The 115,343-nt window shown below is 44.3% G+C and carries 90 protein-coding genes and 1 other annotated feature (1 of these 91 running past the window's edge); of the genes, 16 read left to right on the plus strand and 74 right to left on the minus strand.

Annotated elements, in window-relative coordinates; genetic code table 11:
* The 6 genes from DW025_RS07080 to mltG all read right to left on the minus strand — a co-directional run.
* Positions 1-572: hypothetical protein (locus tag DW025_RS07080; RefSeq protein WP_243104941.1), on the minus strand; the 572-nt coding region annotated here is incomplete at its 3' end.
* A gap of 17 nt (positions 573-589) precedes the next feature.
* Positions 590-2,725, minus strand: coding sequence for a serine/threonine protein kinase (locus tag DW025_RS07085; protein ID WP_117549797.1), 2,136 nt, complete (start codon positions 2,723-2,725; stop codon positions 590-592).
* A 13-nt stretch (positions 2,726-2,738) separates the two neighbouring features.
* Complete coding sequence (locus tag DW025_RS07090) at positions 2,739-3,509, minus strand: PP2C family protein-serine/threonine phosphatase (protein WP_015534340.1); 771 nt, start codon at positions 3,507-3,509, stop codon at positions 2,739-2,741.
* A gap of 46 nt (positions 3,510-3,555) precedes the next feature.
* The gene (locus DW025_RS07095) at positions 3,556-5,385 is read right to left on the minus strand and encodes an FHA domain-containing protein (protein WP_119999347.1); all 1,830 of its coding nucleotides are present in this window, start codon (positions 5,383-5,385) and stop codon (positions 3,556-3,558) included.
* Between the two features lie 116 nt (positions 5,386-5,501).
* A complete protein-coding gene (locus tag DW025_RS07100; RefSeq protein ID WP_118018016.1) occupies positions 5,502-7,142 on the minus strand; it encodes a DUF6382 domain-containing protein in 1,641 nt (546 codons plus the stop codon).
* Between the two features lie 157 nt (positions 7,143-7,299).
* On the minus strand, positions 7,300-8,433 hold the full coding sequence (mltG, locus tag DW025_RS07105) for an endolytic transglycosylase MltG (protein ID WP_055146128.1): 1,134 nt from the start codon (positions 8,431-8,433) through the stop codon (positions 7,300-7,302).
* A 94-nt stretch (positions 8,434-8,527) separates the two neighbouring features.
* Between mltG and DW025_RS07110 the strand changes: the two genes are divergently transcribed.
* Complete coding sequence (locus DW025_RS07110) at positions 8,528-9,046, plus strand: peptidylprolyl isomerase (RefSeq protein WP_015534342.1); 519 nt, start codon at positions 8,528-8,530, stop codon at positions 9,044-9,046.
* Between the two features lie 126 nt (positions 9,047-9,172).
* On the opposite strand, the gene DW025_RS07115 is transcribed toward DW025_RS07110, so the two are convergent.
* From DW025_RS07115 to DW025_RS07145, 8 genes are all read right to left on the minus strand, one after another.
* Positions 9,173-9,805 (minus strand): ABC transporter ATP-binding protein, encoded by a 633-nt coding sequence (locus DW025_RS07115; protein ID WP_055146125.1) that lies wholly within the window; start codon positions 9,803-9,805, stop codon positions 9,173-9,175.
* 18 nt (positions 9,806-9,823) lie between these two features.
* Positions 9,824-10,654: a hypothetical protein gene (locus DW025_RS07120; RefSeq protein WP_119999349.1), complete on the minus strand. Its 831-nt coding sequence runs from the start codon at positions 10,652-10,654 to the stop codon at positions 9,824-9,826.
* Positions 10,655-10,686: 32 nt separating this feature from the next.
* Positions 10,687-11,484 carry a hypothetical protein gene (locus tag DW025_RS07125; RefSeq protein ID WP_119999351.1) on the minus strand — a complete coding sequence of 266 codons (798 nt, stop codon included), beginning with the start codon at positions 11,482-11,484 and terminating at the stop codon, positions 10,687-10,689.
* Entirely contained in the window at positions 11,484-12,029 is a 546-nt protein-coding gene (locus DW025_RS07130) for a hypothetical protein (protein ID WP_119999353.1), read from the minus strand. The genes DW025_RS07125 and DW025_RS07130 overlap by 1 nt, the downstream gene beginning before the upstream one ends.
* 32 nt (positions 12,030-12,061) lie before the next feature.
* Entirely contained in the window at positions 12,062-12,985 is a 924-nt protein-coding gene (locus DW025_RS07135; RefSeq protein WP_119999355.1) for a hypothetical protein, read from the minus strand.
* Between the two features lie 65 nt (positions 12,986-13,050).
* Positions 13,051-13,494 (minus strand): hypothetical protein, encoded by a 444-nt coding sequence (locus tag DW025_RS07140; protein WP_055146110.1) that lies wholly within the window; start codon positions 13,492-13,494, stop codon positions 13,051-13,053.
* 176 nt (positions 13,495-13,670) lie between these two features.
* A complete protein-coding gene (locus tag DW025_RS14825) occupies positions 13,671-13,823 on the minus strand; it encodes a hypothetical protein (protein ID WP_156332998.1) in 153 nt (50 codons plus the stop codon).
* Between the two features lie 13 nt (positions 13,824-13,836).
* Positions 13,837-14,397 (minus strand): accessory gene regulator B family protein, encoded by a 561-nt coding sequence (locus DW025_RS07145; protein ID WP_165854761.1) that lies wholly within the window; start codon positions 14,395-14,397, stop codon positions 13,837-13,839.
* Positions 14,398-15,062: 665 nt separating this feature from the next.
* Between DW025_RS07145 and DW025_RS14830 the strand changes: the two genes are divergently transcribed.
* From DW025_RS14830 to DW025_RS07160, 3 genes are read left to right on the plus strand one after another with little or no spacing between them, the layout of a single operon-like run.
* Positions 15,063-15,845 (plus strand): sensor histidine kinase, encoded by a 783-nt coding sequence (locus DW025_RS14830; protein WP_165854762.1) that lies wholly within the window; start codon positions 15,063-15,065, stop codon positions 15,843-15,845.
* A gap of 33 nt (positions 15,846-15,878) precedes the next feature.
* Positions 15,879-16,622, plus strand: a complete 744-nt coding sequence (locus DW025_RS07155) for a LytR/AlgR family response regulator transcription factor (RefSeq protein ID WP_022217447.1) — start codon at positions 15,879-15,881, stop codon at positions 16,620-16,622.
* A gap of 21 nt (positions 16,623-16,643) precedes the next feature.
* The gene (locus DW025_RS07160; RefSeq protein ID WP_118757947.1) at positions 16,644-17,909 is read left to right on the plus strand and encodes a sensor histidine kinase; all 1,266 of its coding nucleotides are present in this window, start codon (positions 16,644-16,646) and stop codon (positions 17,907-17,909) included.
* A gap of 90 nt (positions 17,910-17,999) precedes the next feature.
* On the opposite strand, the gene DW025_RS07165 is transcribed toward DW025_RS07160, so the two are convergent.
* From DW025_RS07165 to iorA, 6 genes are all read right to left on the minus strand, one after another.
* On the minus strand, positions 18,000-19,256 hold the full coding sequence (locus DW025_RS07165) for a diaminopimelate decarboxylase (protein ID WP_117549817.1): 1,257 nt from the start codon (positions 19,254-19,256) through the stop codon (positions 18,000-18,002).
* A gap of 46 nt (positions 19,257-19,302) precedes the next feature.
* A complete protein-coding gene (locus DW025_RS07170; RefSeq protein ID WP_015534358.1) occupies positions 19,303-20,937 on the minus strand; it encodes a class I adenylate-forming enzyme family protein in 1,635 nt (544 codons plus the stop codon).
* Positions 20,938-21,149: 212 nt separating this feature from the next.
* The gene (locus tag DW025_RS07175) at positions 21,150-21,866 is read right to left on the minus strand and encodes a prepilin peptidase (RefSeq protein ID WP_119999360.1); all 717 of its coding nucleotides are present in this window, start codon (positions 21,864-21,866) and stop codon (positions 21,150-21,152) included.
* A gap of 372 nt (positions 21,867-22,238) precedes the next feature.
* Complete coding sequence (locus tag DW025_RS07180; protein ID WP_119999362.1) at positions 22,239-23,480, minus strand: phenylacetate--CoA ligase family protein; 1,242 nt, start codon at positions 23,478-23,480, stop codon at positions 22,239-22,241.
* 42 nt (positions 23,481-23,522) lie between these two features.
* Positions 23,523-24,095: an indolepyruvate oxidoreductase subunit beta gene (locus tag DW025_RS07185; RefSeq protein WP_119999364.1), complete on the minus strand. Its 573-nt coding sequence runs from the start codon at positions 24,093-24,095 to the stop codon at positions 23,523-23,525.
* Positions 24,088-25,881 (minus strand): indolepyruvate ferredoxin oxidoreductase subunit alpha, encoded by a 1,794-nt coding sequence (iorA, locus tag DW025_RS07190; protein WP_207666805.1) that lies wholly within the window; start codon positions 25,879-25,881, stop codon positions 24,088-24,090. The genes DW025_RS07185 and iorA overlap by 8 nt, the downstream gene beginning before the upstream one ends.
* A gap of 207 nt (positions 25,882-26,088) precedes the next feature.
* On the opposite strand from iorA, the gene DW025_RS07195 reads away from it, so the two are divergent.
* From DW025_RS07195 to DW025_RS07205, 3 genes are all read left to right on the plus strand, one after another.
* Positions 26,089-27,435: an ATP-binding protein gene (locus DW025_RS07195; protein WP_119999366.1), complete on the plus strand. Its 1,347-nt coding sequence runs from the start codon at positions 26,089-26,091 to the stop codon at positions 27,433-27,435.
* A gap of 117 nt (positions 27,436-27,552) precedes the next feature.
* Complete coding sequence (gene alr / locus DW025_RS07200) at positions 27,553-28,686, plus strand: alanine racemase (protein ID WP_119999368.1); 1,134 nt, start codon at positions 27,553-27,555, stop codon at positions 28,684-28,686.
* A 25-nt stretch (positions 28,687-28,711) separates the two neighbouring features.
* Positions 28,712-29,011: a helix-turn-helix transcriptional regulator gene (locus DW025_RS07205; protein ID WP_119999370.1), complete on the plus strand. Its 300-nt coding sequence runs from the start codon at positions 28,712-28,714 to the stop codon at positions 29,009-29,011.
* 117 nt (positions 29,012-29,128) lie between these two features.
* Here the strand turns inward: DW025_RS07205 and rsmI are convergent, their stop codons facing one another.
* From rsmI to DW025_RS07275, 14 genes are all read right to left on the minus strand, one after another.
* Entirely contained in the window at positions 29,129-29,968 is an 840-nt protein-coding gene (gene rsmI, locus DW025_RS07210; protein ID WP_119999371.1) for a 16S rRNA (cytidine(1402)-2'-O)-methyltransferase, read from the minus strand.
* A gap of 78 nt (positions 29,969-30,046) precedes the next feature.
* Positions 30,047-30,940: a tRNA1(Val) (adenine(37)-N6)-methyltransferase gene (locus DW025_RS07215; RefSeq protein WP_119999373.1), complete on the minus strand. Its 894-nt coding sequence runs from the start codon at positions 30,938-30,940 to the stop codon at positions 30,047-30,049.
* Positions 30,915-31,823: a PSP1 domain-containing protein gene (locus DW025_RS07220; RefSeq protein WP_015534368.1), complete on the minus strand. Its 909-nt coding sequence runs from the start codon at positions 31,821-31,823 to the stop codon at positions 30,915-30,917. Before DW025_RS07220 ends, DW025_RS07215 begins: the two co-directional genes overlap by 26 nt.
* Positions 31,823-32,815 (minus strand): DNA polymerase III subunit, encoded by a 993-nt coding sequence (locus tag DW025_RS07225; protein WP_015534369.1) that lies wholly within the window; start codon positions 32,813-32,815, stop codon positions 31,823-31,825. Before DW025_RS07225 ends, DW025_RS07220 begins: the two co-directional genes overlap by 1 nt.
* Positions 32,816-32,884: 69 nt before the next feature.
* Positions 32,885-33,508, minus strand: a complete 624-nt coding sequence (gene tmk / locus DW025_RS07230) for a dTMP kinase (protein WP_015534370.1) — start codon at positions 33,506-33,508, stop codon at positions 32,885-32,887.
* Positions 33,509-33,602: 94 nt separating this feature from the next.
* Positions 33,603-35,294, minus strand: a complete 1,692-nt coding sequence (locus DW025_RS07235) for an aminotransferase class I/II-fold pyridoxal phosphate-dependent enzyme (protein ID WP_165854763.1) — start codon at positions 35,292-35,294, stop codon at positions 33,603-33,605.
* 160 nt (positions 35,295-35,454) lie between these two features.
* On the minus strand, positions 35,455-36,483 hold the full coding sequence (locus tag DW025_RS07240; protein ID WP_118649488.1) for an aldo/keto reductase: 1,029 nt from the start codon (positions 36,481-36,483) through the stop codon (positions 35,455-35,457).
* Between the two features lie 205 nt (positions 36,484-36,688).
* Positions 36,689-38,542, minus strand: a complete 1,854-nt coding sequence (locus tag DW025_RS07245; RefSeq protein WP_165854764.1) for a sensor histidine kinase — start codon at positions 38,540-38,542, stop codon at positions 36,689-36,691.
* Positions 38,543-38,625: 83 nt separating this feature from the next.
* Positions 38,626-39,309 (minus strand): response regulator transcription factor, encoded by a 684-nt coding sequence (locus tag DW025_RS07250; protein ID WP_119999379.1) that lies wholly within the window; start codon positions 39,307-39,309, stop codon positions 38,626-38,628.
* Between the two features lie 136 nt (positions 39,310-39,445).
* Positions 39,446-40,492 (minus strand): 16S rRNA (cytosine(1402)-N(4))-methyltransferase RsmH, encoded by a 1,047-nt coding sequence (rsmH, locus tag DW025_RS07255; protein WP_119999381.1) that lies wholly within the window; start codon positions 40,490-40,492, stop codon positions 39,446-39,448.
* A gap of 159 nt (positions 40,493-40,651) precedes the next feature.
* Positions 40,652-41,422, minus strand: a complete 771-nt coding sequence (gene aroD / locus DW025_RS07260; protein ID WP_117549836.1) for a type I 3-dehydroquinate dehydratase — start codon at positions 41,420-41,422, stop codon at positions 40,652-40,654.
* A 47-nt stretch (positions 41,423-41,469) separates the two neighbouring features.
* Positions 41,470-44,004 carry a hypothetical protein gene (locus DW025_RS15135; protein WP_165854759.1) on the minus strand — a complete coding sequence of 845 codons (2,535 nt, stop codon included), beginning with the start codon at positions 44,002-44,004 and terminating at the stop codon, positions 41,470-41,472.
* 150 nt (positions 44,005-44,154) lie between these two features.
* A complete protein-coding gene (gene hflX, locus DW025_RS07270) occupies positions 44,155-45,480 on the minus strand; it encodes a GTPase HflX (protein WP_117875320.1) in 1,326 nt (441 codons plus the stop codon).
* Positions 45,481-45,489: 9 nt separating this feature from the next.
* The gene (locus DW025_RS07275; protein WP_118757937.1) at positions 45,490-46,884 is read right to left on the minus strand and encodes a L,D-transpeptidase family protein; all 1,395 of its coding nucleotides are present in this window, start codon (positions 46,882-46,884) and stop codon (positions 45,490-45,492) included.
* A gap of 201 nt (positions 46,885-47,085) precedes the next feature.
* On the opposite strand from DW025_RS07275, the gene DW025_RS07280 reads away from it, so the two are divergent.
* Positions 47,086-48,432: an MATE family efflux transporter gene (locus DW025_RS07280; RefSeq protein ID WP_119999383.1), complete on the plus strand. Its 1,347-nt coding sequence runs from the start codon at positions 47,086-47,088 to the stop codon at positions 48,430-48,432.
* A 95-nt stretch (positions 48,433-48,527) separates the two neighbouring features.
* Here DW025_RS07280 and DW025_RS07285 read toward each other — a convergent pair whose 3' ends face one another.
* The 5 genes from DW025_RS07285 to DW025_RS14840 all read right to left on the minus strand — a co-directional run bounded on the left by DW025_RS07285 (position 48,528) and on the right by DW025_RS14840 (position 58,218).
* The gene (locus DW025_RS07285) at positions 48,528-53,162 is read right to left on the minus strand and encodes a glycosyl hydrolase (protein WP_119999385.1); all 4,635 of its coding nucleotides are present in this window, start codon (positions 53,160-53,162) and stop codon (positions 48,528-48,530) included.
* Positions 53,163-54,240: 1,078 nt separating this feature from the next.
* Positions 54,241-54,909: an ABC transporter ATP-binding protein gene (locus DW025_RS07290; RefSeq protein WP_119999387.1), complete on the minus strand. Its 669-nt coding sequence runs from the start codon at positions 54,907-54,909 to the stop codon at positions 54,241-54,243.
* An 8-nt stretch (positions 54,910-54,917) separates the two neighbouring features.
* A complete protein-coding gene (locus DW025_RS07295; RefSeq protein WP_117549846.1) occupies positions 54,918-57,680 on the minus strand; it encodes an FtsX-like permease family protein in 2,763 nt (920 codons plus the stop codon).
* A gap of 47 nt (positions 57,681-57,727) precedes the next feature.
* Positions 57,728-58,045, minus strand: a complete 318-nt coding sequence (locus DW025_RS07300) for a hypothetical protein (RefSeq protein WP_117549848.1) — start codon at positions 58,043-58,045, stop codon at positions 57,728-57,730.
* A 23-nt stretch (positions 58,046-58,068) separates the two neighbouring features.
* The gene (locus DW025_RS14840; RefSeq protein ID WP_158547594.1) at positions 58,069-58,218 is read right to left on the minus strand and encodes a hypothetical protein; all 150 of its coding nucleotides are present in this window, start codon (positions 58,216-58,218) and stop codon (positions 58,069-58,071) included.
* A gap of 239 nt (positions 58,219-58,457) precedes the next feature.
* Between DW025_RS14840 and DW025_RS07305 the strand changes: the two genes are divergently transcribed.
* The 3 genes from DW025_RS07305 to DW025_RS07315 are packed head-to-tail and all read left to right on the plus strand — an operon-like array spanning position 58,458 to position 61,079.
* The gene (locus DW025_RS07305) at positions 58,458-59,039 is read left to right on the plus strand and encodes an accessory gene regulator ArgB-like protein (RefSeq protein WP_117549850.1); all 582 of its coding nucleotides are present in this window, start codon (positions 58,458-58,460) and stop codon (positions 59,037-59,039) included.
* Positions 59,029-59,772, plus strand: a complete 744-nt coding sequence (locus DW025_RS07310) for a LytR/AlgR family response regulator transcription factor (protein ID WP_118757931.1) — start codon at positions 59,029-59,031, stop codon at positions 59,770-59,772. Before DW025_RS07305 ends, DW025_RS07310 begins: the two co-directional genes overlap by 11 nt.
* Positions 59,773-59,777: 5 nt before the next feature.
* A complete protein-coding gene (locus DW025_RS07315) occupies positions 59,778-61,079 on the plus strand; it encodes a sensor histidine kinase (protein WP_119999389.1) in 1,302 nt (433 codons plus the stop codon).
* Between the two features lie 102 nt (positions 61,080-61,181).
* Here the strand turns inward: DW025_RS07315 and DW025_RS07320 are convergent, their stop codons facing one another.
* The 8 genes from DW025_RS07320 to DW025_RS07355 form a co-directional block, all read right to left on the minus strand.
* Complete coding sequence (locus DW025_RS07320) at positions 61,182-62,396, minus strand: aminotransferase class I/II-fold pyridoxal phosphate-dependent enzyme (protein WP_055146066.1); 1,215 nt, start codon at positions 62,394-62,396, stop codon at positions 61,182-61,184.
* Positions 62,397-62,747: 351 nt separating this feature from the next.
* Positions 62,748-62,989, minus strand: a binding site (T-box leader).
* A 47-nt stretch (positions 62,990-63,036) separates the two neighbouring features.
* On the minus strand, positions 63,037-64,170 hold the full coding sequence (locus DW025_RS07325) for an alpha/beta hydrolase (RefSeq protein WP_119999391.1): 1,134 nt from the start codon (positions 64,168-64,170) through the stop codon (positions 63,037-63,039).
* A gap of 16 nt (positions 64,171-64,186) precedes the next feature.
* A complete protein-coding gene (locus tag DW025_RS07330) occupies positions 64,187-65,080 on the minus strand; it encodes a Fic family protein (RefSeq protein WP_022217426.1) in 894 nt (297 codons plus the stop codon).
* Between the two features lie 142 nt (positions 65,081-65,222).
* A complete protein-coding gene (locus DW025_RS07335) occupies positions 65,223-65,843 on the minus strand; it encodes a flavin reductase (RefSeq protein WP_117875314.1) in 621 nt (206 codons plus the stop codon).
* A gap of 137 nt (positions 65,844-65,980) precedes the next feature.
* Positions 65,981-67,654, minus strand: coding sequence for a hypothetical protein (locus DW025_RS07340; protein WP_119999393.1), 1,674 nt, complete (start codon positions 67,652-67,654; stop codon positions 65,981-65,983).
* A 207-nt stretch (positions 67,655-67,861) separates the two neighbouring features.
* Entirely contained in the window at positions 67,862-68,509 is a 648-nt protein-coding gene (locus DW025_RS07345) for an alpha/beta hydrolase-fold protein (RefSeq protein ID WP_165854765.1), read from the minus strand.
* A 262-nt stretch (positions 68,510-68,771) separates the two neighbouring features.
* Entirely contained in the window at positions 68,772-69,425 is a 654-nt protein-coding gene (locus DW025_RS07350; RefSeq protein ID WP_119999396.1) for a hypothetical protein, read from the minus strand.
* Between the two features lie 15 nt (positions 69,426-69,440).
* Positions 69,441-69,605 (minus strand): DNA-binding protein, encoded by a 165-nt coding sequence (locus DW025_RS07355; RefSeq protein ID WP_119999398.1) that lies wholly within the window; start codon positions 69,603-69,605, stop codon positions 69,441-69,443.
* A 123-nt stretch (positions 69,606-69,728) separates the two neighbouring features.
* Between DW025_RS07355 and DW025_RS15475 the strand changes: the two genes are divergently transcribed.
* The 4 genes from DW025_RS15475 (at position 69,729) to DW025_RS07375 (ending at position 73,085) form a co-directional block, all read left to right on the plus strand.
* The gene (locus DW025_RS15475) at positions 69,729-69,887 is read left to right on the plus strand and encodes a ribbon-helix-helix protein, CopG family (RefSeq protein WP_119999400.1); all 159 of its coding nucleotides are present in this window, start codon (positions 69,729-69,731) and stop codon (positions 69,885-69,887) included.
* 255 nt (positions 69,888-70,142) lie between these two features.
* Positions 70,143-71,045 (plus strand): hypothetical protein, encoded by a 903-nt coding sequence (locus DW025_RS07365; protein WP_119999402.1) that lies wholly within the window; start codon positions 70,143-70,145, stop codon positions 71,043-71,045.
* A 147-nt stretch (positions 71,046-71,192) separates the two neighbouring features.
* Positions 71,193-71,588, plus strand: a complete 396-nt coding sequence (locus DW025_RS07370; RefSeq protein WP_119999404.1) for a GntR family transcriptional regulator — start codon at positions 71,193-71,195, stop codon at positions 71,586-71,588.
* Positions 71,589-71,609: 21 nt separating this feature from the next.
* Positions 71,610-73,085 carry a PH domain-containing protein gene (locus tag DW025_RS07375; protein ID WP_119999406.1) on the plus strand — a complete coding sequence of 492 codons (1,476 nt, stop codon included), beginning with the start codon at positions 71,610-71,612 and terminating at the stop codon, positions 73,083-73,085.
* Positions 73,086-73,189: 104 nt separating this feature from the next.
* On the opposite strand, the gene DW025_RS07380 is transcribed toward DW025_RS07375, so the two are convergent.
* The 17 genes from DW025_RS07380 to DW025_RS07460 form a co-directional block, all read right to left on the minus strand.
* On the minus strand, positions 73,190-73,771 hold the full coding sequence (locus DW025_RS07380) for a DUF6553 family protein (RefSeq protein WP_118757924.1): 582 nt from the start codon (positions 73,769-73,771) through the stop codon (positions 73,190-73,192).
* A gap of 132 nt (positions 73,772-73,903) precedes the next feature.
* Positions 73,904-74,944, minus strand: coding sequence for a galactose ABC transporter substrate-binding protein (locus tag DW025_RS07385; protein WP_119999408.1), 1,041 nt, complete (start codon positions 74,942-74,944; stop codon positions 73,904-73,906).
* The gene (locus DW025_RS07390) at positions 74,937-75,899 is read right to left on the minus strand and encodes a substrate-binding domain-containing protein (RefSeq protein WP_119999409.1); all 963 of its coding nucleotides are present in this window, start codon (positions 75,897-75,899) and stop codon (positions 74,937-74,939) included. Before DW025_RS07390 ends, DW025_RS07385 begins: the two co-directional genes overlap by 8 nt.
* Positions 75,886-77,790, minus strand: a complete 1,905-nt coding sequence (locus DW025_RS07395; protein ID WP_118017063.1) for a cache domain-containing sensor histidine kinase — start codon at positions 77,788-77,790, stop codon at positions 75,886-75,888. Before DW025_RS07395 ends, DW025_RS07390 begins: the two co-directional genes overlap by 14 nt.
* 32 nt (positions 77,791-77,822) lie before the next feature.
* A complete protein-coding gene (locus DW025_RS07400) occupies positions 77,823-79,430 on the minus strand; it encodes a response regulator (RefSeq protein ID WP_118017061.1) in 1,608 nt (535 codons plus the stop codon).
* A 772-nt stretch (positions 79,431-80,202) separates the two neighbouring features.
* Complete coding sequence (locus DW025_RS07405; RefSeq protein ID WP_119999410.1) at positions 80,203-81,855, minus strand: ABC transporter permease subunit; 1,653 nt, start codon at positions 81,853-81,855, stop codon at positions 80,203-80,205.
* 17 nt (positions 81,856-81,872) lie between these two features.
* Positions 81,873-83,381, minus strand: a complete 1,509-nt coding sequence (locus DW025_RS07410; RefSeq protein ID WP_015534393.1) for a sugar ABC transporter ATP-binding protein — start codon at positions 83,379-83,381, stop codon at positions 81,873-81,875.
* A 187-nt stretch (positions 83,382-83,568) separates the two neighbouring features.
* Positions 83,569-84,840, minus strand: coding sequence for a substrate-binding domain-containing protein (locus DW025_RS07415; protein WP_118649505.1), 1,272 nt, complete (start codon positions 84,838-84,840; stop codon positions 83,569-83,571).
* 618 nt (positions 84,841-85,458) lie between these two features.
* Positions 85,459-86,070, minus strand: a complete 612-nt coding sequence (locus tag DW025_RS07420; RefSeq protein ID WP_119999411.1) for a zinc-ribbon domain-containing protein — start codon at positions 86,068-86,070, stop codon at positions 85,459-85,461.
* Positions 86,071-86,129: 59 nt separating this feature from the next.
* Entirely contained in the window at positions 86,130-86,921 is a 792-nt protein-coding gene (locus DW025_RS07425; RefSeq protein ID WP_119999412.1) for a TraX family protein, read from the minus strand.
* A gap of 47 nt (positions 86,922-86,968) precedes the next feature.
* Positions 86,969-88,522, minus strand: a complete 1,554-nt coding sequence (locus tag DW025_RS07430) for a DUF975 family protein (RefSeq protein WP_119999413.1) — start codon at positions 88,520-88,522, stop codon at positions 86,969-86,971.
* A 138-nt stretch (positions 88,523-88,660) separates the two neighbouring features.
* Positions 88,661-93,187, minus strand: a complete 4,527-nt coding sequence (locus tag DW025_RS07435; protein ID WP_243104929.1) for a hypothetical protein — start codon at positions 93,185-93,187, stop codon at positions 88,661-88,663.
* Positions 93,129-93,848: a DUF6063 family protein gene (locus DW025_RS07440; RefSeq protein WP_004852816.1), complete on the minus strand. Its 720-nt coding sequence runs from the start codon at positions 93,846-93,848 to the stop codon at positions 93,129-93,131. Before DW025_RS07440 ends, DW025_RS07435 begins: the two co-directional genes overlap by 59 nt.
* 30 nt (positions 93,849-93,878) lie before the next feature.
* Positions 93,879-95,507, minus strand: coding sequence for a hypothetical protein (locus tag DW025_RS07445; RefSeq protein WP_117875304.1), 1,629 nt, complete (start codon positions 95,505-95,507; stop codon positions 93,879-93,881).
* Positions 95,508-95,663: 156 nt separating this feature from the next.
* Positions 95,664-96,803: a rhomboid family intramembrane serine protease gene (locus tag DW025_RS07450; RefSeq protein ID WP_118649509.1), complete on the minus strand. Its 1,140-nt coding sequence runs from the start codon at positions 96,801-96,803 to the stop codon at positions 95,664-95,666.
* Between the two features lie 110 nt (positions 96,804-96,913).
* Positions 96,914-97,969: an iron-containing alcohol dehydrogenase family protein gene (locus DW025_RS07455; RefSeq protein ID WP_119999415.1), complete on the minus strand. Its 1,056-nt coding sequence runs from the start codon at positions 97,967-97,969 to the stop codon at positions 96,914-96,916.
* Between the two features lie 404 nt (positions 97,970-98,373).
* On the minus strand, positions 98,374-101,025 hold the full coding sequence (locus DW025_RS07460; RefSeq protein ID WP_119999417.1) for an ABC transporter ATP-binding protein/permease: 2,652 nt from the start codon (positions 101,023-101,025) through the stop codon (positions 98,374-98,376).
* 338 nt (positions 101,026-101,363) lie between these two features.
* Here DW025_RS07460 and fba point away from each other — a divergent pair, with 338 nt between their 5' ends.
* Positions 101,364-102,233 carry a class II fructose-1,6-bisphosphate aldolase gene (gene fba / locus DW025_RS07465; protein WP_022058049.1) on the plus strand — a complete coding sequence of 290 codons (870 nt, stop codon included), beginning with the start codon at positions 101,364-101,366 and terminating at the stop codon, positions 102,231-102,233.
* 181 nt (positions 102,234-102,414) lie between these two features.
* Here the strand turns inward: fba and DW025_RS07470 are convergent, their stop codons facing one another.
* From DW025_RS07470 to DW025_RS07515, 10 genes are all read right to left on the minus strand, one after another.
* On the minus strand, positions 102,415-103,329 hold the full coding sequence (locus tag DW025_RS07470; RefSeq protein WP_119999419.1) for a hypothetical protein: 915 nt from the start codon (positions 103,327-103,329) through the stop codon (positions 102,415-102,417).
* A gap of 39 nt (positions 103,330-103,368) precedes the next feature.
* Entirely contained in the window at positions 103,369-106,263 is a 2,895-nt protein-coding gene (gene uvrA / locus DW025_RS07475; RefSeq protein ID WP_119999523.1) for an excinuclease ABC subunit UvrA, read from the minus strand.
* A 126-nt stretch (positions 106,264-106,389) separates the two neighbouring features.
* On the minus strand, positions 106,390-108,378 hold the full coding sequence (gene uvrB, locus DW025_RS07480) for an excinuclease ABC subunit UvrB (protein ID WP_055272008.1): 1,989 nt from the start codon (positions 108,376-108,378) through the stop codon (positions 106,390-106,392).
* Positions 108,379-108,522: 144 nt separating this feature from the next.
* The gene (locus DW025_RS07485; protein WP_119999421.1) at positions 108,523-108,897 is read right to left on the minus strand and encodes a hypothetical protein; all 375 of its coding nucleotides are present in this window, start codon (positions 108,895-108,897) and stop codon (positions 108,523-108,525) included.
* 477 nt (positions 108,898-109,374) lie between these two features.
* Positions 109,375-110,145 (minus strand): tryptophan synthase subunit alpha, encoded by a 771-nt coding sequence (trpA, locus tag DW025_RS07490; RefSeq protein WP_207666806.1) that lies wholly within the window; start codon positions 110,143-110,145, stop codon positions 109,375-109,377.
* A complete protein-coding gene (gene trpB, locus DW025_RS07495; protein WP_055280369.1) occupies positions 110,138-111,322 on the minus strand; it encodes a tryptophan synthase subunit beta in 1,185 nt (394 codons plus the stop codon). The genes trpA and trpB overlap by 8 nt, the downstream gene beginning before the upstream one ends.
* Positions 111,323-111,409: 87 nt before the next feature.
* Positions 111,410-112,294: an indole-3-glycerol phosphate synthase TrpC gene (trpC, locus tag DW025_RS07500; protein WP_119999422.1), complete on the minus strand. Its 885-nt coding sequence runs from the start codon at positions 112,292-112,294 to the stop codon at positions 111,410-111,412.
* A 49-nt stretch (positions 112,295-112,343) separates the two neighbouring features.
* Positions 112,344-113,357: an anthranilate phosphoribosyltransferase gene (gene trpD / locus DW025_RS07505; protein WP_117549910.1), complete on the minus strand. Its 1,014-nt coding sequence runs from the start codon at positions 113,355-113,357 to the stop codon at positions 112,344-112,346.
* A 28-nt stretch (positions 113,358-113,385) separates the two neighbouring features.
* Positions 113,386-113,952: an anthranilate synthase component II gene (locus DW025_RS07510; protein ID WP_119999424.1), complete on the minus strand. Its 567-nt coding sequence runs from the start codon at positions 113,950-113,952 to the stop codon at positions 113,386-113,388.
* Positions 113,933-115,343 carry the 3' portion of an anthranilate synthase component I family protein gene (locus tag DW025_RS07515; RefSeq protein ID WP_119999426.1) on the minus strand. The gene runs 101 nt beyond the window's last position, so only the last 1,411 of its 1,512 coding nucleotides appear in the window; its start codon lies off the right edge, out of view — the gene reads right to left on this strand; its stop codon occupies positions 113,933-113,935. Before DW025_RS07515 ends, DW025_RS07510 begins: the two co-directional genes overlap by 20 nt.

A 115,343-nucleotide genomic window follows, 5' to 3' on the forward strand; every position in this document is an offset into this window, starting at 1 on the left:
AGTATGTCCGTTGCTTCCTCGTCCGCCTCATCACTTCTGAGTATGTCCGTTGCTTCCTCATCTGCCTCGTCATTTCTGAGTACATCCGTTGCTTCCTCATCCGCATCTTCTCTGAGGATGTCTGTCGCCTCCTCAAAGCTGCTGCCATTGATGTCAAGATTCTCTTCGTCTTCCCTCAGAATATCTGTTGCCTCCTCGGCATCATCGCGGAGAATATCAGTTGCAGTCTCGCCTTCATCCTCCAGTCTCTTTTTCCCGAGATCAGCTATCGCTTTCTCGTAATTTGCCATTCCCTTTTCAGAATGTTTTTCGGCTGCAGTTGACTTTACATCCCTTACCGAAATTCTGGATGTATGGTTCTTGATCGCCTCCTGTTTGGAGGCACCGCCTCCCTGTACACTCTCATAGCCCTTCTCCTTGATCTCATCGATCTTCTTACGGGCTGTTGAGCCTGTGGCAATTCCCACCGCCTTCGGTATCTTTAACACAAAGAACAGTACCACCGCCACAATAGCGAATACGATCGCAAGTGCCAGGCCGCCATATAACATTACATTATAAACTGTTGCCATAACCTTTCACTCCTCCCTTACTCGCTCGTTGACCTTGAACTGCCATTTACTATGCTCTTAACTGTCAGGTCATTGGATAACGACTGCCATCCCTGCTTAAGACCATTTGCAAGTGCCGGAACTTTGTTACCGTTCTCGTACACTTTCCTCACAGCCCTTGTGGCACTGGCATTCCATGATGCCGAATCGCTTCCAAATTTATTCGAATATCTATCGACCAGATAGCTCAGATGGCTTACGTACACGACCGCTGCGTTGTCATCGGTTCCAAGTGTAGTCTCAGCGTTGCCATATATTCTCTCTGCCTCATCATAGTAGCTGTCATCGCCGCTGTTCTCTGCCATCTTGATATAAGTCTCAGCCTCGTTCACCGAGTATTCTGAATATGCTTTCTTGGATGTCTCTGTCGCATTCTCGCCCTCTATATCCAGACTGTTCAGATAAAGCGCTGCACTGTTCGCCGCAGAGTTGTAATAATGTAACTGCTGGCCCGCATCATCCGCATTCTCGGCAAGTTCTGTATATACCGAGTACATAACTCCTGAATACTGGCCATTGTAGTATTTTACGCCTCTGTCCGCCGGGAACTGGCTGTTCAGCACCTCTGCGTTGTCGTCCAGGTTCTTCATCGCCTCATCCATCAGCACCTCTATTCTGTTCGCAAGCTCCGGATCATTGGATATCTCGCCAAGATATATGTAAGCTATGTTGAGGTAATTGGTGTATTTGTCAGGATTGGTGTCATCTATGTTGTCACTGTTGTAATCCTGGAATGCAAATATATTTTCCTTGTTCGTATCAAAGCTTGCAGACTTGTTTATCTTGCTGTCACATATCGCAGCGTAATACTTTGCCTGCTTTGCCTGATCCGGGAAGTCCTTGCTCTCATCAACCATATTGAAATATTTCTTGGCCGCACTGTAGTCCTTGACCTCGTCGTAATACAACATGGCTATCTTGAACTTTACGTCGTCCTTTATCTCGTCCTTGTTCTTAAGTGCAAGTCTTATTCCCTTTTCTGCCGCCGTCTCGGTGTTGGCCGAAGTGTTTCCATCGTCCTCTGTATAATAGTAAGCATATGTCTCCATGTAGCCTATATAGGCATCCGATGCGGTTGGGTCTATGTCGACAGCCGCCTTATAGCACTCAAATGCCTTGTTGTAATCGCCCTCGTCGACTGCATCCCTCGCCTCGTTGACCTTGTTGTTGTAATCAAGATCCTTGAGCTGGCCTTTCTTTACTCCGCCTATCACAGCACAGCACGCTGAGAGTATCGATAATCCCGCAACCACTGAGAACGCTGCTATCTTATGCTTTGCCTTTGCCTTGTATGCATCGTCGAGCTCGTTGTAGTGATCCAGCGCATACAGCAGTTCTGAACAAGACTGATATCTGTCCTCAGGACTCGGCTGACAGCACGTCTGTATAATTCTCTCAAATCCTGATGAGAGCATCGGATTCCACTGTCTGATAGGCTTTATCTCGTAAGGAGGCTCACATGGATTCTTGCCGGTAACAAGGTGATAGAGCGTTGCTCCCAGATTGTAAATATCTGTTCTTGCATCCGTGTTGTAGATTCCATGTCCCTGCGCATCACCGAACTGCTCCGGTGCCGCATAGCCTCTTGTTCCAAGAGCCGTGGTATCCGCATTGTTCTCCACTATGTATTCCTTAGCCGTTCCAAAGTCGATAAGCTTTACCGAGCCATCCGGCTTCAGCATGACATTTGAAGGCTTCATATCTCTGTATATGATCGGCGGATTCATGGAATGCAGGTAGTCAAGCGCACTGGCAAGCGCCCTGCCCCATTCGATTACCTTTTCCTGTGGCTGTGCTCCCTCCGCCTTGAGCACATCGCTGAGTGGACGTCCTTCTACGAAGTCCATGACAACGTAGATCGTGCCATTCTCATTGATGATATCAACGATTCGTGGCAGTACCGGATGATCCACATCCTTGAGGATATTTGCTTCTCGCTCCAATCCCTTTAAGAGTGTGGCTGTACTCTTGGAGCCATCATTCTTGATCTCCTTTACAGCCCACTGTTTATTAAGTCGGTTATCCATGGCAAGATAAACTATTGACATACCACCCTGACCGACTTTTTTAAGTATTTCGTATTTTCCGTCTAATACCGTTCCTAACTCTGTCATATATCGATCCCCATTACTCCGATTTAATAAGCACTACTGTTACATTATCCGTTTCTTTTCTGTACTTCACAAGCTCTGTGAGGAACTCACAGCCCTCCTTCATCTTCGCCTCGTCGACGCATGTTCCCGGGCCAAGTCTCTCTATCATCTCCTGAGGCGTTATCTTATGTCTGAATCCATCAGAACACAGCATGTAATGCGCTCCGGGAGCTGCCTGCCCAACTACGAAATCCGGTTCCACCACAGGTGAAGCTCCGATACACTGGAGAAGCACGCTTCGTCTGCTGTCCGTCTCCGCCTGCTCCGGTGTAAGTCTTCCCGCTGCGATCTCCCTTGCAACAAGCGTCTGATCTGCGGTGAGCTGCCTTATCCCTGAAGTGATCTCATACACTCGGCTGTCTCCAACATGGAGAATGTAGTACATTTCTCTGTATATGAGGATCGCAGAAATGGTCGTACCAAGCATAAATCCATTCTGCTCGCCATACGCCTTGATCTTCTCATTCTGCTCCACGGCAAGTCTTATCCACTGGTATCTCAGCAGCTCTTCACTAAAGCTGTTGTTGTCAACCATCTCAACAAACTGTGTGTCAAACCAGTTGCAGAAAGCTGTTATGACTTCCTTGCTGGCAACCTCTCCCTTTGCCAGACCTCCCATGCCATCACATACGAGGGAGAACACGACCTGTCCATTTGGAGTATCCGCTATCTTGATCGCCAGCGAATCCTGATTTGTCTTTTTCTTTATTCCTACGTCTGTATTGTATACTGCGCTAAACCCCATATACATTCCTCCCAATATTTATGTCTCAACTCTCGTTGCGGATATTCTATCTAATGTGATAGACAAGCTCCTCGTCCCCGAGTATAACGATCGCATTGTTCGTCAGGAACTTTTCTTCGCCCGCCTTCAATTCCTCTCCGTTCACAAATGTACCATTTGTAGACTTGTTATCGCTGATGAAGCACACGCCATTTCTCTTGGTGATAACACAATGAACTCTGCTTATAGCTGAATTGTCAGTAATCGCATAGTCCACAAGTCTTGCCTTATGTCCGATCTTGAACTCTGCCTTGTCCAAGCTTATTCTCTCGCCCGTCTTCACCCTAAGGAAATATGGTGCCGGTGCTCCATCAAATGGATTGCCCTGCACTGGCTGTGCCTGTGGCATCGGCGGTGTCTGTGGCATTGGTGGTACCGGCTGCATCTGTGGCATTGGTGGTACCGGCTGCATCTGCGGCATTGGTGGCACCGGCTGCATCTGTGGCATTGGTGGCACCGGCTGCATCTGCGGCATTGGCTGCGCCTGTGGCATTGGTGGAATCGGGTTTCCTCCAAATGGGTTGCCCTGCATTGGAGGTATTGGCTTTATCTCCTGTGGCTGTGTTTCAACCGACTCTGCTGGCTCAGGCTTGACATCCTGCGGCTCTGTCACAACAGGCTCTACAACCTCCGGCTTGGCATCCTGTGCTTCTGCTTCAACCGCCTCATCATTCTCCGTTTTATCACTCTGCGGCTGTGCTCCAGCCACCTCAGGCTTAATTGGCTCCTCCATCGGTGGCACGCCTACCGGTGGCATTCCATTTGGTCCCATTGGGCCGTTTGGTATTGGGTCATTCGGTCCCATTGGCGGCATGCCCATCGGTGGCATTCCGTTCGGTGCCTGTCCATTCGGTCCCATTGGGCCGTTTGGCACCTGGCCATTCGGCCCCATTGGCGGCATGCCCATCGGTGGCATTCCGTTTGGTGCCTGTCCATTCGGTCCCATTGGGCCGTTTGGCACCTGGCCATTTGGGCCCATTGGCGGCATGCCCATTGGCGGCATTCCGTTCGGAACCTTGCCATTCGGCATCTGACCATTTGATCCCATCGGGCCGTTCGGTCCCATCGGTGGCATGCCCATCGGTGGCATTCCGTTTGGCATCTGGCCGTTTGGTCCCATCGGCTGTGCATATCCATTCATTCTCGCATTATTTCTCATAACCTCGAGTCTGCTCACCTTAGGTGACTCACCTCGAAGTATGTGGCTGTTGCCACCCTTTGGAGCATTTGTGGAAAGCTCCTTCATTCTGTCTATCTCAGCAGCGTCTATGCCTGCTTCTGCAAGCATCGCCTTAACCTCGTTCTTCATGTCCGAGTTTGAAAATGTACCTCTCATATTCGCACAATTTATAAGGCGTGCTACGTAATTGTCATTGTCATTCTCTGAGTATCTCGCATCAACTATCACCGACTTCACAAATGCTCTGACATCGTTGAGATCTGTCACTTCCTTCTGTACCGGAGCGACAATAAAGCAGACATCGTATGTCTCAGGCGATACAAATACACACTGCTCGTCCCTTGCAACATAGCTGAGCGAAACCATATTCTTACCAAACATCTCCAGTGCATGCAGAATGTTGTACAGAAGTGTGAGTATCTCCTTCTTGTTCATCTCCTGTCTCAGTATCTCCGCAAGAGGCTTCTTGTCATCGATCTGATAATTGAACACCCTGACTCCGGCATTCTCCTGCATGTCACACGGTGCCATCTCAGGCATAGATCCGCTTCTGCTCATATCATACACTTTAGCATCTATCACATCACTGATATCCAGACTGTAACTCACTCTGTAAGTTCCCCCCGCCGGAACTACAACAACCTTTTCTCTGTTCATTTTTTCAATCCCTTTCGTCTAAATCCGCATATTTTCCGTCAAAAATTATTCCTTCATTCAAACACCAAAAGCAGGTATTGCTACCTGCTCTTATCCCACATCGTGGGTGGTGTATATTAACTTAATTTGAAGATGAAGTCCTCTCCACCGATGCTTATCATGGCATCGTTTGAAAGCTTCTGCTCTGCATTCTCATCCAGGCGCGCTCCGTTGAGATATGTGCCATTTGTCGCCTTGTTATCCTTCAGATAACATCCATCCTCTCTCTGGTAGATGATGACATGTACCTTGCTGATGGCCCCATTACCACCGACATGGTAATCAACACCTCTTGCCGCCTTTCCTATCTTGAACACAGCCTTGTTGACCATAACTCGCTCGCCTGTGTTGACACGGACTATATATGGCATAGCCTTTGGAGCGTTCTTGTTAACCGCTGCCTTCTCAGGTTCGGTATCCTTAACTACGTTCATTCCTCCGGTCAGCTCAACAGTGCTTCCTGTGCCCTTCTGCTCAGGCTCCTCTGCCTTCGCCTTCACCGGATCCATATTCGTCTCAGGCTCCGGCTGGTCACCGTTCATGAACTGTGGTGCAACTATCTGTTCTGTAGGGTTATCTATCTGAGTTTCCTCTGTCTCAGCAACCGCCTTCTGTATGATCTTCGCACGGTTGATCTTGATATTCTTAACAACAGGTGGATTATCCATAAGCTCGTCCGTAGATATCAGAACCGGCTTCTGCTCATCCTTCTTGTCAAGCTCAACCTCCGTAACTCCATCGGCAGCCTTTGCAACCTCTGTAAGTCCTGATGGCTCATGTACTGCCATATCTGATGTGAGAGCCTCTGTCATGCCCTCCTCGTCGTCCTCTTCTTCCTCATCAAGGCTCTCATCTAACTCGAGCTCCTCAAGAACGCTGTCATCAAATACCGACATATCTATCTCGCTTGATACATTCTCTTTCTTCGTCTCATCCGAATCAAGATCAAGATCCTTGAATATCGCATTCGCTGCGGCCGCCTCGTCGCTGATCTCCTCTACCTCATCAAGCTCGTCTTCCTCATCATCGCCAAATGATACGTCCTCAAACTCAGGCAGATCATCCATACTTGTATCAGATTCCACCGTGTCAACTGAAGACTGTGAAACCGACATATCTGATCCTATATCAACGAAGTTCTCCTCCACCTGCATTCCTGCAGACTCCATAAGCTCTGTGAGCTGTGCATAGAAGTTTCTCACTGTGAACTTATCCGCATTCAACAGATTGAGAAGCTTTGCCACATAGTTGCAATCCTCACTGTCATCATAAATAACGCTCGTCAGCAAGTCCTTTGCGAACATCCTGAATTCGGCATTGATATTGGCTTCTGACTCAACTGGAACACATAACATTCCAACATCGTATGTAACCGGATTAACATATGTAAACTCCTTGTGAAGAACCACATATGATGCCGGTATTCCAAGATCACGTAAATTAACTATACCAGAAGCTACCCCTCTGATTATCCCCAATATCTTCTCAGCATTTACCGTATTCGAAAGGAGTGCGTCAACCGTTGTCCTGCCTGTAACGTTATATGTAAGATAATCGTTCTCATCATCCTCTTCATAAATGATATCAATGAGCTCAGGAATCCGGTTCTCCTCCAGATAATCCAATAACTCCTCGTCAAACTCACAATCATCATTCAGAATATATGACAAATATTTCTCAGAGCCGATATTTCTTACCTTGAAACTTATTTTCCTCATCAAATATTCCTCCTATCGCACCTCCATAAGCGCATAACTAGATGCATAAAAACCCAAAAGGGTACATACTCCTTTATTATATATAAAAAGTCTATATATCGCAAGCAGTTTATACCCTTTTAGATAATTTTCGCTATATAATTTTGTCTATATTTTTTTACTCTGAATCAGTGCTTTCATCGGAGCCATCTTCTGATCCATCACCCTCTGCAGCTTCCTTTTCCGCCTTGGCTGCATCAGCCTTTTCTATGTCAGCAAGATGTCCCTCGTATGTCTTATTAAAGATACATGCTCCCTGGCTCTCATCTGATGTCAGGTAGTAGTAGTAATCATGCTTAACCGCATTCAGGACACCCTCTATGGATGCCTCGCCCGGATTACATATAGGGCCGACAGGAAGTCCTGTGTACTTGTAGGTATTGTACGGTGAATCAACCTCCAGATCATCATATGACAGTTCTGCCTGATTGTACTGACCGTCAGTCACAACATAGAGAACAGATGGATCTACCTGAAGAGGCATGTCATCATTCAATCTGTTGATAAATACTCCCGCAACCATCGCTCTGTCTGAATCCAGCTTACACTCCTTCTCAACTATGGAAGCCATGGTGAGAACCTCAAAATCTGTATATCCAAGCTCCTCTGCCTTCTTCCTGAAGTCATCTGTGTAAATGCTGTTAAACTTGTCTATCATGTCCTGTATGAGCTCCTTTGGAGTCATATCTGCATATATGTCGTAAGTAGCAGGGAACAGGAAGCCCTGTAATGCGTACTTGACTTCCGATGAAGGTATCTCAAACGGATACTCAAACTCTCCCGACTTGCACGCCTCAAGGAACTCCTTTGCAGAGCAGAAGCCCAGCTCCTCGCATCTGTCAGCGATCTGTTCAACCGTAAATCCCTCAGGAACTGTCAGTGTATATTTTACCTCTCTGGTCGACTCCACGTAACACAGAGTCTTTATCATATCCAATGTCGACATACCTGTTGTGAGTGTGTAAGTACCCGGCTGAAGACTGTGGCTGTACTGCGAGCCGGTCATTCTGAGCTGGAATGCAAGCTTATACTTTATAAGCCCCGCATCCTTAAGTATAGATGCTGCCTCCTTGACAGATGTATCCTCAGGTATGGTAACCTCGATCTTCTCTCCGCCGCCGGCACTGTAGGTGCCCTCGTATTCCTGCATAAATCCGGTATACGTCTCCTTAACCTTGTATACCCCGAACAGCACCAGACATACCGCCAGCGCTATTATAATAACGGGTCTTGCTATGTTTCTCCAATCCATCTCTTTCTCCTTCTGTATCTGCAAATTTCATTTGCCTGTTCTGTTAACTGATGTTATCATTACCCTATCTTATACCAAGAAAGGAATGATATACATGGCAAATCCAATAGTTACTATCACTATGGAAAATGGCGATGTCATGAAAGCAGAACTCTATCCTGACATTGCTCCAAACACTGTAAACAACTTCATCTCACTGATCAAGAAAGGCTTCTATGACGGAATAATCTTCCATCGTGTAATAAAAGGCTTCATGATACAGGGTGGAGACCCTCAGGGAATCGGCATCGGCGGTCCTGGATACTCAATCAAAGGTGAATTCTCACAGAACGGATTCAAGAACGATCTGGCCCACACTCCGGGAGTGCTGTCAATGGCCCGTTCCATGATGCCTGACTCAGCAGGTTCACAGTTCTTTATCATGCATAAGACATCTCCTCATCTGGACGGTGCTTACGCTGCCTTCGGTAAGGTTATCGAGGGACTTGACATCGTAGACAAGATCGCAAATGTGCCAACTGACTACAATGACAAGCCTCGTCAGGAACAGAAGATGAAGACTGTAACAGTCGAGACCTTCGGTGTTGATTATCCTGAACCTGTAAAGGCTTAATCGAAAGTATTATAACCCATATAGCAGTTTTTGAAAACACTTATAATTCTTCTTACAAAAAAATAAACATCTGCCCTGCGATCCCAGGTATACAGGAGTTCGCAGCAGATGTTTTTTTATGTTCATTTATTGTACTATCCTTCCATCCTTCATCTCATATATCTCATCGCACAGATATTCCAGCTCCTCCCTGTCGTGGCAGGCAGTGATTATAAGACTTCCTCCATCACGCAGCTTCAGCAGCTCCTTCTTTATGTTATCTACAGACTCTTCATCAAGTGCGTTGATAGGTTCATCCAGCACTATGACATCCGGCTCTCCCATGATTGCATTTGCTATGCCAAGCTTCTGCTTCATTCCAAGGGAATACTTTCTGTATACCCTCTTATCATCCGGATCAAGACCTGTCCTCTCTATGGCATATCTGACATCGTCATCACTGATCCCTCCCATGAGCTTTGCCAGAAGCCTGAGGTTCCTGAAGCCTGTGTACTGAGGCAGAAATGACGGATTCTCTATCAGAGCACCTATACTCCGTGGAAACTTTATGTCCCTGTGGAGCTCTTCATCATCTATATATATGTGTCCTCCATCAGGTATGAGCAGACCACATATAGCTCTCATAAGCATTGTCTTGCCACAGCCATTCTTTCCACGGAGTCCATATATCCTGCCCGGAGTCATGGTCAGACTGATATCATTAAGTATAACTGAACCCTTTATCTTCTTATTCAGATTTTCTATCCTTATCTCGCTCATATGTATTCTCCTTTTTTCTCAAATGATATCTCGTCCATCAAAATAGATTCTGCCCACTATATATGATATTGCAATTATAGTAATAGAAAATATAATACCTCCAACAGGATACACCCCGTTTTCGTCTACATATGAGCTTCGTATCCACATCGTATAGCTTCCACACAAATACCACACTGTATAATAAGCTGATATAACATATACCGAACACGTAACTGCGAAACTTATCACAGGATCGATCAAAAAACTCAGCATCATCTGCATTGCTGCCGATGCTAATGTCACAATAAATGGCAGTATAAATAACACCAATATAATATCCGCATGTGTCATACTAAAAACATTAGGACTGAACTGTGCTGTTACGAATTCCTGAGTAACCGCAAACATCATACTTGCACCTTTCAGCCACGCCATCACCACCACACTTATATAAGCCACCACAAAATAAAAAAGTACCATGATATTACACCATAAACACTTGGCCAGCCACCATGATTTTCTTTCTCCTAGCGCAACAAATACAGACCTACCATTTTTCTTAAAATCATCAAATGCATAATATGCAACAATATAAAATGCACCCATCTGAAATATAAACCAATATATTGGAATAGAGAAATACTCTGTCGGATTAAATTTATACACGCTCATTCCCTGCATAGCAAACATAATATAATCAATCACAGTTCCGTATGTGTACATTTGCCCATCATCTATCATGCTGTCTATAATCGAAGCACACTGAATACCACGGCACACGCCAAAAGCAATTGGTAAAAATACTAAATACCATTTTGTCAATGCTCCTGATCTTATATCTCTTATCAACAGTCTACCAATTTTCACTATTAACTCCTCCGGTCTTCACCACTACGAGCTTACAATATATCTCTCTTTTTTGAGTAAATTATGGTTATTATTACGCTCACCATTATAACTGCCATAAATACCAGGATCGGCTGATACCATAACACCAAAGCATTCTGTATGGGATTGACAATTCCATATAGAGACCAACCACCTAAATCCTGCTCAGAAAGCACGACGCCAACCACCACATACAATACGAAAGGTACCATAATTGCTGAAAATCTGCTGTCCACCCATCTTGATATACATACCGCCACCATCCCCAACAGTCCACCCATAATTCCATCTATCAATATGTAAATCAGACAATATATAACAGGATGACATTGGAATAAATATGGGAACATATTACAGTCTATTACCCCTGCAACCATAAAAGTCAGTCTCTCGGGGCTGTTATCAGGATAAAAACCAGCCGCCAGAAACAGATTAAACAAGAGTGGAACTGTAACTGCTATAAATGACGAAAGATACACAGCTATCATTTTTGAACACATATATTGGATTCTGGTTGACCGTATACATATATTTTTGTCATAACCATTATTTATATCCGAATAATATGTTCCTGCATACGGCATACAGGCAATAATCGGAAACAATATATAAAACAATGAATTATAAGCAAATTTATAATCTGTCCCTATCCAGGCCTGTATAAGACTTGATGTACCATCCGTTTTATAAATGCTGTGAAATAAACAAAGATCCAAGGTTCCTATAAACACACCTATTAAAATACTAATATAAATCCATATGCTTCTCATTGCTCTTTCTATCTCGAATCGGATACTTTTCACGTCCATCAATCCTCCACCAAATCTAATTTAACCTTTATTTTATCTGGAGTTATACAAAAGACATAATAATAATCCATGTCATATATATTTTTCCATGTTTTTTCTTTAAAAGACGCCTCAGTCATCACCGTTCCAAACCATATCTCCTGTCTTTGCCCCGCCTTGAACAATTCAGAATGAAAGATATTCATTTGTCTTTCCACTGATGGACTTATTGAGCTTGCCCATGTATCCGTCTGAAATCCACAATTGAACAGTTCCATAACCTCATCCCAACCAATATCAGCTCCTGTGTTATTCGTAACAGTAAAACCTGCACACAACACTCTGACACTTTCTATATACGGAATCTCAGCATTAAACCTTTGCTCAAATTCCTTCTTACCATAAATATGTGCCTCTTTCAAAACCAATTTATAACCTTGAAATTCTATCTCATCATAGTTATATGTAATGTCAGTCTTTCGCTGCATGAGATTTACACTATATATTCGTCCACTCCAAAACACAATTATACAGGCAGCTATTACACAGACTATTCTTTTTATCATACTTGAAAGCCTCCATCTGACTGCTGTTTATTTCATCGTTCTCTCGGTATATTGTCAAGCTTCACAAGATCCGGGTATGAATCAGGATCAAATAATTCATCAGTTAATGGCGGCTCTCCAATATACAGAGTTACGCTTCCGTTATAACTGTCACTAACCTCAAACCCTAATGTGCACTCCAGAACCTCCGCAGGCTCAAGCGTTCTTAAGAAAAACCAGTCTGCCCTGTCATCTCCTACCATATGAATTGATTTATCAAAATACACCTGGTTGTCTATATTCCACATCTGCGATTTATTTGACAAAACAAATTGCGTATAAAAGCTTAGAACCTTATCTACAGCTTCCTCATTTTCATTCGTTATCCTGCATTTAACAAAATAATATCTGGTCTTCGGATGTATATACTTTGTATTTTCTTCCAGCAAATCCTTGTACTTTTCCTGCATTTCACGGAGCTTATTCATATCATCTTCATTTTCCACTGGAGAATTATATAATTTTTCATAATCGGGAGCCTGCTCAAATACGGCTTCCATATCTGTAATTTTTTCAATAAAATCTGGATCTGGTAATTCACCAGTCTTAAAATATTCTGCAGGATACTTTATCTGTTTCACAATATCAGTATCCTCAACCACATCAACAGACAGACATTCTACTTTTACTCCGTCACTATTAAATATATTATCTCCCGCAGTATTCTTCCAATTCTTTTCTTCATCGTTATTCCCAACATCGCCTGAAACGATAGATATCTTTTTAGATTCTTCGGTTGTTGGTTCGCTATCAGTCTGATCATCAGTTTCAGATATAGCTTCACTTGTATCACTATTTTCTGTATTTCTTTCGTATGGTTTTTTCTTATTTTTTTCAAGGTTATTATTGACAACAACCAATCCTAGCAAGGCAACACAGATTCCTACTGCAACCAGCACTGTTTTTTTTCTATTCATACACATTACCTCTAATCAAGCCGTGCCTGTAGCAACAGGCACAGCCACCACATTTTTTATCTCATCTATTTAGGATATACTGTATATACCTTCGTAGAATCTGGACTCCACCATCCCGATGTAATTTTACCTGTTACTGTTGATCTTCTCGTCATGCGAAGTCTGGCGTAATTCTCGTCGTTTTCATATACATAATTCGTTACACTTGCCTCTACGCCTCTTGGTATGGTCACGTATGCAGATCTATAATTAGCCGTGCCTGTAACTCCAGCCTTTCCCTGTACTCTATAGTCCACTACAGGTCCTGTAGTCGGATATATATATACCTTTGTGGCATTTTCTTTATCTCTCCATCTGCTTATTCCAGCTGGCGAATTACTGTTATATTTAAACTCATCATTTGTTGTATTACCCGCCTTAGCCGGTGCTGCAATTCCCACTGTTCCTGACACCGCCATTGCGCCTGCGACAGCAAACATCGCAAGCTTTGTTTTCATTGACTTCTTCATAACCTTTTGTCCCTCCTAATTAATTATCTGCGGTCTTTACTCCACTTTTGCCACTTTTAACAATTTTGCTATTGTACTTTTCTGTGCCTGATAGTACAATCCGCTTATCAAGATTTTTCCAGCAAATGATTGTCTTGATATTTCTAATATCCTGAAGCTCAACTCTTCAGGATATTTTACTTTGTCTCTTTCTGCGAATCGATATTCCTGAGACACTCTGGGAGTTCTATCTCTCCCCATGCACCGAAACATCCTGTCAGTCTAATCACATCTTCTGCCATATTCTCAAGTATGTCCGACAGCATATTTCTAACCCTCTTCTGCGTCACGCATTGTCACCCCCTATTTATTTCTTTTTATCAGAGATGATAATTTTAATATCATCACTTCTATAATCTGCAACAACCATATCCATACAATATAGTTATTGTAAGATTTCACCCCAAGACTCACCGCTCCAATTATCAGCACACCTGCTATACCACGAGCCTTTATCATATTTTTTCTATGTTGATTATATTTAGGTCTCTGTTTTGATGGTATAGGCGCAAATAATGCTATAACTACTATCTCCGCTACCCACAATGAATTCTGCAGTTTGCTTGACAATATAATATTTTCTCCGCATGCTAACACCACGATACAAAACAATACAGTCACCGCTGTACAGCCATACCATGTTTTCATATGTATACCGCCAAGATAATTTCTTGTAAGTTCTATTGTCAAGCCTATTATTATTGCTATATCAACGTGTCCCAACATTGAAAAGAGGCCCAAAATAATTAAATATTTCTCTACCTTGTCAATAAGAAGCAGTATAGAATATTGTATTTTTACATCACGATCCTCATCGCTTCTGTATTTTCTGCCCAGCAGAATCTGTGTTAATAATATTCCCAACTTGTTGTTTAGATTATCTATTCGACCACCTCCACTTTTCTTTTATCATACAACTACTTAGATTGCAATATATTTTACTTAATTTGTTATGAACGGTATCTATCATGTCATAAACGACAATTGACGCGGTATAAATTGGCTTTGTATAATATTTCAAATATATTATCTTTATGGAGGTTGCCATGATACATCATATCGTAGACTCTTTTTGTTATATTATTGAAATTTTATATGATCTCATCATGCTCTCATCCATTGCCGGAGTACATATAAAAGAAATGCGACATCCTGTGATAAGTGCAATTTTATACTTTTGTTTGGGAACCTTTTTTTCATCCCTGTTTCCAGGTGCGCTTGGGTGGATCATCTTATGTTCACTAGCCTATTTAACGACTCTTTTTATCTTAAATACGACTATATTTAATTCTCTAATTGCCTTCGTCATATCACACACTTTTATCCTTCTTATTCAAAATTCTATAATTCTGTTATTTTACAGAGTGAATTTTAATAATCAGATAGCCTCCTCCATCGCAGGCTCCCTGATTACTTTTTCTATTGCTTGTGCTATATGCAGGCTACTTCCATTCCATAGCTTCTACTCTCAGTTGATTAATGGCAAATTTTTATCCAAGTACCTTGTAATACATGTTTTTCTGATAATCATGCTTGAGCTGGGACTGCGTAAATACAGCACATTTAACACAATCATATATATCCCCCTCATCTCATTTTTCACCGTGATAGTACTCATCACCGACATAGTAATCCTCAGCCAGCAACAGATCATCAGCAAGCAGCAGCACGATCTGGCAAATTACAACATCTATCAGCCTATGATGGATGATCTGATTGAGGACGTCACGGGAAGGCAGCATGACTTTGACAATATATTGACCGGTATTCGAATGCTTCCATATACACACACCGACTACAGTTCATTAAAGGAGGCTCTTATCAGCAGTTCAGATGAGGTTATATCCGAATACAGAACCACCGAGCTTCTGAAAATCAACATGTTCGTGATCGCCGGGTTTATATACAGCAAACAAAAGCAGGCAGAAAAGGCGCACAAAAAGCTGAATATTGTCGTTCACAGCTATCTGCTCGAGAGCCGGATGCCTGAATATGAGCTGGTCAGGGTTCTGGGAATACTCATCGACAATGCACTGGAGGCCATATCTGAGCACGATAGTATGACTCTGCACCTGGATAGCCGGGACGGCAGAATCATCATCACCACTCTGAACAAAGGTCCTCTGCTAACACCCGAGATCAGAGCAAAGCTTTTCACGGCAGGCTATACCACCAAGACCTGTGATCGTCAGAAGCACGGTCTTGGTCTTTACAATCTCAGGCGTCTGGTATTTAAATATAATGGAAAAATATATTTGGAAAACGATTATCTTCTGGATGATACTCTGGTGCGTTTTGAAGTAATGGTTTAAAATACAACACATAGAAGGAAGGAGTCTTTTATAATGAGAGCTTTGGTAGTTGAAGACAATGTGGCACAATTAAATGGTCTGGCAGAAATAATAGAAGAAAGCTTCCCCGACATAGAATGTCTGAAGGCCGCCTGTTATGATGATGCTCTGGCTCTGGCAGATTCGCACAGCATCCAGCTTTTTCTGCTGGATATACAGCTTGGCGCCGACCCGGATAAGGACGGAATAACGCTGGGAGAACAATTGCGGAGGAATCCGCGTTATCAGACAACTCCTATTTTGTACGTGACAGCTCTTGTAAACGAAGCTCCCAGAGCGATCCACAAGACCAACTGCTACGATTATCTGGTCAAGCCCTACTCACAGCAGGATCTGATAGAATCTGTCTCCAAGCTTCTGAACCTTTCTCTGATCAGGGAGGAACCAATAGAGCTTACCGACAGAGATGGTGTACTTGCCAGGATCAGACCAGACAATATACTATACATTAAATCCGAGCTGCGAAACATGCATGTCCACACAACCACCGGACTATTTATATCCACAGGAACACGACTCTCTGTATTTGCGGACTCTCTTCCATCGTATTTTGCGCGCTGCCACAAGAGCTTTATCGTAAACCTTCATCATGTGGATACCTACGACAAGGTTACCGCCATGGTATCGCTTGACACACCGGACTATCAATGGATACCGGTTGGCCGCAAATATGCCACAGAGTTTGGTCACAGACTTAAGGCTTCCACAACTGCGCACAAACACGTTGAACAGGCTTAGCAATGATAAGGAGTATTTGAAATGCCGAATTCTATAATTGATCTCCTATGCTTTACATTGGAAACAATGAAGGATGTTATTTTTATATCTGCCCTCATCGGAAGAAAATTCCGGGATATGCGCCACCCAATTATTGGAATGGCTGCTTACCTTATACTCGGGAATGCAGTTTCCTTAATTTTCCCAAATGCATTTGGATGGCTGACATTATGCCTGCTGTCCTATCTCATGCTGTTGTATATTATGAAGACCAGATATTTTTATGTATTGATGGCGTATATTCTTGAATATCTGTATGCGGCTTTTCTTGAGGACATTATCATCATGGGTATGACACGTCTGGGTGTGAACAATGAGATATACCTGTCCATTTCCTGTGCTGTATTTTCATTTCTGATCTCAGTGGCTCTGTGCAGATATGCGCCTATGAACCGTGTGTTCCAAACCTTCATGGGCGGCAGTGGAATTATCAAATTCCTGTCTATTCATTTGTACGTTGTGTATATGATTGAGACTGGGCTGTACAAATTCAGCACCATCGACACCTCGGTGTATATACCTGTGATATCATGCTTTGCGGTTGTGGTCATTCTCTCGGATATCATCATTCTGGGACAGCAGCGAACCATAGGAAAGCAGCAGCACGACCTGGAATGCTTTAAAACCTATCAGCCTATGATGGCTGATCTGATAAAGGATCTGCGAAGCAAACAGCATGACTTTGATAACCATCTGATGGCAGTCAGAATGCTTCCATACACCTATAGGGATTATGAGTCTCTGAAAAATGCCCTGATAAACTATTCGGACAATATGGTATCTGAATACCGTGAGTCTGAGCTGCTTCGCATCAATCTGTCTGTTGTCGCCGGTTTTATATATAGCAAGATGATCAATGCTGAAAAGAACGGAAAGACTCTGAATGTGATAGTCAGACAGCATACGTTGAAAAGCTGTATGCCCGAATATGAGATCATACGTATACTTGGAATATTAATAGACAATGCTCTGGAGGCTGTAGATGCTCCGGGATCTGCCACCCTGTCTCTTGACAGCAGTCAGAACCAGATCATCATAAGTACCATGAACAAAGGTCCTGTGTTGAGCTCTGATCTTAGAAGAAATATGTTTACCTACGGCTACACAACCAAGACCATCGACAAACAGCATCACGGATATGGTCTTCCGAACATGAAAAAACTTGTGGATGAATATGAGGGAAAGATATGTCTGGATAACCGAACCATATCCGGACAGAATTATATTTGCTTCGAGGTGACAGTGTAACGCAGCTCATGCACCTAGAAAACCGGCAGTATACAGTTGAGCTTCAACTGATATACTGCCGGTTTTCTATGCTTATCTATGATCTGCCTGTTACAGCTCTACATCCCAGAAATCCTTGATGGTTGCGAAGTAATCCTCAGGTGTCTCTGCACGGCGGATGAGTTTGAATGAGCCGTCCGGTCTGAGCAGAACCTCTGCTGACTTCAGCTTGCCGTTGTAGTTGTAGCCCATGGCAAAGCCATGTGCTCCGGTGTCGTGGATGACAAGGATATCTCCCATGTCGATCTTCGGAAGCATTCTGTCTATAGCGAACTTGTCATTGTTCTCACACAGTGAACCTGTCACATCATACTTGTGATCGCACGGCTCATTCTCTTTGCCGAGGACTGTGATGTGATGGTATGCACCGTACATGGCAGGTCTCATGAGGTTGACTGCACATGCGTCTACGCCGATGTACTCCTTGTGTGTGTGCTTCTCATGGATAGCTGTTGTAACAAGATGTCCATAAGGTGCCAGCATGAAACGTCCAAGCTCTGTGAAGATAGCAACATCACCCATTCCTGCAGGTACGAGAACCTCCTCGTATACCTTTCTTACACCCTCGCCGATGACCATGATGTCATTTGGCTCCTTGTCAGGTGTGTATGGGATTCCTACTCCGCCTGAAAGATTGATGAAGTCAAGCTTTACACCTGTCTTCTCCTTGATCTCAACTGCTGTCTCGAACAGGATCTTTGCAAGTGTTGGATAATATTCATTTGTCACTGTATTGCTGGCAAGGAAGGCATGCATTCCAAATCTCTTCACGCCCTTTGCCTTGAGGATCTTGTATGCCTCGATGATCTGATCCTTGGTCATACCATACTTTGCATCACCAGGGTTGTCCATGATGGTGGTTGATATGGAGAACTTTCCGCCCGGGTTGAATCTGCAGCAGATCTTCTCTGGAATTCCTGCTGACTTCTCCAGAAAATCAATGTGTGTGAAATCGTCAAGATTGATGGTTGCGTTAAGCTTCTTCGCAAGCACGAATTCTTCGGCAGGGGTGTCATTGGATGAGAACATGATCTCATCGCCCTTAAATCCCATCTTATCTGACATCATAAGCTCTGTCAGTGATGAACAGTCTGTTCCGCAGCCCTCTTCCTTGAGGATCTTGAGTATCGTTGGGTTTGGAGTAGCCTTTACAGCGAAATACTCCTTGAATCCTTTATTCCATGAAAACGCCTTGTAAAGCTTTCGCGCATTCTCTCTGATTCCTTCTTCATCGTAAATGTGAAACGGTGTAGGGATCTCCCTGATGATCTCCTCTGCCTTTGCCTTTGTAATAAATGGTGTCTTCATCTTTTTTTGTCCTTTCTGTGCTGTATTATGGCAAGTATCCTGCATATTATGCGTTGTTCTCCGCTGCAACAAGGTTCTCACTCTTGTGCATCTTACGGAGAAGTGGCTTTTCTATCTTACCTGTAGCATTTCTCGGAACGTGCTCAAATATGATCTTCCTTGGTCTCTTGTATCTTGGAAGTTCTTTACAGAACTCGTTGATCTCTTCCTCTGTGCAGGTCATGCCATCCTTTACCTCTATGATCGCCGCTGTGATCTCTCCGAGACGGGCATCTGCGATACCAATGACCGCAACGTCCTTGATCTTCTCGTATTTGCTGAGGAAGTTCTCTATCTGTACAGGGTAGATATTCTCTCCACCACTGATTATAACATCTTTCTTTCTATCTACAAGATAAATAAATCCATCTTCGTCCTGCATAGCCATATCTCCTGTGTACAGCCAGCCGTCCTTCAGGCACTCCTCTGTCGCCTTTGGATTCTTGTAGTAGCAGGTCATGACACCCGGTCCCTTGAGGATAAGCTCGCCGACTGCGCCCTGCTCGACCTCTGTTCCGTCCTCGTTCACGATCTTCGCCTGCCAGCCATAACCCGGCACGCCTATAGCTCCGACCTTATGTATGTTCTCAACTCCCAAATGTACAGCGCCCGGTCCGATGGACTCTGAAAGACCATAGTTCGTGTCGTACTGATGGTTAGGGAATATCTCTTTCCATTTCTTTATAAGACTCTGTGGTACCGGCTGTGCTCCAATGTGCATCAGTCTCCACTGTGACAGCTCATAATCTTCAAGATGTACATCGCCGTTCTCTATGGCAAGCAGTATGTCCTGAGCCCATGGCACCAGAAGCCATACTATAGTACACTTCTCGTCGCTTACCGTCTGAAGTATAGTCTTGGCGCTTACTCCCTTGAGCAGAACTGCCTTTCCGCCCACTATCAGACTTCCAAACCAGTGCATCTTGGCACCTGTGTGGTACAGTGGCGGAATACACAGGAACACATCATCCTTTGTCTGTCCGTGATGTACATTCTCGACCTTTGCCGCATGCATCAGGCTCTCATGGTTGTGCAGAATAGCCTTTGGGAATCCTGTTGTTCCAGATGAGAAATATATAGCCGCATCATCACTGTCCTTGATGTCCCTCTTCTCGAATACACTTGAGCAGTTGGATGTCAGCTTGTCATAGTCCTCTGCAAATGTAGGACAATTGCCGCCCACATAGAAGAGGATTCTCTTCTCAGCTATCTCGTCAACGACAGCCTCTATACGTCCGATGAACTCAGGGCCAAATACAAGCACGTCAACATCTGCAAGCTCTACACAGTATTTGATCTCCTCCGCATCGTATCTGAAGTTGAACGGAACCACTATGGCTCCTGTCTTCAATACTCCGAAATATATTGGAAGCCACTCAAGGCAGTTCATCATGAGGATACCTACCTTGTCTCCCTTCTGGATTCCGCGTGATACCAGTAGATTGGCAAATCTGTTTGCCTTCTCGTTGAACACGCTCCATGTGATCTCTCTTCTGTACTGGCATGTAGGATTCGACTCTATGAGCTCATACTCCCTCCATGTAACCCTTCTCGTCTCCTGCACATCAGGATTTATCTCTACCAGAGCGACATCATTTCCATATTCTCTGGCATTTCTCTCTAAGTAATCTGTGATTGGCATAATCGTAACTCCTAACCTCTCTTAATAATTGCTCTTCTTTCTCAATTAAAAGCTTTAACGCGTTAAATTGCACGCTCTTTACAGTATATCCCTCACATGGAAAATATACAATAGGCAATTACATTTGAATACTATCATAAAAAATAGTGCTGATGTATAAGTTTTTTATCACTTATACACCAGCACTATTTCTTTTTCATGGATTCATCACTCTACGCATAAAACGATGCCTTGATCATATTGATATAGCTGTTCATCATCTGTGATCCCACAAATGTCGCAATCATCAGGCCAACGCTGAGCGCCGGGCCAAATGCGAAATGATCGTCCTTGCCTTTCTTACGCCTTGCAAGAAGTATCACGCCCTGGCATCCACCAATGATAAGTCCGATGAAGAATGCTATGACGGTTGCCTTCCAGCCAAGGAAGAATCCTGCGGCAAACATGAGCTTGATATCTCCTCCGCCAAATCCATCCGGTATAACCAGCACTATCAGGAACAGAGGAAGACTCACGCAAAGCATTCCAATAAGTCTGCTCACAAGAGAGAGATCTCCGCCTGTCAGTGAAAATCCACCTCTCGTGAATATGGATATAACTCCAAGCACCAGTATGCATACATTCAGCACAAATGGTATCTCCATGGTATCAGCGTCTATGAATGTGATGATAGTCAGCAGTCCAAAGAACAGGAATACCGTAACCGCCTCAAGGCTCACATCAAACTGCCACACCATAAGCACTCCGAACACCCCACCAAGGATCTGTATGAACAGACATCTCGGAGAAAACTTCTCAAAGCTCTTCGGCTTCCCCTTAAAAATATTCTCATTGTTCGGCAGCTTGAGTATGATCTCATTTGCCAGAGTAAACAACACCACCCCAAGTAAAAACGCAACTATATAGGAAATTATATCAGTTGAATTCATAATTAATTACTCCTACCCCTTCTAAAATATAAATATGTCAACACATATTCTTCTAGTCTCATACAACTACATTACAGGTATCTAATATAATAAATATCCTCTCCATAGACAGGTGAGCACCTGTACAACCATCGTTGACAGCATCTGAGTTTTAGTATGTTCAACTCAGGGAATTTGAGGCCGCCGGTCCTTGTGTAATAGCCAACTTCCCACTTCGTGGGTCCCTTCTATTACACGCAACAGCCAACTTTCCCGCTACGCGGGCCCCTCTCTATTGCATTCGCTACGCGCCGAAGTTAAGCGGGAGCGACCCTGATTGGACATACTAAAACTCAGATGCGTCATTCTCCAATAGTGCTCACCGTCCGTCACCTACTGCTCACGATGGTCGATGACACGCTGCGTCTTCTTCTCACTTCTAGGCAGCGTTCCAACAGGGACAACAGTAATCTTCGGTGTAACTCCGATCCTTGACTTGAACAGATCTCTGATCTGACGTCCTGTCTGTTCAAAATCTACACGTCCCTCGGCCTCGACTGTAACCAACATGATATCCTTATTGGCAGGCTCATCATGGGCTATATTTATGGTGTACTCACTTGGGACTCCATCCACAAGTGCAAGCAGCTCCTCAACCTGACTTGGGAACATATTTACGCCGTGTACCTTGAACATATCATCACTTCTGCCCTTGATGATATCAAGTCTAGGATGCTTTCTTCCGCATGGACACTCACCCGGAATGATCCTTGATATATCGTGTGTCCTGAAACGGATGAGCGGAGCCCCCTCCTTAACCAGAGTAGTGATAACTATCTCTCCCTCCTCTCCGTCAGGAAGAGTCTTTCCGGTCTTCGGATCTATTATCTCTATATAAACATAGTCATCCCAATAGTGCATTCCATTCTGGGCATCGCAGCTTATTCCGATACCAGGTCCATAGATCTCTGTAAGTCCATATATATCATACAGCTCTATTCCAAGCTTCTCTTTTATATACTTTCTCTTCTTCTCACTCCAGCGTTCTGATCCAAATACGCCCTTCTTCAAATGTATCTTATCCTTAAGCCCTCTCTTATCTATCTCCTCGGCAAGAAGAAGTGCGTATGATGATGTTGCTGTGAGAACTGTACTTTCAAGATCGATCATCATCTGTAACTGTTTGTCAGTATTTCCAGGGCCCATAGGAATCACCATGGCACCAAGTTTCTCCGCACCTGCCTGAAATCCTATTCCGGCTGTCCACAGGCCATATCCCGGAGTGATATGCACTCGGTCTTTCTTTGTCACTCCTGCTGTCTCGTAACATCTTGCGAACATGGTTGCCCAGTCATCGACATCCTTTGCTGTATAAGGTATGATGACCGGCTTTCCTGTTGTTCCTGAAGATGAATGGATGCGGACCACTTCCTCATCCGGAACAGCCTGTATTCCCAGCGGATAAGCATTTCTCAGGTCGTCCTTGCTTGAAAACGGAAGCTCCTCAAATGCCTCCTGACTTTTCACATCTGTTATACCAAGTTCTCTGTACTTCTTACCATAATAGCTGTCAGTCTTTACAAGTCTCTTTATCTGAGCGTCCACCTGACTGAGCTGTGTGTCATTTAACTTCATAATTTTTACTCTCCTTTTTCCCTTCGGTCAGCCCATCGCCAACTACATCTTCATCGCATATTCAAATACTTTCTTGTTCACCTCTACAAACTTCGGATTCACTCCATTCTCAATAGCTAAAATGATATCCGCCTCGTCAAGTCCAAGTCTGCCGCTGGCTGCTGCAACTCCAAGAAGTGCTATGTTGTAGAACTTTGCCGAACCAAATTCACGGCTTATCGCCGCGCCGTCCATGACTATACAATCGCATTTATCCTTCAGGTAGTCAAGCATCGGCTGCGCCTCGTAGCCTGAATTCATGAGCGAGTCAGTCGCCGGTTTCACCGGGACGTTGTTGGTGATGACGATTCCTCCCTTTTTCAGATAAGCCAGATTGCGCACCGCCTCTGCAGGCTCAAACGCAAGTATAATGTCAGCACCGCCCTGGGCTATGAGTGGCGAATACGCCTCACCGATCCTCACATGGCTCGTGACACTTCCGCCTCTCTGCGCCATTCCTATGGTCTCCGCCGAATGTACCGTCTCGCCCTTTGCCATATAAGCCGATGCGATGAGCTTGGACGCAAGAACCGTTCCCTGTCCGCCTACTCCGCAGACCAGAATATCTTTATTCATTGCAAGCACCTCCTATCGCCCCCACCGGACAGATCTGTGAACAAAGACCGCATCCCGTACACAGGCTTTCATCTATCGCCACCTTACCATCCTTCAGGATTATCGCAGGGCATCCTATCTCTCTGATACATTTCTTACACTGTATACACTTTTCGGATATCTCCATCTTGCCAGACGGCTTGGTGATGGCTATACAAGGCGACTTGAAAATGATCGCTTTGACACCTCTGATATCCGCACACTCCTTAACTGCTGCCACGCTCGCCTCAAGATCAAGCGGATCAACAGTGACTATCTTCTTCACTCCGATTCCTTCAAGAACCTTCTGTATACTCACCTTGTCCACGAACTGGCCCATCATGTTGCGTCCTGTTCCCGGATGTGGCTGGTGTCCCGTCATGGCTGTGGTCGAATTGTCCAGCACGCACAGGATCATATTTGCATCATTGTACACTGCATTTACCACGCCGGTCATACCAGACGCGAAGAATGTGGAATCTCCCACAAATGCAAAGCACACGCCATCTTCATCCACCCAGTGGAAGCCCTGCGCCATGGTGATTCCGGCACCCATGCACAGACAGGTGTCAACCATGTCAAGCGGCATGGCATTTCCAAGTGTATAGCATCCGATGTCTCCACAGAAATAACTCTTTCTGCCGGCCATCGCCTTTTTTACCGCGTAGAATGACGCTCTGTGAGGACATCCTGCACACAGCACCGGCGGTCTCACAGGAAGCTCTGGTGCATCTGACACATCCACCTGGGAAGTCTTCTCAAGGCCAAGGAAATCGCACAGGATATCCGCAGCCTTGTTGGTAGAAAGCTCTCCGCTCGCCGGCACATCCCCGGTCTGCTTTCCTCTGACATCTATATCCATATGGTATTTGCCTGCAAGGCGTAATATCTGATTCTCTATGTATGGGCTGAGCTCCTCAAGACACATGACCTCAGTCACCCCATCCAGCGCATTTTTCACGAACTGCTCAGGGAACGGATGTGGGGTCGCTATACGGACCAGCTTCACATCAGGCACGTTCTTGAGTGTCTCCTTTGCATAGCAGTAGCTGATTCCCGATGCGAATACCGCCTTGCTGCCGCTTCCCTCCACCGTGTTCATGGAGTAGCTGCCGAAGTCGTCCCCAATCTCTACATTTCTTTTTTCTATCATGGCATGATTGGCAAATGACAATCTCGGGAAGATGACCCATCTCTTTGAATCCTTTACAAATCCCTCATATTCCTTTGCCTTCCACTCGTCTTTTACCTCTATGGATGCATATGCATGACACACTCTGGTTGTCGGTCTGAACAGAACCGGCGTCTTGTATTTCTCCGAGTAGTCAAATGCATCCTGTATCATCTGATATGCCTCCTCAGGAGTCGACGGGTCAAATACCGGGATCCTGCAGAAGTCTGCAAACATCCTCGTATCCTGCTCTGTCTGTGATGATATAGGGCCCGGATCGTCCGCTGACACGATGACCATTCCGCCTTTTATTCCAACATATGCCAGTGACATAAGCGGATCCGATGCCACGTTTAGACCCACCTGTTTCATGGTCACAAGCGTTCTCGCTCCACTGTATGATGCACTGGCGGCAACCTCCATAGCCGCTTTCTCATTTACCGACCACTCCACATGGACTCCGTCGTGCGGGTATTTTGCTACTGTCTCCAGTATCTCCGAAGACGGGGTTCCCGGATATCCCGCCACAAGGTTCAGACCCGCCGCAAGTGCACCGAGGGCTATGGCTCCGTTACCCATAACATATTCTTTTCTCATAACAATACTACCTTCCAAGTCATTTATAAATTCTCTTATATTTCGATATTATACCCTCCACAGCTTTCAATGACAACAAATATTCGGGTCAGCAATTAAAACGGGGCATTTTATTAAAATAAAATAATAAAAACGGGGCAAAATAACTTTATAGCAATTGAAAAAACGGGGCAAATAGGTTAAATTGTATTTGGGAGGTATGAATGTATGTATAGAAAAGATTCCAGAATTATTGGAGAATGGCTTGAAAATTCAAATAAAGCATTGTTGGTAACTGGGGCAAGACAGATTGGAAAAACATGGCTTATAAGAAACGAAATTGAAAAGAGCAAATATACCAAGTTTGAGGTCAACTTCATTGATCAACCGGATATGGTATCTTATCTAAATGCAGAAATGAGTGCAGAAGAATTTCTGGTTAAACTGAAAATGATCATGCCCGAAGATTGTAAAGTGCACGAAACGGTTGTTTTTTTTGATGAAATTCAAAAATGCCCAGAAATAGTAACAAAAATAAAATTTCTGGTAGATGAGGGCAGTTATAAATATGTCATGAGCGGTTCACTACTGGGTGTGGAGCTTAAAGGAATTGCTTCTGCCCCAGTCGGGTATCTGACAGTCTTAAGAATGTATCCCATGGATTTTGAAGAATTTATGGTGGCAAATAATGTCTCAGCAACAACCTTGAATATGTTAGAGGATAAATTTAAAACTTCCAGCCCGGTGGATGAATTTATACACAAAAAGCTTCTGGCAATGTTTTTTGTGTATCTTATTGTCGGCGGAATGCCGGATGCTGTCAAAGCTTATATAAATACCAAGGATATTCGGGAAGTCGATAAAGTTCAACGGGATATTACAACTCTTTATAAGGAAGATTTTTCACAATATGAGCTTGAAGACAAAAAGTTAAAAGTGAAATCTATATATGAGATTATTCCGGCTGAGCTGAATAAGCAAAATAAGAAATTTGTATTTACCATGTTGGATAAAGAATTGAAATTTAATCGATATGAAAACAGCTTTTTATGGTTAAAAGATGCAGGCGTGGCGTTGCCTGTTTATAATGTAGATGCGCCGGTAATCCCACTTCTGGCGAGCAAGAGCAGTAATGTGTTCAGACTTTTCTCGAGTGACATCGGTCTGCTGACCAGCGCTTATCCGGCAGAAACTAAAGTTGAGCTGATAAATAAAAACGGGGAAGTCAACAATGGTGCTCATTTTGAAAATGCAGTCGCACAGCAATTGGTTGCCAATGGTTTCGAACCTTATTTCTGTAAAAAGCAGAAAATCGGAGAGATGGATTTCGCAATAGAAATGAATGATCAGGTTGTTCCAATTGAAGTTAAATCGGGAAAGGCTTATAAATCACACAAAGCGTTGGATAATTTTATGAAAGTTCCGGATTATCATCTTGAAAAAGCATATGTTTTATCAATTGGAAACGTGGAGACAGACGGTGCTATAACATACCTTCCAATCTATATGTGCTATTTATTAAGAGAGCAAAAACTGGAACAGATGATCATAGAATTGGATACAACGGGGTTGTAAAATATATATTCTGCGTGACTTTTAACAACATCATAACACACGTGTTGACTCATTCAACAATTAAAAATATAATTACCTAGATACTATATATGACAGTTGTAAAATAGGAGAATAACTATGAATAACAGACCATTTGCAGGAAGAACTGCAGCAGTTATAGATCTGGCAAAGCTCAGAAGCAATATCGCAAATATCAAGGCAAGACTGAAGCCGGGCGTGGAGTTTACCGCCGTCATGAAGGGTGACGGATACAGACACGGCATCGCCGGACTTTACCCAACACTCAAGGAATGTGGCATCGACAGCTACGCAGTTGCCATCTGGGAGGAGGGCAAAATGCTCAGGGACGCAGGCGCAACAGAGTCCGTGCTTATACTTGGAGACACCGCCGATGATATGCTGGATGAAGCAGTAAAGTACGACCTCGACCTGACCTTGTTCTCTCTGGAGGGTGCCGAGAACATGGCTGCCGCCGCAAGACGCGCAGGAAAGAAGCAGAACGTACAGATAAAGCTGAACACAGGAATGAACAGAATCGGATTTCCGGTATGTCAGGAATCATTTGACACTATAAAGAAGATCTGCGAGATGGATGACCTGAACGTAACAGGTATATTTACACATTTTGCAAGGGCAGACGAGGGCGACCACACAAGCGCCAGAAAGCAGCTTGACCTATACCTCCACGCCGTAAATGAACTTGAGAAAATGGGTGTTGTCATACCAAAGCACCACGTAGCCAACAGCCCTGCCATACTGATGCTTCCTGAAGCACAGCTCGACGCAGTCAGATGCGGTGATATCCTCTATGGTCTCACTCCTTCTGATGATTTTGACTGGAAAAATTCAGGACTTCAGGAGATTCTCAGCTGGTACACATACGTTGCCATGGTGAAGGAGGTTCCTGCCGGTTCAGAAATCGGCTACGGCGGAACATTTGTTACCAAAAGGCCTACAAAGATCGCCACCTTGCCTGTGGGATTTGCCGACGGCTACAGCCGTTACCTGTCCAACAAGGGCAAGGTCATCATAAACGGCCATGAAGCGCCAATCATCGGACGCGTGTGCATGGATCAGTGCATGGCAGACATTACAGACATCCCGGATGTAAAGCGCGGCGACACAGTAACCCTTCTCGGCGAGGGCATGTCCATCGAAGACATGGCAAATATGCTCGACACCAACGTGGATGTGATCGTGTGCAACATATCGGTGAGGGTTCCGAGGGTGTATATAAATGGGGATATCTGATCGGCAGCGCCACGGAGGAGAAGGTATGACTTTTGGAGAACGATTGTATGAATTGCGAAATAAAAATAATCTATCCCAGGAAGAGCTTGCAGAGGTTTTAGATGTGTCCCGGCAATCGATTTCCAAATGGGAAAATGATAAGGCATATCCTGAGATGACAAGGCTGTTTATGAAAACGAACGGAAATGATTTCAAGAATTGGATGAATCACGGAACCCAAATCCAGATATTGATAAGAGGGATAATGATTATAGGCCTGATCGCACTTATGATATATGGCACAGGTTATGCTATTGGAACATTTATTGCGCACCTTGGGTTTTAAAGGTGGGGATAAATCTGAAATGAAGGGGACTTTTAAAAAGCAAAAAGCCCCCCTCTTTTCTGTTCAACCTACTCTTCCTTCGAGCTGGATGTTGATCCTTTATCTATTCTCTTATTCCTATTTCATCACAGCATTATACACATCCCTCTTAGGGACTCCGCGGTCAACGGCCGCCTGCTTGACCGCATCCTTCTTGGACATACCCTGATCTACGTACATCTGCACATGTTCCTCCACGGACATAGCCTCGAACGAGCTCTTCTTCTCCTCCTCAAGCTTCTTCACATCTAGTCCTTCTATCACGATGACGAATTCTCCTCTTGGATCTTCCTCCTCGTAGCGGGCTACCGCCTGAGAGAGCATCATAGGTTCTATCGTCTCATGTTTCTTGGTCAGCTCCCTCGCAAGTGTTATATGCCTGTCACCGAGTGTCTCCATGAGTTCCGCCAAAGTCTTCTTCAGCTTGTGAGGGGCCTCATACATTACCATTGTCCTCGTCTCACGCTTCATCTCCTCAAGCACTCTTGCTCTGTCCTTCTTGTCATATGGAAGAAACGCCTCAAATGCGAATCTTCTGGTCGAAAGTCCGGAGCTGATGAGTGCCGATATGCATGCGCACGCCCCCGGCACCGGTGTAACCTCAAGCCCTGCGGCAAGAGCCTGTCTCACAAGCTCCTCCCCGGGATCAGATATACCCGGAGTTCCGGCATCAGTGATAACTGCAACGCTTTGTCCTTGCTGCATTTTCTCAACGAGAACCTTTGCCTTATCGTATTTGTTGTATTCATGATAGCTTGTCATCGGAGTCTTGATCTCGAAATGATTGAGCAGCTTGATACTGTTTCTTGTATCCTCCGCCGCTATCACATCCACCTCGGAAAGAACCCTGACAGCCCTGTATGTCATATCCTCAAGATTGCCTATAGGTGTTGCCACCAGATATAATTTGCCTGCCATATATAAACCTCACTATCTGTAATATGTACATTAGGGTGTTTACAACATTTTTCACTTTCATGCTGCAGCCGTTGCCTGTTACCGCTTTGCACTGCCTTCATACGTCGCAAGCAGCTGCTCCGTGTACACTCCCGGAGCTTTGTAGACTATCATAGGCGGATCGATCTTGATCATGGAGTTGCCACCCTTGACGGCCTCCACTATGACCATGTTCGGCTCCTTATCTATGTATGGATGTACAAGCTGCATCCTCTTTGGCTCAAGCCTGTGCTCATGCAGGCATTCAAATATCTCAGCCAGCCTGAACGGCTTGTGTATCATATAAAAGCTTCCGCCGGGTTTAAGGGCATACTCTGCCGCAACCACCACCTGATCCAATGTCACATGAACCTCATGTCTCGCTATGTTCTTCGGAGCATCCGGATTCTCCAGACCGTGACTGCCCTTTATGTATGGCGGATTTGAGGTCACTATGTCAAAGGAGGCCTTCTTGTAGTTACAAGAGACCTCCTTTATATCTCCGTTATCTATTCGCACTAAACCGTCAAGCCCATTGAGGCTCACGCTCCTTGCCGCCATGTCCGCGCATTCAGTCTGGAGTTCTATACCTATAAAACGTGCATTATCAGCAGGCTTAGCATCCGTCAATCCTCGTTTTATTTCCGGATGATCAGACGCTATCTTACGGTCAATAGCGTCCAAAACAGCCAGCCTCTCCTTCCGGGTAAGAGTCCCTTCTCCATATTCCTTTGCAGCAAGAAGTATAGGTATGATACCTGTTCCTGTCCCGAGATCCAAATATCTGCCCTTCCTCTTAAATCGCACATAATTTGCAAGCAGCACAGCGTCCATTCCAAAACAGAACATCCCGCTGTTCTGTATGATCTGATATCCTCTGCACTGCAGATCATCTATCCTCTCATCAGGTTTTATAACCACATCCGGTTTAATCGTCAAATTTGGACTTTCCACCCTTGTCCTCCAATGCCTCAAGTGCCTTGTACTCCTCAGCGCTGAGTCTCTCTGAATTCTTTCTTCTCTTAGGCTTGAACTTGAGTTCAGCCACAGGATACTCCATAACTTCCTTGTTGTCATCCTTGTCTGTCACCACGATCTTAACCTTCTGTCGGAGAACGTTCACTGACATTACCTCGCCCTTATTGCCATCTATGGTCCTGACGAAATCTCCTACATTCGGAAGCTTCTCATTCAGATACTCGTAAGTGTCCTGCTCATGCTTCAGACAGCACATAAGTCTTCCGCACACACCGGATATCTTAGTAGGATTCAGTGACAGGTTCTGCTCCTTTGCCATCTTGATTGATACTGGAACGAACTCCGACAAATGCTTGTTACAGCAGAGCTCCCTTCCACATATGCCGATTCCGCCAACCATCTTGGTCTCATCGCGGACACCGATCTGTCTGAGCTCTATTCTTGTCTTGAACACCGACGCAAGATCCTTTACCAGCTCTCGGAAATCGATTCTCCTGTCTGCTGTGAAGTAGAACAGCACCTTATTGTTGTCAAATGTATACTCAGCCTCGATGAGCTTCATGTCCAGCTTATGCTTTGCGATCTTCTCAAGACATATGCCAAATGCTCTCTTGCTCTTCTTCTTGTTATCCTCGTATCTTCTGGTGTCATCCTCTGTGGCAATTCTTATGATTGGCTTGAGTGACGCCGTTATCTTGCCCTCTTCTACCTCTCGTCTTCCCAGAACCACTTTGCCGTACTCCACACCCCTTGCGGTCTCGACAATGACAAAACTGCCGGCCTCGACCTCAAAGTTCTGTGGATCAAAATAATATATCTTACCGTTTGGTCTGAAACGAACTCCTATAATCTCTTTCATTAACAATTCTCCTTCATGGTTAGGAGCATAAGCTCCATGACAATGTCAAAGCTGACATTCGCCTCAAGTCTGACCTTGGCCTTGTCCATAGACTTGAGTACCTTTTCTATACCCTCATAGCTGATGTGTGAAGACTGCTTTCTTATATCAGAATAATACTCCTTGAACATCAACCGACCCGGGTTATTGGAAACCTTAAGCATAAGAATGTCCCTGTACCACATCATCATCAGATCGATGTAGTCACTTACCTTGAGCTTGTACAGCTCCATATTCTTAATGGCAAATATCATGTCATCAACCGACATATCACTTATATGTCTCATGAACTTCACCACATTTTCCTTGATCTCCTTGTACTCATCACTAGTTGCAAGCCTGATGGCCTTTCCCAGATTGCCCTGGGCAAAATCCATACAGAAGTCAGCCTTCTGCTTGTCCAGCTTGAGCTCGTTCATGAGATAATCAAGTATATCATGCTCCCTGACAGGCTTCACATTCAGCACTATACATCTGGACTGTATCGTCTGAAGCATCTTATCAAGATTGTTGGTGAGCAGTATGATTATTGCATAGGACGGAGCTTCCTCGATCGTCTTTAACAAAGCGTTCTGTGCATTCACATTCAGAAGCTGTGCATCCTCTATAACATATATCTTATATCTGCTGCTATAAGGCTTGATATCAATATCAGAATTCACCTGATCACGTATCTCTTCAACCGAGATCACATTTGGCTTGTCGTGGGTCACCCACACGATATCAGGCTGATTTCCCGTCTCACACTGAAGACATGACTTACAATGATTACATGGCTCTGTACCGCCCTCCTCACACTGGAGAGTCTTGACCAACGCCCTGGTAAGGGTCTTTTTTCCACTTCCTGTCTCGCCATTGATGATGTAGCCCTGGGATATCTTACCCAGCTCAATGCTGCTCTTGAAGTGGCGTATTATGTCCTCATGTCCGATTATGTCTGTGAAATCTATCATATATACCAACCCCCTTACAATTAATTGTTTCTGTATGTCTATTCTGACCTTCTCCAAAATCAAAATATATTAAAGATTAAGTTTCTTCTCTACATACCCTACTATTATACCATGAATCTCATCAATAGGTAAAGTAGCGTCTATCTTCACTATTCTCTCAGTGTGCATATCCGCAAGCATGCGGTATCCATCCACGACCTTCTGATGGAACTCCATTTTTTCATTCTCCATTCTGTCAAGTTCAGCCTGGTTCTTCTTTCTGGATATTCCTTCCTGTGCGTCAAGATCCATAAGGAATGTCATATCAGGCATGATTCCCTGAAGTGCAAATTCATTTACCTTATACACCGTGTCAACTCCGAGTCCTCTTCCGATTCCCTGATACACAGCGGATGAGTCCACAAATCTGTCCGCGATCACCGCCTGTCCGGCATCCAGTGCAGGCTTAATATTCTCTTTCACAAGCTGGGCTCTCGCCGAAGCATACAGAAGCAGCTCAGTCATATATCCCATCTCTGTAAAATCCTTGTTCAATATAACCTCGCGGATCGCCTCACTTATGGGATTCCCACCCGGATCTCTGGTTATCAGCACGTCATAGCCTTTCTTCTCCAGATATTCCTTAAGCAGCTCCCTCTGTGTGGTCTTGCCCGCTCCGTCCGGGCCCTCTATAGTTATAAATATTCCTCTCATATCCTAACCCTGCCATATGCTGTTCCTGCACATGTACACCTTTCATATTTATATTGTGATTCTTATCAAACCTTCCAGATCATAGTGCTACATATCATTCTCCGCACAGCACTTTGATATAACCGTCATTGACTCCTGCCACATTAAGTCCGCTGTCTATCATGGACTTTATTCCGTTCACTGCCTGCCGGTCAACAACCTCTCCCGGCGCCAGCACAGGTATTCCCGGCGGATATGCATATACAAATGCCCCCGACACCTTTCCAGCCGCACCCTCAATCGGCACGCTCTCCACTGATCTGTCCCACGCGGTTCCCGGCGGCATAGCTGACCTTCTGCCGGATATGATATCCAGCTCCTGCCGGTCTGTTTTATCCGGCTCATAGCCAAGGTTCCCGTCTATCTCAGCCACCGCATTAAATAGTATATCATAACTGTCTGCACTGTCCACAACAGATGATATACAAATGACATAACTCACCGATGCCATCTCAACAATCAGCCCATACCTGTCCGCCAGAATTTCAGCAAGCATAACCCCTGTAAATTTCTGTCCCGACTCGACTACAGTTCCCGGTCTCACGACAAATACCAGTCTGCCCTCATCATGGTCGAACACTTTACACGCATTACAGATCTCATCATTTTTCACTGAGGAAGCATCAGGTCTGAACAGCCGTATATTTCTGAGCCCATCACATTTCCCGGCAAATGCCTCAAGCCTCCGCCCATACCTGGCAAATTCATCTCTGTTATTTGCGCCAAATGCAACTGCCTTCTCCATGCTCTGCATAAATATATACGAAGGTGATGATGTCTGGAATATCTGCAGATATCTCCTGACTCTCTCATCAAGTTTCGGATTCATCACATGAAGGAGCGATGTCTGGGTAAGTGCAGGCATGGTCTTGTGCAGGCTCTCGATGACAATATCCGCGCCCTGCTGCATGGCGGTCTCATGTCCTTCCATGAAGTTCAGATGTGCTCCCTGTGCCTCGTCCACAATGAGATATATTCCATACCTGTGTACTATCCCGGCTATGGTTCTTATATCTGACATGACGCCCTCATATGTCGGCGATGTGATTATCACCGCTCTTGGCTTTCTGCCATCCGTTATCAACATGTTGATCGCACGCTCTACCTTATCCGGAGATATATCACCCAATATGTCCGTCCTCTCTGACACTTCACGATCATCTTCACCATTGACAGCCGCCTTTTCCTCTGTTTCATGATTGACTTCGCTGCTGGCAGCCATCTTTTCCCGAGTCCCGCGATTGCTTTCGCCGCTGGCATCCGTCATCCCATCTGTTATCGTCTGTTCTCCATTCTGATTCACGCCACAGCGCCATCTCATATCAACATAATCCGGCACTATGTATTCAGGCTCAAGCTCAAGCATGCAGATGGCGTTGTACACCGCCTTGTGGCAGTTCCTTGCCGCAAGTATCACGTCTCCCCTGTAACAGGTGGCGTGTATAGCTGTCATAAGTCCGGATGTGGAACCGTTCACCAGCATATATGTTGCAAATGTTCCATACACCTTCTTCATCTCGGCAATACTGTCCGCTATGAACATCTCCGGCTCATGCATGTCGTCAAGATCTTTAGCCTCAGTGAAATCATGTGCATACACCCCGTTCCAGAAGTTTTCCCGGGATTTTGAAATGTTATCAACATTTTGGACGGCTTCTATCGGCTGTCTCTTGTGCCCAGGCATGTGCCACGGGTATGTACCCTTCTCTATATATTTTTCAAGTGCTTCATTTATATATTCCTTCACCAGTTTTTCTCCGTAACATAGATTCTGTGTGATATAATACCATACTTTTATGTATTTGTAACAGCACAGACTTCTCCCAACGTCTGCACAGATATAAAAAACAGGAGAAGCTCTATCCGGCTTCTCCTGCGAGGGGGATGAAAAGAAAGTTTTGCCTATTTTATGATCTTCCAAATGCTGCAACGGCATCCTCGATCTTCTGTAATTCGTCATCGGTCATGACTGTATGTGCCTGCTTTTCAGCAGCCTTGAGATTGCTGATGATCTGCTCAGGCTTTGAAGCACCGATCAGCACTGTTGTGACCTCCGGCTTGTTCAGCAGCCATGCTATGGCAAGCTCTGATAGCTTCATATCATATCCGGCTGCGATCTCATTTAACTGGTTGAGGAGAGGTCTAGTTTCAAGCACCTGATCCTCATGAAGGAATCTTCCGTCCTTCACAGCCCTGCTGTCCGCCGGCATGTCCTTCAGATATCTGTCTGTCAGCATTCCCTGTGCCAGAGGCGAGAAGCATATGAGTCCCTTGCCTGATGCGTATGTCTGCTTCAAAAGCCCATTGTTCTCGACAGATCTGTCCAGTATGCTGTATCTGTTCTGATTTATCACAAATGGCACATGAAGCTCATCAAGTATGCGCTCCGCCTTTGCCATGGTAGGTCCGTCATAGTTGGAGAGTCCGACATAAAGTGCCTTTCCACTCTTCACTATCTGCGCCAATGCTCCCATGGTCTCCTCGAGTGGAGTGTTCGGATCCATTCTGTGATGATAGAATATATCCACATATGGGATGCCAAGTCTTTTAAGGCTCTGGTCAAGACTTGCTATGAGATATTTTCTGCTGCCCCAGTTGCCGTAAGGGCCTTCCCACATATCGAATCCGGCCTTCGTGCTGATTATCAGCTCATCCCTGTACGCACCCAGTTCCTCTCTGAGTATCTTTCCAAAGTTTTCCTCCGCACTTCCGTACACCGGGCCATAGTTGTTTGCTATATCAAAATGTGTTATTCCGTTGTCAAATGCGGTAAAGCACATCTTCTTCATATTCTCATAATCGTCATTTGTTCCAAAGTTGTGCCAGAGACCAAGTGCCAGAGGCGGCATCATGAGACCGCTCTTTCCGCAATGTCTGTAAAATCCTGTACCTTCAACATTCTTATATCTATTCTCTGCTGCCTTATAATCTCCCATATTGATACCTCTCTTAAAATTATCCTTACGATGGTTTCTTTTTATATATGCAAGTTATCACTACATTTTGAAGTATATCATACCTATTACATCAAAAAATATGAATATTTTTTATTATATATGAAATTTTTATTATAATTTTTATAAATGCTCTGTCTAAATTATCACGGACATTTTTACTATCCTCCGTATGCCTGTTACGCATTTACCGGGAGCTTATCTCCACCGAAAAATTGCCATCATGATATGACAGACTTCCTTTCAAGCCATACTTGTCAAGTATCGTCTTCACAACAAAAAGCCCGAGTCCACTGCCACCGCCTGTTCTGCTGCCGCTGCCCTTCACATACGGATCCCACAGCGAATCTATGTCATCTGGCAAGACATCGTCCGTTGTGTTGCTTATCGTCACCTTTCTATCTGCCATCTCTATATCTATAATTCCATTTTTCATGCCGTGTCTCACCGCATTTGTCACCAGGTTTTCCGCAACGCGTTTCATAGATTCCATATCTGCATTTAAAGTACAATTGCCCTCAAATATCACCACCATATTTTTTCTCTGTATCGACACCTCATTTTCGGCTATAACTTTTCTGAAGAGTTCCGCCATATCAACACTCTCAAGCTTTTCTCCTTTTCGCCGTTTCCCGGTCTCCAGCCTGTCTATCTCCAGCATCTGCTCAATCATTCCATTCATCCTTCGCACATTTTCTGATATTGCCTCCGCATACTGCTGCCTCTTGTCCGTATGCACATTTGCGAGAAGGTTCTCCGCATAACCCGACATAGCCATGAGTGGGGTTTTGAGATCGTGAGCCATTGCATTTGTCATATTGCGTCTGTACTCTTGACGGTCATAGCGGGTCTTTCTCGTCAGGTATATGACAGCAGTTGCAAATACAGTTATGCACGCTATACACCATATGGCTATCCTTCTTATATCCTCTGCCAGCTCCCGTATGACCGCTTCCGCATCATATGAACACACCCCGGCAAGTATGCACTGTCTGCCATTTGCCAGCGTGACTCTGCCCTCCATGGCAGCGTAAGCCCTGCCGTCGCCATCCTGGATACCGCACACATCGTTTCCTGTGTAATCTATCTTCTTTTTGCTGAACAGAAAGCCTCTGCTTGTAGAGCCTATGTGACAAGTCCATACCAGTCTGGTCATCTGTCCGCTTGCCACATACCGGGTGCTGGGTGCTTTGATAACCCTGTCCAACGCACCGCTCTCGGTTTCCAGCAGCTGATCCATATCCCTGAATGTCCTGATATCCGTCACCACATACTTTTCCCCATTCATGACAAATGTCGAATTGATAGTGTCATCAAAAGTAAGCTTTTCCAGTGTCACATCATACTCCGAATACCCCGACGCATCCGCTGGGCCATCGTAAAATACGCTCTCGTCTGTATATCTGTCAGTACCCTGTATCGTAAAGCTGCTTCCATTTTCACTGTCCCGCAGATACACTTTTACTATGCACGGATCGGCTATGTTCTTCACTCCGCAGATGTCCCCCGAATATTCATATACCGACACCCTATTGTCAAGAACCTTCGTCAGTCCACTGTCATCACACACATAATATCCGCTTATGCCGGTATCCAGATTCCTGACACACATGATAGTAAATGGCTCATTTTTATTCACAATACCGTCCAGATCGATCCTCTGGAACGTTTCAGAATCGTACAGTCTATATAAGGTATTACAGTTATTTATAAGATAGTGATTGTACAGCCAGTCTTCATTTGTCACATACATGAGTACCTCGCCATTCAAATACGAATTCCACATTATCGTATTGTATGCCCGTATATACGCCGCGCTGTCTTCATCCACGGAATCGGCAAATTCATCCTGAGTCTGTACTGTGTTCATCCTCTCGTGGACACTCCCCATCATATCATCAACCGAGTCAGACATCTTGTTATACAGCATCATGCTCGCAGTCCTGTATGACACATATGCCAGAGTTCCGATCAGAACCGTACATACCGCAGCCGCCACAAGCAGCTCCACCCACCAGATGGGCTTTCTCATCAGTTTCATTTTCTTTTCGTGTTTTTGCTTTTCATATTTTTGCTTTTTGTGTTTTTGATTTGTATGCGATTTTACCATGTCATCACGCCTCCTTATTGCACATCCCTTATCTGATATCCTTTTGTGATGACAGTCTTTATCTGCCCGGCAGCCTTGCCTAGTGCCTTTCGCAGCTTTCTGATATGATCGTCCACAACTCTGGTTCTTCCGTCATAGTCATAGCCCCATATATTCACCAGCAGTTCCTCCCGCGACACCACACGTTTTCTGTTCTCCATGAGGTATATGAGAAGTTCCAACTCTTTTCGCGGCATATCAATGGCTGCACCATCCACAGTCACCGTGAGTACCGATGTGTCGCAGCATATTAAGCCACACACAAGTTCCCTGTGGATAACGGTTCCCTTCGCCCGTCTCACCAGCGCCACAGATTTGGCATAGAGTTCTGCAATGGCAAATGGCTTGACCACATAGTCATCGCAGCCAAGTGTATATCCATACAGCACATCCTCCTGCCTGGCTCTGGCTGTCAGGAAAATGACCGGTACATCGCTGGTCTTTCTTATCTGTCTGCACAGTTCCCAGCCATCCACTCCCGGAAGCATGATGTCTAAGAGCACAAGATCATACTGATTCTCATAGAGCATTTCCTCTGCCTGTATGCCATCACAGGCGCAGCTCACATTCATCTCACTTGCCTCAACTCCTGTGAAATAGTCAGCCACGGCCTCCCTTATGTCGTGGTCATCCTCCACCAGAAGAACCTTGTATCCCATCTCCGCACCTCCTAAAATAAACTTTTTCCCTTCTCATTCGTCCAGCCACAATACATCTGAAACATATGTCCAAAAGGCGACATCCCCTGTCATCATATTAACATGATATACAGACGATGTCGCCTTTCTGTGTCCTTTATTCTGCTTTTACAGCCCATCTCATCTTCGTCGATCTTGCTCTCGGATTGCGGGCGCACTCCTCCGCTGATGGTCTGATGACATCCTTGCTCACCTCACTGTAAATACCAGCCTTCGCTCCCGACTTGAACGCTCTCTTTACCAGTCTGTCCTCACCTGAATGGAATGTCAGTATCGCCACTTTTCCACCAGGTCTGAGCGCATCCGGCAGCTTGTCAAGGAAATCATACAAAACCTCAAACTCACTGTTCACATCTATTCGCAGAGCCTGAAAACACCTCTGACAGGATTTCTTTACAGCCTCTTTTCTGTCCTTCTCCGGCACAAATGCCAATGCCTCCTCGATTGCATCCTTCATCTGCGTGGTGGTCTCCACATAATTCTTAGTTCGGTTTCTCTTCATGATGACCGTAGCGATCTCCTCCGCATAAGGCTCGTCCGAGTTCTCCTGGAACATCCCAACGAGTTCCTCATACGAAACCTCCCGTAGACGCTCCGCCGCCGACTCACCCTTCTCCGGATCAAGCCTCAGATCAAGTGGTCCATCAAACTTGTATGTGAATCCCCTGTCTGGATTGTCTATCTGCATGGAAGACACTCCGAGATCCGCAAGGATAAAATCAAATCCCCCGGCCTCCTCTGCCACCTGGTCGATATTCCTGAAATTTGTCTGCTTTATCGTGAGTATATCCTCCCCGTAGCCGGCATCCTCCAGCCTCTTCTTCGTCTTCACTATCTCTATAGGATCAACATCCAGTGCATACATATGACCTTTTCCCTGAAGCTTCTCCAGCATACGCCTTGTGTGTCCGCCATAGCCCAGCGTCGCATCAAGCCCCTGCTGTCCCGGCTGTATCTGAAGAAAATCCAGTATCTCATTTACACATATTGATATGTGCATTCCCGCCGGAGTACTGCCCTTGCTTATAACCTTCTCTATCGTATCGGCATATTTCTCAGGATCATGCTCCTTATATTTCTCCTCAAACCTCTTCGGATGAGTTCCACTGTAGCGAACTCTCCTCTTGTGTATCTTTTCTTCCATTATATTCTTATCTCCTTAATCTCCGACTGCAGTACAGGGCACCCGGAACATTTATGTCATAATACCATATATCTTCGAAACAAGCCACACACCACTAAAAAAATGGAAGCCACGGCATTCATCCGTGACTTCCAGAATAATAAGATCATATATTTAATATTATTTGCCAGCTATGATGTGATGTATCATAGTGAGCTGGCTTCTCAGTGCATCCACAGATATCTGTCCCGGAGCGGAAGGTATTCCCGCCGTGGCAAATGATACTGTATTGCCATACATCTCGCCTGTGGTTCTCGTCTCCACGCCGAGCTCGCCCATGGATATAACTATGAGAGGCGTCTGATTTCCTCTATCCTGCAGTTCCTTTGCAGCCTGCATCATATCTACGACCTGCGATCCCTCCTCAGGCATCATGGCTATCTTGGCTATATCTGCACCTGTGAATATGATGGACTTAAATCTGTCAACTATCTGTTCCATAGGTATAGTAGTCTTGAAATCATGATTAGACACTATGACATACACGCCCTTGGAATGAGCCTCCGCTATGACTTCATCCACAATCTCCATGTCGGAGAAATATTCTATATCCACGATGTCTATATATCCACTGTCTATAGCGTCAATAAGAAGGTCGTGATACTGGCTGAGTGTTGCCTCCATGCAGCCACCCTCGCCCTTTGTTCGGAATGTAAATATAATAGGGAACTGCCCCAGCTTATCATGGATCTTCGCCAGAGTCTTCATAAGTGCCTCTCTGTCAAAGCACTTCTCGTACATATCCGCTCTGAATTCCACCATGTCTGGTTCCGACTTCGCTATGATCCTCAACTGATAGTCCACATCATAATCCGTCGGAGCTACCAGAGGTACACAGATCTTAGTCATTCCCTCTCCTATCGCCACATTCTTCACATTAACGACCTTCATCACTGCCTCCTGCCTTTTTCACATTTTCCCTGCACGTTGTACAGCTATTACTTTATCTCAATTGCATCCATGAATGTCTCACACAGCTTCTGCGCGTCAACCTTGTCGACCTTATCCCAGTAGCTGATAGAACATGTGACTACATCCTCGCCTGTAGGATATACCAACAGCACCTCTGTTCTGTCCATATCATATGATGTGAGCTGTATCACAAGATATGTTACCTCTGTGCCATCCTTTGCCTTCACTGTGCCATCTGTCATCTCGTTGACCTTGGAGTTCTCATCGTTGTAATACTCTGTGTAAGTATCCTTCATGTTCTTCACAAGATCACTTGCTGAATAGTGTGTATATGTAGAATAGCTTGCATATACATCGCCCTTCTCATCATTATAAGATATGGTATACTCTGAAGCATAGCTTCTCTCGTATCCCTTTGGATCATTGATCTTTACTGACTTATCGCCAAGGCTTAATGTAACCTTTGAAAGGTCTTTCTCCTCTGTGCTGTCATTTGACTTCTCTGTGGTTGCTTCCTCTGTTGTAGCTGCCTCTGTTGTCTCAGGCTCTTCCTCCTCAGTATCCTTTGAGTCGGTGCCGAACTTTCCGTCAAGTCTGCTGTCAACACTTACTGAGTCAAATATCTCGCTCCATGCTGATACGATCTTTTCCATCTTATCCATGTTGATGTACTGATCTACATCATCACTGTTGAGAACTGAGTAATCAACCACATCTCCTGCTGCAGGAGCCTCTATCTTGTTGTCCTTCTCTGCTACCTTGAGATTTCCTGAGCACTGAAGAACATCCTCGCCTGATACTGTAACTGTGAGCTTTGCATCATTTATGCTGAATGACTCGCCCTTCTTGACATCTGCAAGGACACCCTCAAATACAGCCTGAGCAGTCTCCCCCTGTACATCAACAGATATGCTTCCACTCATCTTACCGCTGTTCTTGTCATAGTCTGATGTCACATTTCCTGTGAACTCCTGGCTCTCTCCGCCGCTCATTGCTGATAATGTGTACTTCTTGTCAGTTGATATCTTATCTCCTGATGTGTCAGTCTTTGACTCACTCTTGAGCTCTATATTTACATCTGAACCGTATGTAAGTGCTATCTTTGTTACAGCATCTGATGTGACATTTCCGTCACCCATGTAATCTGCTGTGAATGAAATCTTAACGCCTGCTGCTGCAAGATCATAATCCCAGTCAACACGGATCACCTTGTCGTTTTCTACGTACACATTTGCAACGGCATCCTTTGTCATTACTGCGCTGACCAGAGATGGAATAGTGCCGATGGACTGCTTGAGCTGATCCTTTGTAACACCCATCTGATCCATCATATCATCTGACAGATTACTGTCCATGTACTTGTTCAGACAGTCAACCAGTGCCTGTGAGAACTCATCTATAGCGTCTGTTGTGATTGTCACTGTGTAGTGGTCTGCCTTGATAGTCTTGCCATTTGCATTTGTAAACTCATCCTTGCCGACCTTCTCATATGTTATGGACTCTGCAAGCTTATCTGCAGCCGGCTTGAGATCCTCATCTATGATCTTCTGAAGAGCCTCGCTGTCAACTGAACCGCCGGCTCCCGCATCCTTGCTGTCGAGCTCTGCCATAACACTGTTCATGTCAAATGAAAATGTCTTGGTAAAGAGATCAGGACATGACATATAGAGCGTCTGACCGATCATTACAACATCCGCACTGACTGTCTCGCCTGCCAGTGTCATGGAAGAACCAAGCTTGAAGCTGTTCTGTCCGTCGCTCTTGGCTGTGCTTGCGTCAAATGTAAATGTTGAACCGTCGAGCTTACCATCTCCGGCAACCTTGTCGATGGTAAAATCTGACTGAACGTCCAGCTTGTCGACATCTATGTCATCTGCTCCGACGATACCCACAATATTATTGTTCTCAAGTTCCTTTGCTGTGTTCTCCATCGCGTCCTTGACCGCATCCTTAGGACTCTTCTTGATGAACACGAAGAATACAACAACAAATGCTGCTATGATAACAAGCGCTGCCACAACTGCTATTATGGCTATCTTGATACCCTTTCTCTTCTTTGGAGACTCAGGCTTGTGCGCCTGATCACCATACATGTTCACGGTCTGATCATATACACTCTGCTGTGCATTCATCTGCTGACCGTACTGATCTGCAAACTGCTGACCCGCAAACTGCTGATTTGCATCGTACTGCTGCTGGCCATACTGTCCTGCGTACTGCTGGTTCGCTCCATACTGCTGCTGGCCGTACTGTCCTGCGTACTGCTGGTTTGCTCCATACTGCTGCTGGCCGTACTGTCCTGCGTACTGCTGGTTCGCTCCATACTGCCGCTGACCGTACTGTCCTGCGTACTGCTGGTTCGCTCCATACTGCTGCTGGCCGTACTGTCCTGCGTACTGCTGGTTTGCATCGTACTGCTGCTGACCGTACTGTCCTGCATACTGCTGGTCTGCGCTATACTGCTGACCCGCATCACCCTGCTGGTTCTGTGATGGCTGTGGACCATCGGCGCCGTTAGGATTCATTCCGTCCGGCATCTGATTCATGTTATTATCACTCATAATATCTCCCTTTCTGTGTGAATAACCATTATCCTTCCTCTGTAAATTTACACAAATACTTATAAAATGTAAACATTTTTTATTATCTCTTTATATTATGTAAGCAATGTGAAATGGCACGTTAACGCCTGATACGCCACATTGCCGGCACTAAAAATCAGCTTCACCATCGAAACTGAGGCCAAGTTTTCCAAGTATGGACTTTGGAACATAAGCCTCTATAAATATGCCATCGTCCAGATATTCCTCTGTCTGGATCTCACCATATTTGTGGATAAGTCCTGTGAGTCCTGCTTCAGAATATGCAAATGTATGCCTTATATATGACTTCTGATTTCTGAGTATTTCCTCTATCGCACTGGCAAGCTCCGGGAGTCCCTGTCCCGTGGCAGCCGAGATATACAGAGTCTTGTCCGCTCTCAGATCGCGCACACCCACCAGATCATCCTTTGATATTCTGTCTATCTTGTTGAATACAGTTATCACAGGTTTTCCCGAGTTCTCTTCTATCTTGAGCTGCTTTAATGTGCTGTACACCGTCTCTATGTTCTTATCCCAGTTTTCATCCGATGCGTCCACAACATGAAGGATGACATCACAGTATTTTGCCTCCTCCAGAGTGGAGCCAAAAGCCTCGACCAGATGATGCGGCAGCTTCCTTATAAAACCGACCGTATCGGTGAGCAGTATATTCTGTCCGCCCGGCAGCTTGTATCCTCTTGTCGTAGGATCAAGGGTCGCAAATAATTTGTCTTCCTGTAATACTCCTGCCCCCGTGAGTGCATTCAGCAGGGTCGACTTGCCCGCATTTGTGTATCCGACTATGCCCACAACCGGCACAGCGCTCCTCTGTCTCTGCTTTCTCTGCTGGCTTCTCTGAGATTCAACGTTCCTGAGCTCCGCCTTCAGTCTGGAGATCCTGTCCCTTATGACTCGTCTGTCTATCTCCAGCTTCTTCTCTCCGGGTCCTCTCGTTCCGATTCCACCGCCCAGTCTCGACAGCGAATCTCTCATTCCAACAAGTCTGGTTGCCCTGAACTTGAGCTGTGCAAGTTCCACCTGCAGCTTGCCCTCGTAGCTTCCAGCATGTGCTGCAAATATATCGAGAATGACCATTGTCCTGTCCATAACCTTTATGTCCAGTGCATCCTGAAGGTTCATCAACTGTGCCGGTGACAGCTCGTCATCACAGCACACTCCTGTGGCGCCCAGCTCATATATCATCTCCCTGAGCTCCTCAACCTTTCCTCTTCCCAGATACAGGTCATTTGCAATGCGGTCCCTGTTCTGCACCAGTCGTCCCACGACCTCGGCTCCGGCTGTGTCTATGAGCTCCGTGAGCTCGTCCAGGGATGCCTGTATCTCCAGTGAGACCTCTTTCTGTGTATATCCACCTGTATCGGCGGCAAATATGATTATCTTTTCCTTTATCTTCTCTGCTTCGAGATCATAAATCGTACTTTTCCTGTCTGCCATGATCCACCTCTACTTTTCAACGGTGACTGTGACTGTGTGATAGGATGATCTGTTACCGCTGCTGTCCTGCGCACAGCACACAACTGTATAGCTGCCTGCCTTAGACTCCATCTTGTTAACAGCCACGCATATAACGTCCTGTCCAAGACTTGTGAGTGCCTGTCCATCCAGAGTCTTGCCATTGCCATCTGTGGCCACTCCTGTCCTTATCAGTGTATCACCATCCTGTGCGTTCACATAAGATGCAACAAGCTCTGCAAGCTCATCAGCCTGTCCATTGTAACTCTCCAGCTTTATCTCCACAGGAACCCTTGTTATAACAGGGGCTTCATCATCCTCCACTGTTATCTCGATACTCTTCCATATCTCCTTGCCCTGATCTGTAAAGCTGTACTTTACTGTATATTTCCCCAGCTTCATATTGTCCACGGTTCCCTCAACCTTCAACTGGTCCGTTACATCCTCACGCTGTGAATTGAAGGCCCATATTCCCGCCATTGTGTCATAGTTCTCGCCCTGGTTTATGCTGTGGCTCTCCGCACCGTATATCACGGCTGTTCCTGCGGTCGGATTCTCCTCAACCATGTCTGTCGGGTCCCATCCGGTCTCATCAGTGTTATCCAGTCTGGTCACCGGCACAGGTCTTCCAAGTGGTCCATAGTAATTACTGTCAAATATATCCACATATGTTCCGGCCTCACAGTTCTCGTATATCCATTTGGTATCTGCAACACACAGTCTGACGCATCCCAGTGATGCCCCTGTTCCAAGCTTGTTGAATTCCCATGTCTCAAGAGAATCCTTTGTGGTGTCAAGATATGGTACGGAATGGAACAGAGTGTCACCGTCTATCTGTGACACATACTGGCCATAACAGTTGTCAAACAGTGCAAGCCAGTCCCACTTTAGCTGTATGTTGAACAGTCCGACTGGAGTTTCTCCCACCGGTGATACCGAACAGCGCATGGCTTTAACCGGAACGGTGTAATAACCTGTGGCATCCAGCTTATATATAGTAACTATATTTTCCTGTCTGTTTATCTTGATGGCATACGGACAGCCATTGTCCGCCAGATCCTCACCATTATAATTCTCTTCCTGCTCCGTCTCCGGAACCGCTATGTCTGTACATTCCACAGTTCCCTGAACCTTGAGTTCCGCAGCCTTTTCTGTTGTTGCTACTGAGGCATCGCCATTCGTATTATCACTGTCCGTCGATGTTCCTGTGACAACCGAGTCCTTTTCATTACGATTATCCAGTTTACTCTTAAGTCTGTAGTTTTTCACAGCAAGGCCTATGACCAGTCCCAGCAGAATGACGCCCACTGCGTATAACGCCATTCTCTCGAGCTCCGCATGTCTCTTCCTGTTACGCTTATTTTTTTGTATGTTATTCTTTTCCATATTTTCCATTTCTTTCTATAATATATGTCAAATGTTAGTATGCACAATCAAGCAATTTTTAATCGTTACACTTTAACATAACATTTTATATAACAAAATAAAACATTTTTCTTTAAAATTAAGCAAAAACCACATTGACTTTATCGCGAACTGTTGTACAATCGAATATCAGGCGCAAAAAAATAAGGAGGGTTATTATATATGAAAGATCTGACAGTCGGAAAACCAATGAAAGTCATATGGTTATTTGCTGTTCCTATGATACTGGGACAGATCGCACAGCAGTTATACAGTTTTACAGACTCAGCCATCGTGGGCAACTACGTAAGCTCACAGGCACTCGCCGCGGTTGGCGCAACCTCAGTCATTTCGAATATGATAATAGGCTTCCTCAACAGCGGAACCATGGGGCTTGCCATCCCTATAGCCAAATACTACGGTGCAAAGGACTATCACAATATGAGAAGATGTATCGGTGCATCGGCCATCATGACACTGCTGGCATCCATTGTCCTGACCGTTCTGAGTCTCATATTTATAAGGCCTATCCTGGTACTTCTCAAAACACCAGACGACATACTGGATATGGCAGCAAGCTACGTTATAATCATAATCGTTGGAATTATATTCTGTTCATTATATAATCTGTGCGCCAACATACTGCGTGCAGTCGGAGACAGCAAGACGCCTCTTATATTCCTCGGTATATCAGTTGTACTCAATATCGTTCTGGATCTTCTTTTCATAAGAGCATTTGACATGGGAGTACGGGGTGCAGCCATCGCCACCGATATATCACAGGCGCTGGCGGGCATACTTGCCCTGATCTATATACTTGTGAAGGCAAAGCATCTGATTCCGGAGAAGGATGAATACTCCGTAGAGAAGAGTGATCGGGCAGACCTCATACAGTCCGCACTTGCCATGGGATTTATGAGCTGTATAGTGAACATCGGAACGGTCATACTCCAGAGAGCCATCAATGGACTCGGAACTGATATAGTAACCGCCCACACAGCGGCAAGAAAGATATTTGATATCCTCATGTTCATGTTATATATAGTAGGAAATGCCGTGACGACATATGTAAGCCAGAATATGGGCGCAGGCAGATACGACCGGGTACATCAGGGTGTGAGGGCTGCGATCATCATAAACACGATCATAACCACTGTCATGATAATATTCGGCTGGCTGCTCAGCCCGGCACTTATAAAGCTGGTTGCAGGTACATCTGCCAGTGCCATCATAGATCCGGCCGTGAGATATGTAAGGATCGGCGTGACGTGCTTCTATGTACTTGGTCCTCTGTTCGTCCTGAGATGTGCAATGCAGGGAATGGGCAGGAAGATCGTTCCGGTCATGTCATCCACTATAGAGCTGATCGGCAAGGTACTTGCGGTTATGATCCTCACTCCAAGACTTGGATATCTCGGAGTTACCATCACAGAGCCTATCATCTGGTTCTGCTGTACACTGATGCTCTCCATAATGTATCTCACAACCCCTGTGGAGAAGCTTGTTGAGAAGAGACGTGCTGCAAACTGATATTGCATACAAATATAAACCAACAAATAAAGCCCCACTGCCGGTGGTCTTCATCAACGCCGACAGCGGGGCTCTTTGTATGGCTAAAATGAGTATTACTTCTTATCCTTTTTGATAACGATATAGCCTGCACCAGCCATGATAAGTGATGCTATCATTATCGCAAACATTACGTCTACAGGTGACTTATCTCCTGTATTTACCACGTTCTGTCCATTTCCACCTGTGCTTCCATCCGTTGTTGCTGCTGTGGTAGCCTCAGTTGTCTTGTCGTCATTGCCAGGCTTCTCAGTTGTTGGAGCCTCGGTAGTCTGATCCTCTGTGGTTGGATTCTCTGTGGTTGGAGCCTCTGTTGTTGGATTGGCCTTACCCGGATCTGCCTCATCCTTCTTAACCAGTGACTTATCTGTTATGATAAGTCCATTCTTGTCCACTGGATTCTTCTTGAGCATATCATCTGTGAGCTTCACTGCCTGGATTCCATCAAAGTAGATAGTTGAGTCAACTGTCCACTTGCCAGTGTGATCCTCCGGCACGATCGAGTTGCACCATACAGCAAATTTGACTATATCCGATGCATCGAGTGTACCACCCTTCTTACCCTTGAATGAGCTGAATGGAATAGTAACATACTGTGCCTTTGTTCCCTTTACGAAATCTGTGAGGTATACCTCAAATTCCTCGCCGCTTCCATCTGTGATCTGGATCACAAGTTTCTGTCCCATACCGTCCGGCTGTACCCACATCTCAAGCGCATTATACTTTGAGAAATCATTGTTTGTAAGCTCTGACTTGATCCTTCCTGTCCACACCTCTGATCCATTTGTCTCAAGCTTATACTTGAACGCACCGCCGTATGTGCCACCGTTCTTATGAGTCTTGTCAAGAACAAAGCTTGAGCTGCATCCTGCGGCTGAGTTAGATGTGTATGTGGAATCCAGAAGTCCGTCGCTTCCTGAATAGTACTCGAAGTCCTCGATGACATTTGCAGGAGCCTTATCCTTGGCCTTTCCAAGGCTTATGTGTGACAGCTGTGCGAGCTGCTCGCCATCTGCCAAGAGTGTGATGGTTGCTGTATCTGTCTTTCCAAGCTTGCTGAGATTCTTCTCTGTAAGATCAGCCGTGTAAAGTGTTGGCTCTGATCCTGCAGCGGCAATCTCGGCTCCAGCCTCAGCGTTGAGTGTAAGCTTAACACCTGTATCAGGATTGTTGATAATGAACTGAACCTTTGATGCATTCTTAACACCAGCCTTGAGTGTTGTCGCCTTGAGGATGGTATCTCTGTCAAATGGATATACCATATAACCCATCTGGTTAGTGTATGTATTTGCAGAAACTCCTGCAAGGGTTCCCATGTTGCTGTAGAATCCTGTGTCTCCACCAAATATTGATGAGTCGTCGTTGTAGTACTTTATGAAGTCATTTATAAGCTCCTGTCCATGTGTGTCGTCATACTTATATGGAACGTAGAAGTTGGTATCTCCGAAGTTGGCCCATACAAGGTAGTATGGCATGTTGTTCTTCTTCGCGATGTCGCTGACTTCCTGATACCAGTTCTTTCCTGAAGCCTCTGTTCCAACCGGATTGCCCTTTACGAGAAGTCCCTCGTTGTCTGAACCATCCTTCTTCATGACTCTGACACCGCACTCAGCGATGGCTGGTATCTTGCCCCTCTTTGCAGCTATTGATGACACGATATTACATGTTGTATCAAGACTGTCAAAGAAAGAATTGTCTGCAGCTGCAGGGTACGAATTGTAATCGTTATAGTAGTCAAATGCAAGGATATCTACATACTCATCGCCTGGATAGTATGACATGTAAGCTGCCTCTGATGTGATAGGTCCGTTTGGCGAGTATACCCAGAGAAGGTTGTGTACACCGCTCTGCTCCATGTAATCCTTGGTATATCTGTAGAGAGACTTGTATGTCTCAGCTGTGTTCATTGATCCCCACCAGAACCAGCTTCCTGTATTCTCGTGGAATGGTCTGATCATGATAGGTATTCCGGCAGCCTGAAGCTGTGATGCGTAGTCTGCGATCACATCGAGGTAAGCTGTAAATACCTCATTGTACTCTCCACCTGGGAGAATCTGCTTTACTATGTCATTTGACAGATCCTTGGACTCTGAGAAATCACATCCGTAGAAGCTGTATGTTCCATCCGAGTTCTTCACTATCTTGGAGCTGGAGAAGTTTGGCATATGCATTGACAATGACACGATCGCACCATTTGCCGCTGCAGTCTTGCTGTATGCCACTGAGTTTGCCAGTGCCGAAGCTGCGTCTGAACCGCCTGCCTCCGAGCCTGTAACTGCCAGTGAGTCGATTCCGAACACACCGCTGACCTGTCCGGTCACATCATATACATCACCGAGTGATGCCTGTGGATTTACGCTTCTGCTCACATCATTCTGATGTCCGAACAGAACCTGATCGCTGTTCATGAGCGTATTCAGGTATGCCGCGAGCGCTCTTGCGCTGTCTGCTGCATTTGCATCGCTCACTCTAACTGATGATGGCATCTGTGAAAGATCCGCTGGTGAACCAGCACCAGGAGTCTCTGTTATCTCAACAAAATCCTTTGTTGTATCTGCCTGTGACAGAACAAGATTATCAAGATATACATTGCCCTTGAAGCTTGTGCTGCTTCCTATGATTCCTATTGTCACATCTGTGAGTGGTTTATCTGTCGGAGTAAATCCCATAGTAACTGTAGCCTTCTTTAATCCATCGCCGATATCCTCTGCATCATCGTCAATGGTTGTATCTTTATTTATTATTCCATTTGCAAAAAACTTGATCTTGCTTCCCTTGAGCTTTGCCGGGTAGATGATATCCACACTGAGCTGGTTGTACTGGCTCACATCCATAGCCTCTGTAGGAACACACTTAACCTTTGCCTCACTCCATGAGGAAGTTGAATCTGCTGAGTAGTCAACAGAAACCTTAAGTCTCTCATTTGCACTGTCATATGATATGTCAGGTGTGGCAGTACCTGCCTTGTTGGCTGCATCGCCGTGCTTGTATGCATATCCGGCCTCTGTGCTCCACTTGTCATAATCCTCAGCCGATGAGAGATCCGAGATGACAGCAGGATCTCTCTGCTCAAGTCCGCCGCTGCTCTCCTTAACATCAAGTACCTTAACGTTGCTTATTGTGATCTTGCCAGCATATGCTGAGTTGGAATTGTACTGGAATACGATCTCCTGCACATTTCCCACCTCTGATACATCAAATGCAAATGATATATCGCACTTGCCATCGACAAAGTTCTCAGCCTTGATGAACGGATAGTCGCCTGACTTGACGTAATCCCAGCTGTCGCCTGTCTTCATGGCACATGCAAGCTGTATCGCGTTATATGACCCGTCTGACGCCTCGGCACCATCAAGTCCCGTTGCATCTGCATCAAGTGTAACTGTAGCTGTGAGCTTTGCCTTTGCTCCAACTTTGACATTGTCTACTGTAGGAATATCTGTATAGCTTCCTGTATCATTGCTGGCAAATGCCTTGTCTGTCCACTTTGCATCGCTCGCTGTGTCAAACACAAGGCTTGCATCTGCAAAATTTCCAACCTCAGTCTCTGATGTTGTCGGCTTCTTGCCACTCTCTACCTTGTCAACTGCAACGCCGCCGATGAGAACCTTTCCTGTAAATGCTGAGTTTGCATTGTACTGGAATACGATCTCCTGAACATCGCCTGCATCCACTCCGTTAAAGTTGAACTCTACGCTGCACTTGCCATCTGTAAGGTTCTCACTCTTTAAAAATGGATAGTCATCTGACTTGACATATGTCCAGCTATCGCCTGTCTTGATGGCACATGCAAGCTGGATCGCATTGTACGATCCATCTGATGCCTCGGCACCATCAAGGCCTGATATATCGCCGTCGAGAGAAACTGTCGCTGTGAGTTTCGCCTTTTCACCTACAGTTGCCCCCTCTATTCTCGCCATGTCGGCATATGTAGCGCTGTCATTGCTGGCATACGCTTTATCTTTCCATGTCTTATCTGAAACAGCGTCAAATGTGAGAACTGCATCTGAACTGCTCCATACTGTATTGTCTGTGATCGAAGGTGCTGCCACACCTGTCACATTTCCTGTTGCTGATGATCCGCCACCTGGCTCTTCTCCACCATCAGGCTCCTCTCCTGAATCATCACTCTGAATCTCTACATCAGATATTGATATTGTTCCAGTATATGCAGAGTTTGAATTGTACTGGAATATTATCTCGTTCGCAGCTCCTGTATCCTCCACATCAAATGCAAATGATACCTGTGTCTTGCCATCTGAAAAATTTTCCGCTTTAAGGAATGGATAATCATCAGACTTGGTGTATGTCCATCCATCGCCAGTCTTGATTGCACAGGAAAGCTGGATCACATTATACGTTCCGTCAGCAGCCTCCGCACCATCCAATCCTGAAAAATCTCCATTAAGTGTTACATTTGCCGTGAGCACAGCCTTTTTACCCACAGACACATCATCGATCCTGCCTAACTCTGGGTATGTACCTTCATCATTGCTGGCATAAATTTTATCTGTCCACTTGGCATCTGCGCCAGTGTCAAATACCAGTTTGTCTGTAGTGATGCTCCACGCCATTTCCGCAGACGGCTCTGATGCATCAGCTGAGACTATTGCCCCTGCACTTCCCCAGAATGAGCCAACCATTGCAACTGCACATGTCACAGCAACAAGTCTTGTTCTAAATCTCACCATATTCCTTACCCTTTCTTTTTTGTGATATTCCTCCACTTTACTCACCACGAACAGCCTAATTCGTGATTAATATTTATACATATACTTATATTAACTCATTTTTTAATTGTTGAACATGTCATTAATTACCGAATATTTAAGTTGTTTTTTATTGCTTTTGCACGCCATATTAGTCAATAATTTAAGTTATTTGCAATTAATATTAGTTTCTTGTTACCGCACGGATTGTTACTGCTCGCAGAGCGGGTAATCAGTGGTTTAACACACGTTGTAATTAATACACAAAAAAGCCAGCTGGCATAATACCAACTGGCTTTATATTAGTTTATTCATTTTTTAAATATTGAAGTATCTAATCAAAATATCTGAATGTTTCCACACATGCCATTGATTCTTCCACTATATTATAAATATCTATGAAAAAATTCGTTGTGCCTAGAGATTAAACTTACCGGAATATAAACTATCAGGGTACGAATTGCATCTACTCATAACATGCACTGCATGAACTTGTATATGTACCAACCTCTTATAAGCACTGGTCTTGCGGTATGTGATATGACCTGATGCCCTTGAAACACCACTCATATCTTGTGTTGTGAACAATCACGATGGATCAAATCTGGTATCAAATACCTGCGTCCTGGCACTTCAATCATGCTATATACAGCATCTACATGTGGACTGATTCAAGATTTATCTTAAAGGCATCTCGTGTGGAAACAACTTCCCAGTTCTGAGTTACCATCATGATAAAAATGTTCTTCAATTGTCTCCAACGGAACCTCCTCCTTTCGTGAACTTGTACCACGGATCTCTGTTTCCTGCGCACCATGTGTAAAGTCTTTTTCACGATTCTATAAATCTCTGAGATAACTTCGTACATGTTACGTGTCACGGGTGACAATCTATGGTGTGCCATCTGTATCTTTTTCAAATGGCCGTTCTTTAATGTACCTTTATTATACATGATGCAAGGCAAATCGTCAACATATTTTTTGACAATTTATTAATTTTATTGTCATTGTTGTTGCGTTTTACCATCAACTTGTCTTTTATGTATATAATTGTGTGAATATTATACACATTTTATCTGTCCATCTTCTATCCTTACGATACGATCGGCCTGATCTGCTATATTTCCATCGTGAGTAACCATAATTATAGTCTGTCTATCTTCACTCTGCAGTTCTCTAAGCAGTCTCAGGACTTCTTTTCCTGATTGAGAGTCCAGATTTCCGGTAGGTTCATCGCAGAGCAACACTTTTGGTTTGTGTATGAGCGCTCTGGCTATCGCAACCCTCTGCTGCTGTCCACCGGACAACTGTGACGGATAATGTGTCAGTCTCTCTGAAATTCCAAGTTTTTCAGTAAGCTTATCAAAGTACTCCTCATCTACCTTAACCTTATCTATCATCATTGGCAGGAATATATTTTCCTTTGCTGTCAGCTCTGGCACCAGATTGAAGAACTGGAATACGAAACCTATATTTTTTCTGCGGAATTTTGCAAGCTGTGCATCTGAATATCTGAGTATATCTTCATCATCATAGAATATCTCTCCTTCTGCCTTTGTATCCAGTCCGCCCATCAGATGCAGCAATGTTGACTTTCCACTGCCTGATGTTCCTATAATCGCCGTAAATTTTCCATACTCAAATTCCACGTTACAGTTGCGAAGTGCATGAACAGCATTTGTTCCTTCACCATACGTCTTATTTAAATCCTTTATCTGAATCATATGCATCGTCCCCCTTACTCTTTTTCAGCCAGATCATCAATTATCTCTTCCGATTTCTTCTTATGAATGACCAGCACCGTAATAATCGTCGAAATCACAACAAGGAATGTTCCTATCAGTACCAACGCTCTTCCCACAGGGACAACAAATATCTCGCTGTCGAATAGAAATACATGCTGGAGTCTCGTTACCTCTTTTATAACATCTGCATCGACGTTCCATAAATCTGTCTCCGGCCAGTTGAACATGTTTAGCGCCTGTTCGTACTTGTAGCGCAAAAGCCATCTCATGCCATACACCATACCGGCTCCGACAGCACATGATACCAGGGCATTTCTTATGTTATACCATATAAACGTCATGTTCCATGAGTGCTTCTCCATTCCAAGAGCCCGCATGATCGCCACGTTCCGCCTGCCATTCTGGTAACGCATGGTGACAAGTTCCCAATATCCCCATGCCGCCATGATAAGAAGAATAAAGAACAGACATATTGTGCTCGCATACTGTGATATATATGCCTCACGATACTCCTTATCACACTCATCTATCGTTCGTATCCTGAGTTCCATTGAAGAGTCCAATATGTCAGCAAACCTGGATACAACTCTATCAATATCTCCCCTGTTGCTTAGAGATATATATGTAACGTCATAACATGTCTTAAACATCCCAATACTGACTGCTGTGTCCTGTGAGGCCACTATTGCATATCCATACTGTGAAGCTCTGCCAAGACCTGCATACAATATCGGATCGCTCTCCTTTGTGGTCTCCGGAATCACAATTATCGCATCCACGATTTCAACAGTCTCCTTGTATTCGCCTTTTCCGTTCACTGTCATTGTATGCATTACATCGCCTATCTTATATGGCGACTCCGCGGTCATTCCGTCATATTCATATTCAACACACGCCACACCATTTTCATGGGTACCTATTGACCCCTCTTTTACATATTTATCCAGCTTTCTCATTCCGTTATCATCCAGCCATATCGCTGGAACGTTGAAATAAAATCTATCGTCTGCATGATAGAATTCTTCTGTATCTTCCGGAAACTGGACCTCCGCCTGCCACAATCCATCCGGAATATCCTCGTCATTTCTATCATAAAATATATCAAAGCCATCGTTTGTGGAGAAACTCTCTATTGACTTTACTTCGTTCATATCCGCAATGCTCTTGCGCCCATCCTCAGTAAGTCCTGTATCTGTAAGCAATACTCCACCAGTAATCCCCGACCCCTGATCATAAAGGCATATATCTACATCACTGGTTTCCATATCCAATTGTCCATATGTATAATATGTGTCTCTGTCCAGATCATCATTGTGAAAATATCCTTTTCCCTTGCCGTCCATAGAGCAGAATGCGTAGCACATCACCGCCGCAAACAGGATCAGGGCAACAGACAACATCTGCATTATATTTGCAAATGGAATACCGGAAACCACCGATTTGATTCTCCCGAATGATCTCACACGATCTCTTCTTATAAGTCTTCTTGATTTTATATGAAGGTATATATAAAAAAGTAAATATCCAAGAGTAAATGTACCTGTTGCACACACAACAGAGATTACAAATGGATTTTCTGTAATCTGCTGTACACACCACTCCACTGTATAACCGCGCAATTTAGGCAGCCTCAGAAAACGACTTTGAATCTCGAGTATGACCTCATATACAGTGATTCCAACGACTCCACCGCATATCACTCCTGAAACCAGCAGGATTCCCCATTCCAATATATGTATCCAAGCCACTTTCATCCGGCTGGCTCCTATATCTCTCACGATATCCAGGGATTTCTGCCTCTCGCTCATAACAGTTATCATCACGCCAAACAGGGATATAGCCGACAAGATCACAGCAATAACACTGAAATATAGTATTCCCTGGACAGAGTCCGACAGATAACTTTCGCTGTTAAGCTTCTCGTTTCCAAGGGTAATGTTGCAGATATCTTCTGCAGCCGATCTGCTGCGGCCGGATCTTGGCCATATTCCAGTTTTGTCATAATAATCCTGCGCAAACTCTTCCATAGCGCTCTCCGACTGCTCTGTTATCTCGTCATCACCATACAGTGAGACAGCAGTATATACGAATGTATTCTCATCCAAATCACAGTCATCCCGCCACAGATATATAGTTGGCATCTGTACTTCCGAAAGGTCAGATCCCCAGTCTACTCTGTTCTCCTTAAGATCTCTTCTGCTGTCTGTACACAATACACCTGTGATAGTAAACGTAATCTGTCCCACATGTCTACCTGTTCTCAACAGATATGTATCATCCAAATCGTAACTGTCAAATGTTACTTCCTTTCCAACATACGAGTCAGGATCAACAGTAAAAAACATATCCTCCAACACATAATCGTACACTGCTGCCTCCCCGGTTTTTTCAGGGAATCTTCCCGACGAAAGCTTTACATACTCAAGCTCCTCTGCCGTATCGTCAATATATGTACCATATGTATACTGTGTTTTGTCATTTCCCAGCTTTCCACATATAGCCGTACGCCCGATCATGCTGACCCTTTTGTCTTGTGACATCTCCTCATATGCATCACTGCCAAGATTGCTATACAGGTAAAATGTCTTACTACTTCCCCGCAGCTTGTCATCATACTGCCGTCTACATTCTGTTCTCTCCATCAAAAGTGCAATCAACAGGAAAGCCGTTAATATCACTATCGAGGTAAGCATGCTCGCAAACTGCTTTTTATGATATCTCCAGTATTTTGTTATCAGAAATAAGTTTGTTTTCATATGTCCCCCCCGCTATACACAATTAGCCCCGTCAAATTATGACGGAGCTATATTTTTAGTACATTCTTTTTAATATTTCCACTGGAATCCTTTACTGTTATTTTCACTTTTCCTTTCGTTGAAGCATTATATATCAGTGTCATAGTTGTACCTGCCGTTGTTACATGTCCTACTTTAGTATAACTAGTGCAATCATAGTCATAATAATATGATGCAACCGCTCTTGCAACACTATTATTTTCTACAGCTAGCTCTTCTGCCATTGTGGTCTCGCTCTCCCCCGCAAGTGCACTCACCCCAGGCATACATGATATCGTCATTACCGCTGTCATCACGCATACAATCATTCTCTTAAACATCCTCATATGCATATCCTCCTAAATTCAAATTATTGTCTACTTTTTTTAGCAAACTCTTCTAAGCCATCCGGCTCCTTCGGCTGATAATATCTAGTCTTGCATCCTTCCACAACAAGTGGGGATATTACCACTGAGCATGCACATAATAATCTTCCTGCCTTGACAAGTAATTTTCTCACAATACATATCCTCCTTTCTACTGCTATACAATCGACAACTATGTTTATAAGGTTATTATAAATGCATTTTTCGACTATTTTTTCAAAATGGACTAATTGGTCAAAATTAAGGAGTGAACGGTAATTTATTACCACATACTCCTTAATTTTGACCGTTTACTCCATTCCTATTGCTACATACGTCACTCGTGCTATCATTAACTTTACTCATTTGATATCAATATTAGGGAGAGTATTTTATGATTAATTATATATGTTTGAAGATTTCTAATTACCTTATCAAAGAAAAAATAATTACAGATAAAGAAAGAAATATATATTCCTACCTTTTCTCATGTGTATTTGAAGAAATTATTTTTGACCTTATAACACTTGCCACAGGGATTATTTTTCATAGATTAATTACATCTGTTCTATTCATAATAATAACTATGCCATTGCGCTATTTTGCAGGTGGCTATCACGCATCAACACCTTTGCGGTGCACCATCTTGTCATATGGAATCATGATAATTGTGGTATTATTTCCACAATTATCATTTGAACATTCAGAAACTATTCAAGCAATCATATTTTTTGTCTGCATTGCCATAATTATGATAGTTTCACCTGTTGATACAGAAAATAAAAGATTTAACATCTCAGACAAAATCAGTCTACAAAAGAAAGCCAGGATTACCGTAATATTAATATGTGGAATCCAACTTATATTATGGTACAATAAATCCAATCAGCATACACAAACTATTACATTGTGTGTATTAATATGTACATTAAGTTTACTTGCAGGATATATAAGGAATATAAAAAATGTCTCTTAAAAATATTAATATAGCAATTTGTGACGATGAAGTATCATCAATTTATTCAATAAAAAAATACTTGATTTCATATCAAATACAATTTGATATCGACTGTGAAATTCACACTTTTACAGACAGTTCTAAATTTTTGTCTTCATTTGAAACAAACAAATACAACATTGTATTTCTTGACATTGATATGCCAAATATGGATGGTTTAGAGATTTCCAAACATATAAGGAAAAAATATTCAGATGATGTATACATTGTATTTGTGACTTCATATCCAAGCTATATGCATGATAGCTTTCAGGTTCATCCTTTTCAATATCTTATAAAACCTGTTTCCTACAATATTTTTCAAAATATTATGTCTGACCTTTTAACATATATGCAAAGCAAGAACAATATACGCATAGTAGTAGATACATATAATGAAAAACTTCTTGTAAATGTGAATGATGTAATCTACATTCGTACAAGCAAGAGCCAAAAACTCCATCTTATTTATACACTACGCGATTCTCAAATAATTGGTCGTGGAGCGTTATCATCATTGGCAACCTCTCTTGCTGAACATGGATTTATTTTAACCAATCAAAGCACTCTGGTAAATACAAAGCATATAACCCACTTTAACGATAAGTTGTTAGGTCTTGATAATGGAGACGTAATCAATATTTCTAGAAGAAACCTAAAAAAATTCAGAACTTTTTTTGCAAAGCAAATCATCTCAGATATGAAAGGGTAAATACAATGGACATTATTTTTGATATTATGCCAACGCTTTTATACAGTGCAGATATGTATATATTTTTTTATGTTATATTCAACGACAAAAGACGATTTAATTATAACTTTATTTTTGGTATTTTTATAATCTGGGGAGTTGAAATGCTACAAAATATTATTGTTCTCCCACTTTCCGGAGATGTATCCATGAAAGCAACTGTTATGAGAGTTTCTCTTTCCTTTTTATTAACTACCATTCTTTCACTTTTATTTACTGCCACAATCACATCAAGATTATTTACATCTATTTCCTTTGTGACAATTACTATGCTATGCGAAAATATGTCATATTCAACTATAAATCGCTTTCTTGCAACAAATATTGAAAACGACACAATCCCTGTTGCCGTTTTCAATTCTGTTTTTTCTCTTTCTGATTTTTATTGTCTCATATTTGTTCTGCTTGTTACAATTATATTTAGAAAGATTCATATATCACTGTCAATTATTGATATTTCAGCTATTGTGGTAATTCCTGTCATATCTCTCATAATTTTAATAACCCCTGATATATTTGCCTTTAACAAGACAAATCCTCGAGCTTATAGCAATCTTATAAATTTACTGCTTACTATAAATATTGTTAATTTCTTCCTGATCAATGAAATATCTAAAAAGGAAGAATTACAAGCGCAAACAGAACAATTATCAAGACAGATTGAATTCCAACAAAACAAATACGTTCAACTTGGAGAGGCTTATAAAAGTCTCCGCAGTTTTATGCATGATACAAATAAACACTTTATATATATACAAAATTGTATAAAAAATAAAAATTATGACGCAGTCATTCCTTATACTAATGATACTTTAAACGATCTCAAATCCAGATACTGTTATATAAACACAGGCAACCTGGTAATAGATTCATTTGTGAGTAACCTGAAAGAAGTGGCTGACAAATACCATATAACTCTTGATACAAGTATAAAACTGAGTACTACTCAGATACCTCTTACAGATTATGACCTGACTATAGTTTTAGGTAATCTTTTCGACAATGCCATAACCGCATGTAATGATGTTGAAAATGCGGTAATTACAGTCAAGCTACAAACTATAAGAAATACATTCACCATTTATGTTGAAAATTCTTATAATGCTTCGAAAAAACATTCTTCAGACAATGATTTTGACTTTATCCATGGATATGGTCTGAAAAATGTAAAAAATTCTGTAGAAAAATATAATGGTTTCTGCATAATAGACCCGCAAAACTGCTTATATGCTGTAACTTGCATCATTCCACTCAACCAAATAATATAAAAACAAGACTGTATCTGTATTGCAATAGCACATATGTATTCATATTTCTAAAATACATGCCACTGGCAGCTTCTCAGATACAGCCTTGTTATATAATTTCTTTTACTGGTGGTAATAGCTCAGGAAATCAGCCAGCTTTGCTGTTGCTGCCTTGAGTATCTCCATATTCGGAAGATATACTATTCTGAAGTGATCCGGATCCTTCCAGTTAAATCCCGTTCCACATGTGACGAGGATGTGCTTATCCCTCAAAAGATCAAGAGCGAACTGTTCATCATTTGTGATGTTGAACTTCTCCTTGTCAAGTTTCGGGAATATGTAGAACGCTGCCTCCGGCTTAACCACACTTATTCCCGGTATATCACAGAGTGCTTTATAAATATACTCTCTCTGATCATAGATCCTTCCTCCAGGCAGAAGCAGCTCATCTGCACTCTGGTAGCCTCCAAGACAGGTCTGAACTATACTCTGAGCAGGAACATTCGAGCAAAGTCTCATGGATGACAGGAGGTTAAGTCCCTCTATGTATCCCTTCACATTGCTCTTGTTTCCACACAGACACATCCAGCCAACTCTGTAACCTGCAACTCGGTGAGACTTGCTCAGTCCGTTAAAGCTTATGGTGAAAAGGTCAGGTGCCAGTGAAGCCAGAGCCACATGCTCTTTATCATCCATGACAAGTCTGTCATATATCTCATCAGCAAAAAGGATAAGCTCATTCTCCCTTGCAACCTGAACTATCTGCTCAAGAACCTCCTTTGGATAGAGAGCTCCTGTAGGGTTGTTAGGGTTGATGACTACGATTCCTTTTGTTCTTGATGTTATCTTTTTCTTGATATCTTCTATATCCGGATACCAGTTGGACTGCTCATCACAAAGATAATGAACCGCTGTTCCTCCTGCCAGGTTAACAGAAGCCGTCCACAACGGATAGTCAGGCATCGGGACAAGTATCTCATCTCCCGAATCAAGCAGTCCCTGCATGGACATGGTGATAAGTTCGCTGACTCCATTTCCTGTATATATGTCATCGATTCCCACATTTGGAATATTCTTCAGCTGGCAATACTGCATGATCGCCTTTCTTGCAGAGAAAAGTCCCTTTGAATCCGAATATCCCTCGGTATCTCTGAGGTTATATGCCATATCCCTTACAACTTCATCAGGTGCCATAAGTCCGTGCGGTGCAGGATTTCCTATGTTCAGCTTGAGGACATTTACCCCTTCAGCCACCATTCTGTTTGCCTCGTCCATAACAGGACCTCTTATGTCGTAACACACATTGTCAAGCTTTGATGATTTTTCGAATTTTCTCATGATACACACTCCTTTATATCTCTTGATCCCTTGTTGTCTGTGTTTGCTGATCGTTGGTTTTAACTTGCGTTTTCTTCGAGATTACTCCGCATCTGCCGATGCCCGCGAGCAAGCTCGCGCATCGCAGCCGCTTGCTTTCCGGCTTTCCTTTGCGTTTTCTTCGAGATTACTCCGCATCTTCGATGCTCCCGTAATCTCTGCACGACATTCACACTCCGCCCTACCGGGCTTCGTGTTTCATGTCGCGCGCGGGTGACAATTGTCTGCCGATGCCCGCGAACAAGCTCGCGCATCGCAGCCGCTTGTCACCCTGAAAACGCAAAATAAAAGCCCTAAGCATACTTATAATATGCTTAGGGCGAACTTTCTTGTCCGTGTTACCACCTAAATTCAGGAACTTATTCCTGCTCTCAGCCGACAGCCATCACTATCGTTGTTCCTATAACGTGGAACCTTCCGTTGACCACTACCCGGAAAACTTTCGCGGTCACAGCTCGGGGACTGCTTCCTTAAGGTGTCCTATAGGCTCGCACCAAACGCCTACTCTCTGAAGTGACAGTGACTTAAGTACTCCTTCCTGTCTTTGCCTTTATCTGATTTTTAGGATAGCATTCTGATGTCGTGTTGTCAAACAGTTTTTTTATTTCATAAATGCACACTCATCCTCGTTACAGAGTATTCCCTCTGGATTGTACATATTCATATGGAATACATGGCCGCTGTCAGGATTGTTCTGTCCATACGCTTTTGTGATATGTGCAACTCCAACTTTGTTCAGCACCTCATCCAACGCTTTTGTATGTGATGCCAGATCATCATTTACACTGTACATGAGATACGCCTCCGGAAACTCAGCATTTACATAATCAAGCTGATCCATAAACAGCTTGTATTGTTCCTCAGCCACAGCATATGCCTGGCTTATTTTCTTACTTTCACATTTTTCAGCTTTGTCGTGTGAACTTGTTTTTCCGTCACTATTCTGGTCATCATCCACATCATTTCTCAGATACCATGCGGATATATTGTCATTTCTTTCTGCCATCTTGTATGCACCACAGTTAAGGCATACCTTCTTAGGCAGTAGGTCATATGTGAAGAAATCAAGCTTTGCCCTGTAATCGCTGTTTGATGCTATGATGCAATAATTTGCCGTGAGCTGTGCCCCCGCCGAATCACCGACCATGTAGAGATTGTCCATGTCTATTCCAAGTGTCTGCGCATTCTCATGGATATACCGAATGAGATACGCCACATCCTCTATGGCCGCAGGATATTTGTTCTGCGGTGACAATCTATAGTTGAAGTTCACCACCACATACCCGTGCTCCGCAAGAAGGCAGCTATAGTGGCTGTACAGTTCCTTGTCACCATAGAACCAACCTCCGCCATGCACGCTCACTATCACCGGATATTTTCTGTTTTCATCTGTCATATACGATATTGGAACGCAGATATCCATGTAGCTGTTAGATGTATAGCTTGCAGAATCCACGTCTGCGGCATCCCCGGAATCGGCAAAGAATATAATGTTCCTCTCTACACCTTTGTCCCATGTTTCAATCAGCTCATTGAAACGGACCTCATCAAGCTCCTTTTTGTAATCCAGATTCTTTATCTGTACAACATTTGCCGGATATTCAAGCCCTCTGTCTCTCGCCGCATCACTTGCTTTCCAGGCGTGACGCATATTTACCCATGCCGGAAGATTCTTGTCCACCGCACCTCGGCTGAATATCTCTGCTACGTTCTTCATCATTCTTTCTCTGTCCATAATTTCCTCCATTATTTTAATCTCTGTGCTGTATCCTGAAATAGTCCAGGTACTTTTTAAACTTATCCTGCGCAGTAAGGCAGGTATCCCGCAGATATCCTCTTTCTCTATTCCATTCTGAAAGTCCTCTATAGTAATACCATTTGAGATCTTCATCTATGATAAATGGAACTATATCATATTTCAGACACTCCTTGAACAATATCAGCCTGCCAACCCTGCCATTGCCATCTTGAAACGGATGAATACTTTCAAATTCATGGTGAAAATCCAGAATATCATCTAGTGTCTTTTCATTGAGCTTGCGGTATCTTGCAAGGAGATTTTTCATTTTCTCTGGAACTTCTTCCGGCAAAGCCGTATCATGACCGCCCACCTCATTCGGAACTTTCTTGTAATCTCCCACCGCAAACCATTCTTTTCGTGAGTCCTGAGTTCCATTCTTTAGAATCAAATGCAGCTCCTTTATCATTTTCTCACTTAATAAGTTCTTTGCATCATCGATCACCAGATCTATACACCTGAAATGATTGGTCGTCTCGACTATATCGTCAACATTTATCGCCTGATCACTCACGCCTATAGTATTTGTCTCATATATATACCGTGTCTGATCATGACTGAGCCTGCTGCCCTCTATATGATTGGAATTGTAAGTGAGATCCACCTGTATCTTATGATAAATGCCACCTTTAATTCCATTTTTTTTCTCTTCTCTCAGCACAGTCAGCAGATCCCGGTTCTCTTCTCCCGCAGATTGACGCATTGGTTTCTGCGCAGAATCCGGTATATTCCACGTCTTTCCCGTCAGAAAAGCCCCAGGAATCTTATCATGAGCGCAGTAATTTCTAACGGTTCGTTCTGACACATTCCATTTTTTTGCAGTCTCTGCAACTGAAATATAACCCATGAAAATCCCTCCTTTTACGCAATGGGCTTTTATCATCTGCACAGTGTTTTGTATATAGATAGTATATGCCGTTACCGGCAAGAAATCAACTTTTTCAAGATTTGAAACCGTTCATTTCTTGCCGATAACGGCATATCTTACATTACTCATATATAGGTTCAAAGTCGTCTGCTCCGTGTCCACACAGAGGACATACATAATCTGCCGGGAGCTCACTTCCTTCATATACATAGTTACATATCTTGCAGCGCCATCCCACTATCTTCTTATCTGTCTTAGGAGGCTTGTCTGCCTTTGGCTTTACATGTGCCTGATAATCAGCATATGTGAGAGGAGCCTTGTCTGACAGCATCTTTGCATCAACCACCTCCGCGATGAACAACGTGTGCGTTCCGAGATCATGGCTCTCAACTACCTTGCCACTGATAACCGCGCAGGCATACCAGCCCATGTAAGGGATTCCGTTGACATCCTCCGGCATCTTTATTCCGGAGGTTTTGTCCACGTCTCTTCCCGACTGGAAACCGAAGTGCTTTATCGAGTCAAATGTACACTGCTCGTCAAGTACACTGAGGGCAAACACACCACTCTCCTTGAGCAGATCACATGTGTAATTCGTGTTGAGAACCGATATCGCAACCCGCGTTGGATTGTTCGCCACCTGTATACAGGTGTTGATGATGCAGCCATTTGCCTTGTCGCCCAGCTTTGTGGACAACATGAAAATCCCGTATGATAAACTGTAGATCGCCTTTTTATCCATGATAATAACCCCCTTGTCAATCATAATTAATCAGTTATATAGATTTATTCTCAATAATATATTTCTATAATACCACATTATCATGCAAAAAGCTCCCCCTGTTTATCACAGGGAGAGCCTTTATTTAGTGAATAAATCTATCTCTCAACAGATATTATGTCATTTATTCCGTTGTCTGATTCCTGATAAAATACTTTTATTTTATCCCCGCTCTGTATAAATATCAGTTCCTCGTTCTCTGAGAAATCCTGCTTGTATACATTGCCATTTTCATCCGTGATATACACATATGTCGTCTCATCCATGTTGATATATTTGATATCAGCTACCGTGATCTGTCTGTTTGGTATATCGTCCGTCATGCTCTGCGTACTCTTAAGTCCGTTCTCTGCCAGCAGCTTGTTGTATGCCGCAAGTGCGTCCTTCTGGGTAGTGCCTGTAGCTACAATATTGTACTTCTCCACATCGACAAGCGCATACATCTTTACCAGGCCACCGTTGTCCTTTAAGACCATGATGTAGGTTGGTATTCCGCTGATATTGATGAGTGATGGGAAGGATGCCTTATAACCAAGATGCTGTACCTGTCCCTCTGCCGATGACATGGCTGAGTATTCCTCTGCACCTGCCACCTTATAATATTTGCTCTCTCCTGTCCGGAGATTCATCAGAGCAAATCCTATGTTGGACTCGTCACCATTTACCGATGTGACACCTGTATATACCCACACATCGCCGTCCATAACCTTGTAACCATAATCATCCGTAGTCCTCTTGCAGCCCTTATTGCCAAATACACTGTTCCAGTAGCCGCCTGAGAGCTCGCCGTACCAGTCGTATTTCTGGCACACCAGGTCGCCATCATATACACGGTCCACCCAGTGTGGAACATCACTGACTTCATGGTACTCTGTATCGCCCGTACACGGATCGCATATAACCACGCCCTTTACATCCTTTGCACCGAAGAGTCCTGCATGCGACTCAAGAACCGGACAGATGTAATATGGATTGCCATCGTCATTGAGCTCCAGATAGAAACCTTCAAATATATATGTCGGATAAGCCATCTGGACATGTCTGTACAGATTCTTGTTGAAATACGCTGAAGGTGAATACACTATAGGCTTTTCAGTCTGTATATAGTGTGCCTCATTCTTTACCGGATCGACAAGAACATAACCCGGGATTCCGTTCTTCCTGTTGTTCATATATTTGATGAAGCCCGCATAATTGAGTGCTGCGACTTTCATCGGCGCGCCATTATAATCTATAGTGCTGTAATTGCCGCTGACCTCGTACTGGCTGACCACATCCGAGAGTGAACCGACGGCTCTCTCACCTATGATCCTCGCTGTGCTTGTATCCATCAGCGCAATGTCATTTATCTGCCTGCTCTCCGGGATATCTGTCTGGAAATCTCCATCCTCTATATTGATGAGACTTGCATACTTTGATGCACAAAACAGCTTGGATGACGCCGCCACCATAATGAGTCCGACCGCTATCATTATTACTACTATCCATGCTGCCGGTTTCGTTGCTTTCGTTGCGACACTTCTGGTGTCATTACTCTCCACCGTGAAATCAAGCGTACAAAAGCCAACAAGCGCAACTGAAATGACCATCCATACCCAGAAACTTGTACTCTGTATGTTGATCGCCGGTATTGCCGCATAATAGTATATAAGCTCTCCCACAACAAGCACTGCAAATGCTATCACATTCCATTTGCCGAGCCTTCCTGGGGGCTTTGCAAATATCTCCTTTGCCGCTCCTGTGCTTTTCTTTTTCTTTGTCTGTTTACCCATGTTGCCCTTCTTTCCGGCTTACCACGATCTAATTTTTCGCTGCATATACTTACCGGATCGTGTCTGCCATTAATCTATCTACTCCATATGTCTGCCCCATATATTATCATCTATTCCGATAAAAATATATATCTATCCGGTATATGTTATGCCTCGTATCGTTCTGCCAGTGAACGATTGTATATATGTGTTCTCCTGTGCTTTTGGTTATTCTCTTGCTTTCCCTATCCACTTCACAGCCTTCGCCAGCCTCTTCCCGGAATCGGCAAAATGTCCACCTGGATTTATCTCATATATAACATCATTGTCTTTTTTGAGAAGTTCGCAAATCTCCTTTGTTCGATCCGCCACAGTTGCCATAAGTCTGTCTGACGTTCTCGATTCCTTACCGCCGAGGCTGATGTATATACGTTTATTCGCAAGTGTTGGCTGGCTGTTTACATATTCCACAAATCCCGGATACCACATTGAACCTGAACATGTGGCACACCCGGCAAATATATCAGTCTGATACATTGCCCAAAGTGCAAAAAGCCCGGCAAGCGAGTATCCAATGATATAAAGAGGTCTGTTCGCCTGACTTTGAATATCCAACTGTGGGACGACCTGCTGTTCTATATAATCCAGTGTCCGTCCCGCCTCTCCGGCAAATGATCCGTCGACCTCATCTGATCTCCACGGTGAGAGATCCCTGTTCCAGTCATCTATCTGTATCGCAACAAGTGTAAACTGTTCTTCTCCCACCAGTTCTCTGATAGAATCCGCTGTGTGCTCCAGTTCATCTCCCCTGTGTGGGTACATGACCCAGAGGATGATCGGACCATTTTCCGAAGATATAAGTGTGTGTATCTGCATGTTTTTCATCTCCTATAGTGTGTCGGCTATCTTCTGGACTTTCTCCACTGATATGTTCAGTTTCTCATTTATTTCCGTTAGCCTGCGCCTGTTCAAATCTTTCGTCCTGCGTCAATACGCTCATGAGCTTTAACACCTCGTCCTTATCTGTACAAATATCACATCAAGACCAATAATGCAATTGAAAACGATATGAATCTAAAATAACCCACTTGCTAAATTGAATTTCACAAGTGGGTTATGCATAACTTTGAATGATATTTTATTCTAAATCAAAAGATAAATCTGACTTATACCCCTGACATTTCGACCTAAATTCCTCAACCTTATTTCCTGCATCATCATAATTACCGGTTGGACTTACACAGAATTCATAGAAACTGTTTGCCTCAATATAGTATTCTTTTAATTTTGAATAATATGACGCTGACTCTGGTATACTTTTTATACTATCTTTTACATTATTCAAGGACTGATTTATTTTATCAATACTACCATCTGTTTGCCTACAATCAATATAGCATGCAATTGCATCTGAAAATGATGTTAATGATCCTTCAAGTTTGTCACCAATATATACTACACTCAAATAATTTGTTTTATTATTTACCTCTACCAATGTACTATAATCTACACCCATATTGACGCTAATTTCATACAAATCCGTGTATCCCGATGCATCAAATATAGCATAATGCCAAATATTTAATATATCGTCTGCCAAAGCATCGATGTCTGTCACAGCATCGTTCAACTCTTTATACACATTTTTTGCTTCATCCTTATTTTCTTGTACTGTAGCCTGAGTAGCGGATTTTGCATCATTACCGCTATTGCTACCCCCACATCCGACTATCCCCAATGCCATACACAAGGTAGCCATAATTATACATTGCTTTTTTATAAATCTTCTCATTTGTGATTCCTCCTATTATTTTTCTTTAAATGGATTCGGGTAATTAACCGGTATATGATATGGTGAACCCTTTTTGTCCTGAGTTATCCGTGGATCATTTGTATTTCTACAAAAGTCTTGAACTCGTCTTTGGGTTACTCCCCATAATTCTGCTGCAGCTTTGGTTCCCATTTCAGACATATTCTCCCCTCCTTAAAAGTATATTATTTTCGCTTTCGCTTTATCCTACCTTATCATACTTCATCCTACTTTTCAATATAAAGTACACCTCAATGCTATATTACAAAAAAGGCAGGTGATTAAATGAAACCATTAAAGAATAAAGTAAGTATTACTCTCGATGAAGATCTAGTAGAAAGAATAAGACAACTGGCCGAAAATGATGACAGATCTTTCAGCCAATATATAAATCTGGTATTAAAAGATCATGTAAACAAAGTTGATACGACCCATCCAAAATAAATGTTTTTAGTTATAAAAGGGCTGATACTCACATCATCAGCCTTTTTATAGCTGCATTTCTATTTTTCTCAAATAGTATTTCTTTCAATAACCATTTTACAAAATGTAAAATCTACCCCTTTTTCCCTAGATAATTCCACTCTGAACGTCATTTTTGCGCTTTATAAGCGCATTTGCCTAAATCTATTGACTTCCTGTTTTTATTGCTATAAAGTGTGCCTACCGGCCGGAACAATCTTACACAGGAGGAAGTATATGCCTAAAAATAACAATGACTACGATGATATTTTCAAGACTCTAAAATACAATCACAAGCGTCTGTTTATATCACTGATCAACAAAGCATTTAACAAATCATATCCATTGAATATTGTTCCAACAATCTTACCTACTGACAGTTACATTGAAAACCCAGATGCTGACAAAATCGAGGAACGTGAATCCGATCTATTGATGAGTATTTGCGGTGATACCTACCTGATTGAATGCCAAAGCTATGAAGATGGCACCATGGCGATCAGAATTGCCGAATATGCATTCCTGTCTGCTAGGAATAATGCCGTATGGGAAAACGGAAGGGTTATTTTAAATATGCCTGCATATGTAGTTGTATATATTAAGAGCAGTGAACATACTCCTTTATATACAGAGATCACATTGAAATTTCCAAATGGGGAATCCGTAAATTATGATTGTAAAAATATCTTGCTAAAGGATATTTCCAAGGAAGACATGATTTCTGATAGACTGTTTCCTTATATTCCATTTTACATAACGAGATATGAGAATGAAATCTGCAATAAGGGCAATATCGATTCTGCATTATCTGATCTGTTATACTTTAGAACCGAACTTACAAAACTTTACCAGAATAATGAATTGTCACCGGAAGAACTTTTAGATATAATGAATTATATAAACAGGATCATTAAACATATTGCGGATGGCAATGAATATGAGGAAAGGATGGTGAGTATCATGGGTGGTACAGTGGAAGAAACCCCATCTCAAAAACTCAAAAGACTGGAAGATGAGAAAAATATACTCAGTCTTTTTTCAAATGGAGCAGATTTTGAATTGATCAGAAAGTCTTTTTCCGAAAAAATCATTTCAAATGAACGTTTATTGGAACTGCAAAAATCAGCTACACAAAAATAAAATTTAACAAGATATAAGGATCATCTGTGGGTAATCAACTTACTCACGGATGATTTTTATTTATACGGCGGTTTCTAATAGTTGACTTATCGCGGAGTCTGTATTATATATTATAATACAGATAATACAAAAAAGAAGGGACACCACATGATCATAGAGCTTGACATGAGCAGTGACACACCCATATACGTACAGCTGCGCAATCAGATAGTAAAGGGAATCGGCAAAGGCGAGATACAGTCAGGTGAAAAGCTTCCCACTGTAAGACAGCTTGCGGCGGATGCCGGCGTGAACACAATGACTGTGAATAAGACATACCAGATACTAAAAAATGAGGGATATATCAGAACTGACAGAAGGCTTGGAGCATTTGTATCAGAAAATATCAATATGAACGCCGAGTTCCGTGACAAGCTGGAGTCAGAGTTGGAACTTCTGTCCGCCGAGGCAAGCATAACCGGAATGAACCGGGATGATTTCCTCAAGTTGTGCGATGAAGTATATTCCAAAATGAAGTCTTCTCCAATCCAAATATCCACTTAAATTACTAGAAAGGAGCAACATATGAGCATAGCATTATTTATCATATTCCTGTTTATGAACTTCTTCATACTGCTCATAATGAAGTTCGTATATACAAGTAATTATTCGTATACCGAGGGAATGCTCCTGGGTGTCCACATTCCAAAGGAACACAGTGAAGACGAAACCGTCCTGAATATTGTTGCTGCTGCCAGACGTAAGATGAACCGGATTATCTGGATAAATCTCATCCTTGGAACAGCCCTGTGCTTTGTCGTGTTCTGGGAGATCATTATATTCGTACTGGCATACACTGTCTGGATGATCGCATTCTGTTTCCTTATAACATATGCAAACAACTCCGCGCACAGGAAAATGTATGCCCTTAAGATGAAAAATGACTGGATAATCCCTGCTCAGAAAAGAAAACGCTACATTGATACAAATGTGTCAACCCAGATCGGCAAAAGTGAGATCAGTTTCAATTATCATGGAATAATAATCCTTGTAGAGCTCATTTGCCTAGTGCCATTTGTGATAGGGAAAAGTGCGGTCATATCAACCACAATGATAATAATGGGACTCTGCTCCGTCCTGATGTCACTTACATCCATGATATTCCACATATATGTAAACCGGCACGAGCGAACTGTGTACAGCTCGGATACCCAGCTCAACCAGACCGTCAACAGAACCATGAAGATATACAAGGGACTAGCAATGCTGATTCTTTCGGCAACAAATGCTGTCGCATGGGTATATATCACTATTGACACCCTGATTCATTGCATATCATCAGCCAGTAAGTCCCGGCAAATTTCGCTTTCTGATATCCTAAATTTCAAGGGTGCGCTTGTAGATGTCTCGCTGTGCAGCTCCGCACTCTATGTCTATATATTTATCCAGACTCTTGCTGCCATCGGATTGTTTGCACCTCTCCTCATGGCACAAAGCAGAAAACGTGAACTCTTGGCCGCCGACACCCAGCCTCTCTACGTGGATGACGACGAATACTGGAAAACCGGATATTACTACAATCCTTCCGACCCGCATGTGCTGGTTCAGAACAGATTGCAGAGTGGAAATTATACATTTAACTATGCCACCAGGAGCGCAAAGATTTTTACAGGACTTACATATATCCTTATCACCGCCTGCATTGTCTGGACGATAGGCGTGCTTGTGCCATTCATAAACGTGCATATCGACACTCATCTTGACTCCAACAAACTCACAGTGTCTGCTGCCATATACTCATCGGAGATATATTTTGATGACATCGAGGAGGTTCAGCTTCTGGATGAACTGCCAGACGATGATTTTGTTCGCACAAACGGAGGTGCCACCGATGAATACCTGATCGGCCATTTCAAGAGCAGCACCTACGGCAAATGTGAGCTGTATGTATACGCAGACAGTTATCCCATCATCATGATAAAGACAAGGGATGAAGTGATATTTATGAACAACAAGGATTCTGATGATACTTATTCTATCTTCGAATCCATACATTCATGAGATAACGCCAAAACAGGTACAATAGATAAGACCATCATGCATTTTAACACTAAATACATGATGGTCTTTTGATCTGTTCACGCATAGCCATTCCGTCTATGCTATCATTTTCTTAAGAAATGCTCCCTGTTAGGATACTCCTGCCTGAACGCCGCCAGTGCGGCACTCTGAAGTATGGCAAATTCCTTGTCCATGTGCAGCATGTGCGGCGCGTCAAATGCGATGGAGCTTATCTGATCTGCGATCTTCTTCGCCACGCCCTCATCCGAGAGCTGCCCCATGCCAAATGCTATGGATGTGAAACCTCTGCCGCCTCTGCTCACCTCGATGAACTTGAGAAACGCATTCTTGAGCTCATAAAGCAGTATCTCCTGTTCCTCGGCACTTCTCCTGTCTGCGTCGAACAGGCAGAGCTTGCTTATGATCTCCACAGCCTGTTTCTTTTTCTGACCTCCGATGTCAACAGAACCGCCCTCCGATATGTATTTGAGCTCCATAAGGCAGCCCACAAATGCATCATTCTTCGGCTTTCTCTTGCCATATCTCGCTGTCCACAATCTCTGACGGAAGGCAGTAGACGAACCGGCGCTGTCACCATCCATATCCGTGCTGTTATTTTCCAGCAGTTCAAGTCTCTTATCTGCATCCGTCTCTTTGTAAAATTCTTCTATCCAGCTATTTTCCATATGCATCCTTCCCGAATATATAATCGGATCTGTATCTCTACATTAATTCTTGATAATTTTTCCAGACAGATCTTCTCCAATTATATATGCTTTTAATTCTCGATTGTTTACTCATGTATCAGTTGGTTACCTTTATCTGTGCAGGAAATCATCCACGCTGTCAACATCGACCTTCCAGTAAGGCGACACGTAATATTTGCCCTCTTCAAGATTATGATCATCAATGCTGTTTCCCTTGAAGAGATCAACTGCCAACCGCGCTATCTCTCCCGCCTGGGCCTCCTTGTCATTATAAACTGTTCCCTGCATGTTTCCCTGCTTTATCGCCTGGAGAGCATCATCAAGTCCGTCTATTCCAAAGATCACAGGCCATTTGTCCCGGCTTATACTTGAGTTATCGTACGCCTCAACTGCGCCCAGTGCCATCTCATCATTGTTGGATATGACAAGCTCTATCTGACTGCCATACTGACTTATAAGCTGAGTCATTCTGTTCTCCGCCTGACCTCTGTTCCAGTCTGCAAACTGATAACTGAGCTTCTCAAGATCCACTCCCTTATCCATGATGGTCTTCACCGAACAGTCGGTTCTGCTTATGGCATCCTGATGTCCGGCCTCCCCCTCCAGAAGAACATACTGTATCTTGCCATCACCGTTGCGATCCACTTCGCTGTGCTTCTTTATATAATTTGCCGCAATCTCACCCTGCATATCACCGGATTCTTTTGCGTCACAGCCAACATAGTAGAGCTTTTCCCACTGCATCAGGTCATCACGCACCGGCTCTCTGTTGAAAAAGATCACTGGTATATCACTCTGCCTTGCTGACTTGATAATATTTGCCGGTGCGGTTCTGTCTACAAGATTTACACACAGCACATCGCAGCCTGCATCTATCATCTCATCAACTATCTCATCCTGCTCACGCTGATCATTATCACCACTTCTCACCGATACTATCACATTCATGTTTGTGGTCTCCATAGTCTTAAGCTGAGATTTCACCTTTTCAATCATGGCATTTATGAATGGATCATCTGCTGTATAAGTGACCACCCCGACTCTCATGGTTTTGTTTGATTTTTTATTGCTGCTGCCGCAGCCCATAAGCGAGACTATCATCGCAGCTGCCAGCAAAAGCACATATATTTTTCTTCGTTTCTGTCTACTCATATGAATATAAAAACCTCTCTACATCATCGGAGAACAAATCGTCACTGTATATTATCTTTATGCCCTCCTCCCGACTCTTCATCGTATACAACCTGCTGTTCAGACCTTTTACTACCTCTGTCACACTGGCATAGCCAACACCGTATCCATCCGGAATAACAAGGCACTTTATCTTGCCCGCATCAAGCAGCGCCACAGATTTTACGCTGGTCCCCATTCCATATATCTGGGCGCCATTGTACATACCGTTATCCGCATTCTCTCCTATCTCATCGATCGCATATGTGTCCATCACAACCATGTAGTCCACCTTTCCCAGAATATCCACAATGTCACATATGTTCTGATTGCCACATCGGCTGTACACCCAGCTCACCTCGCATCCGGTTCCTTCTATCGCATCCATAAGTCCTGCTTTTCCGCTCACACTTCCCTCTGTCTGGGAATATCCGGTTATAATGCCTATGCTTTTGCCACGGAGTCCGTCCGCATCATTTGCCCTGATCTGTTCTCCAAGGGTATATCCTATCTTGTAGTTATCAGGTTTTATCGTGACAAATCCCGAGGCGCCATCTTCACTGTATACATCCTGGGTTATAAGTACAAATGGTACATCGCCAAGCTGTCCCAGCATATCCGATGTATCCTCGCCCGGTGCAGGACAAATTATGAATGCATCTACATCATTTTCAAGCTGTTCATCTATTAGCTCCTTCTCATCCTGGGCTGACTCGATATCATCGGTGTTGCATATGATAAGATGGACATCATTGACATTTGCTGATTGTTTAAGTCCATTTATAAGTCCATCCCACCTCTTATCACCGGAATTTGAAAGTATGACCGCTACTCTTTTCTGAGGTACATTTTCCCGGAATATCTGGTGTATAAAGAATCCGGCTATTACAACCAAAAACAGCTCCGCGATCAGGAATGTTATCTTACTCTTCTTCATCTGTCGCCATCCCCCTTCCAAAATCCTGCCTCTCAAGTCTCTCTCTGTTCTCCTCCGTGTAAGGAATGGCTGGAATGTGAATGACAACCTTTGTTCCCTCGTCCGGCTCACTGTACACCTTTAATCCATATTCGCTGCCAAACATCAGCTTTATCCTGGAGTGAACATTGATAACACCCACTCCGGAGCCATGCTTTGGCACCTTATTGTTGTCCACAAGGATGTTCCGGACAACATCCTCCGACATACCCATGCCATTATCCTCAACTGAAATGTAGATGTCATTGCCCTTCTTCTCACCGCGGACAGTTATCTTGCCGCCATCGTCCTCATCCATGTTGCCCACACCGTAGTATATTGCATTTTCCAGGATTGGCTGCACGATAAGTTTAACTGTACAATAGTCATTTATCTCTTCGTCTATGATAAATTCTGTAGCAAATCTTTCTTTATATCTTACCTTCTGTATGTTCATGTAACTCGTGCTGTGCTGGATCTCGTCCGCTATCCTTATGACAGTTCTGCCTTTTGACAGACTTATCCTCAGCAGCTTTGCAAGCTCAGATATCATAAATACTGCATCTGTATTTCTGTTCGCCTCCACCATCCATGTTATGGACTCCAGTGTATTATACAGGAAATGCGGATTGATCTGACTCTGGAGCGCATCCATCTCACTCTTTCTCCGCTCATTCTGCTGTCTGATTATCTCCTGCATCAGAACCTCTATCTGCTCATAGGATTTCTTGACCGAATATCCCAGATGTCTTATCTCGGAAGATCCTCCAATATATATATCCGTGGTTCCACCTGTCTCATATGACTTTACTGATTCATTCAGCTTAAGTATAGGCTTTGAGATTTTCTTTGTTATGATCCTGTTCACCCACAAGAGCATCATAAGCAATATCACAACCGTAGTTATGATGTAATATCTGTACTGATTGATGCTGGCAGTCTGAACACTTTCCGGGACAACTCCTATGATCTTCCATCCAGTGTAGGCTATACTGCTGACAACAACATTTTCTGTGCCACCCGTCATCTTGATCTCATATGTACCGTCATCGTATACCGCTGCCTCTGTACTTTCCTCTGTGAAAAAGCCTCTGTCTATCTCTGCTCTTCGCGGATGGTATATGATATCTCCGTCACGGTTGCACAGATAATAATAAGTCTCACTTGAAGAATCATTGATCCTTGAAAGAGCCTCCTCGATCACGGAATACTTCATATCTATCAGAAGCACGCCGTTTACCGGCTTATCTCCATCATTGATATCAACAGAACGGCTGAGGGATATGACCCAATAATACCTGTTGGCGCCATCTTGAAACAGATCTTGTATATGAGGTGTAGAAAAGTGCATATTCTCTATATCTTCAGATGCATTCTTGTACCATTCCTGTTCCTCCACATTAACCTTATCCTTCTGCACTGCAACCGGCTCCGCAGCAATAAGCTTCCCGGAATTGTCGTACAACGCCATACTCTGCACTTTGTCAACATTCACCTCATATAAAAGGCTGAACTGTCTGCTGAACTCCTGACTGGAGATGTCATATTCCTGGATAATGTTATAATTCACTCCATTAGATATCTGTCTGATACCTGCCAGGTCTGTATCCACTTTATCCACAGTACTCTCTATCATGCTTTCTGCATTTGACACTGCAGTCTGCTTTATCGCAAGCTTGAATCTATTGTAAATAAGAAACCCCATAACAACAGTTGTGGTTATCGTCAGTCCTGTGAGCACCGCCATGATTATTGACTGTATGTCAAATCCTATAAATCTGCCATGATGAAACCAGCCTCGCAGCCTCGCGCGCAGAGAATATTTATTTTTCTGCTTTTTGCCCTGAGCATCCTTTTTCTCTCTAATCTTCAAAACAATTCTACTCCCCTTATACTTTCTCTGCTCTACTTATTCCCCGCATGTTCAGTTCTGTACTTTGATGGCGACATTCCAAATCTCTTCTTGAACACATAGCTAAAGTAATTTGCATCCTGATATCCAACCTGCTCTGCTATCTTATAGCTCTTCTCATTTGTCTCAAGTATGAGATTGGCTGCGTGATCCATCCTGTAATCCGTCAGATACGAGATAAATGCCTTGCCTGTCTCCTTCTTGAACACCGATGAAAAATACGAATTGGACACACCAAGCTCTGAGCACACCGTATCCAGCGACAGATCGGGCTCCATATACCTGTCAACTACCATATTCTGGGCATCCGTTACCATTCTTCTGGACGTGTTATTTCTGGCATTTTTCAATTCCTCGCCGATCGCCATCGATGTGTCTATGAGCCATGCTGTGAGGGTAACTTCATCCATCTCAGGAACCTTCTCGTATGGGTTGCTGATCCCACCTGAAAAATTATCAAAATCTATAAAATTATTTGCACAGAATCTGTAGAATGTTCCTACCATCTCCATGAGCGTCAGCTTGTACCTGTTCATGGTCTGTGCAGATCTGTGCAGCTTCTCTATCTCATCATGTACTGCGCCCTCAATGGCATCTCTTTTGCCAAGATATATTGACTTGATAAGCTCATGCATATTTGCATCTTCATACTGTACTGCTGCCTTCTGCTCCTTCGGTGCGATCTCAGCAATATTTATAGCCCTCTGGGTTCCGTATAGAACCCTGTATGATACAGCTTCTCTGGCACCCTCATATGAGTTGTTGATATTCAGAAGACTGTCGCACACTCTGCCAATACCGGCAGTCACCACGGCACCCATGACTCGGTAAGCCCATCTGCAGAATCTGTCGCAGGCATCCGTCAGCTCTGCCATGGCATCCTCTGAGACTATCTCGATGATGAGCACCGTGTTGCCCAGATATGTAAATACCTTGCATTTCCATGTATCAGCAATTCTGTCCTTGATCTGCTGTTCCACTGACATTGACAACAGAAGCGGGTTCATTCCATCTGGAACGTGATGCTCCGATGTATGAAAAACCGCGCAGCAATAAAGCGGTCCCTTCATATCGATCTGGTATGCTGCAAGGAATTTCTCATAATCCGACTCGCTCACTCTGCCCTCTATCAGTGATACAAACAGATTTGTCTGAAGAACAGGCAGAGATGCATTGAAATAATTTGCAAGCTTCTCTACATTCAGCTTTTCCTCCCTCTCCTTGTCCAGAGAGTTCTTGACCCTCTTCAGACAATCCGAGAGTTCTAAGGCATTTATAGGCTTGAGCATGTACTCCTCTATCTCAAGGTGCACCGCCTCCTTGGCATACTCAAACTCATCAAACCCTGTGAATATGATGATGTGTATATTCTGATAATCATTGTTGAGTCGTCTGGACAGCTCAAGACCGTCCATATATGGCATCTTGATGTCCGTTATGACCACATCCGGCTGCAGCTTCTCCACCAGTTCAAGAGCCTTCACACCATTGTTGGCACTTCCCACAACATCAAATCCGAGCATATCCCAGTGGATCTTTCTCTCTATAACATCTATAACCTCTTCCTCGTCATCGACAAGGATAACCTTGTATTTATCCATCTAACAGAAATCCTTTCTATATATCAAATGCCACCCGGTTCACCGGTCTTTTCCAGCAATGTAATTATATCAAATACCGCAGAGAATATCTGTACTTTTATTATTATTTCATTATTTCTTCATCTATACCGTCAAGGAATTTTCCTCACCTGTCCGTGACTCGAAGCCTTGCCTGTTTCCAGCTGAGGATCCAGCTTGTTTCCGGCTGCATGCATGGCTGCATTTATATACTGCGACATCGATAGTGAACACGACTGAGCTTCAGCGCTTTTTGCCACTGCGGAGACCGCATTGCCCTTATCGCGGTCAAAGCAGTGTGCAGATAAAAGCAAGCTGAAGTGAGGGAAGGGGAACACTCGTCCAGAAATTCACAATATATAAATATCTCCACAGGCCAGCCTTCCTTGCATGCGCCTGCCACTTTTATGCATACCACCTAATCGATAGCTAGACGTGACTGAGCTTCAATGATTTTTGCTAAGGCAGAGCGCGCAAACGCCCTTATCGCGCGCGGCGCCGCATGCAGATAAAATCATTGGAGCGAAGGAAGCGGCTGCGTGATTAGGTGGCATGCATAAAAAAGTGGCATAGATGCACAGAAGGCGTCCGCCAATCCACATGCCTTGCGTCATGCGTGCACTTCGTGCACTTCACAAGGAATCCTCCCGCTTATGCGGGCCCCTCCTTATGAAAAAAACCGCTCAATCCATCCTGTAGACGATCCGAGCGGCTTTTTATATAAAGGTTTTGTGAGAGTTAAATTTGTTGTTCCTTACTTCTTCTGTACATACTTGAGACAGTCAAGAGTTACAGCGGCAAGGATGATGATACCTTCAAATATGAACTGAAGGTTTGTATCAATACCAAGAATAGTAAGTGAGTAGGTAAGTGATGTGAAGATAAGAACACCAGTTACAACACCGGAGATCTTACCGATACCACCTGTGAATGAAACACCACCAACAACGCAGGCTGCTATGGCGTCCATATCCCAGCCCTGTCCATAAGCTGCACTACCTGAACCAACCATTCTGTTACACTCAAGCCATGATCCGAATCCGTAAAGGATACCGGCAAGGATGAATGCGCCAAGTGTTACCTTGAAAACTGATATACCTGAAACTGCTGCTGCCTCTGGGTTTCCACCTACAGCGTACAGATTCTTACCAAATGTAGTCTTGTTCCAGATGAACCATACTACAACTACAGCAACTATTGCCCAAATGATAATAGTTGGGAAGTTTCCTATTGTTGGGATGAACATATTTGGTATTGCTGAATCAATAGCACCAAATGAAACACCCTTTGTCGCATATGTTACAAGTCCGAAGATTATCAGCATGTTCGCCATTGTTGAGATGAACGGATGCATCTTGTACTTCGCCATGAAGAAACCTGCAATACTTGAGAATACTGTTGTAAGGATAATACATGCAACAAGTGCAAATAATGCTTTTCCTACAACTGGCATACTTGAGAAATCAAATATGTGTCCGAACACACCACCTGTATTTGCACCGTTGTGCATGATAATGGTAGCTGTAACCATACCCATACCAACCATACGTCCAATCGAAAGATCGGTACCAGTCAGGAGGATAAGTCCCGCAACACCGAGTGCCAGGAACATTCTAGGTGATGCCTGCTGAAGTATATTCAGTATATTGGTAACTGTGAGGAGCTGTGTGTTCTTCACAATCGGAGTGATGATACAAAGTGCAATGAATATCAACACGATTACTATATACAGACCATTCTTGTAAAGGAACTGTGTTGTATTGAATGTGTACTTGTAATTCTCAAATTTCTGTGCTCTGCTCTGCATGAATGTGTACTTGGACATTCTAAGAAGATCTATCAGATGATACTTGTGTGAAAATGCATCATGCTTTCTGTCCTTGATCTCCTGAAGTCTTGACTCATGTGTCATCTGTGCATCAAAGAGCTTGTTCTTGTATACATATTTCTCGTCCTTGATCTCTTCCGAATCAGAGAGCTTTGCAAGTGTCTGCTCATGCTCTGTCTTAAGTGTTGCCTTTACTCTCTCGTAGGACTCATTTTCTGCTGCCTTCTCAGCCTCGCAGCTTGCCACTACCTTGCTGTAGTACTCGCTGTCATAATGCTCCTTAAGGTATCCCTCTGCGTCAGCGATAAGCTTTGCAACCTTATCCTTGTTGGCTGCCTCAACTGCCTTTGCCTTCTCCAGGGCTGCCTTATCCTTTGCGATTATGCTATCCTTTTCTTCCTTTGATAAATTCTTATCTTCCTTTGCGATAGCTATATGGTTCTTCAAACTACGAACCTTGTCAGATCCATCAACTCGAAGTTCATCGATCTGAGCCTGTATCTTTCCAACATATTCATCAATCGGCTTAAGGAGTTTTTCCTCTGCATCAGCCGAAAGGATCATATTTTTATCTGCCATATCCATGCTCCTCTCTATTACAAATATTTAGCACTAAGTCTTAACAATTCTTCCTGATTAGTCTCCTTGGTATTTACAATTCCGGCAAGATGTCCATTTGACATAACACCTATACGGTTTGTGATACCCAGGATCTCCGGCATCTCAGAGGAGACAACTATGATAGTCTTGCCCTGCTTTGCCATGTTGATTATAAGCTCATATATTTCATACTTGGCTCCTACATCAATACCTCTTGTAGGATCATCCATCATGAATACATTTGGTGAACGCTCAAGCCATTTTCCGAAAATAACCTTCTGCTGGTTACCACCGGACAGGTTGGCGATCATATCGTCAGGTCCCATACACTTGGTGTGCATGACCTTGATCTCCTCAGCTGTGGCACGAACCATGCTGTCATGTGACAGTGCCACGCCGCTCTTGTAGTGGTTCATATTTGCAATGGTGGTATTGAAGGTGATATCTGCCTTGAGGAAGAGACCATTTGCCTTTCTCTCCTCAGTGATAAGGGCAAATCCGTGATCCATAGCATCCTTTGGACCAGTGAAGTTCATGATCTTGCCACCATACATTACATTTCCTGCTGCTCTTGTACGAATACCAAAAATTGTTTCCAGGAGCTCTGTACGGCCTGCACCAACCAGACCATATAGACCGAATATCTCACCCTTCTTCACATCAAATGTGATGTTCTGGAGCTTCGGTGCATACTTTGTGGAGAGTCCCTGCACTGAGAGGATCGTCTCACCCGGCGTATTGTCGACCGGCGGGAATCTGTTATCAAGTGAACGACCAACCATGGCTGATATAAGCTCGTTCATGTTGGTGTCCTTGCTGTCCTTTGTCATGACCAGACTACCGTCTCGGAGAACTGATATCTGATCACAGATCTCGAATATCTCATCCATCTTATGTGAGATGTAGATCAGGGAAATTCCCTGCTCCTTGAGCTGTCTCATCATCTTGAAAAGCTTTGCAACCTCAGGTGCTGTCAGCGATGATGTAGGCTCATCAAGTACGATTACCTTGGAATTGTACGAGATAGCCTTTGCGATCTCACACATCTGTCTCTGGGAAACTGACATCCTCTTCATCGGCTGTGTAAGATTGACCGTTATACCCAGCTTTCTGAACAAGTCTGAAGCTTCCTTCTTCATACGGCCCTCATCGATGACTCCAAGAGAGTTCTTTGGATAACGTCCAAGGAACAGGTTGTCAACAACGCTTCTCTCAAGACACTGATTTAATTCCTGATGAACCATCGCAACTCCATTCTCGAGTGCATCCTTAGGGCCAGAGAAATTTACTTCTTTTCCATCTAATATTATTGTGCCTTCGTCCTTCTGATAGGTTCCGAAGAGACACTTCATCATTGTCGATTTACCGGCACCATTCTCACCCATAAGTCCCATGATCGAACCAGGTTTAACATTCAAATTAATATGGTTAAGGACCTTGTTTCTGCCGAATGATTTGCTCATGCCTTGAATCGATAAGATGTATTTATTCTTATCTTCTGCCATATCTCTACTTCCTTTCATTGAACATCAGCCCATTAATAGTCGCCTTCGGCGAGGACTGATGCTACATATCAAGTTTTCATAGAAAACTTGATACATGCTCTTAGTAAAAGAAGGGTATCAAATGTTTAGTCTGACACCCCTCTGAGTTAAATCATTTCCTATTGATCAATCATCCAGGTAACTTATATTACTTAGAGAGAATTGATGTGTATGATGCTGCATTGTCTGTCTTAACCATGTTGATTGCAAATGCATCGTACTCGCCTGGGTTACCAAGACGGTTTGTGATGTTAGACTCTGTCTGACCATCACCACCGATGTAATCTACATTCAGGTTAAGAAGATCATCATAGTTCTGAAGAAGTGGCTGGTATGTTGAGCTCAGGAAGTTATCTGAAGCGTTGTAGATATCAAGCCATACCTTCTTGCTTGGGCTCTTGCTTGAGTCAAGCTGCTTTGAAACCTTGTCATAAACCTTTGTTGAATCTGTGAAATCCTGATAGTTGTCTGCTGTTACTGCAATGTTCAGTGCGTAGTATGATCTCTCGTCTGCGCTGTATCTGTAGTCAACACCTTCCTCAAGCTGGTTTCCAGCCTCGTCTGCTGTACCGATACCAGTATCAATATCTACACCGTCAAGTGCATTACGGAGAACTCTCAGTGTCAGGTAAGCCTGAACATCTGCATGCTGTGAAATTGTTCCGCCGTAGCCCTCTGCGATTGCTGCAACTGCATCGCTGTTAGCATCGTATCCAAATGTAGGAACCTTTGCGTCCTTTGCCCAGGCATTGAACATTGACATTCCCATACCATCGTTATTTGAAACAACTACATCAATCTGATCACCAAATGATGCTGTCCATGTTCCTATTGCATTACCAGCTGTAGCTGCATCCCATGTAGCTCCTGCTGAGTTCTTCATCTCCTGTGATGCAAGCTCTCTGATCGTATATGTCTTGCCATCTACATCAAGCTTAGCATCCTGTACTACTGTTGCCTTACCATCTACGTTTGTTCCGGCTGGTGTTGAATCAACTGCTCCGCTTGCATCAACTCCTGTGCCAAGTGCTGAACGAACACCTCTTGTACGCGCGATTGAATCATTGTGTCCGATATCACCGATTGCAAGTACATATCCGATGACTCCATCACCGTTACGATCGATCGTTGCTGCGTTTGCCTTGATGTAATCAAGAACCATCTGTCCCTGAAGCTCAGCACCCTGATTAGCATCAAATCCTACATAATATGTGTCCTTGTTGTAGCTAAGGGCATCCTTGTCAAGCTCTCCTGTTGAGCTGTTGGATGGCTGACGGTTGAACCAGCAAAGTGGCTTGTCCTTGTTTGCTACTCCGCTGCTTGAACTTCCGCCACTTGAGCTTCCGCCTGATCCACATCCTACCATTGATAATGCAAGTGTTGCAGCTGCTGCTACAGCTAAAATTCTTCTTTTTCTCATATTACGTTCCCTCCTGTTCTTTGAACATCAGCCCATTTGTAATTGCCTTCGGCAAGGGCTGATGCTGCATGTTAAGTTTTCTGAAACTTAACACATCCTTTGGCTTTGTGTGTTTTATTTTTTCGTCTTGCCTCATTGACTGTATTCATTATAATTTGACAGGGGTTTTGAAAGAATAGAATATTTTTGGATTAATTAGCAAAATTTTGCGATTTATTGAAATTTTTATAGATATTTTTAACAATAGCGGTTGTTTAATAGTTATATATTAGGATATTTTTGACTTAATAGTGATGGTTTAGCTTGCTTTACTGGGCAATTTTCACCTGTCACCGGCAAGTTTGGAGGGCGGGATGGTCTGTGATGACATATTCTATACGGTGGCTTAGCGGCGTTTTAGTGGCACTTCCTATAACAGCTTGTTTTTATCTTTTGGTTGTTTTCCATCTGTTTTGCGCATAGTCATAAAAGCAAGCTGCCTTCCTCACATAGCACATGCCTCTCGCATCACTGCACATTTATGGCGATGAGCAATTCATGCTAAAACATGGTCATGTACAGTAATCCACGCAAACAAAAAAGAGCGTGGGTTCGACTCACCCACGCTCTTTTTCAGGCTTACATATTCACATTCAAGTAATTTCCACAATAAGGACATTTGCTGGAATATCCAGTCGCTGCACGGAAACTCGAACCACAATTCGGGCATCTGACCGCCACAAGTCTCAGCTTATCCGGTGCCACCGGCTTGTCGTCCATGAGCTCTTCCTCACCAGGAAGCCTCTCATCCCTTACTGAATCCGGATCATAGCCGTATTTGCCGCTGTACTCAAATATATCTATCGTCAGACCTATCGGGTACATGCCGGCACCCCTTGTGAATCCCGTTGGTATTATAGCCTCCCGCTCAACATGGTAGCTGTCAAAATAATGCACGATTGTGTCCATCATATATGTATTGTTCACCCTGACAGAAGTATTCTCCGTGTATCCATATATCTTTGCAGGATACCTCACGCCCTTTTTCACTATCATCTTCTTGTTGTGAACCAATATCGCCACCACTATGTCCATTCCCCCACCGATCAGTAAGAAACTTCCCGGAAGGCTCAGCATAGCCAGGGGGAATTTGCCAGGCTCCGCCACAATTGCAAATATAATTCCCACGAAAACACCGACAGCAAGGAATATACTGCCAACCAAAACCACTATCTTATGAGCTGCATTCATCTTATTTCTCCTTTTCCCCAATATCTGCAAAAACCACCGATTCTCTGCTCATACAATGTCTACATCACCATCTGCCAGATTATGTACAATACAAGCAAGTGTCCCGGATAAAATGCATAACAGAAGTATTTAAACCACTTCTTATGGTATCCCAATTTTCCATTGTATAGCCATATCACCGGCAATGCGATTAGCGCAAACGCCTGCTGCGGGAATTCAAAGCTATGTCCCGCTATACTAAACGTATAACAATATCCACTAAGCAGCTGTGCATTGATATAATACATACACACGAGCTGTGCTATCAATTTCCATGGTTCCTTGCCCCGGAACAGATAGAACATTATAACCATGACAACTCCCGCTCCATAGAAATCAACCATGGTGATCGTTCCTATCACATATCCCACAAGTGTCACAACAACCGCAACCGGGATCCACAGCCATACCTTGCCCGTTTTCCTTACCTTGTCTATCAATGCTATCAGCAGTAATCCTATGAGAAATGTCCAAAGTACATTCTGATGAAACAGATACAGGACACTGTCTCCGGACACAAGATCAAATGGAACTTCAGATATCACCGCAAATATCAGCATTCTGCACAGATATCTGCGGAAATTACTGGTATGGTAAAATCCCTCAACTATCATGAACGCAAATATCGGAAATGCTATTCTTCCTATGCACGTAAGTATATCCACATACGGAAACAACGTTGCCCACATGTGATCACTGAGCATGCATGTCATCGCGATGATATGCAGCATACAGGAGCTGAATACTCCTGCCTTTATATTCCAGGACTGTTTCCCCGGATCAATCATTTTACCATTCTGTATATCCGTCATATTGGTTCCTCCTTTTTATATGACTTCGTCATATTGGTTCCTTCTCTTTATAATGTGCCGCCAACTCCTTCGCCCTTGTTAAATCCGAATATGGCGCAGCATATCAGATCTATGATAAACAATACCGACAATGTGATACATATAATGTTCTGCACTTTTTTGCTCTTGGAATTCAGAAATTCACTGAGCTTCGGTGCCGCTATATACACTCCAAACAGACTTCCCATGCCAAACGCAAGAAGCCCTACCAGACATATTCTTCCATTTACATTAAGGAACTCGTTCTTGTAGTCCCAATACTGTGAGTTAAAGAAGAAATCCAGTGCCCAGCTCGCTATGAATTCTATGATTCCACATACCACCATCGCCATAGCAAACAGCTTTGCTTTATCTGCCTTGAAGCGGTCAAGCAGGAATATGATAGCAACGCCACCGACTCCGTACACGGGCAGCCATGGTCCATACATGGTTCCGCGGTTTACAAGAACATGATCCATAACTATATAGAGCAAGACCTCCCACAGCCATCCTATAAAACAGAACACAAAGAAGAAGAAAATGAAATCCCTAAGACCGTATTCACTCTTCACCTTCATTCCCTCAGGAACCTCAACCGCGACATCCTGGAGAATATAGACCGGCTTGGTCCATACCTCAGCAACTCCCGCGTCTCCTGCCGACTGATAAGCAGCCTCGATAACCTTTTTGTTATATGGTGCAGCATTGAATGCTTCCTCGACAAAATTTTCCACACCTATATTCTGTCTGAACCAGAAGTACATCTCCACATCAAGCTCCATCTGGAACGGTAATGCTACCAGAAGTCCTGCAACCGGTATAGCCTTGATCATCCACACGTGGATGCATGACAGATCCGTCAGGAACATTTTCCACTTATAGCCTCTCGTCATCTCCCTTGACATGTTCTTCGCATCTCTCCACTTGAGTCTTGGATTCTCCGCCAGGAGATATGGAACCATCCTATACTGATAATACTTGTACACACCACCGATTATCGTGAGCCACCAGAGTGTCATAACAACATTGTAACAGAACATGACCCACATAAGTCTGAGTAAATAATGTCTGTGGAAAGGTGCAAACATTCGGTTGATGGACACCTTGTCACTGTATCTGCACTCCATGGCATAACGGCATTTGCCGACTATTGCCGCACTCTGTATGAAGAAATGCAGTACCGCCATGATAAGTGCGGATATGAGAAGCATCACTATGACCTCACCGGGATTTCTCTTCACGTATGCCGTATTGGCGCCTAAAAGCTTGATGATCCAGGTCTGCTTCACCGTCACCGAATCTATCATCCGGGCAACTGTCTCTGCTTTTTCCTCCGACATATGCTCAACCATCGGCATATTCTTCACATATTCCTTGAGTATGGTCACATTGTCCGCCTCATGCTCTGTCTCCTGCCCGAGCACCTGATCTATACCCTTCACGAACTTTGTCTGTGAAGAATCATCTACCCCAAGATAAGAGAATACAAAACACACAGCGACCATGGCCATCCAGGCCAAAAGTCCCCGCTTAAATACCGTGTTCCACGCTCCCTTTCTAAGCTGTTTCCTGTTCCAATCCATCTATAGTTCCTCCCAAGCTAATATTTAAAGTAATTCAACAACATATATCTGCAAAACCCGTAACCTGAATTATGGCTTGATGGTTTCATATTGCCTATCAGGGGAATATGAAACCGGTCAAGCCATTCCACAGCCCCCCTAGATGAAGTCGAAGGTCGCCTGCTCATAGGAAAGCTCCTGATATTCAAGCTCCTCCTGATCCGTCTTGCTGGTATAGTCCACAACGACCGTCTGTTGCTTTCCGCCCACCATCTGCTGCCCCAGAATGTAGTTCACATCGAAGCGTCCTGTGATGGCCGGTGTCGCGCCACGGGCAGGTACGATGAGCTGCACATGGTTGGCTGCCAGCATGGCAAATATAGGCTCCCATATGTATATATCCTTCGCCGCTCCAAATGGGTTGTCGATAAATATAGTCTTCGACTGTACTGACTCCTCCGGTGCCAGACTGTACATTCCTGCAATATAGTTGATGACAGCAACCAGAAACTGGATGTAGATTCCCTGAGACTGTCCCGTACTTCCAACAGCCTCCTCATATCTGAGATAACGGCTCTGTTCCTTTATTCTCTCCCTCTTATAGAGGTTAAGCTTTATGGCGTTCATATCTGTGACCATGACGCCGAACAGCTTCTTAAGTCCGAGGCAGTCACGGATGTACTTGATCCTCTTTCTCTCATCCTCGTAGGCATCCGCGCCTTTCACTATGTCATCTATATAATCAGACATTCTCTGCTTTACAAATTCATCCTTCACATAAGGTATGGTGAGATCGACCATCTTGATCACATCATCGCCCACCGTGATACGTGACAGCTTTGGAAGCTTCTCAAGCTCAGTCTTCACATCCATACATCTCTGTACACACTGATTCTCGAAGTTCTCCTTGATGGCAACCATATCCTCGATACCCTTCTCAACGCGCTCCTTCTCCAGCTTGATGAACTCAATAATCTGAAGAAGATTTGCCAGAAGTTCCTTTGCCTGACTGTAGGTATCCGGAACCTGCACATCCTGTCTGATCGTATTGGCCATCTCGAATACACCCATCTCCACTAGTGTATCCGCCGTCTGTCCCTTGAATCTCATGATCTCATTCTTCGCACGCTCAAGGGCTTTCATGCTCCTGTCGTACTTCATGAGGCTTGTCTCAAATAACTGTCTGAGGGTATCCATGTCTTCATCCAGTACATTTCCACCGGACACATCTATGTCATTTGTATCGACTATTCTCTTTACATCCTTGTACAGATCCACCATGAAACCATACTGCTTATAGTAATCGCTGTACGCCTTCTCAGCTTCTTTGAATATGCGGTTCATATCCGCAAGCACCGCATCTCCATTGGCTATGGCTGTATCTGCATCGGCTGCAGATATCTCCTCACGCACATAGCTGCCATCACCGTATGTTCTATTGATGTTCTCTATCGCATACTCTATGCTTCCCTCAAGCTTGCTATACGCCTTCTGGTCAGCCTTCTGCTGCTGCATCAGCGACGCCTCTATCAGTGTGAGCCTTGCCAGCTCATCGTCCATCTCCCTGAGATGGTCCTCTGACGTCGGATAGAGCTCTCCTGCCCCGGCAAATACCGCCATGTCAAAGCCTCTCTTCTCTATGGTCTTCTGTATTCTGTCCATTGACTTCTTCAGCGCATCCATGAGCTTCTTCTTGTCCTCAAGATCCGGCGCATGCTCCTTTGAAACCGCCAGCATAGCCATAAATTCCTGTTCAAGCCGTTCATCTGAAATGTCCAAAGTCTCCTTGTATTCCTCCGGTATTCCGTCCTGCCATGCCGCAGCAGCCACGCCTGCACCATCTGTATTTTCAGCAACTCCCGCATTCTCAGACTTCGGCAGATACGGTTCGAAATACTCCGTCCACTTGTACTGGATATCCTCTATATTCCTTGTAAGCCCCGCAAGCTTTGACTCAGTCTCTCCAACCGTCGTCGACCACTTCAGCACATCGCTCTGAAGTCCTGACAGCTTTGCCACAAGGTCAGACTTCCTCTGCTTATACTCGGCAAGTCTCTGCTCCTCCGGTCTTGCAAGATCCGACAGCTGCTCTATCATGACAAATGTCTGTCTTCTGTCAGATTCCTTCTGCTGACTCTGCTGCAGGTCTCCATATCTCTCGGTGTTATTCTTAAGCTCCGTCTCTGTAACCTTGATCGATGTCTTAAGCTCCTCAAGCTCATCCTTCTTATCGAGCAGTGCCTGGTTCAGCTCTCTCTCCCTGTCCTCGGCACCTGTATATCTCGCATCCACAAGCCTTGTGACAAATGCAAGATCCTCCTGATAAGTCGCAAGCTTCTCATTTATCAAACTGATCTCCTCCGTGAGACCTGCTATCTTATCAGCATTTGCCTTTCTGGCGTCCTCTATGGAGTCCTTAGACATGAAATATTTCCTGTCTCTTCCTATGATAAGCATGTTCTCGGCGGGAACTATCGCTGAGTCTGAAAGCTTATCCATATCGTACACCATTACACATTCGCTGCCGGTGTCTATCGAACCGAGATTTATATCGTCCTCCAGACTATCAAATCCCTTTGTCACAACACTGTACGGCAGGTATGGATTTGCCTGAAGCAGCTCCTCCTTTGTATCACCCGGGAGTGCCGACAGATAATCCGCACCATGCATGGCCATGAGCCCATGTCTGGTGGAGATGTAGTTTATCACAGTCTCAGCACCCTCCGACGGCGGAAATGGTCTGCCATCCTCATAGCATTTCGCAAGCTTTGTCAGTCTGTCGATCTCCTGCTGGCGCTTGATCGTCTCTGTTATGGTGCCCCTAATCCTGTCATTTATAACACCTGTTATATCCTGTGGATTCTCCACAGAGTATACTGCCATGATGCTGTCGAGCTGGCTTCCCGACTGCCTGTACGCCTCGGCGTCAAGCCTTGCATCCTCGCAGCTTCTCTCCAGCGCATCATACTCAGCCTGCACAGTCGTCAGTCTGTATCTGTCATCGTACAGCTTTGTCCTGCCATCTGCTATGGCTATCTCCAACTCTGTCATCTCAGCAAGTATCCTGTCAGACTCCTCCTGAGCCTTGTTCATCATATCCTTCACATCACCCACTACGAGCAGGTTGACCGATGCAGCCAGCTCACTTATGCGGGCACTTATCTCATCAATCTTGGCTGTGGCATCAGCGATATTGTTCTCCGCCACCGCCTGGGCGATCTCGCCCTCCCTCATGACCTTTCTGCAGTACTCCGCCTCCTCAAGTGCGTGATCATAGCTGGTCTGGGCCTCTTCCCTTGCCACCATGAGCTCTGCAAGCTTCTTCTCATCACGGATGCGTCTGTTGTACGCATACACCGCCATCTTCTCACTGGATGATCCGATGTTGTTTCTTATATTGTCGACTATCAGTCTGCTCTCTTCGTACTGTCGCTTGTTCTCCCTGTATACAAGGTAGTCATTTACACTCTCCTTGTAGCCGATCTGGTTTTTCAGCTCCGCAAGCTTCTTCTCATTGTCCTCTATCTGCGTGACAGTGTCATCCATCTTGCGGTTCATGTCCTCAAGGCGCAGATAATCCCTGGTGACCCTGAGATTTGCCAGACGCTTGTTCTGCTGTTCCATCTGCTCCCCGGCATCAGCCTTTGCCTTCGCCAGCTCCTCCATATGGGTGTCGCCCTCCTGTGTACACGCCCTTCCTGTGGCATACACATCGGCCAGGCCCTTACATATCCTGTCGTTGTCCTCGTAGAGACCTATGCATGAGTTCACCTTGCCCTCGAGCACATTTATCAATTCTATCTGGTGGTCATAGTTGGCTATGTCACGCTTTCTCTGTGCCAGAACGTTCAGCTTGTCCTTGATGTCGAGAAGAGTCTCTGCCATGGTGTCTTCCTCACCGTTTCGTCCTGTCTTTGTGGCAAATGCCTTCTCTATGATCTCCTCTATAAGCAGATCCTCCACGACCTTCCTTGTGGTCCTGTAATTTGTCTCAAAATACGTTCTTACGTGCCCCTCTGTCTTGTTGATTCCACGTATGATTTCCCAGTGGCTCTCGTGGAGACCATAGCCACTTATAAATCTCTGGTACTCGCCCTTCTTGTCAAATACCCTGATCTCCAGGCTCATATCCCTGTGTCCGAGATCCTTGAGATATGTCTTTAAACCGTTGAATGTGATCCTCTCATTACCCTCCGACAAAGGAAGGTTCACTATGTCATTCTTGTTATATTCCCTGTAGAAAATGCAGTAATTAAAATACTCTATGGATGCAGTGTCCTTCTGTACCTCCCCGGCATCCGCAGCATCCTTCGCCTTTCTGGCACAGAATCCGGTGGTCATGTATCTGTAGCCATCCTTTATATCCGCCTCGTCAAGCTTCCACTCGATCAGCGAATGGATGACTGTGTTGCCGCCGCCCGCACGGAAAAGCTTCTCCACAGGCTGCTTCTCATCCAGAGTACAGTTCGGTATCAGGTTCTGAAGGAGCAGAAGCATGAGAATACTCTTTCCTCCTCCATTTGCCAGATCATACAGCGTGTTCTTGCCATACATTCTCATAGTGAAGTCATCGTACTGCTGTGTACCAAAGTTATATTTTACATTGTTGACCCTTATCCTGTTGATACTAGGCATCCTCTTCTTCACCTCCAAGCAGCTGATACAACCGTCCTCTGTATTCCTCAAAATAGTTCTCCGACAAAGCTTTCATCCTGTCTGTCGGATAGTACCTGTCCGCATTCTCCACAAATAACCGCTGGGCCGACATGAAGTTGAACACCAGCTTCACATAACCCGCCCGGGATGCCTTGGACGCCCTGGCGCTGTCGCCCTCCTGATTGCCCGTCACCGCCGGGAGCTCATCCCACAGGAGCGCTATCGCCTTGAAGCTGTCCTGCTCCACCTCATCAGTTGACAGAACATCAAGCTTCTTCGTTATGTCCGCAAGATATTTGCTTGTCTCATCTATAATGTTCTCTGACTTCACATACTCCCTGAACTGATAGCTGGAGGAATCCTTGTAAAAATAGAGAAGTGTCATATACATAATGAAGTAACACAGATAGAGCTCCTTGTTCAGACGAAGTCCCAGAAGCTTCTTCATGTCGTCATTCGTATAGCCAAATACCCTGTTGCCCTCTCCGGCTGTTATATACAAGCTGTCATTGTACTCGTACAGTGACAGGTTCATCTTCTTCATCATATTCATGACGATGTCGTACACCTCGGCATTGCCGTAGAATTCATCGTACAGCGGGCCGTTGTCGGGATGCTTCTTGCAGATCTCCTCACCTGATATTAACTTGGAATATATCTCTATCGCCTTGTCCAGATTCTTACTTTCCATCTTTTTCTCCTATTCTCCGTACAATCACTCTCAGCTGGTTTTGTTAAACTGAATTCCCGTAACGTACATGTCCTCGCCAATCTGTATCTCTTCGTCTGGATGGAATTCCAGTGTAAATGTCATGCCTCTGAACGCATCCAGTGTGAGTTCCGGTGCATACATCTCACGGGAGAGACCAGAACCGCCATGCCCCATATCACCATCGGTCTGATTCTGCAAAATAGCAATACCTTTGCCAGTTTTTATTCTCTCTATGTGATCTACCAGCATTCCCTCCAGCATAGTGTCCGGCTTTGCCAGTATCTCATCCACGCTGTATCTGTCCTTCTGAGCCAGGTGTGTGAGGAAGGAATAGTAATCTTTGTTGTCGTAGATTTCTTTTCCAAACTTAACTTCAAGTATTCCATTGAATTCCTTGAGACTCAGATGTCCCCATTTGTTCAGCTGGTCAAGGAGTTCGTGGAACAGCTTTGTGAAGTTGGCACTTATCTGTTCATCGAGAAGTTCATCTTCGTAACGGAAGTTCGGATCAAGCTGCTCCTTCTTCACCTTTGTGGTCTTCGCATTGTCCTCGGACTTCAGCGTGAGCATGTGATCTATGGATGTCATGCTGAACGTTTTCACGATCCTCGGAGCGAAGAGAGGCGCAAGTATGGTGAGTATCTTATCCGGTCTGTCCTCTTTTATGATACTCTGAAGCTGTCCTGCAAAGTCAAATGCAGGTCTAAGCTTCTGCAACTTTGCCTTGTGTATGATATTGTCCGATATGTTCTGCAGCTCCATGGTGCTGCTTATCAGACTTCCGTGCTTGATGATGGTCCTCTTGAGTTCAAGCTCAAGCTGGCTTATCTCCTCCATCGCTTTCAGGTTGCCCTTGCCCATATTATCATAGCTCGCCTTAGTGATCGCTTTGTCCACCAGAGCTTTGTTCTTGGCAAAGAGCTTCTGCTCGTCAGCGAACCATTTGCCGACGGTCTTCATATAATTCTCGTACTCCTCCGCGCCCTTGAACACGTCGATGGACAGAAGATTTACTATCTCATCCTTCTCGCGGATCAGCCTGTTCACCTCGCTATTGATCCTGCGCACGACCTCGATACCGCCACGGAAGTTCTCTCCAACGATCATCTTTTCCAGAAGAAGCTGCTGCACGTTGATCTTGCTCTCGTCCTTGATCTCCTTGGTGTCCAGATAGAATTCGATTCCATCCGCAGTGATGAAATACAGGACCTTGCCATCCACTATATGGCTGTCTATCAGCTTCACTCGTCCCGTCTTGCGCTGCTTCTTTCCCGGATCATAGAACGTGAATTCAAATGCTCTTCCGTCGTTCTTGATCTTGTCAAATATATACATTATCAGGTCAGCCCTGTCATCTCCCGCAATCTCCACATCGAAATCACGGTCAAGGAGCTGCCCCATGAATTCCTCATATTCATCGTATGACACTTCACGCTCATTGAAGCTGTTCTCCTGAATAAAAAAACGCAGAATCGCCATGGTTATATAACCCATGTCCAGCTGTGCATAACGACCTTCCTTATACTGCGCAAATGTGGTCTCAGCCAGAACAAAAAACGGGTAATATTTCCTCAGATTCTGCATTCTTGCATTATGTTCTTCAATTATGTCATTTATCATCACGTATTTGAGTGCCATGTTTTCTCTATCTCTGTACTTTCCTGATTATAATAGATCTTATACCATATACTTTTCCTGATATATCTGCCCATATTCTGAGACACATATCTTCTCTATCCGCATATGGACACACAGATTTAGTATACCATGACACATTTGTTCACACAACGATATTTATCTTCCATACTTCAGCTCATTTATCGATCTTCCACACACTGTCAACATGAATTCCGTGGCACTCTCACTGTTCTGTCCCACATCATTCAGCCCGACATATCCCGGCTGATAGCCCTCGCAGTCACCCTCTATCTGAAACTGGACTGTGACCGTCACCTGCTGCCCCTTATATGTGGCATTCCCTTCAAACTGCACTATCTGACTTCCGTCCGTCGCGACAAATGCCTGCCAGTGTTCATCGCTGCAATAGGCATCCAGACCATCCCCATAGGTTGTGTCTCCATCCGGGAATATCTTCTGTTCCTTTATATAATCTATCCTCTTATCCGGAATATCGGCTGCATCTTTGCCGATCCCCGCCTCACCGATACCTGTCACGCACATGGACAATGTGAGTATGACTGCCAAAAGCTTGCAGAATTTGTTCTCCCTAAACTTCTCCCACCGCTTGATATTCAGTGCAAATGCAAGGATTCCTCCCACGATCGCACCACCCACATGCGCATAGATATCTATATTCTTCTCATTTGTATACAGAGCATATATGACCACAACAACTATGGATATCATCATATCTTTTCTGCTTGCTTTCCTGTTGCCCATGAATGTCAGGAACACAGCAGCACATATGATTCCGAACACCGCCCCTGATGCTCCTATAGAGAAATGCATTCTGTCAGGATCAGTCATATGATACACATTCATGGATATGATCCCGGCAACAATTCCTGATACAAAGTATATGATAGTCGTCCTCAGGGAGCCAAGTTTTCTCTCCACCGTGGAGCCAAACATATATAGTGCAAACATATTGCCAAAGAGATGATCAAAGCCAGAATGCAGGAACATCGCCGATATAAGTCGTCCATACTCGCCATTCAGCTTCACGTACTGATAGTTGAGTCCACCGGTTCTGGAGTAATTGTCCACACCGATGCACATGATGCCAGCTATGACATTTGCCACTATCAATGCAATCGTAACTATAGGGATCGTCCTCTTTATCTGTGGCTGTGGGGAAGCTCCACCGCCCATCTGCTCAGGTCTGATCACATATGCTGTGTCCTGGTCAATATCCTGCTCAAATCTCCCATAGTCATCATGTTCAAAGCCATAGCCGAAATTGTTTTCTTCCATATAATACTCTCCTGACAATGCCCTCCACGGCTGGCATCCACATACTGTTCATTGTTTTACACGATACACTGTTTTTCCACCTTGCAGTACCATTCTTCACACCTTTTTTCTTAGTCGAATACTCTCTTAAGTACCTCGTCCTCATACAGAACCTTCTTGGCAAGTTCTCTGTAGTTCTCCTCGTGAAGGTATGTGTGTCTGTGAGGCTTGATCTGAGGAGCCATGTCTATCGCCTTTACAAAATCCTCTCTCTTGAGGTCAAGTGTGGCTACATAATCCCAGAAACCAGTCTTTTCAAATATTGCATTTACCCTGACATATCTGTGATCCTGGACAACAGCCATGATATATGTGGCAATTCCCACCTGGATTCCATGGAGCTGTGGCTGTTCAAGCATCTTGTCAAGTGCATGTGAGATCAGGTGTTCACTTCCGGATGTCGGTGTGCTTCCGCCTGCAATCTCATTAGCAACACCGCTCATGGCAAGGGAATCGAGAAGCTCCTTCAGGAAGAGGTCATCCTTGATCGTCTCAAATGGTGTTCTGACGAAACTGTTCACTGCCTTCTTCGCTATCATAACTGCAAAATCGTTCATCTCAGAGTATCCCAGTTCAGACTCGAAGAGCCAGTCATAGAGGGATGTGATCTTGGATACCATATCTCCGATTCCCGAGTAAAGGAATCTCTCTGGAGCAGACTTGATGATCTCCGTGTCAGCTATGATTCCATATGCCATTCTTGCCGGCACCGATGTACGCCGTCCATTTACCATAAGTGATGCGCTGGCGCTTGAGAAACCATCCGATGATGCCGATGTCGGAATACTTATAAAAGGAAGCTTTCTGAGATATGCCGCATACTTTGCCACATCAATAACCTTTCCTCCGCCGATACCCACGATCACCTGGGCCTTCGCATCTATATCAAATGCCAGCTTGATTATATCCTCTATATTGGTGGAATCCAGCTCTCTGTACTCCACAACTGTCACATTTTCTTTCTTCAGAGAATCCATGACCTGCTGTCCAAACATGTCTATGAGTCCATTTCCAAAATAAATAACAGCATTCTTCATCCCGGAAGCACTTATATATTTGCCCAGATCATTCAGGGTTCCCTTTCCGATCTTAAGAATGGTTGGTATTGCTATATGACTTCCTGCCATCTGTTTATCCTCCTAAATACATTTCTACCATTATACATTATATGATCAGCAAAAATAAACAGGACAATACACATTTTGTCTCATACCTTTACTTACCTTTCTAATTTCTAACCATGTCTGCCTTATGCTGTTTTCATATCCTTTAAATTTCTTACAGCATCTTCATATTTTTACCCGAAAAACACATTTTCTACACAACTTCTCCAAAATTAGAACACATTTTCTCGGTATATTATTAACTGTAAACAGCGAGAGCGTAAGCGAGTTGTTTACATCCCCTTTTTCATAAACGACTGCAACACCCTCCCCTCACATAATGTAGTTGCAGTCACTCCCTTTTAATACAAAAAGAAGAGGCTGCCAGAGATGGCAGCCTTTTCTTTTTGTATTCAGATAATTTATATTTACTCACTTCTGAGCGCTATAACAGGATCCTTCTTAGCTGCAAGTCTCGATGGGATAAGTCCTCCGATCAATGTCAGTATAACGCTGATAATTACCAGCATCACTCCACCCTTCCAAGGAAGCGCCGATACACCGGCAACGTTGATATAACTCTCTATCACCTTACTGATCGGTATATTGATCAGCACCGTCACGCCGATTCCTATGAGTCCTGAGAAGAGACCTATTATAAATGTCTCCGCATTGAACACTCTTGAGATATCCTTCTTTGAAGCTCCTATGCTTCGCAGAATACCGATCTCCTTTGTTCTCTCAAGAACTGAGATATATGTGATTATTCCGATCATGATTGATGAAACTATCAATGATATAGCCACAAATGCAATGAGTACATAGGTTATCGCGTTGATGATTTTGGTCACCGATGACAGCATGATTCCGATGTAATCAGTGTATGTGATCTCCTTGTCAGGATAATCCTCGTTGTACTTGTCTATAAGCTTTGTTATCTCGTCCTTATCCGCAAATTCTGCACAGTAGAGGTTGATGGAAGCCGGCTTTGCAAGCTCTGCATATCCAAGCTTTGACATGTTATCCTCATAAGTAGATGTTGACTCCTGGAAGAAACCGTAACCCTTGAGCATATCGAAGAGCTGATCCTTGGTCATGGACGCCATCTGTGCCTGCATGTCCTCAGTAACCTGACCTGAAGCCATAAGCTGCTGCATAACAGAATCCATATCCACATCATCCGCTGTCAGTTCCTTGCCATCTGAAAATGGCATTCCTGTAAATATGTCAGTATCAGGATTATCCATCTGAGCCTTGAGTACATCTGTCTTCTCGTTCTCTGAAACTATGTAATTGGCAAGCTCCGATGTGTAACCTATATATCCCGGCTGCATGGTAGTTGCATACGCTTTATCCGAAGCCCTGATTACTGCCGACACCTTTACTTCAAGGCCCCCGGCCACTGCATACTTCAGAAAATCAGCATCAGAACTCATATCTGTGTATGTTCCATCATCATTCTTCTTGTACAGATTGCCCGGAAGCACAACCTTAAACTTGAGATTAAGAAGGTCATCGTATGTAAACACCATCTGCTCAAGCTCCGGTGCCTCTCCGCCAGCAAGTATGGTTGAAACCATATCGCTCAGTTCCTTTGAATCCCTAAGTCCAAGAGTATACAGTGTAAAATCACTTATCTCATTGTTCTTGTCGACGACAAGTACAACCTCGTTCTTGTTCTCAGGCCAGTGTCCTGCCAGTACATCGTACTGCTGCTTAAGCAGAGTGTCATTGTCAAGCATCTGTGTCCACATGTCCATTGATGATGAGCCGTAACTAAACGCCGACATGAAATCTGCCGTTGACTCCTGTGCCTCCGCCATACCTCCAAATCCCATATCTGCCATTGTGGTGCTTGGATTTACCTGGGCAACACCGCCATTTGCACTGTTCTCGTTAAACACATATAATGGTGTATCATATGTGTATGTTATATCACTTGTATACTTGGTGAAGCCGTTTGCATCGTCTTCTATATAATTCTTAAATGACTCAAGGTCGTTCTCCTTCACATCTGACACCATGGACACGAGCATGTCTCCCATGATATCTCCCGAATATATCTTGTCCTCGCCAGCGTGATTGTGATCTGAATTCTCCTCGTTGTTACCTACCATCTTTGAGAGCAGCTCATTGTAATCCATCGCTTTCTTTGTTATCTGCACTGGATATGTGGCAAGTGTCTCCTCCTGTACATCGTTTATGTACTTCTGGAATCCAGACGATAGCGACAATATAAGTGCTATTCCTATGATTCCTATACTTCCGGCAAATGCTGTTAAGAATGTCCTTCCTTTCTTGGTCATGAGGTTGTTCAGACTCAGCGAGAACGCTGTGAACATACTCATGGATGTCTTTCTAGGTTCATAACTTCCGTCATCCTCCTTTGCTTCATCCTCATCTGAGAATGGATTGGAGTCATCTATTATATTTCCATCGAGGAGCTTTACGATTCTTGTTGAATACTGCTGTGCCAACTCCGGGTTGTGCGTGACCATAATAACCAGCTTGTCCTTGGCTATCTCCTTGAGCAGTTCCATGATCTGAACACTTGTCTCTGTGTCAAGTGCACCCGTTGGCTCATCCGCCAACAGAATATCCGGATCGTTTATGAGTGCTCTGGCGATGGCAACTCTCTGCATCTGTCCACCGGACATCTGGTTTGGTTTCTTGTGAATCTGATTTCCCAGACCAACCCTCTCCAAAACCTCCTTCGCTCTCTTTCTTCTCTCTGCCTTTGATACTCCAGACAAAGTAAGCGCAAGCTCTACATTTGACAGTACCGACTGATGCGGTATCAGATTGTAGCTCTGGAATACAAATCCGACTGAATTGTTTCTATATGAATCCCAGTCTCTTGACTTGAAATCCTTTGTCGACTTGCCATTGATAACCAGATCTCCACTGGTGTACTGATCCAGTCCGCCCACTATGTTCAGAAGCGTTGTCTTTCCACAACCCGACTGACCAAGTATGGACACAAACTCATTTCTCCTAAAGTTCACAGATACACCCTTAAGTGCCTGAACAACTTCATCACCAGTGTGATAATCCTTCACGATATTCTTAAGCTGAAGCATTCTGTCCTCCCTTTTTAAGATTATATTGTGCAAAAGCATAGTAAGGTGCTTTGCGCCACGTCTGTGTGCATACACATAACGTATTATGTTCTATATGCATTACTCTTTTATATATTTGTCAGTATTACTGGCAAATCATAGCATTTAATTTTTTTCAATGCAATTAAGGCGGACTATTCTTTATAAATGTTTTATTTTTTTCATTTCTATCGATAAGTTCAAACTAACTATATGTTGAACTTTTGGCTAAAAATTCTTTTATTTTCTTATTATATGGGGTATAATCAGCGTAAGTGGGTACATTGTATCCAAATATAATTTTACGGAGGATTTTACAAATGTTAGTTTCAGCAACAGAAATGTTAAAGAAAGCTAAGGCTGGTCACTACGCAGTAGGTCAGTTCAACATCAACAACCTTGAGTGGACAAAGGCTGTTCTCCTCACAGCTCAGGAGCTTCAGTCACCTGTTATCCTTGGTGTTTCAGAGGGCGCTGGAAAGTATATGACAGGATTTGAGACAGTTGCAGCAATGGTTAAGGCTATGGATGAGTCACTTGGAATCACAGTTCCTGTAGCTCTTCACCTTGATCACGGAACATACGAAGGATGCTACAAGTGTGTTAAGGCTGGATTTACTTCAATCATGTTCGATGGTTCACACTATCCATTCGAGGAGAACCTTGCTAAGTCAACAGAGCTCGTTAACGTAGCTCATCAGCTTGGCCTCTCAATCGAGTGTGAGGTTGGTTCTATCGGTGGTGAGGAAGACGGAGTTATTGGTATGGGCGAGTGCGCTGATCCAGCGGAGTGCAAGACTATCGCTGATCTCGGCGTTGATATGCTTGCTGCTGGTATCGGTAACATCCATGGTAAGTACCCAGCTAACTGGAAGGGACTTAGCTTTGAGACCCTTGATGCTATCCAGCAGAAGACAGGCGTTATGCCATTAGTTCTTCACGGTGGTACAGGTATCCCAGCTGACATGATCAAGAAGGCTATTTCACTTGGCGTTTCAAAGATCAACGTTAACACAGAGTGCCAGTTATCATTCGCAGATGCTACAAGAAAGTACATCGAGGCTGGTAAGGATCTTGAGGGCAAGGGATTTGATCCTAGAAAGCTTCTCGCTCCTGGTTTCGAGGCTATCAAGGCTACTGTTAAGGAGAAGATGGAACTCTTCGGATCAGTTGGTAAGGCTAACGACTAATTCTTTAACAGAACAATTAACAAATGTAACGATAAACTGTTCGACAACTTTCGGACAAGTATCGCTCGCGTAAACTTAAAGGAACCCCATCACAGCTTGTACAAGCCATGATGGGGTTCTTATTCTTACTTATTTTTCTTTTATATTATTTTTTATCTTCACTAATATAAATTTCTAAATTCTAATCTTGCTTCTCTGCCTTATCCTTCTTCCTGCTGATTGTCCACCATATAGGAACTGATATCAGCATGAAAAGTGCCGCTGCCACGCTGATCCATGCACCGACTCCGAGTCTTGCATTTGCCGCTGCATCTAGCTTTCCAAGATCTATCAATGACAGAACAAATTCAAATATCAATATTCCGCCAACAACTATAGATATAACAAGGTCTGCTATATAACAGCCTGCCTTGTTGATAAATGCACAGATCACGTCTGCTATAATAACTACCGCCACAACAAGCATTGACAGTACATTTATCCCAAACACTCCAACTATGCTTCTGGCATCTGTCCCCATATAAGCATAAGGAATAAATACTGATACAACAGCCATGATAATGCCGATCAGGTTTAACATATTAGGTACATGTGTGGATCCCTTCTTCACATCATCAGGTATGTTCTGCCTATTCTCATATCCCATATATCCCATAGGGTTGTTGTATGGCGTTGGCTGTACCGGATGGCCGTACTGCGACTGTGGCTGGTATGGATGCTGCACCGGCTGGCCATACTGCGACTGTGGCTGGTATGGCTGCTGGGTTGGCTGACCATACTGCGGCATCTGCTGGTATGGTGTCTGCATTGGCTGTGCTCCCTGGCTATACTGTGACTGTGGCTGATATGGCTGCTGGACTGGCTGACCGTACTGCGACTGTGGCTGGTATGGCTGCTGCACCGGCTGGCCATACTGTGGCATATGCTGATACAGTGACTGAGCTGGCTGTGCTACCTGACTATATGGTGCTTGAACTGACTGCACACCCTGACCATTCTGTGCCTGACTATTCTCAGCCATCATAGCCTTTTTCTGCTCAGAAGTCGACCCGCCATCAACTCTGTCAATATCTTCTACTCTATTCTGTTCATCCATGTTGTCATCTACCTCCGATGTAATTATTCGACACATCCCTTACATATCGAGATACCTCTTCAGATACTGTCCTGTATAGGACTGAGGTATCTTCGCAACTTCCTCAGGAGTTCCTCTGGCAATGACCGTTCCACCGCCAGCACCTCCTTCAGGTCCCATGTCAATAATATAATCTGCGGTCTTGATAACGTCAAGATTATGTTCGATAACCACCACTGTGTTGCCGCCCTCGCTGAGCCTTCTGAGTATATCCACAAGTCTGTGCACATCAGCAAAATGAAGTCCCGTGGTTGGCTCATCAAGCACATATATCGTCTTTCCTGTTCCTCGTCTCGAAAGCTCTGTTGCAAGCTTGATTCTCTGCGCCTCTCCGCCCGACAGAGTGGTGGATGGCTGACCAAGCCTGATATATCCGAGTCCCACATCACGGAGAGTCTCTATCTTCCTCAGTATCCTTGGCACATTTGCAAAGAACTCGCACGCCTCATCAACTGTCATATCGAGAACTTCATTGATACTCTTGCCCTTGTACTTGACCTCCAAAGTCTCCCTGTTGTATCTCTTTCCTCCACACACCTCACATGGCACATATATATCTGGCAGGAAGTGCATCTCTATCTTGATTATTCCATCTCCACGACACGCCTCACATCGTCCACCAGATACATTGAAGCTGAATCTTCCCTTGCCGTAACCTCTTGCCTTGGCATCCTTGGTTCCGGCAAACAGATCCCTTATCAGATCAAATGTACCTGTGTAGGTAGCCGGATTGGATCTCGGCGTTCTACCTATAGGTGACTGGTCTATATTTATGATCTTGTCCAAAGCATCATAACCGATGATATGGTCATGCTTTCCTGCCTTAACCCTGCTTTTATTGAGTCTTCTCGCAAGTTTCTTGTACAGGATCTCATTTACCAGAGAACTCTTTCCTGAACCAGACACACCCGTCACACATGTCATGATTCCAAGTGGTATGTCCACATCTATATGCTTGAGATTGTTCTCATAAGCATTCTTGACAGTGAGCCATCCGGTTGGCTTTCTCCTCACATCCGGAACCTCTATCTTCTTCCTGCCGCTTAAGTAGTCACCGGTGATAGAATTCTCACATTTCATAATGTCTTCAGCCGTACCCTCAGCTACCACATATCCACCATTTGCTCCGGCTCCCGGTCCTATATCTATGATGTGATCCGCCGCCCTCATGGTATCCTCGTCGTGCTCTACAACTATCAGTGTATTTCCAAGGTCTCTCAGATTCTTGAGCGCTGCGATCAACTTGTCATTGTCTCTCTGATGAAGTCCAATACTTGGCTCATCCAGAATATATGCAACTCCGACCAGACCTGAACCTATCTGTGTGGCAAGTCTAATTCTCTGTGCCTCTCCACCTGAGAGCGTACTTGTACCTCTGCTCAGGCACAGATAGTCAAGTCCCACATCTATAAGGAAATGCAGTCTCGACCTGATCTCCTTGAGTATGGCCGCACCTATCATCTTCTGTCTGTCAGTGAGTTCCAGATCCTTCATAAACTTTGCAAGTTCTGTGATAGGAAGCTCTGTAAGTTCAGCAATATTCTTATCTCCAACTGTAACAGCAAGGGCTGTCGGCTTAAGTCTCTTACCACCACAGACCTCACACGGAGTTACAGTCATGAATGTCTCATACTCGGCCTTTGTGGACTCCGCAGATGTCTCCCTGTATCTTCTGGCAACACTCTTTATGAGTCCCTCAAATGTTATATCATACACTCCCTCCCCGCGCTGTCCTTTATAATGCACCTTAACCGGGCGAGAGTTCTTTCCATATAATAAGAGATCCTTGATATCCTGTGGATATTCCTGAAATGGTGTATCAAGAGAGAATCCATACTCCGCACTGAGTGCCCTGAGTATTGCATTTGAATAGCTCTTGCCATCATTGCACGACTGCCATCCCAGAACCACTATGGCTCCATCATTTATCGACAAACTCTGATCGGGTATCATAAGATCCGGATCAAATTCCATCTTGAAGCCAAGACCTGCACATGTCGGGCATGCGCCAAATGGATTGTTGAACGAAAAGCTTCTCGGCTCTATCTCATCTATGCTGATTCCGCAATCCGGGCATGAAAAGCTGTCTGAGAAATTGATAATGGTATTCTCCTTCTGGACACCATTCTCATCCCTCTCCCCGATCACCTCAATCTTCATAAGCCCCTCTGCAAGCTGAAGTGCGGTCTCTATGGAATCTGTGAGTCGCCTCTCCACATCCTGTCTTACAACCAGACGATCGACAACTATATCTATACTGTGCTTCTTGTTCTTATCGAGCTTTATCTCCTCCGACAGCTCATACATGCTGCCATCGACTACCACTCTGACAAATCCGCTCTTCTTTGCCTTCTCCAGCAGCTTTACATGCTCTCCCTTTCGGCCTCTGACCACAGGCGCAAGCACCATGAACTTTGTCCTCTCAGGTAGCTTCATGATCTCATCCACCATCTGGTCAACCGTCTGTCTGCTTATGACCTTACCACAGTTCGGGCAGTGTGGTATTCCCACTCTGGCATAGAGAAGTCTGAAATAGTCGTATATCTCAGTGACAGTGCCAACTGTGGATCGGGGATTTCTGTTTGTTGACTTCTGATCTATGGAGATTGCAGGGGAAAGTCCCTCTATCTTATCCACGTCCGGCTTCTCAGCCTGTCCAAGGAACTGTCTCGCATAGGAGGACAGCGACTCCATGTATCGTCTCTGTCCCTCCGCATATATCGTGTCAAATGCCAGTGAAGACTTACCTGATCCCGAAAGTCCTGTCACGACAACAAATTTGTCCCTTGGAATCTTAACATTGATATTTTTCAGATTATTTTCACGTGCGCCCTCAATAGTAATATACTTCCTGTCAATATTCCTGCTGGCGTTGAAATAATCATCATCTTTCATGCTCGCATCCGTTATATTCTCCAAATGCTCACCACGTTCATAATTCTTATTGTCTTCCATCTTGATCTAACCTTTTCTCTTTATTATTTATATTTGTTATATCTTAATTATCTACCCTGCATCCATCTATTCTTTATCATAATCTCTCAGTGCCGCCTTATACACCTTGAGCTGATCCCTGATCTCTGCCGCCACCTCAAAGTTGAGGTCTGCTGCCGCCATATTCATCTTCTTGGTCAGCTTGGCGATAACCTTCTGAAGCTCCTTCTTCGTCATGGACTCAGCGTCCTTATCCTCCTCTGGAAGTTCCTCCTTCTTCACCTCTATGGTTATGAGATCCCTTATGCTCTTCTCTATAGTCTTAGGGGTTATTCCATGTTCCTCATTATACTTCTGCTGTATCTCACGACGTCTGCTCGTCTCATCGAGGGCATACTTCATAGAACCCGTGATAGTATCCGCATACATGATGACATGTCCATCCACATTTCGGGCTGCTCTTCCTATGGTCTGGATGAGTGATGTCTCCGATCGCAGGAAACCTTCCTTATCAGCGTCAAGTATGGCTACCAGTGTGATCTCCGGTATATCAAGACCCTCTCTCAGAAGGTTGATTCCAACAAGCACATCAAATACTCCAAGGCGGAGATCTCTCACTATCTCAACTCTCTCCATGGTGTCTATATCCGAGTGCAGATATTTTACCTTTATATCATTGTCCCTCATATAGCTGGTGAGATCTTCAGCCATACGCTTGGTAAGTGTTGTCACAAGTACCTTGTGTCCCTGCTCGGTCTCCTTGCGAACCTCTTTCAGCAGATCATCTATCTGTCCCTCCACCGGTCTGACCTCAACCGGCGGATCAAGAAGTCCTGTAGGTCTGATGATCTGTTCAGCCATAAGCATCTGGTGCTCCTCCTCGTATTTGCCCGGTGTGGCTGATACAAACATGACCTGATCAAGCTTCTGCTCAAATTCCGAGAAGTTGAGTGGTCTGTTGTCAAGTGCCGATGGAAGCCTGAATCCATAGTCAACCAAATTCATCTTACGGGATCGGTCTCCCGAATACATCGCGCCAACCTGAGGCACAGTCATATGTGACTCATCTATAATAAGAAGAAAGTCATCATCAAAGAAATCCAGCAGTGTGCTCGGCGTCTCTCCGGCTGATCTTCCAGCCAGCGGACCGGAATAGTTCTCTATACCAGAGCAAAATCCAGTCTCTCTCATCATCTCCATATCAAAGTTAGTTCTCTCCTCGATACGCTGTGCCTCGATGAGTTTATCCTTTGACTTGAAGTAAGCAACTCTGTCCTTGAGCTCCGCCTCTATCCTCTTCAGTGCCTTCTCCATCTTCTCCTGTCCAACCACATAGTGGGACGCCGGGAACAGACAGGTATATGTCAGATCCCTCTTTCCCTCTCCAGTGAGCGGATCAAACTCTGTGATCCTGTCTATCTCATCACCAAAAAACTCTATCCTTATTCCATCGTCAAATGTTGACACAGGTATTATCTCAAGTACATCCCCGCGCACTCTGAACGTGCCTCTCTGCAGATCCATGTCATTCCTGTCATACTGTATATCTGTCAGTTCATCGATGACCTGATCTCTGTCCTTTATCATTCCGACTCTGAATGACAGCATCTGATTCCTGTACTCGTCCGGATCACCGATACCATATATGCACGACACAGACGCGACTACGATTACGTCCTTTCTGTCTATGAGCGCAGCTGTTGCACTATGTCTCATCCGGTCAATATCGTCATTGATAGACGAATCCTTTGCAATATAAGTATCCGTAGACGCCACATATGCTTCCGGCTGATAATAATCGTAGTATGATACAAAATACTCCACCGCATTGTTCGGGAAAAATTCTTTCATCTCCCCATAAAGCTGCGCCGCCAGAGTCTTGTTATGTGCAAGTATCAGTGTTGGCTTATTAAGCTGCTGTATGACATTCGCCATGGTAAAAGTCTTACCAGATCCGGTTACACCCAGCAGCGTCTCAAACTGATTACCTTCCTGAAAACCCTTTACCAATTTTTCTATTGCCTCCGGCTGATCTCCGGTGGGCTTGTATTCCGATACCAATTCAAAATGATCCATAAAAGTCTCCTACTCTAGGCTAAAACCTGCATCTATTATATCGAACATTAGTTCCCATATCAAGTAAAAACACGGCAGTTGCTCAAGTTTATTTATCCCCTGAACAACTGCCACTATACTTCATCTGTTTGCTCACAACACCTTCTATACCGCTAGTTCATCCCTACCCAGGCTTATCTCATAGTAGCCTTTCTCATCGACAGTCACCACGACCCTCTCAAATCCTGTGTAAAATCTTAATATATACAGATCATCTGCCCTTGAGATAACCACCTCAGCATTCATCTCCGCCAGATCTGTCATATTGTCTTTCAGCACACCCTCGCTGACTCTGATGATCTGTCTCTCTTTATCTATCTGTCTGCGTTCTCCAAGCTCTTTATAATAAAGGAAGAGATTCTCCTCCAACGCCTTTGATCTGCATCTGCATCTGTGAAAATAGCTGCCGATGATCATATAAAGCATGTATGCTGTCTCCTGCTGTCTGTGTGATGTCTTTTCTGTAAATGAATATCTCATAATCGTTACCTCCATAATGAAAAAATAAACCTAAAATAAATCTACAAAATATTGTCAATGTGTTATCTGAAGCTTTACCAGCTCACACCTTATCAGTGCCCGCTCCCCGGTCTGTCATTTTTCAGCCGACGACAGTCGCTGTGTCCGTATTCTTTGCTGCCCCGGATACCGGGCAGATGCATATTCAGTTTTCATTTGAAATCTGCCCCATGCCCAAAAGGCAACAAAAAAAGAGTCATGATCGCAGACTTGTAGCACTTGCTACTCATCATGTTTTCAAACTCTTCTACTTAAAATATGATTTATTCAATTTTCATTATGGATATCAGCAATCGCTGATGTATATGTTATATCAAAAACTAATTGTGGTGTCAACATATTTATAAATATATCTATAAAACACAAGAGAGCCAGATTTCTCCGACTCTCTTAAATATGCATCCACAAATGCATACCCCAATTAGTATCTATAATTTCCTACCTTATCGCATCCTTCATGCTCTTCACATAATCTCTCACATAAGGCACACAGTCCTTGCCGTACTGGGCACACAGCTTGACGATGGCTGAACCGACGATGACACCGTCTGACTTCTCCGCCATCTGCTTTGCCTGCTCAGGTGTGGATATTCCGAAACCTACAGCGCAAGGAATGTCCTTCGCCTTCTTCACCAGATCGACCACTGCTCCTATGTCTGTGGTGATCTTGGTTCTGGTTCCGGTTACACCGAGTGATGACACGCAATATACAAATCCACTCGCATCATTTGCGATCATGGATATTCTCTCATGGGATGTAGGTGCGATGAGTGAAATGAGATCCACATCATACTGCTTGCAGATTCCATCAAACTCGCCCTTCTCCTCGTAAGGAATGTCAGGAAGGATCAGACCGTCTATGCCAATCTCCCTGCATGTGCTGATGAATCTCTCCGAACCGTACGAGAACACGACATTTGCATATGTCATGAACACCATAGGTATTGTCACTTTCTTGCGGAGCTTTCTCACAAGGTCAAATACCTTGTCTGTCGTCACGCCGCCTGCAAGCGCTCTTATATTTGCGCCCTGAATGACCGTACCCTCGGCTGTCGGGTCTGAGAATGGGATTCCCAGCTCTATAAGGTCTGCACCGGCCTCAACCATTGCGTATACTACCTCCTCTGTCACATCCAGCGACGGATCGCCACATGTCACAAATGGTATAAATGCTTTTCCATGTTCAAATGCTTTTGCTATATTACTCATGAAGATCCTCCCCTCTGTATCTTGCGATGGCTGCAACGTCCTTGTCTCCACGTCCTGATACATTGATCACTATTATTTTATCCTTGTCCATTGTAGGTGCCAGCTTCATGGCGTAAGCCACAGCGTGTGCGCTCTCTATCGCAGGGATGATTCCCTCGATCCTTGACAGATACTCAAATGCATCAACTGCCTCGTCATCTGTGATCGCCACATACTCTGCACGTCCGATGTCGTGAAGGTATGCATGCTCAGGTCCGATTCCCGGGTAGTCAAGTCCCGCTGAGATCGAATATACAGGTGCGATCTGACCAAATTCATCCTGACAGAAGTAGGACTTCATGCCGTGGAATATACCAAGCTTTCCGGTTGCGATGGTTGCCGCTGTCTCAAATGTATCAACACCTCTGCCTGCTGCCTCACAGCCGATCAATCTGACGCTCTCGTCAGGTATGAAATCATAGAAAGCTCCGATGGCATTTGAACCGCCGCCCACACATGCCATGACGACATCAGGAAGTCTTCCCTCCTTCTCCATGAGCTGTGCCTTGATCTCTTTACTGATCACAGCCTGGAAATCACGGACGATCTCAGGGAAAGGATATGGTCCCATGACTGAGCCGAGTACATAGTGTGTGTCATCGATCCTGCTTGTCCACTCACGGAATGCCTCAGATACCGCATCCTTCAGTGTGGCTGTTCCAGTCTTTACCGGATGAACCTTTGCACCCAGAAGTCTCATTCTGTACACGTTGAGAGCCTGTCTGATCGTGTCCTCCTCGCCCATGTATATCTCACACTCCATGCCCATCATGGCTGCAACTGTAGCTGTTGCAACTCCGTGCTGTCCGGCACCGGTCTCCGCGATAACTCTTGTCTTGCCCATTCTCTTGGCAAGGAGCATCTGTCCGATTACGTTGTTGATCTTGTGCGCTCCTGTGTGGTTCAGATCCTCTCTCTTGAGGTATATCTTCGCTCCGCCCAGATCCTTTGTCATTCTCTCCGCATAGTAAAGTCTGCTGGGTCTTCCCGCATACTCGTTGAGCATCTCTGTGAGTTCTCTGTTGAACTCCGGATCATCCTTATATTTCTTGTAAGCCTCCTCCAGCTCCAGCATCGCATTCATCAGAGTCTCTGGAATGTACTGGCCGCCGTGAACGCCAAATCTGCCTTTTGACATATGTTTTTCCTCCTGTTTTTGTCTTCTCAGATATATTTTCAAATGTAATTTCTACACTTTTGTATTGTGTTTCTTCTATATAATATGTTACTCGCCTCTAAGTTCCGCAAACAACTTCTTCTTGTCGGGACTTCTCATAAATGTCTCACCTATGAGCACCGCATCAGTTCCATTTGCCTTGAGCCTGTCTATGTCCTCTTTTGCCTTGATTCCACTCTCAGACACATACACCATCTTCTGGGGTGCTAAAGTGTCAGCCGCAGCTCCTGTACCAGTGACAGGTACCTCCGTCCCCATATGGGTGGCTGGCACCGTATCCGGTATCAGCTTTCTAAGACGAACACTGTTCATGATGTCCACCGTAAATGTTCTGAGGTCTCTGTTGTTCACCCCGATGATGCCGGCTCCGCAGGCTATCGCCCGTCTGACCTCATCCTCATCGTGAGCCTCAACCAGAGCCGACATCCCAAGTTCATGCGCAAGCTGCAGGTATAATCCAAGCTGCTCGTCATCCAGTATTGCGCAAATCAAAAGCACCGCCGAGGCTCCTATGACCTTTGCCTCATATATCATATACTCGTCAACTGTAAAATCCTTCCTCAGCAGCGGTATATTTACCTCCTTCTTTATATCCATCAGGAACTGATTGCTTCCCTGGAAATAAAACGGCTCAGTGAGCACCGATATGGCTGAAGCACCAGCCGCCTCATATTCCTTTGCGATCTCAACATAGGGAAAGTCAGGTGCGATAAGCCCCTTGGAAGGCGATGCCTTCTTGACCTCACAGATAAACGATATTCCATCCGCTGCCAGATTATCCCTAAATGGGAACTTACTATATGGGCTGCTGCCGTTATCCGTCTCTCTGGCAACTATATCAAGTGCCTGTCTCTTCATCTCCTCAAGAGGAACTTTTTTCTTCTGCTCCGCCACACGTTCCTTTGTCTTTTCCGCTATCTCATCTAATATCATCTCTTACCTCTCTATGCAACCTTCTATCATAGTCTGCGATGAAGCTTATCTACTCATTTGTCAGTCTTACAAATGCATCAAGCGTCTCAGCAGCCTTGCCACTGTCGATCACGTCCTCTGCCACCTTTATTCCGTCTGCTATGGAGTCTGCCTTGCCTGCAATGTAGATACAAGCTGCTGCGTTCAGTACAACTGCATTTCTCTTGGCTCCAGTAATCTTACCTGACAGGATATCGCGGGTGATCTGTGCATTTTCCTCAGGATCGCCGCCCACCAGATCCTCCTTACTGCACCTCTCAAATCCGAAATCCTCTGGCTTGATCTCATACTTTGTGATCTCGCCATCTTTGATCTCTGCTACAGTTGTAGGTGCGCTCATGGAGATCTCATCCAGACAATCCTGTCCGTATACGACAAGTCCCCGTTTTACGCCAAGACCAACAAGTACAGGAGCCATCTGATCAACAAGCTCCTCCTTGTATACTCCCATGATCTGCATCTGAGCCTTTGCCGGGTTGGTGAGAGGTCCAAGGATATTGAATACTGTCGGTATTCCAAGTGCCTTTCTGACCGGACCTGCATATTTCATCGCCTTGTGATAAACCTGGGCAAACATAAAGCTCATGTTGCACTCAGCGAGAACCTTGCCCATCTTTTCAGGTGATATGGAGATATTTACACCAAGAGCCTCAAGTACATCCGCTGCTCCACTCTTGCTCGATACGCTTCTGTTGCCGTGCTTTGCGATCGGTACTCCGGCTGCTGCTGCAACTATACCACTCGTTGTCGATATGTTAAATGAATTCGCACAATCCCCACCTGTTCCCACGATCTCAAGAACATCTATTCCGTCATGTGGAAGAGACTCCGCATGGTCTCTCATTCCATTTGCACTGGCTGTTATCTCATCAAGTGTCTCGCCCTTCATATGAAGCGCTGTGAGATATCCCGCCGTTGTCTCTCCCGGCACCTGGCCGCTGAATATTTCATCCATGCTGGCATATGCCTCATCGTATGTAAGATCCTGTCCTGCTGCTGCCTTCTTAAGAGTTTCCTGTATCATCGCCATATCCTCCTTATTTTATATCATTTTATATCTCCAAAAAATTCCTGAGCATTATCTTGCCCTTCGGTGTCAATATCGACTCCGGATGGAACTGAACTCCGTATACCTCGTGATCCCTGTGTTTTACTGCCATGATCTCTCCATCCTCCGTTCTTGCTGTGACCTCCAGACATTCTGGGAAATTCTCATCGGCTGCTGCCAGTGAATGATATCTGGCAACCTGTATCTTGCTCTGAAGTCCTCTGAACAATCTGCAGTTCAGATTCACATCAACCAGCGACATCTTTCCATGCATAAGTTTCTTTGCATATGTGACTGTCGCACCATATGTCTCACAAATCGCCTGATGTCCGAGACACACGCCGAGGATTGGTACTTTTCCTGCAAAATATCTCACCGCTTCCTCACACATTCCCGCATCCGAAGGTCTTCCGGGTCCCGGTGAGATGATTATGTGATCCGGATTCATCGCCTCGATCTCCTCACAGGTGAACTCATCATTTCTTATGACCTTTATATCCGGATTTATTGCCCCCACAAGCTGATACAGGTTGTAGGAGAAGCTGTCATAGTTATCTATAAGTATTGTCATTTGTTTTGTCCTCCTTGTATTTATTGTGGCTCATTGTGAGTGCTGTTGTAACTGCCTTTGCCTTGTTGATACATTCCTGGAACTCATTTTCCGGAACACTGTCCGCCACGATTCCCGCTCCGGATCTGACAAATACCTTGTCACCCTTTTTGTATGCGATCCTTATGGCTATACATGTATCAAGATTCCCTGTGAAATCTATGTATCCTATGGCACCACCATATATTCCTCTCTTGTTGTTCTCCAGCTCGTTGATGATCTGACACGCCCTGATCTTCGGTGCCCCTGAGAGGGTTCCTGCCGGAAGTACCGCATCTACGGCTGACAGCTCATCATACCTGCTGTCATCGATCTCTCCTTTGACCGTTGACCCGATATGCATTACATGTGAGTACCTCTGAACCTTCATGTACTGCTCAACCTCAACAGTTCCGAACTTGCTTATCTTGCCAAGATCATTTCTTCCGAGATCCACCAGCATGTTGTGCTCCGCCAGCTCCTTCTCATCCGCCATAAGTCCGGCCTCAAGTCTCATATCCTCTTCCTTTGTCTTTCCCCTCGGTCTCGTTCCAGCAAGAGGAAATGTGTGGAGCACGCCATTCTCAAGCTTTACCAGTGTCTCAGGCGATGCGCCCGCAACCTCTATCTGGTCGCCGCTGAAGTAGAACATATACGGAGAAGGATTTGTGCTTCTGAGAACCCTGTATGTATTGAACAGTGAACCCTCCATCTCAGCCTCAAGTCTGTTGGACAGAACCACCTGGAAGATATCTCCCTCGAATATGTACTTCTTTGCCCTCTCGACCATGCTGCAATATTTTTCTTTATTGAACAGAGGCTTGAAATCACTCTTCATCTTAACCGGCTCTATCTCAGCCATCTCTCCATCGAGGATTAGCTTCTTCATATCTTCTATGTCAGCAAGTGCCTTTGCATATCCGGCTTCTATATCGGACGTGTCAGCATTTGCAATGAGGATCAGCTTTGACTTGAAATTGTCAAATGCAATGACCTTGTCAAATAACATCAGATCCAGATCCTGAAACCCTTCATCATCCTCGGCATCGATCACAAGCTTCTTCTCACTGTACTTTATATAATCATATGAGAAGTAACCAACAAAACCTCCTGTAAACGTTGGAAGTCCTTCTATCTTTGGACTCCTGTAATCCTTGAGTATCTCTCTGATGAATACCTCAGGATGAGTATCGTCCGCTTCCTTTATCACATTTCCATCTATATCCTTGAGCTGTATGTGTCCATTCATGCATGTGACATCAAGCTTCGGATTGTAACCAAGAAATGTGTACCGTCCCCACACCTCCTGATTCTCCACGCTCTCAAGTATGTAACAGTGCTCATTTGCCGCTTTCAGCTTTCTGAGTAAGTTG

The sequence above is a fragment of the Coprococcus sp. AF38-1 genome, assembly GCF_003603945.1.
GTDB classification, from domain to species: Bacteria; Bacillota; Clostridia; order Lachnospirales; family Lachnospiraceae; genus Coprococcus; species Coprococcus aceti.

Bases quoted from the DNA above. Each gene is read 5' to 3' on its own strand.
- DW025_RS07085 (WP_117549797.1), bottom strand. From the start codon at position 2,725: ATGACAGAGTTAGGAACGGTATTAGACGGAAAATACGAAATACTTAAA.
- DW025_RS07090 (WP_015534340.1), bottom strand. From the start codon at position 3,509: ATGGGGTTTAGCGCAGTATACAATACAGACGTAGGAATAAAGAAAAAG.
- DW025_RS07095 (WP_119999347.1), bottom strand. From the start codon at position 5,385: ATGAACAGAGAAAAGGTTGTTGTAGTTCCGGCGGGGGGAACTTACAGA.
- DW025_RS07100 (WP_118018016.1), bottom strand. From the start codon at position 7,142: ATGAGGAAAATAAGTTTCAAGGTAAGAAATATCGGCTCTGAGAAATAT.
- mltG (WP_055146128.1), bottom strand. From the start codon at position 8,433: ATGGATTGGAGAAACATAGCAAGACCCGTTATTATAATAGCGCTGGCG.
- DW025_RS07110 (WP_015534342.1), top strand. From the start codon at position 8,528: ATGGCAAATCCAATAGTTACTATCACTATGGAAAATGGCGATGTCATG.
- DW025_RS07115 (WP_055146125.1), bottom strand. From the start codon at position 9,805: ATGAGCGAGATAAGGATAGAAAATCTGAATAAGAAGATAAAGGGTTCA.
- DW025_RS07125 (WP_119999351.1), bottom strand. From the start codon at position 11,484: ATGGACGTGAAAAGTATCCGATTCGAGATAGAAAGAGCAATGAGAAGC.
- DW025_RS07130 (WP_119999353.1), bottom strand. From the start codon at position 12,029: ATGATAAAAAGAATAGTCTGTGTAATAGCTGCCTGTATAATTGTGTTT.
- DW025_RS07135 (WP_119999355.1), bottom strand. From the start codon at position 12,985: ATGAATAGAAAAAAAACAGTGCTGGTTGCAGTAGGAATCTGTGTTGCC.
- DW025_RS07140 (WP_055146110.1), bottom strand. From the start codon at position 13,494: ATGAAGAAGTCAATGAAAACAAAGCTTGCGATGTTTGCTGTCGCAGGC.
- DW025_RS14830 (WP_165854762.1), top strand. From the start codon at position 15,063: ATGCTTGAGCTGGGACTGCGTAAATACAGCACATTTAACACAATCATA.
- DW025_RS07155 (WP_022217447.1), top strand. From the start codon at position 15,879: ATGAGAGCTTTGGTAGTTGAAGACAATGTGGCACAATTAAATGGTCTG.
- DW025_RS07160 (WP_118757947.1), top strand. From the start codon at position 16,644: ATGCCGAATTCTATAATTGATCTCCTATGCTTTACATTGGAAACAATG.
- DW025_RS07165 (WP_117549817.1), bottom strand. From the start codon at position 19,256: ATGAAGACACCATTTATTACAAAGGCAAAGGCAGAGGAGATCATCAGG.
- DW025_RS07170 (WP_015534358.1), bottom strand. From the start codon at position 20,937: ATGCCAATCACAGATTACTTAGAGAGAAATGCCAGAGAATATGGAAAT.
- DW025_RS07175 (WP_119999360.1), bottom strand. From the start codon at position 21,866: ATGAATTCAACTGATATAATTTCCTATATAGTTGCGTTTTTACTTGGG.
- DW025_RS07180 (WP_119999362.1), bottom strand. From the start codon at position 23,480: ATGAAGTTAAATGACACACAGCTCAGTCAGGTGGACGCTCAGATAAAG.
- DW025_RS07185 (WP_119999364.1), bottom strand. From the start codon at position 24,095: ATGAATAAAGATATTCTGGTCTGCGGAGTAGGCGGACAGGGAACGGTT.
- iorA (WP_207666805.1), bottom strand. From the start codon at position 25,881: ATGAGAAAAGAATATGTTATGGGTAACGGAGCCATAGCCCTCGGTGCA.
- DW025_RS07195 (WP_119999366.1), top strand. From the start codon at position 26,089: ATGTATAGAAAAGATTCCAGAATTATTGGAGAATGGCTTGAAAATTCA.
- alr (WP_119999368.1), top strand. From the start codon at position 27,553: ATGAATAACAGACCATTTGCAGGAAGAACTGCAGCAGTTATAGATCTG.
- DW025_RS07205 (WP_119999370.1), top strand. From the start codon at position 28,712: ATGACTTTTGGAGAACGATTGTATGAATTGCGAAATAAAAATAATCTA.
- rsmI (WP_119999371.1), bottom strand. From the start codon at position 29,968: ATGGCAGGCAAATTATATCTGGTGGCAACACCTATAGGCAATCTTGAG.
- DW025_RS07220 (WP_015534368.1), bottom strand. From the start codon at position 31,823: ATGAAAGAGATTATAGGAGTTCGTTTCAGACCAAACGGTAAGATATAT.
- DW025_RS07225 (WP_015534369.1), bottom strand. From the start codon at position 32,815: ATGATAGATTTCACAGACATAATCGGACATGAGGACATAATACGCCAC.
- tmk (WP_015534370.1), bottom strand. From the start codon at position 33,508: ATGAGAGGAATATTTATAACTATAGAGGGCCCGGACGGAGCGGGCAAG.
- DW025_RS07240 (WP_118649488.1), bottom strand. From the start codon at position 36,483: ATGGGAGATTATAAGGCAGCAGAGAATAGATATAAGAATGTTGAAGGT.
- DW025_RS07245 (WP_165854764.1), bottom strand. From the start codon at position 38,542: ATGAAACTGATGAGAAAGCCCATCTGGTGGGTGGAGCTGCTTGTGGCG.
- DW025_RS07250 (WP_119999379.1), bottom strand. From the start codon at position 39,309: ATGGGATACAAGGTTCTTCTGGTGGAGGATGACCACGACATAAGGGAG.
- rsmH (WP_119999381.1), bottom strand. From the start codon at position 40,492: ATGGAAGAAAAGATACACAAGAGGAGAGTTCGCTACAGTGGAACTCAT.
- aroD (WP_117549836.1), bottom strand. From the start codon at position 41,422: ATGAAGGTCGTTAATGTGAAGAATGTGGCGATAGGAGAGGGAATGACT.
- DW025_RS15135 (WP_165854759.1), bottom strand. From the start codon at position 44,004: ATGAGTGATAATAACATGAATCAGATGCCGGACGGAATGAATCCTAAC.
- hflX (WP_117875320.1), bottom strand. From the start codon at position 45,480: ATGGCAGACAGGAAAAGTACGATTTATGATCTCGAAGCAGAGAAGATA.
- DW025_RS07275 (WP_118757937.1), bottom strand. From the start codon at position 46,884: ATGGAAAAGAATAACATACAAAAAAATAAGCGTAACAGGAAGAGACAT.
- DW025_RS07280 (WP_119999383.1), top strand. From the start codon at position 47,086: ATGAAAGATCTGACAGTCGGAAAACCAATGAAAGTCATATGGTTATTT.
- DW025_RS07285 (WP_119999385.1), bottom strand. From the start codon at position 53,162: ATGGTGAGATTTAGAACAAGACTTGTTGCTGTGACATGTGCAGTTGCA.
- DW025_RS07290 (WP_119999387.1), bottom strand. From the start codon at position 54,909: ATGCATATGATTCAGATAAAGGATTTAAATAAGACGTATGGTGAAGGA.
- DW025_RS07295 (WP_117549846.1), bottom strand. From the start codon at position 57,680: ATGAAAACAAACTTATTTCTGATAACAAAATACTGGAGATATCATAAA.
- DW025_RS07300 (WP_117549848.1), bottom strand. From the start codon at position 58,045: ATGAGGATGTTTAAGAGAATGATTGTATGCGTGATGACAGCGGTAATG.
- DW025_RS07305 (WP_117549850.1), top strand. From the start codon at position 58,458: ATGATTAATTATATATGTTTGAAGATTTCTAATTACCTTATCAAAGAA.
- DW025_RS07310 (WP_118757931.1), top strand. From the start codon at position 59,029: ATGTCTCTTAAAAATATTAATATAGCAATTTGTGACGATGAAGTATCA.
- DW025_RS07315 (WP_119999389.1), top strand. From the start codon at position 59,778: ATGGACATTATTTTTGATATTATGCCAACGCTTTTATACAGTGCAGAT.
- DW025_RS07320 (WP_055146066.1), bottom strand. From the start codon at position 62,396: ATGAGAAAATTCGAAAAATCATCAAAGCTTGACAATGTGTGTTACGAC.
- DW025_RS07325 (WP_119999391.1), bottom strand. From the start codon at position 64,170: ATGGACAGAGAAAGAATGATGAAGAACGTAGCAGAGATATTCAGCCGA.
- DW025_RS07330 (WP_022217426.1), bottom strand. From the start codon at position 65,080: ATGGGTTATATTTCAGTTGCAGAGACTGCAAAAAAATGGAATGTGTCA.
- DW025_RS07335 (WP_117875314.1), bottom strand. From the start codon at position 65,843: ATGGATAAAAAGGCGATCTACAGTTTATCATACGGGATTTTCATGTTG.
- DW025_RS07340 (WP_119999393.1), bottom strand. From the start codon at position 67,654: ATGGGTAAACAGACAAAGAAAAAGAAAAGCACAGGAGCGGCAAAGGAG.
- DW025_RS07345 (WP_165854765.1), bottom strand. From the start codon at position 68,509: ATGCAGATACACACACTTATATCTTCGGAAAATGGTCCGATCATCCTC.
- DW025_RS07350 (WP_119999396.1), bottom strand. From the start codon at position 69,425: ATGAGAAGATTTATAAAAAAGCAATGTATAATTATGGCTACCTTGTGT.
- DW025_RS07355 (WP_119999398.1), bottom strand. From the start codon at position 69,605: ATGTCTGAAATGGGAACCAAAGCTGCAGCAGAATTATGGGGAGTAACC.
- DW025_RS15475 (WP_119999400.1), top strand. From the start codon at position 69,729: ATGAAACCATTAAAGAATAAAGTAAGTATTACTCTCGATGAAGATCTA.
- DW025_RS07365 (WP_119999402.1), top strand. From the start codon at position 70,143: ATGCCTAAAAATAACAATGACTACGATGATATTTTCAAGACTCTAAAA.
- DW025_RS07370 (WP_119999404.1), top strand. From the start codon at position 71,193: ATGATCATAGAGCTTGACATGAGCAGTGACACACCCATATACGTACAG.
- DW025_RS07375 (WP_119999406.1), top strand. From the start codon at position 71,610: ATGAGCATAGCATTATTTATCATATTCCTGTTTATGAACTTCTTCATA.
- DW025_RS07380 (WP_118757924.1), bottom strand. From the start codon at position 73,771: ATGGAAAATAGCTGGATAGAAGAATTTTACAAAGAGACGGATGCAGAT.
- DW025_RS07385 (WP_119999408.1), bottom strand. From the start codon at position 74,944: ATGAGTAGACAGAAACGAAGAAAAATATATGTGCTTTTGCTGGCAGCT.
- DW025_RS07390 (WP_119999409.1), bottom strand. From the start codon at position 75,899: ATGAAGAAGAGTAAGATAACATTCCTGATCGCGGAGCTGTTTTTGGTT.
- DW025_RS07400 (WP_118017061.1), bottom strand. From the start codon at position 79,430: ATGGATAAATACAAGGTTATCCTTGTCGATGACGAGGAAGAGGTTATA.
- DW025_RS07405 (WP_119999410.1), bottom strand. From the start codon at position 81,855: ATGGCAGATAAAAATATGATCCTTTCGGCTGATGCAGAGGAAAAACTC.
- DW025_RS07410 (WP_015534393.1), bottom strand. From the start codon at position 83,381: ATGGCAGAAGATAAGAATAAATACATCTTATCGATTCAAGGCATGAGC.
- DW025_RS07415 (WP_118649505.1), bottom strand. From the start codon at position 84,840: ATGAGAAAAAGAAGAATTTTAGCTGTAGCAGCAGCTGCAACACTTGCA.
- DW025_RS07420 (WP_119999411.1), bottom strand. From the start codon at position 86,070: ATGAATGCAGCTCATAAGATAGTGGTTTTGGTTGGCAGTATATTCCTT.
- DW025_RS07425 (WP_119999412.1), bottom strand. From the start codon at position 86,921: ATGACGGATATACAGAATGGTAAAATGATTGATCCGGGGAAACAGTCC.
- DW025_RS07430 (WP_119999413.1), bottom strand. From the start codon at position 88,522: ATGGATTGGAACAGGAAACAGCTTAGAAAGGGAGCGTGGAACACGGTA.
- DW025_RS07440 (WP_004852816.1), bottom strand. From the start codon at position 93,848: ATGGAAAGTAAGAATCTGGACAAGGCGATAGAGATATATTCCAAGTTA.
- DW025_RS07445 (WP_117875304.1), bottom strand. From the start codon at position 95,507: ATGGCACTCAAATACGTGATGATAAATGACATAATTGAAGAACATAAT.
- DW025_RS07450 (WP_118649509.1), bottom strand. From the start codon at position 96,803: ATGGAAGAAAACAATTTCGGCTATGGCTTTGAACATGATGACTATGGG.
- DW025_RS07455 (WP_119999415.1), bottom strand. From the start codon at position 97,969: ATGGCAGGAAGTCATATAGCAATACCAACCATTCTTAAGATCGGAAAG.
- DW025_RS07460 (WP_119999417.1), bottom strand. From the start codon at position 101,025: ATGCTTCAGCTTAAGAATATCGTGAAGGATTATCACACTGGTGATGAA.
- fba (WP_022058049.1), top strand. From the start codon at position 101,364: ATGTTAGTTTCAGCAACAGAAATGTTAAAGAAAGCTAAGGCTGGTCAC.
- DW025_RS07470 (WP_119999419.1), bottom strand. From the start codon at position 103,329: ATGGATGAACAGAATAGAGTAGAAGATATTGACAGAGTTGATGGCGGG.
- uvrA (WP_119999523.1), bottom strand. From the start codon at position 106,263: ATGAAAGATGATGATTATTTCAACGCCAGCAGGAATATTGACAGGAAG.
- uvrB (WP_055272008.1), bottom strand. From the start codon at position 108,378: ATGGATCATTTTGAATTGGTATCGGAATACAAGCCCACCGGAGATCAG.
- DW025_RS07485 (WP_119999421.1), bottom strand. From the start codon at position 108,897: ATGAGATATTCATTTACAGAAAAGACATCACACAGACAGCAGGAGACA.
- trpA (WP_207666806.1), bottom strand. From the start codon at position 110,145: ATGAGTAATATAGCAAAAGCATTTGAACATGGAAAAGCATTTATACCA.
- trpB (WP_055280369.1), bottom strand. From the start codon at position 111,322: ATGTCAAAAGGCAGATTTGGCGTTCACGGCGGCCAGTACATTCCAGAG.
- trpC (WP_119999422.1), bottom strand. From the start codon at position 112,294: ATGATATTAGATGAGATAGCGGAAAAGACAAAGGAACGTGTGGCGGAG.
- trpD (WP_117549910.1), bottom strand. From the start codon at position 113,357: ATGATACAGGAAACTCTTAAGAAGGCAGCAGCAGGACAGGATCTTACA.
- DW025_RS07510 (WP_119999424.1), bottom strand. From the start codon at position 113,952: ATGACAATACTTATAGATAACTATGACAGCTTCTCCTACAACCTGTAT.